General features: G+C 72.8%; 99 protein-coding genes and 1 pseudogene (2 of these 100 running past the window's edge). 50 read left to right on the top strand and 50 right to left on the bottom strand.

Annotated elements, in window-relative coordinates; genetic code table 11:
- Positions 1-23, top strand: the 3' portion of a protein-coding gene (locus CG736_RS16140) for an MFS transporter (RefSeq protein ID WP_100586913.1). The gene continues 1426 nt to the left of window position 1, outside the view; the window shows 23 of its 1449 coding nt (coding positions 1427-1449); the start codon falls outside the window, past its left edge; the stop codon is at positions 21-23.
- Between the two features lie 289 nt (positions 24-312).
- Here the strand turns inward: CG736_RS16140 and CG736_RS16135 are convergent, their stop codons facing one another.
- From CG736_RS16135 to CG736_RS16125, 3 genes are all read right to left on the bottom strand, one after another.
- Positions 313-990 carry a DUF305 domain-containing protein gene (locus tag CG736_RS16135; RefSeq protein ID WP_369880205.1) on the bottom strand — a complete coding sequence of 226 codons (678 nt, stop codon included), beginning with the start codon at positions 988-990 and terminating at the stop codon, positions 313-315.
- The gene (locus CG736_RS16130) at positions 987-1676 is read right to left on the bottom strand and encodes a DUF3105 domain-containing protein (RefSeq protein ID WP_100586912.1); all 690 of its coding nucleotides are present in this window, start codon (positions 1674-1676) and stop codon (positions 987-989) included. Before CG736_RS16130 ends, CG736_RS16135 begins: the two co-directional genes overlap by 4 nt.
- 111 nt (positions 1677-1787) lie before the next feature.
- Positions 1788-2291 (bottom strand): hypothetical protein, encoded by a 504-nt coding sequence (locus CG736_RS16125; RefSeq protein WP_157815607.1) that lies wholly within the window; start codon positions 2289-2291, stop codon positions 1788-1790.
- Between the two features lie 225 nt (positions 2292-2516).
- Here CG736_RS16125 and CG736_RS16120 point away from each other — a divergent pair, with 225 nt between their 5' ends.
- Positions 2517-3950, top strand: a complete 1434-nt coding sequence (locus CG736_RS16120) for a protein phosphatase 2C domain-containing protein (protein WP_100586910.1) — start codon at positions 2517-2519, stop codon at positions 3948-3950.
- Between the two features lie 52 nt (positions 3951-4002).
- On the opposite strand, the gene CG736_RS16115 is transcribed toward CG736_RS16120, so the two are convergent.
- From CG736_RS16115 to CG736_RS16110, 3 genes are all read right to left on the bottom strand, one after another.
- Entirely contained in the window at positions 4003-4614 is a 612-nt protein-coding gene (locus CG736_RS16115; RefSeq protein WP_100586909.1) for a TetR/AcrR family transcriptional regulator, read from the bottom strand.
- A 70-nt stretch (positions 4615-4684) separates the two neighbouring features.
- Entirely contained in the window at positions 4685-4846 is a 162-nt protein-coding gene (locus tag CG736_RS36270) for a hypothetical protein (RefSeq protein WP_157815606.1), read from the bottom strand.
- A 68-nt stretch (positions 4847-4914) separates the two neighbouring features.
- Positions 4915-5826 carry a spherulation-specific family 4 protein gene (locus tag CG736_RS16110; RefSeq protein WP_100586908.1) on the bottom strand — a complete coding sequence of 304 codons (912 nt, stop codon included), beginning with the start codon at positions 5824-5826 and terminating at the stop codon, positions 4915-4917.
- A 243-nt stretch (positions 5827-6069) separates the two neighbouring features.
- Between CG736_RS16110 and CG736_RS16105 the strand changes: the two genes are divergently transcribed.
- On the top strand, positions 6070-9270 hold the full coding sequence (locus CG736_RS16105; RefSeq protein WP_198520519.1) for an SdrD B-like domain-containing protein: 3201 nt from the start codon (positions 6070-6072) through the stop codon (positions 9268-9270).
- 73 nt (positions 9271-9343) lie between these two features.
- Here the strand turns inward: CG736_RS16105 and CG736_RS16100 are convergent, their stop codons facing one another.
- From CG736_RS16100 to CG736_RS16090, 3 genes are read right to left on the bottom strand one after another with little or no spacing between them, the layout of a single operon-like run.
- Entirely contained in the window at positions 9344-10387 is a 1044-nt protein-coding gene (locus tag CG736_RS16100) for an agmatine/peptidylarginine deiminase (protein WP_100586906.1), read from the bottom strand.
- Between the two features lie 31 nt (positions 10388-10418).
- Entirely contained in the window at positions 10419-12140 is a 1722-nt protein-coding gene (locus CG736_RS16095; RefSeq protein WP_100586905.1) for an urease subunit alpha, read from the bottom strand.
- Between the two features lie 37 nt (positions 12141-12177).
- Positions 12178-12900, bottom strand: coding sequence for an urease subunit gamma (locus tag CG736_RS16090; protein ID WP_100586904.1), 723 nt, complete (start codon positions 12898-12900; stop codon positions 12178-12180).
- A gap of 541 nt (positions 12901-13441) precedes the next feature.
- Here CG736_RS16090 and CG736_RS16085 point away from each other — a divergent pair.
- Both CG736_RS16085 and CG736_RS16080 read left to right on the top strand, forming a co-directional pair.
- Positions 13442-13885 (top strand): ATP-binding protein, encoded by a 444-nt coding sequence (locus tag CG736_RS16085; protein ID WP_198520518.1) that lies wholly within the window; start codon positions 13442-13444, stop codon positions 13883-13885.
- A gap of 249 nt (positions 13886-14134) precedes the next feature.
- The gene (locus CG736_RS16080) at positions 14135-16327 is read left to right on the top strand and encodes a SpoIIE family protein phosphatase (protein ID WP_198520517.1); all 2193 of its coding nucleotides are present in this window, start codon (positions 14135-14137) and stop codon (positions 16325-16327) included.
- Between the two features lie 202 nt (positions 16328-16529).
- Here CG736_RS16080 and CG736_RS16075 read toward each other — a convergent pair whose 3' ends face one another.
- From CG736_RS16075 to CG736_RS16055, 5 genes are all read right to left on the bottom strand, one after another.
- Positions 16530-17522, bottom strand: coding sequence for a DUF2637 domain-containing protein (locus CG736_RS16075; protein ID WP_100586901.1), 993 nt, complete (start codon positions 17520-17522; stop codon positions 16530-16532).
- Positions 17523-17656: 134 nt separating this feature from the next.
- The gene (locus tag CG736_RS16070) at positions 17657-18463 is read right to left on the bottom strand and encodes a (2Fe-2S)-binding protein (protein WP_100586900.1); all 807 of its coding nucleotides are present in this window, start codon (positions 18461-18463) and stop codon (positions 17657-17659) included.
- A gap of 95 nt (positions 18464-18558) precedes the next feature.
- Positions 18559-19338, bottom strand: a complete 780-nt coding sequence (locus tag CG736_RS16065; RefSeq protein ID WP_232734024.1) for a hypothetical protein — start codon at positions 19336-19338, stop codon at positions 18559-18561.
- Positions 19339-19533: 195 nt separating this feature from the next.
- Positions 19534-20364, bottom strand: coding sequence for a hypothetical protein (locus CG736_RS16060; RefSeq protein WP_063856595.1), 831 nt, complete (start codon positions 20362-20364; stop codon positions 19534-19536).
- Between the two features lie 151 nt (positions 20365-20515).
- Complete coding sequence (locus CG736_RS16055) at positions 20516-21106, bottom strand: NTP transferase domain-containing protein (RefSeq protein WP_100586899.1); 591 nt, start codon at positions 21104-21106, stop codon at positions 20516-20518.
- A gap of 188 nt (positions 21107-21294) precedes the next feature.
- On the opposite strand from CG736_RS16055, the gene CG736_RS16050 reads away from it, so the two are divergent.
- Positions 21295-22050 carry an HNH endonuclease family protein gene (locus CG736_RS16050; RefSeq protein ID WP_100586898.1) on the top strand — a complete coding sequence of 252 codons (756 nt, stop codon included), beginning with the start codon at positions 21295-21297 and terminating at the stop codon, positions 22048-22050.
- A 170-nt stretch (positions 22051-22220) separates the two neighbouring features.
- Here CG736_RS16050 and CG736_RS16045 read toward each other — a convergent pair whose 3' ends face one another.
- A complete protein-coding gene (locus tag CG736_RS16045; RefSeq protein ID WP_100586897.1) occupies positions 22221-24635 on the bottom strand; it encodes a glycosyltransferase family 39 protein in 2415 nt (804 codons plus the stop codon).
- Between the two features lie 108 nt (positions 24636-24743).
- Positions 24744-25877 (bottom strand): esterase family protein, encoded by a 1134-nt coding sequence (locus CG736_RS16040; RefSeq protein ID WP_198520516.1) that lies wholly within the window; start codon positions 25875-25877, stop codon positions 24744-24746.
- A 131-nt stretch (positions 25878-26008) separates the two neighbouring features.
- On the opposite strand from CG736_RS16040, the gene CG736_RS16035 reads away from it, so the two are divergent.
- Positions 26009-27862 (top strand): HEAT repeat domain-containing protein, encoded by a 1854-nt coding sequence (locus CG736_RS16035; RefSeq protein WP_100586896.1) that lies wholly within the window; start codon positions 26009-26011, stop codon positions 27860-27862.
- A gap of 69 nt (positions 27863-27931) precedes the next feature.
- On the opposite strand, the gene CG736_RS37780 is transcribed toward CG736_RS16035, so the two are convergent.
- On the bottom strand, positions 27932-30247 hold the full coding sequence (locus tag CG736_RS37780) for a glycosyl hydrolase family 18 protein (protein WP_100586895.1): 2316 nt from the start codon (positions 30245-30247) through the stop codon (positions 27932-27934).
- 312 nt (positions 30248-30559) lie between these two features.
- Here CG736_RS37780 and CG736_RS16025 point away from each other — a divergent pair, with 312 nt between their 5' ends.
- The 3 genes from CG736_RS16025 to CG736_RS16015 all read left to right on the top strand — a co-directional run bounded on the left by CG736_RS16025 (position 30560) and on the right by CG736_RS16015 (position 36239).
- Positions 30560-31651, top strand: coding sequence for a HoxN/HupN/NixA family nickel/cobalt transporter (locus CG736_RS16025; protein WP_100587065.1), 1092 nt, complete (start codon positions 30560-30562; stop codon positions 31649-31651).
- A 390-nt stretch (positions 31652-32041) separates the two neighbouring features.
- On the top strand, positions 32042-34438 hold the full coding sequence (locus tag CG736_RS16020) for an endonuclease/exonuclease/phosphatase family protein (RefSeq protein WP_100587064.1): 2397 nt from the start codon (positions 32042-32044) through the stop codon (positions 34436-34438).
- Positions 34439-34580: 142 nt separating this feature from the next.
- Positions 34581-36239 (top strand): FAD-binding dehydrogenase, encoded by a 1659-nt coding sequence (locus CG736_RS16015; RefSeq protein WP_100586894.1) that lies wholly within the window; start codon positions 34581-34583, stop codon positions 36237-36239.
- Positions 36240-36246: 7 nt separating this feature from the next.
- On the opposite strand, the gene CG736_RS16010 is transcribed toward CG736_RS16015, so the two are convergent.
- Positions 36247-36747, bottom strand: a complete 501-nt coding sequence (locus CG736_RS16010) for a DinB family protein (protein WP_100586893.1) — start codon at positions 36745-36747, stop codon at positions 36247-36249.
- A gap of 120 nt (positions 36748-36867) precedes the next feature.
- Here CG736_RS16010 and CG736_RS16005 point away from each other — a divergent pair, with 120 nt between their 5' ends.
- The 3 genes from CG736_RS16005 to CG736_RS15995 all read left to right on the top strand — a co-directional run bounded on the left by CG736_RS16005 (position 36868) and on the right by CG736_RS15995 (position 39823).
- Positions 36868-37647 carry an aminotransferase class IV gene (locus CG736_RS16005; RefSeq protein ID WP_100586892.1) on the top strand — a complete coding sequence of 260 codons (780 nt, stop codon included), beginning with the start codon at positions 36868-36870 and terminating at the stop codon, positions 37645-37647.
- 155 nt (positions 37648-37802) lie between these two features.
- Positions 37803-39425, top strand: a complete 1623-nt coding sequence (locus CG736_RS16000; protein ID WP_100586891.1) for a metallophosphoesterase family protein — start codon at positions 37803-37805, stop codon at positions 39423-39425.
- Positions 39426-39490: 65 nt separating this feature from the next.
- Positions 39491-39823: a YnfA family protein gene (locus CG736_RS15995; RefSeq protein WP_100586890.1), complete on the top strand. Its 333-nt coding sequence runs from the start codon at positions 39491-39493 to the stop codon at positions 39821-39823.
- Between the two features lie 7 nt (positions 39824-39830).
- Here CG736_RS15995 and CG736_RS15990 read toward each other — a convergent pair whose 3' ends face one another.
- On the bottom strand, positions 39831-40322 hold the full coding sequence (locus CG736_RS15990) for a hypothetical protein (protein ID WP_100586889.1): 492 nt from the start codon (positions 40320-40322) through the stop codon (positions 39831-39833).
- Between the two features lie 262 nt (positions 40323-40584).
- Between CG736_RS15990 and CG736_RS38610 the strand changes: the two genes are divergently transcribed.
- Positions 40585-41013 carry a chaplin gene (locus tag CG736_RS38610; protein WP_100586888.1) on the top strand — a complete coding sequence of 143 codons (429 nt, stop codon included), beginning with the start codon at positions 40585-40587 and terminating at the stop codon, positions 41011-41013.
- Positions 41014-41168: 155 nt separating this feature from the next.
- Here CG736_RS38610 and CG736_RS15980 read toward each other — a convergent pair whose 3' ends face one another.
- Positions 41169-42380 (bottom strand): pyridoxal phosphate-dependent aminotransferase, encoded by a 1212-nt coding sequence (locus CG736_RS15980; RefSeq protein WP_100586887.1) that lies wholly within the window; start codon positions 42378-42380, stop codon positions 41169-41171.
- A 99-nt stretch (positions 42381-42479) separates the two neighbouring features.
- Here CG736_RS15980 and CG736_RS15975 point away from each other — a divergent pair.
- From CG736_RS15975 to CG736_RS15940, 8 genes and pseudogenes are all read left to right on the top strand, one after another.
- A pseudogene (locus tag CG736_RS15975) lies at positions 42480-42839 on the top strand (winged helix-turn-helix transcriptional regulator); the annotation flags it as partial.
- Between the two features lie 83 nt (positions 42840-42922).
- Positions 42923-43105: a hypothetical protein gene (locus tag CG736_RS15970; RefSeq protein WP_100586885.1), complete on the top strand. Its 183-nt coding sequence runs from the start codon at positions 42923-42925 to the stop codon at positions 43103-43105.
- A 233-nt stretch (positions 43106-43338) separates the two neighbouring features.
- Positions 43339-43830, top strand: a complete 492-nt coding sequence (locus tag CG736_RS15965) for a hypothetical protein (protein ID WP_100586884.1) — start codon at positions 43339-43341, stop codon at positions 43828-43830.
- A gap of 30 nt (positions 43831-43860) precedes the next feature.
- Positions 43861-44367, top strand: coding sequence for a hypothetical protein (locus CG736_RS15960; protein ID WP_100586883.1), 507 nt, complete (start codon positions 43861-43863; stop codon positions 44365-44367).
- Between the two features lie 116 nt (positions 44368-44483).
- Positions 44484-45542, top strand: a complete 1059-nt coding sequence (locus CG736_RS15955) for a Dyp-type peroxidase (RefSeq protein WP_100586882.1) — start codon at positions 44484-44486, stop codon at positions 45540-45542.
- Positions 45539-46339: a family 1 encapsulin nanocompartment shell protein gene (locus tag CG736_RS15950; protein ID WP_100586881.1), complete on the top strand. Its 801-nt coding sequence runs from the start codon at positions 45539-45541 to the stop codon at positions 46337-46339. The genes CG736_RS15955 and CG736_RS15950 overlap by 4 nt, the downstream gene beginning before the upstream one ends.
- 139 nt (positions 46340-46478) lie before the next feature.
- On the top strand, positions 46479-47735 hold the full coding sequence (locus CG736_RS15945) for a cytochrome P450 (protein ID WP_100586880.1): 1257 nt from the start codon (positions 46479-46481) through the stop codon (positions 47733-47735).
- Positions 47736-47769: 34 nt separating this feature from the next.
- Positions 47770-48546, top strand: coding sequence for an SGNH/GDSL hydrolase family protein (locus CG736_RS15940; RefSeq protein WP_232734022.1), 777 nt, complete (start codon positions 47770-47772; stop codon positions 48544-48546).
- A gap of 7 nt (positions 48547-48553) precedes the next feature.
- Here CG736_RS15940 and CG736_RS15935 read toward each other — a convergent pair whose 3' ends face one another.
- On the bottom strand, positions 48554-48937 hold the full coding sequence (locus CG736_RS15935; protein ID WP_043913224.1) for a PPOX class F420-dependent oxidoreductase: 384 nt from the start codon (positions 48935-48937) through the stop codon (positions 48554-48556).
- A 30-nt stretch (positions 48938-48967) separates the two neighbouring features.
- Entirely contained in the window at positions 48968-50251 is a 1284-nt protein-coding gene (locus CG736_RS15930) for a glycosyltransferase 87 family protein (protein WP_232734021.1), read from the bottom strand.
- 250 nt (positions 50252-50501) lie between these two features.
- Between CG736_RS15930 and CG736_RS15925 the strand changes: the two genes are divergently transcribed.
- On the top strand, positions 50502-52820 hold the full coding sequence (locus CG736_RS15925; protein ID WP_100587061.1) for a Tex family protein: 2319 nt from the start codon (positions 50502-50504) through the stop codon (positions 52818-52820).
- Between the two features lie 45 nt (positions 52821-52865).
- On the opposite strand, the gene CG736_RS15920 is transcribed toward CG736_RS15925, so the two are convergent.
- Both CG736_RS15920 and CG736_RS15915 read right to left on the bottom strand, forming a co-directional pair.
- Positions 52866-53432: an NUDIX domain-containing protein gene (locus tag CG736_RS15920; RefSeq protein ID WP_100586879.1), complete on the bottom strand. Its 567-nt coding sequence runs from the start codon at positions 53430-53432 to the stop codon at positions 52866-52868.
- Positions 53433-53770: 338 nt separating this feature from the next.
- The gene (locus CG736_RS15915) at positions 53771-54403 is read right to left on the bottom strand and encodes an FMN-dependent NADH-azoreductase (protein ID WP_100586878.1); all 633 of its coding nucleotides are present in this window, start codon (positions 54401-54403) and stop codon (positions 53771-53773) included.
- Between the two features lie 155 nt (positions 54404-54558).
- On the opposite strand from CG736_RS15915, the gene CG736_RS15910 reads away from it, so the two are divergent.
- On the top strand, positions 54559-55179 hold the full coding sequence (locus tag CG736_RS15910) for a TetR/AcrR family transcriptional regulator (RefSeq protein ID WP_100586877.1): 621 nt from the start codon (positions 54559-54561) through the stop codon (positions 55177-55179).
- Positions 55180-55322: 143 nt separating this feature from the next.
- Here the strand turns inward: CG736_RS15910 and CG736_RS15905 are convergent, their stop codons facing one another.
- The 4 genes from CG736_RS15905 to CG736_RS15890 all read right to left on the bottom strand — a co-directional run bounded on the left by CG736_RS15905 (position 55323) and on the right by CG736_RS15890 (position 58921).
- A complete protein-coding gene (locus CG736_RS15905) occupies positions 55323-55916 on the bottom strand; it encodes a GNAT family N-acetyltransferase (RefSeq protein ID WP_100586876.1) in 594 nt (197 codons plus the stop codon).
- A 139-nt stretch (positions 55917-56055) separates the two neighbouring features.
- On the bottom strand, positions 56056-56736 hold the full coding sequence (locus CG736_RS15900; protein ID WP_100587060.1) for a nitroreductase family protein: 681 nt from the start codon (positions 56734-56736) through the stop codon (positions 56056-56058).
- Between the two features lie 229 nt (positions 56737-56965).
- The gene (locus tag CG736_RS15895; RefSeq protein WP_100586875.1) at positions 56966-58612 is read right to left on the bottom strand and encodes an ABC-F family ATP-binding cassette domain-containing protein; all 1647 of its coding nucleotides are present in this window, start codon (positions 58610-58612) and stop codon (positions 56966-56968) included.
- 12 nt (positions 58613-58624) lie between these two features.
- Positions 58625-58921, bottom strand: coding sequence for a hypothetical protein (locus tag CG736_RS15890; RefSeq protein WP_100586874.1), 297 nt, complete (start codon positions 58919-58921; stop codon positions 58625-58627).
- A 534-nt stretch (positions 58922-59455) separates the two neighbouring features.
- On the opposite strand from CG736_RS15890, the gene CG736_RS15885 reads away from it, so the two are divergent.
- The gene (locus tag CG736_RS15885; protein ID WP_100586873.1) at positions 59456-61066 is read left to right on the top strand and encodes an ABC-F family ATP-binding cassette domain-containing protein; all 1611 of its coding nucleotides are present in this window, start codon (positions 59456-59458) and stop codon (positions 61064-61066) included.
- Positions 61067-61091: 25 nt separating this feature from the next.
- Here CG736_RS15885 and CG736_RS15880 read toward each other — a convergent pair whose 3' ends face one another.
- Positions 61092-63092 carry a carbohydrate binding domain-containing protein gene (locus tag CG736_RS15880; protein ID WP_100586872.1) on the bottom strand — a complete coding sequence of 667 codons (2001 nt, stop codon included), beginning with the start codon at positions 63090-63092 and terminating at the stop codon, positions 61092-61094.
- 203 nt (positions 63093-63295) lie between these two features.
- On the opposite strand from CG736_RS15880, the gene CG736_RS15875 reads away from it, so the two are divergent.
- A complete protein-coding gene (locus CG736_RS15875; RefSeq protein ID WP_100586871.1) occupies positions 63296-64381 on the top strand; it encodes a substrate-binding domain-containing protein in 1086 nt (361 codons plus the stop codon).
- Here CG736_RS15875 and CG736_RS15870 read toward each other — a convergent pair.
- Positions 64315-65025 carry a GNAT family N-acetyltransferase gene (locus CG736_RS15870; protein WP_100586870.1) on the bottom strand — a complete coding sequence of 237 codons (711 nt, stop codon included), beginning with the start codon at positions 65023-65025 and terminating at the stop codon, positions 64315-64317. The two genes, CG736_RS15875 and CG736_RS15870, sit on opposite strands and share 67 nt — an antisense overlap.
- Positions 65026-65143: 118 nt before the next feature.
- On the opposite strand from CG736_RS15870, the gene CG736_RS15865 reads away from it, so the two are divergent.
- Positions 65144-65824, top strand: coding sequence for a hypothetical protein (locus CG736_RS15865; RefSeq protein WP_100586869.1), 681 nt, complete (start codon positions 65144-65146; stop codon positions 65822-65824).
- Positions 65825-65966: 142 nt separating this feature from the next.
- Here the strand turns inward: CG736_RS15865 and CG736_RS15860 are convergent, their stop codons facing one another.
- The gene (locus CG736_RS15860) at positions 65967-66197 is read right to left on the bottom strand and encodes a hypothetical protein (RefSeq protein WP_232734020.1); all 231 of its coding nucleotides are present in this window, start codon (positions 66195-66197) and stop codon (positions 65967-65969) included.
- Between the two features lie 9 nt (positions 66198-66206).
- Positions 66207-67001, bottom strand: a complete 795-nt coding sequence (locus tag CG736_RS15855) for a TetR/AcrR family transcriptional regulator (RefSeq protein ID WP_232734019.1) — start codon at positions 66999-67001, stop codon at positions 66207-66209.
- 104 nt (positions 67002-67105) lie between these two features.
- Between CG736_RS15855 and CG736_RS15850 the strand changes: the two genes are divergently transcribed.
- Entirely contained in the window at positions 67106-68017 is a 912-nt protein-coding gene (locus tag CG736_RS15850; protein ID WP_100586866.1) for an NmrA family NAD(P)-binding protein, read from the top strand.
- Positions 68018-68076: 59 nt separating this feature from the next.
- The gene (locus CG736_RS15845) at positions 68077-68715 is read left to right on the top strand and encodes a gamma carbonic anhydrase family protein (RefSeq protein WP_100587059.1); all 639 of its coding nucleotides are present in this window, start codon (positions 68077-68079) and stop codon (positions 68713-68715) included.
- A 53-nt stretch (positions 68716-68768) separates the two neighbouring features.
- Here CG736_RS15845 and CG736_RS15840 read toward each other — a convergent pair whose 3' ends face one another.
- A complete protein-coding gene (locus tag CG736_RS15840; RefSeq protein WP_100586865.1) occupies positions 68769-69548 on the bottom strand; it encodes a sugar phosphate isomerase/epimerase in 780 nt (259 codons plus the stop codon).
- 70 nt (positions 69549-69618) lie between these two features.
- Positions 69619-71529: a DUF2264 domain-containing protein gene (locus CG736_RS15835; protein ID WP_100586864.1), complete on the bottom strand. Its 1911-nt coding sequence runs from the start codon at positions 71527-71529 to the stop codon at positions 69619-69621.
- Between the two features lie 322 nt (positions 71530-71851).
- On the opposite strand from CG736_RS15835, the gene CG736_RS15830 reads away from it, so the two are divergent.
- Genes CG736_RS15830 through CG736_RS15815 form a run of 4 tightly spaced genes read left to right on the top strand, consistent with a single transcriptional unit; the run spans position 71852 to position 76211 of the window.
- Complete coding sequence (locus CG736_RS15830; protein WP_100586863.1) at positions 71852-73207, top strand: sugar ABC transporter substrate-binding protein; 1356 nt, start codon at positions 71852-71854, stop codon at positions 73205-73207.
- Positions 73207-74223: a carbohydrate ABC transporter permease gene (locus tag CG736_RS15825; RefSeq protein WP_100586862.1), complete on the top strand. Its 1017-nt coding sequence runs from the start codon at positions 73207-73209 to the stop codon at positions 74221-74223. Before CG736_RS15830 ends, CG736_RS15825 begins: the two co-directional genes overlap by 1 nt.
- Positions 74220-75116, top strand: a complete 897-nt coding sequence (locus CG736_RS15820; RefSeq protein ID WP_100586861.1) for a carbohydrate ABC transporter permease — start codon at positions 74220-74222, stop codon at positions 75114-75116. Before CG736_RS15825 ends, CG736_RS15820 begins: the two co-directional genes overlap by 4 nt.
- 39 nt (positions 75117-75155) lie before the next feature.
- Entirely contained in the window at positions 75156-76211 is a 1056-nt protein-coding gene (locus tag CG736_RS15815; RefSeq protein ID WP_100586860.1) for a hydroxyacid dehydrogenase, read from the top strand.
- A gap of 76 nt (positions 76212-76287) precedes the next feature.
- Here CG736_RS15815 and CG736_RS15810 read toward each other — a convergent pair whose 3' ends face one another.
- The gene (locus CG736_RS15810; RefSeq protein ID WP_100586859.1) at positions 76288-76503 is read right to left on the bottom strand and encodes a DUF397 domain-containing protein; all 216 of its coding nucleotides are present in this window, start codon (positions 76501-76503) and stop codon (positions 76288-76290) included.
- Positions 76484-77326, bottom strand: coding sequence for a helix-turn-helix transcriptional regulator (locus CG736_RS15805; protein ID WP_100586858.1), 843 nt, complete (start codon positions 77324-77326; stop codon positions 76484-76486). The genes CG736_RS15810 and CG736_RS15805 overlap by 20 nt, the downstream gene beginning before the upstream one ends.
- Before the next feature lie 389 nt (positions 77327-77715).
- Between CG736_RS15805 and CG736_RS15800 the strand changes: the two genes are divergently transcribed.
- From CG736_RS15800 to aroA, 5 genes are all read left to right on the top strand, one after another.
- Entirely contained in the window at positions 77716-78618 is a 903-nt protein-coding gene (locus CG736_RS15800) for a phosphotransferase (RefSeq protein WP_100586857.1), read from the top strand.
- Between the two features lie 34 nt (positions 78619-78652).
- On the top strand, positions 78653-79648 hold the full coding sequence (locus CG736_RS15795) for a nucleotidyltransferase domain-containing protein (RefSeq protein ID WP_100586856.1): 996 nt from the start codon (positions 78653-78655) through the stop codon (positions 79646-79648).
- A 347-nt stretch (positions 79649-79995) separates the two neighbouring features.
- A complete protein-coding gene (locus tag CG736_RS15790; protein ID WP_100586855.1) occupies positions 79996-81159 on the top strand; it encodes a hypothetical protein in 1164 nt (387 codons plus the stop codon).
- Between the two features lie 129 nt (positions 81160-81288).
- Positions 81289-82341: a DUF2599 domain-containing protein gene (locus CG736_RS15785; protein WP_100586854.1), complete on the top strand. Its 1053-nt coding sequence runs from the start codon at positions 81289-81291 to the stop codon at positions 82339-82341.
- A gap of 103 nt (positions 82342-82444) precedes the next feature.
- A complete protein-coding gene (gene aroA, locus CG736_RS15780; protein WP_100586853.1) occupies positions 82445-83665 on the top strand; it encodes a 3-phosphoshikimate 1-carboxyvinyltransferase in 1221 nt (406 codons plus the stop codon).
- An 8-nt stretch (positions 83666-83673) separates the two neighbouring features.
- Here aroA and CG736_RS15775 read toward each other — a convergent pair whose 3' ends face one another.
- Genes CG736_RS15775 through CG736_RS15765 form a run of 3 tightly spaced genes read right to left on the bottom strand, consistent with a single transcriptional unit; the run spans position 83674 to position 86826 of the window.
- Positions 83674-84522, bottom strand: a complete 849-nt coding sequence (locus CG736_RS15775; RefSeq protein WP_100586852.1) for a carbohydrate ABC transporter permease — start codon at positions 84520-84522, stop codon at positions 83674-83676.
- The gene (locus tag CG736_RS15770; protein ID WP_100586851.1) at positions 84519-85493 is read right to left on the bottom strand and encodes a carbohydrate ABC transporter permease; all 975 of its coding nucleotides are present in this window, start codon (positions 85491-85493) and stop codon (positions 84519-84521) included. The genes CG736_RS15775 and CG736_RS15770 overlap by 4 nt, the downstream gene beginning before the upstream one ends.
- A gap of 34 nt (positions 85494-85527) precedes the next feature.
- Positions 85528-86826, bottom strand: coding sequence for an extracellular solute-binding protein (locus tag CG736_RS15765; protein ID WP_043913185.1), 1299 nt, complete (start codon positions 86824-86826; stop codon positions 85528-85530).
- 204 nt (positions 86827-87030) lie between these two features.
- Between CG736_RS15765 and CG736_RS15760 the strand changes: the two genes are divergently transcribed.
- On the top strand, positions 87031-87840 hold the full coding sequence (locus CG736_RS15760) for an IclR family transcriptional regulator (RefSeq protein ID WP_043913183.1): 810 nt from the start codon (positions 87031-87033) through the stop codon (positions 87838-87840).
- Between the two features lie 79 nt (positions 87841-87919).
- Here CG736_RS15760 and CG736_RS15755 read toward each other — a convergent pair whose 3' ends face one another.
- The 3 genes from CG736_RS15755 to CG736_RS15745 form a co-directional block, all read right to left on the bottom strand.
- Positions 87920-88570 (bottom strand): Pr6Pr family membrane protein, encoded by a 651-nt coding sequence (locus CG736_RS15755; protein WP_100586849.1) that lies wholly within the window; start codon positions 88568-88570, stop codon positions 87920-87922.
- Positions 88571-88704: 134 nt separating this feature from the next.
- A complete protein-coding gene (locus CG736_RS15750) occupies positions 88705-88968 on the bottom strand; it encodes a DUF1876 domain-containing protein (protein WP_100586848.1) in 264 nt (87 codons plus the stop codon).
- 102 nt (positions 88969-89070) lie between these two features.
- Positions 89071-90564: an NAD(P)/FAD-dependent oxidoreductase gene (locus tag CG736_RS15745; protein ID WP_100586847.1), complete on the bottom strand. Its 1494-nt coding sequence runs from the start codon at positions 90562-90564 to the stop codon at positions 89071-89073.
- A gap of 126 nt (positions 90565-90690) precedes the next feature.
- Here CG736_RS15745 and CG736_RS15740 point away from each other — a divergent pair, with 126 nt between their 5' ends.
- The 5 genes from CG736_RS15740 (at position 90691) to CG736_RS15720 (ending at position 97824) form a co-directional block, all read left to right on the top strand.
- A complete protein-coding gene (locus tag CG736_RS15740; RefSeq protein WP_100586846.1) occupies positions 90691-91917 on the top strand; it encodes a CdaR family transcriptional regulator in 1227 nt (408 codons plus the stop codon).
- Positions 91918-92049: 132 nt separating this feature from the next.
- Positions 92050-93192 carry a CaiB/BaiF CoA-transferase family protein gene (locus tag CG736_RS15735; RefSeq protein WP_100586845.1) on the top strand — a complete coding sequence of 381 codons (1143 nt, stop codon included), beginning with the start codon at positions 92050-92052 and terminating at the stop codon, positions 93190-93192.
- Positions 93193-93203: 11 nt separating this feature from the next.
- A complete protein-coding gene (locus tag CG736_RS15730; protein WP_100586844.1) occupies positions 93204-94346 on the top strand; it encodes an acyl-CoA dehydrogenase family protein in 1143 nt (380 codons plus the stop codon).
- A 38-nt stretch (positions 94347-94384) separates the two neighbouring features.
- Entirely contained in the window at positions 94385-95599 is a 1215-nt protein-coding gene (locus CG736_RS15725) for an acetyl-CoA C-acetyltransferase (RefSeq protein ID WP_043913164.1), read from the top strand.
- 41 nt (positions 95600-95640) lie between these two features.
- Positions 95641-97824 (top strand): 3-hydroxyacyl-CoA dehydrogenase NAD-binding domain-containing protein, encoded by a 2184-nt coding sequence (locus CG736_RS15720; RefSeq protein ID WP_100586843.1) that lies wholly within the window; start codon positions 95641-95643, stop codon positions 97822-97824.
- Here CG736_RS15720 and CG736_RS15715 read toward each other — a convergent pair.
- The 5 genes from CG736_RS15715 to CG736_RS15700 all read right to left on the bottom strand — a co-directional run bounded on the left by CG736_RS15715 (position 97812) and on the right by CG736_RS15700 (position 101323).
- On the bottom strand, positions 97812-98561 hold the full coding sequence (locus CG736_RS15715) for a MerR family transcriptional regulator (RefSeq protein ID WP_100586842.1): 750 nt from the start codon (positions 98559-98561) through the stop codon (positions 97812-97814). The genes CG736_RS15720 and CG736_RS15715 overlap by 13 nt on opposite strands.
- A gap of 103 nt (positions 98562-98664) precedes the next feature.
- Positions 98665-99681: an isopenicillin N synthase family oxygenase gene (locus CG736_RS15710; RefSeq protein WP_100586841.1), complete on the bottom strand. Its 1017-nt coding sequence runs from the start codon at positions 99679-99681 to the stop codon at positions 98665-98667.
- Positions 99682-99799: 118 nt separating this feature from the next.
- Positions 99800-99874 (bottom strand): putative leader peptide, encoded by a 75-nt coding sequence (locus CG736_RS38950; RefSeq protein WP_354644872.1) that lies wholly within the window; start codon positions 99872-99874, stop codon positions 99800-99802.
- A gap of 240 nt (positions 99875-100114) precedes the next feature.
- The gene (locus tag CG736_RS15705) at positions 100115-100540 is read right to left on the bottom strand and encodes a VOC family protein (RefSeq protein WP_100586840.1); all 426 of its coding nucleotides are present in this window, start codon (positions 100538-100540) and stop codon (positions 100115-100117) included.
- 141 nt (positions 100541-100681) lie between these two features.
- Entirely contained in the window at positions 100682-101323 is a 642-nt protein-coding gene (locus CG736_RS15700; protein ID WP_198520515.1) for an NAD(P)-dependent oxidoreductase, read from the bottom strand.
- 107 nt (positions 101324-101430) lie between these two features.
- Here CG736_RS15700 and CG736_RS15695 point away from each other — a divergent pair, with 107 nt between their 5' ends.
- Complete coding sequence (locus CG736_RS15695; protein ID WP_100586839.1) at positions 101431-101763, top strand: helix-turn-helix domain-containing protein; 333 nt, start codon at positions 101431-101433, stop codon at positions 101761-101763.
- Positions 101764-101818: 55 nt separating this feature from the next.
- On the opposite strand, the gene CG736_RS15690 is transcribed toward CG736_RS15695, so the two are convergent.
- Together CG736_RS15690 and CG736_RS15685 are read right to left on the bottom strand one after the other, a co-directional pair.
- Positions 101819-104233: an excinuclease ABC subunit UvrA gene (locus CG736_RS15690; protein WP_100586838.1), complete on the bottom strand. Its 2415-nt coding sequence runs from the start codon at positions 104231-104233 to the stop codon at positions 101819-101821.
- 104 nt (positions 104234-104337) lie between these two features.
- The gene (locus CG736_RS15685) at positions 104338-104799 is read right to left on the bottom strand and encodes a hypothetical protein (protein ID WP_100586837.1); all 462 of its coding nucleotides are present in this window, start codon (positions 104797-104799) and stop codon (positions 104338-104340) included.
- A 68-nt stretch (positions 104800-104867) separates the two neighbouring features.
- On the opposite strand from CG736_RS15685, the gene CG736_RS15680 reads away from it, so the two are divergent.
- Positions 104868-105596, top strand: a complete 729-nt coding sequence (locus tag CG736_RS15680; RefSeq protein ID WP_100586836.1) for an SDR family oxidoreductase — start codon at positions 104868-104870, stop codon at positions 105594-105596.
- 16 nt (positions 105597-105612) lie between these two features.
- Here the strand turns inward: CG736_RS15680 and CG736_RS15675 are convergent, their stop codons facing one another.
- Positions 105613-107229: a multicopper oxidase family protein gene (locus CG736_RS15675; RefSeq protein ID WP_100586835.1), complete on the bottom strand. Its 1617-nt coding sequence runs from the start codon at positions 107227-107229 to the stop codon at positions 105613-105615.
- A gap of 116 nt (positions 107230-107345) precedes the next feature.
- Here CG736_RS15675 and CG736_RS15670 point away from each other — a divergent pair, with 116 nt between their 5' ends.
- The 4 genes from CG736_RS15670 to CG736_RS15655 all read left to right on the top strand — a co-directional run.
- A complete protein-coding gene (locus tag CG736_RS15670) occupies positions 107346-107984 on the top strand; it encodes an alpha-ketoglutarate-dependent dioxygenase AlkB (protein ID WP_100586834.1) in 639 nt (212 codons plus the stop codon).
- Between the two features lie 126 nt (positions 107985-108110).
- Complete coding sequence (locus tag CG736_RS15665; RefSeq protein WP_100586833.1) at positions 108111-108905, top strand: hypothetical protein; 795 nt, start codon at positions 108111-108113, stop codon at positions 108903-108905.
- Between the two features lie 1609 nt (positions 108906-110514).
- Complete coding sequence (locus tag CG736_RS37100; protein WP_198520514.1) at positions 110515-112335, top strand: DNA polymerase Y family protein; 1821 nt, start codon at positions 110515-110517, stop codon at positions 112333-112335.
- An 80-nt stretch (positions 112336-112415) separates the two neighbouring features.
- Positions 112416-113904, top strand: the beginning of a protein-coding gene (locus CG736_RS15655) for an error-prone DNA polymerase (RefSeq protein ID WP_100586832.1). Its footprint extends 1715 nt past the window's final position; 1489 of the gene's 3204 nt are visible here — the first part of the coding sequence; the start codon lies at positions 112416-112418; the stop codon falls past the right edge of the window.

Below are 113904 nucleotides of genomic sequence, written 5' to 3'. Positions count from 1 at the left end.
CGGCCAGGCTGTCCGCTCGCTGAGGGATCGGCGGGTGGTGCCTGCGGTCCGGTTCTCCGCCTGCTGAGGGATCGCCGGGTGGTGCCCGTGGCCCGACTGTCCGCTCGCTGAGGGATCGCCGGGTGGTGCCCGTGGCCCGACTGTCCGCTCGCTGAGGGACTGCCGGGTGGTGCCTGCGGTCCGGCTGTCCGCTCGCTGAGGGATCGGCGGGTGGTGCCTGCGGTCCGGCCCTGCGTCCGCCGAAGCGTCGCCGGTACGACAGCAGGGGCGCCGCCCGGGTGGTCCCGGACGGCGCCCCTGGTGCTCGGAGGGTCAGGGCGTCGGCTTCGCGCCGCGCTCCGTGAGCATGCTGCTGATCAGGTCGATCTCCGCCTGCTGCCCGTTGACCATGGTCTGCGCGAGCCGCTTCTCGACGTCGTTCTTCGCCGCGTCCACGTACGCCTGGGCCATGTCCATCCCGCCCCGGTGGTGGGCGAGCATCAGCTGCAGGTAGAACACCTCGGCGTCCCGGCCGCTGAGCGTGCGGAGCCGGTCCAGGTCGGCGTTGGTCGCCATCCCGGGCATCAGCGAACCGTCGTGCGCCTCGTACGTGTGCCCCATCCAGGCCATCGGCTTGGCCGCGCTGGCCTGGGTCAGGCCCCACTGGTCGAGGAAGCCCATCAGCATGCCGCGCTGGTTCGCCTGCGTGTTGATGATGTCGAACGCCAGGGTGCGGACCGCCTGGTCCTGGGTGCGGTCGCGGACGATGAACGACATGTCGATCGCCTGCTGGTGGTGGGTGGCCATGTCGCGGGCGAACCCGGCCTCCGCCGAGTCGGTGCTCGGCGCGGACGAGGAACTTCCGGACGCCGGGGTGCCGCTGGAGACCAGCGCGGGCACCCCGAGGCCGAGCGCGACCACCGCCGCCAGCGCGGCCGGCCACCACAGCTTCCGACGGCTGCGGCCGCCGGACCGGGCCTGCTCCGCCGTCGACTCCTGGTCGCCGGTCACATCGCGCCCGAGCTGCAGGAGGCGCCCGGCTCCTGGGTCTGCGGGCCCTGCACGTACTTGGTGAAGAACTTCTCGATCCGCGGGTCCTGCGCGGAGTCGACGATCAGCTGGGTGCCCCAGGCGCTCAGCGTGATGGTGCCCTGCTCGTCCGGGTACGGGCTCATCAGGCTGTACGGGGTGGCCTTGACCTTCTCGCTCAGCGCCTTGATGTCGTCCGCGCCGGCCTTGCTGTTGTAGGTGACCCAGACCGCGCCGTGCTCCAGCGAGTGGACCGCGTTCTCGTTCTTCACCGGCTGGTCGTACACGGTGCCCATGCAGGTCGCCCAGACCGGGTTGTGGTCGCCGCCGACCGGCGGGGCCTGGTCGTACTTGACCTCGGTCTGGACATGGTTGCGGGACAGCTTGTCCCAGGTCTTGACGCCGTCGATCGGCGCCTTCGCGGCCGCGGCGTCCGCGTCCTTCTTGTGCTTGGCGTCCAGCGCCAGCCAGGAGCCGCCGCCGATCATGGCGAGCACCAGGGCGGCGGAGATGCCGATGGTGAGGAACTTGTTGCGGCGCTCACGGCGCTGCTCGGCGGCGCGCAGCTCGGCGATCCGGGCCCGGCGGTCGGCCTGCTGGGCGGACTTGCTGCCCGGCTTGGGCTGCTTGCCGGTCGGCTGGGACGACTGCTTGGAGGCGGAACCCATGAATGATGTCCTTGTCCCCGCCGTGCGGCGCACGGCGGTCTGCGGTGAGGTTGGGGCAGCGGAGCCGCCGACCGCCCGGGAGCCGGGGAACGGGTCGGCGGTGGGTTCCGCTCAGGACCGGTGAACCTGGAGTGCGTGCAGGTCGGGCGCATGGTGCGGCGCCGGTCGGACGTCGGCCGCCGGGACGGCGGGCGACGCGGGTGGGGCCACCAACTGCGGCAGGACGACCGCGCCGGGCTGAGGGGGCGCGTTCGGGAGCTGCGACTCCGGGCCGCAGAAGGAGTGACTGGAACAGCCGTGACCGGGCAGCCGGTTCGGGCCGTCCGCAGTGCAGAGGATGAGCACGCCGGAGCTCTCCGGCGCCAGCGCGTGCTGGTGGCCGGCGACAGTGCCGGCCCGGTCCGGGACGGCGATCGCGGCCGGGACGACGGTCGACACCGCCCGCACGGACGTGACGGCCCCGGCCGGCGGGGAGCCCGCGGACCGGGCGTTCGCCGTGCACGGCAGCAGCGCCAGCAGCGCGGCCAGCAGGACCGCCCACAGCATCGCCACCGGGCGGAGCACCGCGTACGCGGTCCCTCCTCCGGGACGAGTGCGAAGTCCTGGCGCGGTCATGCGCACATATTAATCAGCCGATCGGGTGAAGCGATGCCCCCCTTGGGCTCCGAATTTCCGTCCCGGAGCCATTGCCGTGGCTCATTCGAGCCCGTCAGCGGACCGCCGGTGGCCGGAACCTCCCCCGTGCGTCGGTGCGATGTTCCGATTCCCGGACAGCGCCGTTGTGCTTCGGAAGAATGACGTCACGTCCGGCATTCCCACGGATCGATCAGGAGCCGTCAGTTGAACGAGCAGGGCGCACCCGGGCCGACCCGATCCGACGACGCCTGGTGGCACACCGTCTACACGGGCCCCGCCGGCACCCTCCCCGACACTCCCGACGCCGTCGCCGACACCACCTCCGTGGACGACTGGTTCACCGCCGCCGCCGGCCTCTTCGACCCCCGGCACCGGCCCGCCGAGGACACCCCGCCCCCGACCGGCACCGACCTGGAAACGGACCCGGACACGGCGCACGCGGTACCGCCGCAGCGCAGCTGGGCCGAGGCCGCCTGGCCCGAACTCCGGCCCACCGAGGACGCACCCGACGGGGGCGCGCGCGACGAGCAGCCGCATTCGGTCGAACCGCCGGTCGTCCAACCGCCGGTCGTCCAACCGCCGGTCGTAGCACCGTCCGTCCTGGCGAAGCCTCCGCGGGCGGAGGCACCGCCGGCGGAGCCGCCGCGAGCGGAGGCGGCGCCGGAGCCCGAGGTCCCGTCGGCGCCGCCGTCGGATCGCGGTGCGCCGTGGCGGGAACCGGAGACGCCGACCGTGCCGCACGTCGGGGAGCGGCCGCCGACGTACGCCGCCGAGCCGACCGCGCTGCCGGTCAGCGACCCGGACGCCCTGGGCGCGATCGTGCCGGACACGGCCGTCGACGGCGCCCGGTTCGCGACGACCACCCTGCGGGCCGTGTCGATCCGCGGGGACTCCGCCCGCTACCGGGGCGAGCCGCGACGCGACGCGCTGCTCACCGTCCGGTTCGGGGACGCCGAGGACGGGCTGGTGCTGACCGTCCTCGCGGGCCCCGCCCGACCGGCCGACGCCGGATGGGGCTCCGCCGCGGCGACGGACGCGGCCCGGCAACTGGCGGCGGCGATCGGGCGCAGCCGCGCCGAACTCGCCGCCGACCTGCGGGCCGGCGCCCGTGACCGGCTGCGGTACGGCCTCCAGCGGATCGCCCTCCAGGCGGCGGCCCGGCTGCGCGGCGAGACCGGGAGCGCGGAGGACGTTCCACCGGAGCAGGCGCTGCCGCCCGAGGAGACCGCGTCGCTGCACTGCCTGCTGATGTCGACCGACCCGGCGGCCACCCACCGGGCCGCGTTCGGCACCGGCCCCGGCGGGCTCTACCTCCTGCGCTCGGGCCACTGGATCGACGCCTACGCGGCCCGCCTGCTGCACCACCCGGACGGCCAGCCGCCGTTGCCCCCGGCCGCCCGTCCCGCCCTCCGCCCCTTCCGGTTCCGCCTCGTCCCCGCCACCGCCGGCGACATCCTGCTCCTGTGCACCCCCGGCCTCGCCGACCCGATCGCCGAAGAACCCGCCGTCGCCCACTTCCTCTCCAGCCACTGGGCCCACCCCCACCCCCCAGGCACCGTCGACTTCCTCCGCCAGGTCCAGGTCCGCGCCAAGGGCTACGCCGACGACCGCACCGCGGCGGCGGTCTGGACGGACTGACGCCCACGCGCCGAAGCGGCGTCCAACCGAGGCGGCACGCCGCAGGCGCCGGCTACTTCGGCGGGACGCCGAGGAGGGCGTGGGCCGCGGAGGCGGCCTGGGCGGTGGCCTGGTCGCGGGTGGTGGCGGGGATGCCGATGGCCAGCGGGACGGCGAGGCCGTCGAGCAGGGCGCGGAGCTGGGCGGCGCGGTCGGCGGCGGGGGCGGTGGGGGTGAGGACGCCGGTGGTGCGGCCCTCGGTGATGAGCGCGGTGAGGTCGTTCTGCCAGGGGGTTTCGATGTCGAGTTGGCCCTGGCGGAGGTCCGCGGTCTCGGGGGAGCGGCTCCACACCTCGATCCACAGGATCCACCGGGGGTCACCGGGGCCCTCGGGGAGGTAGAGGTCGATGTAGCGGGCGAGCCGTTCGAGCACGGGCAGGTCGTGGCGGGCGAGTTCGCGGGTGCGGCGTTCGCCCAGCTGGGTCTCGCTCCACCGGAGGGTTTCCAGCAGGAGCTGGTCCTTGCTGCCGAAGTAGTAGAGGAGGTGTCCGGCGCTCATGCCGAGCTGCTGGCCGAGGCCGGCCATGGTGAGGCGGGCGAGGCCGTGTTCGGCGATGGCGGCGCGGGCGGCCGCGTACACCTCTTCCCGCGGGCGGGCCGGGCGGCGGGTGCGTGGCGGGGCCATCCGCTCTCCTCGTTGCTGGCTGTCCGGGGTCCAGTCTCCCGTACGGGAAGGGCGGGACGTGCGGGCGGGGTCACCAGCCGCCGTGTTCGAGCCCTTCGACGTGTTCCTGCCGGCCGTGGTCGAGGCCGGCCCGGTAGGCCTTGCGGAGGACGGCGGCGGCCTGTTCGCGGTCGAGTGCGGGAGCGAGGCGGAGCAGTTCGTCGGTGAGTTCGTCGAGCGAGGGGGAGGTCATGGGTCCATGACATCGCGTCGCGGCCGGGCCCGCCCCTCCGAGGACGCAGGGGCGGGCCGGACGGTCGGTCAGCCGAGGGTGGCGGCGTAGGAGGTCTCCGCGCCGAAGCCCCAGGCGGGGGTGGCGTCCCACGGGTTGTCGAGGACGTCGTCGGTGGCGTACGCGTACCCGGCGCCGCGGGTGAACGCGGTGCTGAGGGCGGTCTTCATGGCGGTGGCGTTCGGGACGGCGTGGATCAGGTGCCAGTAGGAGGTGCCGTTGGGGTCGAACCCGGCGCCGGGGTAGTAGCCGACGGTCAGGTTGAAGACGTTTCCACCGAGGTAGCTGTTGGTGTAGGCGTCGTAGGTGCCTTCGAAGGTGACGAAGGTGTCGGCGGTGCGCTTGCCGGGCTCCAGGAAGCAGTCCTGGACGGCGGTGCCGGGGTTGTCCACCACCAGCTCCTGTGCCGCCGGGTCGATGGAGTGGATGATCCCCTGGACCTGCTGGCGCAGGTCGAGGTAGAAGTCCCGCTCGACGTTGTTGACACCGCAGTTGCGGCTGCTGGTGTCGAAGAAGATGCCGTCGACGTGCAGCTTGCCGTCGGCGGTGACCAGGTAGTTGCGGACATCCTTGAGGACGGCGGCCCGGTCGCGCTTGGTGGCTTCGGTGTGCACGTAGCCGAGCACCTTGGTGTGCTCGCCGGTGGCGGTGGTGCGGGCGCGCAGCGCGTCGGCGCGGGCCTGCCAGCTGGCGTCGAACGGGTCCTCGCCGTTGTTCGGGTTGAGGATGACGACGGACGGCGCGGGCTGGGCGGCCTGGACGTCCAGCATCATCGGGTAGTTCGGGAAGGTGTAGGCCGGGACGCCGATCTCCAGACCGCGGGTGGCGGTGGTCGCGGTGGCCGGGGTGGTGTTGGCACCGGCCTGCGGTGCGGCGGTGGCGCCGACGGCGAGCAGAGAGCCGAGGAGCAGGGCGGTCAGCCCCTTCGCGCGGATGCGCATGCGTGGTTCCCCCAATGCTGGGCGGGCGTCCCCCTGACGCCGCACGGGCATGCTAACTGCCGACAGGCGTACCAAGGTCGAATACCGGAGATCGTTCTCAGGAGTTCACCGGCGACCGGACGGCCGGTCGGTGACGGGGCGTCCGCCGGACGGATGGATCGACTGGGCCAATCGGGTGAATACCTGTCATTTCAGGTCGCGTCACCGCCACTTGCGATCCTGATGCCCGATCAACTGCCCGGTATGCGTACTCCCCTTCGGGCCGGGCGGATCGGCTCCGTGCTGGCACTCCTGGCCGGATCGCTGTTCGGCAGCGGTGTCCTGGCCGCACCCGCGCACGCCGCGATCTCCTTCGTCAAGAACGTCGACAAGTTCACCGCCGCGCCGGGGGAGAACGTCACCTTCACCCTGCAGTACACCTGCTCGGTCACCGAATGCGTCAACGGTCGGATCACCGACACGCTGCCCGCGTCCATGGAGTTCGTCGGCTGGACGCCCGACCCCACCACCGTGGACGTGGCCGGTTCCACCGTGCCCGCCGCCGGCACCACGGGCGGCACGCTCGACATCAGGCTGCTCAACCTCAGCCCGGGCACCACGGCCGCTGTCAGCGTGGTGGTGCGCTTCCCCAACTGGACGACCGCGGACGGCACTTCGGCGCTCAACTCGGCGCAGCTGACGGTCGACGGGGAGACCCCGCAGAACGGCTCCGCCTCCGTCACGGCGCACGTCGAGCCCGCCTACCAGGTCACCAAGGGCGTGCAGACCGCCAGCGCCGACGGACGGACCGTCACCTACCAGTTCAGCGCCTGCTCGACCTCCGGCCCCAACGTCGACCTGGACGCCAGCCGCCTGCTGGACACGCTGCCGCCCGGCGCGGTGGTCGACACCGCGCGCTCGCCCGGCTGGAGCCAGGTCGCGCCCGGGCCGAACACCTGGGGCTACGACATCGGCGAGTTCCGGGCCGCCAACGGCCAGGCCGGCTGCCGGATCCCCGGCGTGCTGGTGGTGAACTACCCGGACCCGACGTTCCCGTCCGGCACCACCTCCACCAACGACGTCGAACTGCTCGGCGACCCGCTCGGCACCGCCCCCGAGCAGAGCCTGTCCACCGCCGAAGCCACCACCGGCGCCTTCCAGGAGCCCGCCACCGGTGTGCAGGTCAGCGCCGCCAAGTCCTGGGGCGAGCGGAGCGTCTCCGGCGACCTGAACAGTTTCAGCCTGTTCGCCACCAACACCTCGGCGCCCGCCACCGAGCTCACCATGACCGACCCGGGCACCGGCACCACCGACAGCCTCTACAACTGGCTGTTCCCGCAGACCGTGCAGCTCGACGCGTGGAACCCGCCGGGCATCCGACTCACCTTCCAGTACCGGTTGAACGGCGACCCGACCTGGCTGACCTTCACCCCGGGCACCCCGTTCGACGGCTCCACCACCCGCCGCATCACCTTCGTCGAGGGCGCCGGCGACCCCGCCGCGGACGAGCTCGGCCTGCCCGCCGGCCGCTGGCTGGACGGGCTGCACCTGACCTGGAACGGCCCGCTGCCCACCGGCTGGGCCCCGGGCAGCGGCGTCCAGGTGGTCACCCAGGTCGTCACCCCCGGCCACGACGGCCGCCCCGCGCCCGAACTGCTCACCAACTGCGTCGACAACACCGCCACCGACGGCGCCACCACCGCCCGGGCCACCGGCTGCGCCGAGACCACGGTCGTCGCCGCCACCAACCTCGGCGCGGCCAAGAGCACCGTCGCGGGCGCCGTCACCAACGCCGGCGGCCGCGCCACCTTCGAGGTGATCCCGTACAACCGCAACGGGCGCGCGCTGGACCGGCCGCTGGTGCTGTACGACGTGCTGCCCACCGGGCTGGTCTACCTGGACGGCTCGCTGCGCACCGACCCCAGCTACCCGGACGCCAAACTCCCCGAGTCCGTGCAGGTCACGCCCGGTGCGGACGGCCGACAGATCGTCAAGATGACCTGGCCGGCCGGTGCGCCCGACATGACGTACCTGAACGACGCGCTGGCCTACCGGGTGCTGTTCGACGTCCAGGTCGCCGACAGCGTCCGGGCCGGCGCCCTCACCAACCAGGTGTTCGTCACCGCCGACCACCCGACCGAGCCCGTCACCTGCTACTTCAGCGGCGTCAGCCACGGCGTCCCCGACACGCTCGACCTGAACGGCAACGGCGACCTCACCGAGACCATGTGCCACGCCACGTCGCAGGTCGAGGTGCAGGTGCCGAGCGTGCTGCGCTCCTACAAGGAGGTCCAGGGCGACCTGGACTCCGGGTACGGCCCGATGGGCGCCACCACGCCGGGCGGCGCGCTGTCCTACCGGATGACCGTCCGCAACGACTCGGCGGACCCGGTCACCGAGTTCGTCGCCTACGACAAGCTGCCCACCCCCGGCGACGGTTACGTGCTGACCCCGGACGCGGCCCGCGGCAGCGCCTGGGCGCCGTCGCTGAGCAGCCCCATCACCAGCTCCGACCCTAGCGTGACCGTCGAGTACACCACCGACAAGCACCCCTGCGTGCCCGCGCTGGTGCCGCCCGCCTCCGACCCGGGCTGCAACCCGAACGCGGTGTGGACGGCGACCTTCCCGGGCCCGGGCACCGCCACCTGGTTCCGGATCGAGCGCCCCGGCACCCTCGCCCCCGGCGACTCCTTCACCCTGGGCTGGCCGATGGTCGCCCCGTTCGACGCCCCCGAAGGGGCGTACGCCTGGAACTCGTTCGCCTACACCGCCATCGACGCGACGGGCCGTCAGCTGCTGCCCGCCGAACCCGCCAAGGTCGGCGTGGCCGTCGAGCAGACCCGCCCGTCCGACAACGCGCTCGGCGACTTCGTCTGGGACGACCTCAACCACGACGGCATCCAGCAGCCCGGCGAGCCCGGCGTCCCCGGCGTGCACGTGGACCTGCTGGACGGCAGCGGCCAGCCCGTCCGCGACCTGCACGGCAACCCGCTCACCACCGTCAGCGACAGCGGCGGCCACTACCTCTTCGACCACCTGCCGGACGGCGTCTACCGGATCCGCTTCGAGCTCTCCACGATCCCCGCGGGCGCCACCGTCACCCTCCGGCACGCCGGCACCGACCCGGCACTCGACTCCGACGCCGACCCCGCCACCGGCCTCACCCAGACCGTCGACCTGGCGGGCGGCCGGCGCTACCTCGACCTGGACCTCGGCCTGGTGCTGCCCCACACCAGCCCGAGCCCCAGCCCGTCGCCCTCGCCCTCGACCTCGCCCTCGACCGGCCCGGAGCCGTCGCCGTCGGCCGGGAAGCCCAGCGAGGGGGCGAAGGGCGAGCACGGGATGCTGCCGCACACCGGCAGCGACCTGCCCGGCAGCCTGCTGGCCGCAGTCGCCGGACTGCTCACCGTCGGCGGTGCGGCGCTCTGCGCGGTGACCTGCCGCCGCCCCCGGCGCCGCCACTGACCGACCGCCGGACACCCGAACGGCCGCGGGCCGGAACCTCGTTGTGAGGTTCCGGCCCGCGGCTGTCGAGGCGTCAGGCCTTCGGCTGCTGCTGGGTGATGCAGTGGATGCCGCCGCCGTTGGCGAAGATCTCGCGGGCGTCGACCAGTTCGACGGTGCGGCCCGGGTAGGCCTTCTCCAGGACGGCCTTGGCCTGCTCGTCGCGCGGGTCGTCGAAGGCGCACAGCACGACGACGCCGTTGGCCACGTAGTGGTTGATGTAGGAGTAGTCGACGGGCTCGCCGTCCTCGTCGAACAGGACGGTGGGGGCCGGGAGTTCGATGACCTCAAGCTGCCGGCCCCGGGCGTCGGTGGCGGCGCGGAGGGTCTCGGCGAGCTCCTGGCAGACCGCGTGGTCGGGGTGCGCCGGGTCGGGCTGGGAGTGGACGACGACGGTGCCGGGGCGGACGAAGGAGGCGACGATGTCGATGTGGCCGCGGGTGCCGAACTCGTCGTAGTCGCGGGTCAGTCCGCGCGGCAGCCAGATCGCCTTGGTGGTGCCGAGGTGCGCGTGCAGCTCGGCCTCGACCTGCTCGCGGGTCCAGTCGGCGTTGCGGCCCTCGCCGAGCTGGACGGTGTCGGTGACCAGGACGGTGCCCTCGCCGTCGACGTGGATGCCGCCGCCCTCGTTGATCAGCCGGGAGGCGAACCGCCGGACGCCGGCCAGTTCGGTGACGTGCTCGGCGATGTGCCGGTCGTTGTCCCAGCGGGCCCACGACTGGGCGCCCCAGCCGTTGAACACCCAGTCGGCGGCCGCCAGTTCGCCCTTGTCGTCGATCAGGAAGGACGGGCCGATGTCGCGCATCCAGGCGTCGTCCAGCGGGCGCTCGACGATCTCCACCTCGGGGGAGAGGTAGGGCCGGGCCTGCTCGGTCTCGCCGGTGTTGACCACCAGGGTGAGCGGCTCGTGGCGAACGATCGTGTTGGCGACCTCGGCCCAGGCGCGGCGGGCCGCGTCCAGCTGCTCCGCGCCGTCGAAGGTCGGGTTCGCGGTCGGGAACGCCATCCAGGTGCGCTCGTGCGGGTGCCATTCGGCGGGCATCCGGAAGCCGAGCTCGGCGGGGGTGGGGGTGGTCATGGGGATCAAGTCCTAGCGGGGTGAGGGGAGTTCAGAGGAAGTAGAGGCGGCTGAGGGAGACCGAATCGGCGGGCGCGGAGCGCAGTGGCTCGCCGTCCAGCGAGACCAGGCCGGTCGCCGAGACGTCGACCTTCCCCAGGCGGCCGTTGCGCAGCATCGAGCTCGGGCCGATGCCCCGGGTGCCGCGCACTCCCACCCGCCGCCTGCGGGTGGGCAGTTGGTCGCCCGCCACGTCCAAGTAGGCGGAATCGGCGGCGGCCTGGGCGACGAACGCCACCGAGATGTCCGCGGCGGTGGCCCCGTGCGCGCCGAACTGCGGCCCCAGCACCAGGGGTTCGCACCGGTCGGTGGAGGCGTTCGGGTCGCCGACCACGCCGTACGCGGGGAAGCCGGCCTTCAGCACCAGTTGCGGCTTGGCGCCGAAGTGGTCCGGCCGCCACAGCACGATGTCGGCCAGCTTGTCGACCTCGATCGAGCCGACCTCGTGGACGAGCCCGTGCGCGATGGCCGGGTTGATGGTCAGTTTGGCGATGTAGCGGAGCACTCGCTCGTTGTCGTCGCCGCCCTCGGCGGTGCCGTAGGAACCGGCGCCGTCGAGCGGGCCGAGTTCGGCCTTCATCTTGCCGGCCATCGCGAAGGTGCGGCGCACGGTCTCGCCGGCCCGGCCCATGCCCTGGGCGTCGGAGGAGGTGATGCCGATGACCCCGAGGTCGTGCAGCACGTCCTCGGCGCCCATGGTGCCGGCCCGGATCCGGTCGCGGGCCATCGCGGCGTCGCCCGGCAGGTCGGGCTTGAGGTCGTGCGCGGAGACGATCATGTCGTAGTGCTCGCCCAGCGCGTCCCGGCCGAACGGCAGGGTCGGGTTGGTGGAGGAGCCGATCACGTTCGGCACGCCCGCCATCTTCAGCACGTTCGGCACGTGGCCGCCGCCGCAGCCCTCGATGTGGAAGGCGTGGATGGTGCGCCCCTCCAGCACCGCGAGGGTGTCCTCCACCGACAGGCACTCGTTCAACCCGTCGGTGTGCAGGGCCACTTGGACGTCGTACTCCTCGGCGACCCGCAGCGCGGTGTCCAGCGCCCGGGTGTGCGCGCCCATGTCCTCGTGCACCTTGAACCCGGACGCGCCGCCCTCGGCGAGCGCCTCCACCAGCGGTGCGGCGTCGGAGGACGAACCGCGGCCCAGGAAGCCGATGTTGACCGGCCAGGCGTCGAAGGCGTTGAACGCGTGCCGCAGCGCCCACGGCGAGTTGACGCCGACGCCCCACACCGGGCCGAACTCCTGGCCGATGATGGTGGTCACGCCGGAGGCCAGCGAGGCCTCCATGATCCGCGGCGACAGCAGGTGGACGTGGGTGTCGATGGCGCCCGCGGTGGCGATCAGACCCTCGCCGGAGACGATCGTGGTGCCGGTGCCGACCACCACCTCGACGCCGTCCAGGGTGTCCGGGTTGCCGGCCCGGCCGATCGAGGCGATCCGGCCCGCCCGGATGCCGATCGAGGTCTTCCGGATGCCCTGGACCGCGTCGATCACCAGCACGTTGGAGATCACCACGTCGCAGGTCTCGCGGACCGCGGCGGGCTTCAGGTGCAGCCCGTCGCGGGCGGTCTTGCCGAACCCGGCGAGGAACTCGTCGCCGGGGGCCTGCGAGTCGGACTCGACCCGGACGATCAGTCCCGAGTCGCCGAGCCGGACCCGGTCGCCGGCGCGCGGGCCGTGCACCGAGATGTAGTCGTGCGGGGAGATGGCGCTCATGCGCAGGTGTCCTTCCTGGTGCGGCGGGGGTGGGCGGTCACTGGGCGGGCTCCGCGTCGTCGTACGTGTCGTCGAACTCGGTCAGGTAGCCGGTCGCGCGGGCCTTGGCCAGCGCCGCGTCCTTCGCGCCCGGCGCGTCCAGCGGCCCGTCCACCAGGCCGGCGAAGCCGATCGCCACCCGCTCGCCGCCGATCGGCACCAGGCCGACCTCGACGGTGGCGCCCGGGTCGAAGCGCACCGAGGAGCCGGCCGGCACGGCCAGGTGCATCCCGTACGCGGCGGCGCGGTCGAAGGCCAGGCGCGGGTTGGACTCGAAGAAGTGGAAGTGCGAGGTCACCGAGATCGGCACCGAGGCGGTGTTGTGCACCGGCAGCAGCAGCGACTCCTCCACCGGGTCGTAGCCCGCGCCGGAGCCCGGCAGCGCCGCGCCGGGCGCCCCGTCGCCCAGCGAACCCGCGCCGCGGAACGGGTCGCTGACCACGGCCAGCCGCGTCCCGTCCTCGAACACCGCCTCGACCTGGACCACCGTCACCACGTCAGGCACGCCCGGCAGCACGTCCTCGGCGCTCAGCACGGTGCGGCCGGCCTCGATCGCCTCGGCCAGGCGGCGGCCGTCGCGGGCCGCCTCGCAGACGGTGTCGGCGATCAGCGCCGTTGCCTCCGGCACGTTCAATCGCACGCCGCGTGCCCGTCGGGCGCGGGCCAACTCGGCCGCGGTGAAGATCAGCAGCCGGTCCCGTTCGGTGGGGGTCAGTCGCACGGTGCCTCGCTCGTCGGGGGTGGGCGGAGGGTGGTCGGTGAAGAGTTTAGAACGACGTTCAAACGCGTGGGCCCCATTGAACCCGCGGCCGCCCGTCGTGTCCAGCGTCCGGCCGCAGGCCCGGGACGCCCGGCAGGCGCACGGAAGGGGTGTGGAAGGAGCGGGGAGAAGATGTGAGGGAGTGGTCGGCGGGGACGATCATCGGATCGGGCGAGGGTTTCGGCCACCGGGTCGCCGCCGTCGCTGCCTGCCTGGAGAAAGCTTTCGCCGGAGCCCCCGACCAGGGCGGGCACCCCGGCTCACCCGCGTGCCCGCGCACGCCCTTGCGCACCGTTCACCACGGGCGTAGGGCCGGATCACTGTTGCAAACGCCGCCGAGTGGGCATGAGGATGACCAGAAGTGGCCGCCGAACCGGTGGGGGACCGGAGCGGCCGTCCGGAACGAGGGCGGGGGCTGACGAAGTTGATGGACGGTCAGGCAAGGTTCCCGCGGCAGCGCTCGGCCTCGCGCCGGGAGCAGCTCGACCAGGGGCCCGCACCCATGCAGTCGAAGCCGCAGCCACAGCCGCAGAGCGCGGCCCCGGCGCGCCAACCGGAGTGCGCCCTGCACCGCCGGCTGCACGCCTCCCTGGAAGCGGCGGACCTGCCCGCCGTCGGCACCGTCCGACGCCGCCTGCGGGCCGCGCTCGACCACTGGGGTGTGCCGGAACTTGCCGACACCGCCGAACTGCTGACGTCCGAACTGGTCACCAACGCGCTCGTGCACACCGGCAAGGGCGCCGAGTTCGACGCCCAGCTGACCGCCGAACAGCGCCTGCGGATCGAGGTGCACGACCGCACCAGCCGGCTCCCCGGCCGCCGCCACCCGAACGAGGACGCCACCTCCGGGCGCGGCCTGCTGCTGGTCGAGGCGCTCGCCGACGACTGGGGAGTGCAACTGCACGGGGACGGAAAAGTCACCTGGTTCGAGCTGTCCGCGCTCTGAGCGGGCCCGCCCCGAACCGGTGGGGCGAATTCCGGACCGGCCACCCGAGCGGGCCGTTCGAGTGAATGTCCCGGGCGGGATCGTGTGCGATCAGTACCGTCCGGGTCACCGGCATTGCCGCCTTGCCGAACATACGAGAGGGTAGTGAGAATGTGTGCCAGCAGGCACACGCAACCATCGCGGTCCGGCCGGCCCAGCAGGGGACACGGATATCCAGCGGCCGCCAGGCAAGGCACCGGCAGGAGAAGCATGGCCACCGAGCCCGAGGCGCCTGGGCCCGCCCGCCGCACCCCGCCCGCCCAGGCCACCCAGGCCACCCGGAACAGCACCCCCGCGAAGCCGCTGCGCACCGCCGCCGGCCGCGCCGTGCCGTCCACCGCCCGCGGCCTGCCCACCCGCACCGGCGACTCCACCCCCGAGTGGCTCGAACCGGCGATGGCCGCCAACGGAATCGGCTCCTTCGACTGGGACATCCGCCGCGACACCCTGGTCGGCGACCGGCGCGCCTGCACCATCCTCGGCCTGGCCGGCCAGAGCTTCGACCGCACCTCCGGCTCCTTCCTCGCCCTGCTGCACCCCGAGGACGCCCCCGTGGTGCGCCGCCGGGTCGAACGCGCCGTCGCCGAACTCGGCCAGTGCGGCGCCTACTACCGCACCGTCTTCCCCAACGGCGAACTGCACGCCGTGCGCTTCCGCGGCCGCGTCCTCGCCGACGCCTTCGGCCGCCCGTCCCGGATGGTCGGCTTCGTCTGGGACGCCACCGTCGAACTCCACAAGCGCGAACGCGCCGACGAGCTCGCCGTGCTGCGCGAGGAACGCTCCCGGTTCATCAAGGAAGCCGCCCGCGCCCTCTCCGAAGCCGTCACCGTCCGCGACGTCGCCCGGGTCTTCACCGAGCTCCCGCTGCCCGGCCTCGGCCCCGACGGCCTCGCCCTCGCCTCGCTCGAAGGCGGCCGGATCGCCCTGCTCGGCTCCAGCGGCTACCGCAGCACGCTCAGCGACCAGTTCGACCGGATCCCGCTCGCCCCCACCCACCCCGCCGCCGAGGCGGTCCGCCAGCGCGCACCGATCTTCGTCTCCAGCCGCGAGGAGTACCGCGAGCGCTACCCCGACGCCTGGGACTGGGCCGAGAACAGCGGACGCTCCTCCTGGGCGTTCCTCCCGCTGGTCGCCAGCGGCCGCCCCACCGGCGTCTGCGTGGTCTCCTTCGACGACGACCGCGAACTCGACGCCGACGAACGCACCCTGCTCTCCACCCTCGGCGGACTCGTCGCCCAGTCCCTCGCCCGGGCCCGCCTGCACGACGCCGAGCACGAGCTCGCCGCCGGCCTGCAACGCGTCATGCTGCCCCGCACCGTCCCCGCCGTGCCCGGCGTCACCACCGCCGTCCGCTACCTCGCCGCCGGCTCCGGCCTGCAGATCGGCGGCGACTGGTACGACGTCGTCCCGCTGCCCGGCGGCCACGTCGGCCTGGTCATCGGCGACGTCCAGGGCCACGACGTGCACGCCGCCGGCATCATGGGCCAACTCCGCATCGCGCTGCGCGCCTACGCCGCGGAGGGCCACCCGCCCGCCGCCGTGATGGCCCGCGCCTCCCGGTTCCTCGCCGACCTCGACACCGACCACTTCGCGACCTGCACCTACGCCGAGGTCAACGTCGACTACGGCGTGGTCTACGCCGTCCGGGCCGGCCACCTCGACCCGGTGGTCCGCCGCGCCGACGGCACCGCGCATCCCGTTCCGGTGGCGGGCGGGCTGCCGCTCGGCGTCGCGCCCGACGAGGAGTACCGGGTGACGCGGTTCAGCCTCGACCCCGGCGAGACCGTGCTGCTGTTCACCGACGGCCTGGTCGAGGCCCGCGACATGGACCTCGACACCGGCTTCGGCCGGCTCTGCGAAACCGTCTCCGAACACCTCGCCGCGGTCGGCGAATCCCCCCGCGAACCACTGGAGGAACTCGCCGACCGGATCGCCTCGCAGGCCGCCGACACCAGCGAACGCGAGGACGACATCGCGCTCCTGCTGCTGCGCTGGGACGGGCCCGCGGGCGGGCGCGCCGCGCAGCAGCTGCGCCGCCGGATCGGACAGGCGGACCTGGCCCGGATCTCCGAGCTCCGGGCCGAGCTCCGGGACGCGCTGCGCCGTTGGGGAGTGCCCGAACTCATCGACACCGCCGAGCTGTTGTCCTCCGAACTCGTCACCAACGCGATCCGGCACACCGACCGGGACGCGATGTTCACGGCCCGGCTCTACCAGGAGAGCGGGCGGGCCCGGCTCCGCGTCGAGGTCGAGGACGAGAGCGACCTCTGGCCGACCCGCCGCACCCCGGGCGAACAGGCCTCCTCCGGCCGGGGGTTGATGCTCGTCGAGGGGCTCGCGGACGCCTGGGGCGTGGAGCCTCGCGGCTCGGGCAAACGGATGTGGTTCGAGCTCAGCAGCTAGCGCAGGCGGGCGCGAAACCAGGGGCTCGGGGGTGCGAATTCAGGGGCCCGGGGAACGGCGGGGTCGTGTCTGCGGAGGGTCGGCAGGGCGCTCTGCGTTCCGCCGTTTCGGGTTCCTGTTCCGAGGCCCGCCGCAGCCATCGCCAACCGCTGTCTCCGGCCGCCGGCAACAGGACCTCGCCGTTCCCCGAGCCCCTGAATACTCACCCGAACTGCTGCTCCAGGTCCTTGAGCTTCTGTTCGAGCGAAGCGAGTCGCGGCATGGTGGTGGTGTCCTCGTCCGGGGTGAGGTCGATGCTGCGGTGGGCCGGGGTGGCGGGCAGGCCGGCGGGGGCTATGGCGGGCTCCGTGGAGGTGGTGGGGGCGGGGGCGGGTTCGAGTTGGCGGGTGTGGCGGGTGCGCCAACTGCTGCCGGGCTGGCGGCCGATGGCGCGGATCTCGGCGCGTTCCCGGCGGGAGGCCATCCTGCGGCGCTCCCGGTTCTCCGCCGCGGTGCGCTTGTCGTCGCGGACCTCCTCGACGGCCTCGTCCAGGGTGCGGACGCCTTCGAGGAGCATCAGCGACCACGCGGCGTAGGTCTCGCGCGGGGCGCGCAGCCAGCGGACCACGCGGATCTGCGGCAGCGGTCGCGGGACGAGCCCCTGCTCGCGCAGGGCGGCGACCCGGGTCTGCTTCAGGGCGCGGTCGAACAGGACCGCGGCCGAGAGCGACATGCCGGCAAAGAACTGCGGTGCGCCGTCGTGGCCGAAGCCACGGGGGGCGTGCACCCAGTTGAACCACGCCGAGGCCGCGGCGAACAGCCACACCAGCAGGCGGGAGCCGAGTGCCGCGTCGCCGTGGCTGGCCTCCCGGACGGCGAGGACGGAGCAGAACATCGCTGCGCCGTCGAGGCCGAACGGGACCAGGTACTCCCAGCCGCCGGAGAGGCCGAGGTTCTGGACGCCGAAGCCGACCAGTCCGTGGAAGGAGAGCGCGGCGGCGACCGCGGCGCAGCAGAACAGCAGGAGGTAGGAGGCGCCGCCGTAGAGGCTCTCGGTGCGGCGGCGGCGTTCCTCGGCGCGTTCCCAGGAATCCGAAGCGCCGTTGTTGGTGGCTGCGGCCGAGCGGCTGCGGGCGAAGGCCAGCAGGGCGACGGCGGCCACCAGGGCGGCCGTGCCGGCGACGACCCAGCCCAGCGGTATGTCCGACAGTCTCATGACCTGATCAAGCCTCGCTCTTCGCGTTTGATGGGGGGACCATCATGGCGGAGAAATGCGGCGAAACATGGCCGGATCGCGAGCAATACACTATTAGGGGGGAATTTCGGAATTACATCAACGGATTGTCAGATCTATTTGCTGCGGGGGCAGCTGAAGCACGGTTCGGCCGGCCGGACCGTGTAGAACAGGCAGCAGCTGACCCTGGTCCTGGTCCGGTGCCCGCCCTCCTCGCGGAAGCCCGGCGCGCCCACGAACGGGGCCGACGAGGCGTCGCCCGGCAGGAGTGCGGTCAGTTCGGCGACCGCCCGGGGCTCCTCGTCGAGCAGGGTGGAGAGGTACCAGAGGCCGTCCACCACGTCGTCGGTGACGAGTGCCCAGAGGGTGCGCGGGCCGCGTCGCACGCGGGGGCGGAAGGCGTCGAGCACCGGCGCGAGATGGTCGGCGAGCGCGGCGCGCAGCGCGGTGTCGAGCGCCGGGCGGTCCCGGGCGACCAGGGCGTCCGGGTGGGAGGCCGCCGGGTCGTCCGGCAGGCAGTGGAAGGCGAGCGGACGGGCGGTCAGTTCGCCGTTGGCGCGGTTGATGGAGATCTGCTCGACCGGGAGGACCGGGACCCGGCGCTCCAGGAACCACGGCAGGGTGAAGGCGAGGGCGACCGGCCAGGCGTAGCGGTGCAGGCTGAAACCGGCGGTGACGTCCGGGCGGGTGGGGGCGCCGTAGAGCTTCAGGCCGAGGCCTTCGTCGAAGGCGATGGTCGCGTCGAGCGCGGCCGGATCGGTGGCGAGGGCCGCGGCGGTGGTCCAGTCGGGGCCGGTGCGGGGGGCGGCGGAATGGATCCGGAGATCCGGGAAGAGCTCGGTCAGCCGCCGCCAACTCCCTTGAAGGGGGCGGGAGTCGGTGGCGGCGGGCGGGGGGCACTGGCCGACCTGGTGCGCGGTCACGCGGGCTCCCTGGGTGGTACCCCGGGAGCGGGGCCCGGGCACGGCGCGGTGGGCCTGTCCGGGCCACTGCTCGCCCCGGACAGGTAAGGCTCACCTTAGCTGATGCCGTGCCGCGGGTCGTGCACGGTGCCGCCGTCCGGTGCGGGCGATTGCGTCGGGAACATCCCCAGCCGCCGGGCCAGCCAGACCGGGACCCCGCCGAGCGCCTGCACCAGCCGGGACGCCTCGGCGCGCAGCCGCTCCGCCTCGGCCGGCTCCGACACCTCCGCCAGCGAGGCCAGCGCCGGTGCCACCCCCACCGTGAAGCCGAGCTGTTCACGCAGTTTCAGCGCGGTCCCGAAACCCTGCCGGGCCCGCTCCGGGTCGCCCGCCGCCAGCGCCAGCCCCGCCAGGTGGCACCAGGTCGAGGAGCGCAGCAGGTCGTCGCCGCGCTCCCGGGCGCCCTCGTGCGCCCGGGTGTACGCACTGTGCGCCGCCGCCGGGTCGTGCAGCAGGTTCTCCGCGACCAGTCCGCGCCGGAAGTCCAGCAGTGGCCGGCCCGGCGCCTTCGGCGGCAGCAGCGCCGAGGTGCGGCCCAGCGCGGCCTGGGCCTCGTCCAGCCGGTCCCGGCGGCCCAGCACGCTGGCCACGTAGGCCAGGTAGCCGCGGGCGCAGGAGGCCGCCGCACGATGCTCGGTGCCCGCGACCGAGGCTTCCGCCAGGCGCAGGGCGTCCTCCGCGCGCTCCCAGTGGTCCGCGGTGAACAGGCACTGCTCGATCAGCAGTTCGGCCCGCTGCAACGCTGCCGTCGGATCCCGGCCGGCCTGCGGGCGGAGCAGGTCCGCGGCCTCCTGCCAGCAGCCCCGCGACCGTAGTCGCCAGACGACGTCCGCCATGCCCCCCGGGGCAGTCCCGTGCACCGACAACGCCACCTCCTTGTGCGCGCCATGCAGTGACCGGCGGACCCTCCCCAATCCCCAAGGGCCCGCGTCGTGGCGGCAATTCAACACGCGCGGGAGCTTGTGCACCAGATCACGAGCGTGAGGAAATCCGGAGTCGACGCTTCCGGTTGACGGCGGAGTGGCGGCGCGTCAGGACGTCCAACCGGTCTCCATCAGGGCCTCGGCGGCGCCGTTCGAGGGCTGCGGGATGCCCGCCGCGTCCAGCGTGAACAGGGCGACCAGCAGTTGCTCGCCGCGCACGGTGGCCTGTCGGGAGAAACCGGAGACGGTGAACATCGCCGCCGCGACCTGCTCGCTGTGCAGCGTCTCCAGCCACAGGCACTCCACCGCCTTGACGTCGGCGGGCTCCGTCCAGGTGTCCACCCGGGCCACCATCTGCCCGCCCAGCAGGGTGGTCGAGTCGCGCTCCTGGCCGGGCGTCAACTCCAGGTCCTCGAAGCCCAGCCACTGCAGGTAGCGGGCCGCCGTCAGCACCGCGTCCTGCGGGGTGCGCACCGGCTGCGGGCGGAACGGCGGACGCAGCACCCGGGCCGGGCCCGAGCCCGTCGCCGGCGGGTCCGGCGGGGCGACCGGCGGCACCGCCGTGGTGTACGGGCGGGCCGCCTCGGCCGGGCGGGTCGCCCGTGGGCCCGCGCTCTGCAGCTTCGGCGCCCGGTCCACCGGCAGGCGGACCGTCGCCCCGCAGTCGCAGGTGAACTCCGGCTGCGGCCACTGGTCGCTGCGGCCGCAGTGCGGACATCGCATGCTCACCCAGGAGTCCTCCCAGGAGCGGAACCGCACCTGCACCGGAACCCCGCCGCGCAGCAGCGGCACCCGCAACTGCGCGCCGCACGGGCACGGCAGGCTCGGCGGCTCGTAGCGGTGCTCGCGTCGGCAGGCCGGGCAGCGCAGTTCGCTGGCCCCCGACGGCGAACCGGGGGAGAACCGGGCCGGGTCTGCGGCGTCCTCGGGCAGCGGCATGGCTGGTCACCGTCCGTTCCGGTCGGGCTGGCAACGATCCGTTCCATCCTCGCCGATCGGGATCCTGGCCGGTGCGGAATGAGGTAATCCTGCACCGCAGTTGAGGTGGCGGAAAGGTGCGGCGCGAGCCGTGCGCCGGGCTGACGGAGCGTCAGTCGATGCCCCAGCGGGCCAAGTCCGCCGGGGTGTCCAGGTCGTCGGGGACGGCCACGTGGGTGCAGTCCACCAGCGTGACCGGGTGCCTGGCCAGCAGCGCGCGGGCGCCCGCGTCGCCGGTCGAGGTGGCCAGCAGCTCCGGGAAGTGCGCGGCGCCGATCAGGACCGGGTGCGCCCGGCGGCCGGCATAGGCGCACGCTGCCAGATCCGTGCGCCCGGCGTGCGCTGCCAGCAGTCGGCGTACCGCCTCCGCCGTCACGCCGGGGGTGTCCACCAGCAGTACCAGGACCGCGCTCGCCCCCGCCGGCAGGGCGGCCAGGCCCGCCCGCAGCGAAGAGGACAGCCCCGTGCGCCAGTCGGGGTTGTCGACCAGCAGGCAGTCGCCGGTGTCGGCGCGCTCCCGGACCTCCGCCGCGGCGGCCCCCAGTACCGCCACCACTCCGTCGCACCCGCCGTCGCGGGCCACCGCCAGCGCGTGTTCCAGCAGCGGGCGACCTCGGTACGGCAGCAGCGCCTTCGGGCGCCCGCCCAGTCGGGACCCGCCGCCCGCCGCCAGCACCAGGGCCGGCACCCGCAACTCCGTCATGCCGTCAGTCTGCCCGGGCCGGCGCCGTCCCGGGGGCGTCCCGGCGCGGTCGGCGGAACGGTTCGCACCGGTCGGAGTTTTGCCCGGATTGTGAGGTGCGTCATGCTGCGGCGTGGCCGCCTTGACCCGCCCTTGACCGGCTGGTCTTCTGGTGGGCCGTCAGAGTCGCCCACCCACAGAGGAATACCGTGCGATCCCGCCGTACCGCCGTAGTCGCCGCCCTGTTGCTCGGATCGCTCGCCCTCGCCGGGTGCAACGGAGCGGACAAGTCGTCGAGCGACAGCGCCAAGTCCAAGCCCCAGTCGGCCTCCAAGGGCACCAACCCGCTGCAGAACCCGGACGGCACCAAGCCCGGCCTGGCGCCCGTCACCGACGACGCGGACCGCAAGGCCGGCCGGGACCTGATCGCCAAGGTGAAGACCGCCGACCCCGGCCCGAAGACCGGCTACGACCGCGACCAGTTCGGCCCCGCCTGGACGGACAACGTGGACGGCATACCGATGGGCCACAACAGCTGCAGCACCCGTGACGACATGCTGGCCCGGGACGGCCAGAAGGTGGAGCACAAGGACGGCTCCCAGTGCGTCGTCACCGGAATGACCATCTGGGACCCGTACACCGGCAAGACCGTGGACTGGAGCAAGCAGCAGGCGTCGAAGATACAGATCGACCACGTGATGCCGCTGTCCTACGACTGGCAGCAGGGCGCCTCCCAGTGGGACAAGCTCAAGCGGGTGCAGATCGCCAACGACCCGCTGAACCTGATCCCGGCGGACGGCTCGCAGAACGCCTCCAAGGGCGACTCCGGCCCGGCGAGTTGGCTGCCCGCCAACACCGAGGTGCACTGCTCGTACGCGATCCGCTGGGCGCAGGTCTCGCTGAAGTACCAGCTGCCGGTGACGCCCGCCGACAAGAAGACCATGCTGTCGCTGTGCGGCGGCTGACGGGTCGTTGACCGGTTGACCGGTTGACGGACTGAGCGACTGACCGACTGACCGACCGGGCGCCTGTTGACGGCGCGTCGGCCCGCGGCCGCGGAAGGACCCGAGGCCGTTCGAGCTCCTCTGGGGGAGGGGGAGTCGAACGGCCTCGGGCGTCGTGGGAGCGGGGTGGGTCAGCCCGCGCTCTTCGGTGCGGCTGTCAGGTCGTACATGGTGGTGCTGCCGACCGTCTTCGCGGTGTAGGTGGACTCCACCCAGGAGGCGATCTCCGAGGAGTAGTCGGAGCCGCCCATGCTGCGGCCCATGCCGCCACCGCCGATGAACCAGTGCACCCTGCCCTCCGCGACCAGCTGCTTGAAGCCGTCCAGCGCGAGCGAGGGATCGCTGCCGTTGAAGCCGCCCAGCGCCATCACCGGCTCGCCGGTGGCGAGTTGGTAGCTGGCCTGGTTCTGCGAGCCGACCGCGGCGGCCACCCAGGTGTACTTGTCGGCGTCCTGCTTCAGCAGGTCCGCGACCTCGGACGGGACCTTCGCACCCTCCAGCAGGCCGCCCGTCCCGCCGCCGAAACCGCCGCGGCCGGTGCGGCCGTCCTCGGTGCCGGTGCCGGGGAAGCCCTGGGAGCCGGGGAGGTTCGGGAACGCGCCGTCCTGGCCGCCGTTCTGACTTCCGTTCTGGCCGCCCGGGAAGGCGCCGCCGGGGAGGCCATTGCCGTTCTGGCCGTTCTGGCCGCCGGGGATGCCGCCGCCCGGGAAGCCGCCGTTCCCGCCGCCGTTCATTCCGTTCTGCCCGCCCGGGAAGCCCGGGAAGGCGCCGTGCGCCTTGCCGCGACCGCCGCCGGGGCCGAAGCCCTCGCCCTTGACGCGCGGTCCGGCGGTGACGATGGAACCGGTGTGGCCGGTGGAGACGGTGTCGAGGGCGTACGCGGCCGGCCCGGCCAGGCCCGCCGCCAGTGCGGTGAGTCCGGCGGTGGCGGCGATCCGGCCGCCGATCGGTCCGGTGATCCGGCCCGCGGCGAGCAGTGCGACGGCGGCGAGCAGCCCGCCGATCAGCACGGCCCAGCGCAGCCACGGCACGAACTCGGCGCTGCGGCCCAGGAGTTGGTGCGACCACCAGGCGGTGACGGCGAGCGTCGCGGCCAGCACCGCCGCGTACGGCAAGCGGTGGCGGGCCCGCCACAGGCCGTCCGTGCCCATGCCGACCAGTGCGGCGATCGCCGGGGCGAGGGCCACCGTGTAGTACTGGTGGAAGATCCCGGACATGAAGCTGAACGTCAGCCCGGTGCACAGCAGCCAGCCGCCCCAGACCAGGAAGGCGATCCGGGCCGAGTCGGTGCGGGCGTGGCGACGGGTCGCCCACAGGCCGAACACCAACAGGATCAGCGCGGCGGGCATCAGCCAGGCGATCTGCCCGCCGATGTCGCCGTCGAACAGGCGGGTCGGGCCGGTGGAGCCCCACATGCCGCCACCGGGCATGCCGCCCCCGCCGCCGCCCATCCGGTTTCCGCCGCCGACGCTGCCGGTCTCGTTGCCGGTGATCCGGCCGAAGCCGTTGTAGCCGAAGGTGAGGGAGAGGAAGGAGTTGTCCTGCGAGCCGCCGATGTACGGGCGGGCGGAGGCCGGCATCAGTTCGACGATCGCCACCCACCAGCCGCCCGCGACCACCATCGCCACAGTGCCGTACAGCAGTTGGAGCCATCGGCGGCCCCAGCCGGCGGGCGCGGTGAACAGGTACACCAGGGCGAACGCGGGTAGCACCAGGAACGCCTGCAGGGTCTTGGTGAGGAACGCCAGCCCGAGCATCACGCCGACGAACACCAGCCAGCGGGTGGACGCCGTCTCGGTCGCCCGGACGGTGCCGTACGCGGCCAGCGTCAGCAGCAGCACCAGCAGCGCGTCCGGGTTGTTGAAGCGGAACATCAGCGCCGCCACCGGGGTCAGCGCCAGCGCCGCGCCCGCGACCAGGCCGCCGAGCGCGGAGGACCGGCGGCGCACCGTGGCGTACACGGCGGCGACCGTGCCGACGCCCATCAGCACCTGCGGGGCCAGCACGCTGAACGAGTTCAGGCCGAGGATCCGGGCGGAGACCGCCATCGGCCACAGTGACAGCGGCGGCTTGTCGACGGTGATGAAGCTCGCCGCGTCCGAGGACCCGAAGAACATCGCCTTCCAGCTGACGCTGCCGGCCTGCACGGCCGCCGAGTAGAAGGCGTTGGCCCAGCCGGAGGCGGTCAGGTTCCAGAAGTAGAGGACGGCGGTGGCCAGCAGCAGCCCCAGGAACGCCGGCCGGACCCACCTCGGGTCGTCCTCGCGTCCGCGCCAGGTGCGCCCGGGCAGGGTGCGCAGCCGGCCGGCCCAGGTGGCCGGGCCCTTGGGGCCGACGGGCGGCAGTGCGACGGGCGGGAACAGCGGCTCGGCGGGTCGCTCGCGCCCGGCGGGCCGTTCGTCCCCGGCCCCGGCCCCGGCGGGCGGCGGCGCCGGCCAGACGGTCGGGCCGGACGCGGCGGCGTCGGCCGGGACCGCCGGTGGCGGGTGGTTCGCGGCGTCGGGCCACGGCTCGCTGGTCGGAGGAACGGAACTGGGCGTGGTCATGGGAGACACGCTGCGTGGCGCGGCTGAGAACTCCATGAGACCCGACTGTGAGCGGGCTCTATTCTCCGCGGGCCTTCGCCCGACGGTCCGTCAGGCCGGTCCGGCTGCTCAGCTCGCGGGGGCCGGCTGCGGCTGCGGGAGGCGGCTGCCGAGCCAGGTGAGGGCCGGGGGGATCTCCCGGGTCCAGGTGTGGAAGTTGTGGCCGCCGGTGTCCAGGGTGATGGTGGACAGCCGGGTCGGGGCCTTGAACGCGGCGACCATCTGCTGCGTCGCCGGGTAGTTCTCCTCGTTGTTGCTGGTGGCGAGCAGCAGCGAGACCGGCGGTGCGGGCTTGTTCTGCAGCCGCCACAGCAGGTCGTTGTCCTGCTTGACCTCGGCGCTGCCGCCGAACAGGTCGCCGGTGGTCGGGTCGTTGTGGACCTCGTAGTAGCCGGACAGCGCGATCGCCGCCCGGTACGAATCGGGCTTGCGCACCGCGAACTTGACGGCGCAGTAGCCGCCGGTGGAGTCGCCTATCACCGCCCGCGCCTCGGGCCGGTCGTCGACCCGGTAGGAGGCGGACATCGCCTTCGGCAGGTCCTCGGTGAAGAAGGTCTCCGCCTGCGGGCCGTTCGGGACGTCCATGCACTCGGTGTCGCGGTTGGCGACCAGCGTCGGCCGCATCATCACCAGCACCGTCGGCGGCATCTCCTTGGCCTCGATCGCCTTCAGCGTGGACGCCGGGTACTGCAGCAGCGAGATCAGCTTCTCCGGCGTCCCGGGGTAGCCGGACAGCGCCAGCAGCATCGGGAACTTCGTCCCCGCGTAGGCCGGCTGGAAGTACTGCGGCGGCAGGTACACGTACGCCGGGGTGCCGGTCAGCCCGGAGCGTTCGCCGTGGATCTCCACCTTCTGGATCACGCCGGAACGGTCCTGCGCGGCGCCCTGCGAGGAGTACATCTTCTGCTCGCCGGTCACCGAGACGGCCTTGCCGCCCGGTTGGTGGTCGACCACCGTGCCCGGGCTGCCGTCCAGGCCGAGCAGGTCGCTCCAGGTCGAGTAGAAGCCGAAGTACGAGTTGGCGACCAGCCCCATCGCGGCCAGCACCGCGATCTGCGTCCCGAAGAACGCCCCCAACCGCCCGAGCCACGCCCGCCAGCTCCGGCCACCCATCCGGGGCCACAGCCACATGGTGGCGGCGAAGGCGAGAACGGCCAGCAGGCTGGCGATGATCTGGATCGGGGCTCCGGTCAGGCTCGGCACCCGATGATCGTAAGGTACGGCTTCATCGAGCTCACAGCCGCCTCCCAGCACCTTCCCGGGTTTCCAAAGCCCCCCTCAAGGGCAGACCAACTGATTCGCCTGTCGGAACTCCCGGCTAGCCTCCTGCGCTCGTGAGATCACCTGAGGAACTGCACCTGACCGACTGGGCATCGCTGGAGCACTCGTACGGGAGCGGCACCGACGTCCCCGGCTGGGTCCGGGCGTTGTACGCCGAGGACGAGGCGGTGGTCGGCAAGGCGCTCGGGGAGCTGTTCGACCGGGCTCTGCATCAGGGGACGGTGTCCTCGGCGGGGGCCGCCGCCGTCCCGTACCTGGCGCATGCCGCGGTGCACGCCGTTCACCGGCGGGACGACGTGCTGGCGTTCATGGCGACGACCGGCGGGGCCGAGGAGGAGTACGAGGGCGAGGAGGAGGAGAGCGGGTTCGAGGACAAGGTGACGGGGCGGACCCTGGCGTCCCGGGAACTCCCGGGCCTGTTGGGCCTGTTGCGCGGCGATCCCGACCCGGAGGTGCGCCGGCAGGTCGTGCGGGTGGCGCGGTGGGCGGCGGGGGAGAGCCGGTCGCTCGCGCTGGACGCGTTGGCGGCGTGTCACCGGGAGGACCCGTCGCCGGCGGTGCGGGCCGAGGCGTTGACGGTGCTGGGCTTCCTCGACGCCGACCCCGGCGGGCGGTTGCGGGCGGCGCTGGAGGACCCCGAGCCCGCCGTCCGGGCCACGGCCGTGCTCGGACTGCTGGAGGGCGCCGGAGCGCCGTACCCGGCGGAGCTGGTGGCGGTCCTGGTGGAGGACGGCGGCGTTCCGGACTTCCGGGTCGGGTGGGGCGAGTGGTTCCCCGGCGTCGGCAACACCGACGACCGGCTGCAGCGGCTGCTCGACGCCGACCCGGAGGCCACCCGGGCCGTCGCCGCCGCCTGGATCGCGGCCGGCGACCACGACGGACGCGGGGCCCGCCGGGCGCTGCGGCTGGCCGCCCGCTGGTACGGCTACCGGGACGAGACCGTCGCGCTGCTGATCGCCGCGCTGCCGCACCAACGCGAGTGGTACTGGCGGATGAAGGTGCTGGACGGCCTCGCCGGCCTGGTCGCGCGCTGCCCCGAGCCCGGCCCGGTCGTCGAGGCGGTGCTGCCGCACACCGTCGACCCGGACCGGCGGATCTCCCGGCCCGCCCAGCTCGCCCTCGGCCGGGCCGGCGACATCCGCCTGCTCACCGCCGTCCCCGAGCCCGACGCCGCCGCGCTCGACGCACTCGCCGCCCGGACCGACGACCTCGCCCTGCGCCGCCGGGCCCTCGCCCCGCACCGGTCCCCGTACGGCGGCGCACTCCACAGCGGCGCGGACGAACTCCTCGACGCGCTCACCCCGGAGAGCGCCGCGCCGCTGCTGCCCGAACTGACCGCGCTGCTGCGCACCTGCCCGGACCCGAAACTCGTCCGCTTCCTCGGCGGGTCCGGCCTCGACGACTCCGAACTCCGTCGAATACTGGGCGAGTTGGCCAATGGCGACGACCGCTGCCTGGCCCCCGCGGCCGCCGTCGCCGCCGCCCGGCTCGGCGCGGACCCCGAGCCCGCGCTGCGGCTGCTCGCCGAACGCGCCGACTGCCTGGCCGAGGCCGCCCTGCTCGGGCCGCTCGGGGCGCCCCTGCTGCCCCTGGTGGAGCGCTGCCTGACGGAAGGCCATGTCCGGCGGCGCGTGGAGGCCGCCGAGGCGCACTGGCGGATCACCGGCGATCCCGCCCGGGCCGTCCCCGTCCTGCTCGCCGCCCTGGACCGGACCGCGGCGGGCGCCTGCGCCCTCGCCGTGCTGCGCCGGATCGGCCGGCCGCTGCCGGGCGAACAACGGGCCCTGGTCGAGGGGTGGTTGGCCACGGACCGGAGTCGGCCGGTCGGCCGGGACCACTACTGGAGCGTGCCGGAGGAGGACCGCCTGCGCGAGGAGGCCCGGCTGCTGCTCGCCGTGCGGGGCTGACCATGGTGACGGCCCGCCGCACCCATGGGGAAGATGCGGCGGGCCGTCCGTTCAGGATCCGACGAGGCGTCAGCCCAGGCTGTTGTAGATGGTGTTCAGCAGGGTGTTGGAGTCGTCGTCGTTCTCCAGGGCGAAGGCGAACATGCCGCCCAGGCCCTTGGACTTGGCGTAGGCCGCGCGGGCCTGGATGGCCTTCGGGTCGTCACCGGTCCAGAAGTTGGTGCCGTCGTAGACCCAGGTGGACTCGGTGATCGGGTCCCAGTGGGTGTTCTGGGCGGTCAGGGTGAGTTCGCGCCAGCTGGCGAGGCCGGCTTCCTGGCTGCCGGGCTTGGCAGGGGTGGCGCCGGTGGCCTTCTGGTAGAGGCCGTAGTTGTTTCCGGCCTGGACGCCGGTCCAGCCGCGGAAGTAGAACGGGATGCCGAGGATGATCTTGTTGGCGGGGAAGCCGCCGGTGATGCCGTACTCGGGCAGGCCGGTGGTGTAGGCCGCCAGCGTGGTGTCCACGTTGTACTTGGCGGTGCCGGGGGTGATCGGCGTGGTCGGGTCGGCGGGGCTGTCGTGCAGCGGGTCCTGGAGGTTGGTCGGACCGGTGGCGTCCCACGAGCCGTGCATGTCGTAGGTCATGACGTCGGCGTAGTCCAGGTACGCGCCGATCTTGTCGGTCTCGATGTACTGGATCTTGTCCTGGCCGGACGGCAGCGCCGCGGTGAGCAGGAACTTCTTGCCGACGCTCGCGCCGTAGCCGTCCAGCTGGCTGCGGAACTCGGCGAGCAGCGCGGTGAAGTTCTGCTTGTCGGCCGCGGAGTAGTGGTTGCCGGTGTGGCCGCCGGCCGAGCCCGGGTACTCCCAGTCGATGTCGATGCCGTCGAAGATGCCCGCGGCGCTGGCCGCGCCGCCGGAGGCGTCACCGGCGACACCGGTCGGCAGGTTGCCCTTGAGGAACATGTCGATGCAGGAGGAGACCAGCTTCTTGCGCGAGGCGTCGGTGGCCGCCGCGTCGGAGAAGTACTTGGAGTAGGTCCAGCCGCCCAGCGACAGGGTGACCCGGAGGTTCGGGTTCTTCGCCTTGAGCTGGCGCAGCTGGTTGAAGTTGCCCTTCAGCGGCTGCTGCCAGTCGTCGGCGGAGCCGTCGACCGAGATCGCGCCGGAGTAGTCCATCTGGTAGTCGGCGTACGCGTCGGCCGCGCCGTCGCCCGCGTTCGGGTTGTCCTCGTGGGTGGCGTCGGAGGCCTTGACGGCCTCGAAGCAGTTGAGGTTGGTCGGGTGGATGTTCTCGAACGCGTAGGAGATGACGTCCAGCTTGCCGGCCGCGCCCGAGGTGTCGACGTTCTTCGGGTAGTAGGCGGCGTCGTACACCGACCACTGGTCGAAGTACGCGGACTTGTACGGCTTGGCGGTGGCGGGCGCGGCGGCGGTGGAGGTGGTCACCGCGGCGGACTGCTGGGAGGCGTGGCCGGCCTTGTCGTACGCCTGGACGGTGAAGGTGTACGAGGTGTTCGGCAGCAGCGAGGAGATCGCGATGGAGGTGCCCATCGAGGTGCCGACCAGCTGGCCCTTCGACCAGACCTTGTAGCCGACGTAGTTGTCGGTGGAGTCGGTCGAGGCGTTCCACTTCAGCACCACCGCGTTGGCGGTGGTCTTCGTGACCGTCACTCCGCCCGGGACGGTGATCTTGCCGTCGCCGCCGGGGCCGTTGCCGGTGCCCGAGCTGGAGCTCGCGGACGGCGACGGCGAGGAGGAGGCGGAGGTGGACGGGCTGGGGGAGGCGCTCTGCGAGGGGCTGGCCGACGCCGAGGCGCTGGCGCTGGAGCTCGCGGAGGTCGAGGGGCTCGGCGAGCCGCCGGTGCCGGGGCCGGTCAGGGCGAGGTCGTCGGCCTGGTAGGCGCCGGCGCCGTACCAGCCGTGGGTGAAGACCGTCACCGAGGTGGTGGTCGCGCCGGTGGTGAAGGTGGTGCTCAGCTGCGTCCAGTTGGTCGCGGCGGGCGTCCAGGTGGAGGCGTTGACGCCGGTGCCGGTGGCGCCCAGGTACACGTAGTTGCCCTTGAGCCAGCCGGCCAGGGTGTACTTGGTGTTCGGCTGGACGGCGACGGTCTGCTGGCACTGGCCGGTGTCCGAGGCCGTGGCGTTGGCGTTCAGCGCGTAGGACCCGCCGTGCACGGGGGTGGTGACCACCGAGCCGTTGGTGCAGGTCCAGCCGCTGAGCGAGCCGGCCTCGAAGTCGCCGTTGGCGAGCAGGTTGACGGTGGCCGCCGAGGCGCTGCCGAGCGAGAGCGCGAGCGCGGTGGAGCCGACCGTCATGGCGGCGGCCACCACGAGGGCGCCGGCGCGTCGCCGGGAGGGGGCCCGGCGCGTCGACCCGGGTGCGGGCGTGGCCCGTTCAAGCATGGAGGAACCTCCGGAGTAGTGGGGTTGTCCGGTAGGTGCGGCGGCCCGACGGGCCCAGGTGGGAGCCTGTGCGCTTGGGGTGAGCGCGTCACCTAGATTGGACTGGACCAATCGCCCGGGTCAAGGATTTCGACTCACGAACCGTCAGGAAGCTTTCCGATCATTCGGGTTGGGGGCGGTCGCGGCCGCGGAACGCGGGCGGGGAGTTTCCCGCCGTTGTGCGCCCTTGGCTCTCAGTTGCATATGACTTGCAATTGCGAGCGGATCGACGGAAGGATGATGCGGCTCACCACCGTCCGGAAGGAAGATCCCATGCCAGCGCCCAGCCGTCTGCGTGACCGGCTCACCCGCGAGGAGTGGATCCGGCTGGCCGGAATGGCCGCGTTCGTCCTCGCCCTGCACGTGGTCGGGTGGTTCACGCTGCTGGCGGTGATCGCCCCCAAGCACTACGACGTCGGCGGCCAGGTGTTCGGCGCGGGCATGGGCCTGACGGCGTACACGCTCGGCATGCGGCACGCCTTCGACGCCGACCACATCGCCGCCATCGACAACACCACCCGCAAGCTGATGGGCCAGGGCAAGCGCCCGCTCTCGGTCGGCTTCTGGTTCTCGCTCGGGCACTCCTCGATCGTCTTCGGCCTGTGCGCCCTGCTGGCGTTCGGCATCCGCTCGCTGGCCGGGCAGGTGGAGTCCGACGACTCCGCACTGCACACGGCGACCGGCCTGATCGGCGTCACCGTCTCCGGCACCTTCCTGGTGCTGATCGGCCTGATCAACCTGGGCGCGTTCAACGGCATCCTGAAGGTGTTCCGGCGGATGCGGCAGGGCGACTTCGACGAGGCCGAGCTGGAGCGCCAGCTCGACAAGCGCGGCTTCCTGAACCGGATCCTCGGCCGGGTCACCCGGGCCGTCACCAAGCCCTGGCACATGTACCCGGTGGGCCTGCTGTTCGGCCTCGGCTTCGACACCGCCACCGAGGTGTCGCTGCTGGTGCTGGCCGGCGGTGCGGCCGCGTTCTCGCTGCCCTGGTACGCGCTGCTGGTGCTGCCGATCCTGTTCGCGGCGGGCATGAGCCTGCTGGACACCATCGACGGCTCGTTCATGAACTTCGCCTACGAGTGGGCGTTCTCCAAGCCGGTCCGCAAGATCTACTACAACCTCACCGTCACCGGCCTGTCGGTGCTGGTGGCGCTGGTGATCGGCGTGATCGAGCTGGTCGGCCTGCTGGCCGAGAAGCTGGACATCACCTCCGGCCCGATCGGCTGGATCGGCTCGCTCGACCTCAACCTGGTCGGCTACGTGATCGTCGGCCTGTTCGTGGTCACCTGGGCCGGCGCGATGGCGTTCTGGAAGTTCGGCAAGGTCGAGCAGAAGTGGTCGGCGGGCCTGCGCGAGCAGTCCTGACCGACGCGGCGTCAGCCGGCAAGGGGCACCCGGCGGGTGCCCCTTTCGCATGTGCGGGGGCCGGAACGCTCCGGGCCGGGCGCCCCTTTCGCACGCGCAGTGGCCGGAACGCTCCGGGCCGGGTGGTCAGGCGTACCCGCTCGGTGGCGAGAAGTTCACGTCAAGACCCTTGTCGGGTCAACTTCTACGCGCGTATCTTTCTGGCTGGATCTACGCGAGTTGCTGTTCGGGGCCCGCCCGGCAGGGCCGGAGAGGCCCCGGCAGTCAGCATCCTGACGAACCCTCAACGCCACCCGGCGCCCACGTGACGGCGACCGGGACACGGTCCTGCCACGAAGGAGCCCCGCCAAGGTGCCCAGCCCCACCCCCGCCCGCCGCTCCCGCCGCGCGCTGCTGCGCGTCACCGCGCCGGTCGCGGTCGCCGCCTCCCTGGTCCTCGTCCCGCTGCCGGGCGCGTTCGCCGCGCCGTCCACCGGCGCGGTGATCGCCGAGGTGTACGGCGGCGGCGGCAACTCCGGTGCGACGCTGAAGAACGACTTCATCGAGCTCGGCAACCCGACCGGCGCCGCCTTCGGCCTGGCCGGCTACAGCGTGCAGTACCTGCCCGGCAGCCCCGGCGCCTCCACCCAGTGGGGCGTCACCCCGCTGAACGGCTCGATCCCGGCCGGCGGCCGCTACCTGATCGCCGAGGCGCCCGGCGCCGGCGGCACCGTGGACCTCCCGGCCGCCGACGCCAGCGGCAGCCTGGCGCTGTCCGCCACCTCCGGCACCGTCGCGCTGGTCAACGGCACCGCGCCGCTGAGCTGCAAGACCGCCGCCGACTGCGCCGCGGACTCGCGGATCGTCGACCTGGTCGGCTTCGGCACCGCCGTGGTCCGCGAGGGCAGCGGCCCGGCCGCGGGCGCGTCCAACTCCGCCTCGGTCGCGCGCGGTTCCTCGCTCGCCGACACCGACGACAACGCCAAGGACCTCACCGCGGGCGACCCGACCCCGGTCAACTCCAAGGGCCAGACCACCGGCGGCGGCACCGTCCCCGGCGGCGGTGGCACGCCCGTCCCCGGCGACGTGCGCATCCACGACATCCAGGGCACCACCCGGATATCGCCGCTGAACACCAAGACCGTCACCAACGTGCCCGGCATCGTCACCGGCGTGCGCGGCTACGGCACCAAGGGCTTCTGGATCCAGGACCCCAACGCGGACGACAACCCGGCCACCAGCGAGGCCGTGTTCGTCTACACCGGCTCCGCCAACCCGACCGTCAAGGTCGGCGACTCGGTGCTGGTCACCGCCAAGGTGAGCGAGTACTACCCGAACAGCTCGGGCGGCTCGCAGTCGGTCACCGAGCTGACCGGCCCCAAGGTCACCGTGCTGTCCTCCGGCAACGCCGTCCCCGCGCCCGTGGTGCTGGACGCCGCCGCCATCCCGGCCGCGTACGCGCCGGACGCCGCCGGCGGCTCGATCGAGAACCTGCCGCTGGACCCGTCGAAGTACGCCCTCGACCTGTACGAGTCGCTGGAGGGCATGAACGTCGAGGTCCGCGACGTGCCCGTGGTGCAGGCGACGGACAAGTACCACGAGCTGTGGGTGGACGCCGCCTCGACCGACCCGCGGACCAACCGCGGCGGCGTGGTCTACCTCGGCTACGACAAGCCGAACAACGGCCGGATCATGATCCAGTCGCTGCCGCCGCTGACCGAGCAGCCGTTCCCGGTCGCCAACGTCGGCGACAAGCTGACCGGCTCCACCGCCGGCCCGCTCGACTACAACCAGTTCGGCGGCTACACCATCGCCGCGAACACCGTCGGCACCGTCCAGGACAACGGCCTGCAGCGCGAGGTCGCCGACCGGGCGCTGCCCAGCGAACTCTCCATCGCCACCTACAACGTGGAGAACCTCGCCCCCGGCGACGCCGACGCCAAGTACACCGAGCTCGCCCAGGCCGTGGTCACCAACCTGCGCTCGCCCGACATCGTCGCCCTGGAGGAGATCCAGGACAACAGCGGCGCCGTCGACGACGGCACGGTGGACGCCTCGGTCACCGTGCAGAAGTTCATCGACGCGGTCAAGGCCGCCGGCGGCCCCGCCTACGACTGGCGCTCCATCGACCCGGTGAACGACAAGGACGGCGGCCAGCCCGGCGGCAACATCCGCCAGGTGTTCCTGTTCAACCCCGACCGGGTCTCCTTCACCGACATCCCCGGCGGCGACTCCACCACCGCCGTCGACGTCACCGGCACCGGCAAGCGCACCTCGCTGACCGCCTCGCCCGGCCGCATCGACCCGAACAACGACGCCTGGAACAGCAGCCGCAAGCCGCTGGTCGGCCAGTTCAGCTTCCACAACAAGGCGGTCTTCGTGATCGCCAACCACTTCAACAGCAAGGGCGGCGACCAGGGCATCGACAGCCGCTTCCAGGCCCCGAACCGCAGCTCCGAGGTGCAGCGGCAGCAGCAGGCCGCCGTCGAGCAGGCCTTCGTCGCCAAGCTGGAGGCCGCCGACCCGGACGCCCGGGTCGTCTCGCTCGGCGACTTCAACGACTACCAGTTCTCGCCCGCGCTGCAGACCCTCACCAAGGGCGGCGTGCTCCGCGACCTGGTGAACGACCTGCCCGCGAGCGAGCGCTACTCGTACGTCTACCAGGGCAACTCGCAGGTGCTCGACCACATCCTGGTCAGCCCCGCGTTCAAGCGGCAGCACGTCCGCTACGACGTGGTGCACATCAACAGCGAGTTCGCCGTGCAGGCCTCCGACCACGACCCGCAGGTGGTCCGGGTCAAGCCCTGACGGCTCGCCGGGCCTTCGTCGGGAGCCCTCGTCCTGCTGCTTCTCGGGCGGGGCGGGGGCTCCCGCGTTGTTACCGGTGGGTTGACCTGGGGGCCGGGTGGCCGCAGGATCGGGGCTCACTGTCTTTGGGAAGGATCCCCGGATGGCCCTCGACGCCGACGTCATCGTGATCGGAGCCGGCCTGGCGGGCCTGGCCGCCACCGCCGAACTCGCCGACGCCGGGCGGCGCGTCATCCTGCTCGACCAGGAACCCGCCGGGTCGCTCGGCGGCCAGGCGCACTGGTCCTTCGGCGGGCTCTTCCTGGTCGACTCGCCCGAACAGCGCCGGATGCGGATCAAGGACTCCCGCGAACTCGCCTGGCAGGACTGGCTCGGCACCGCAGGCTTCGACCGCCCCGAGGACGCGTGGGCGCGCCGCTGGGCCGAGGCGTACGTCGACTTCGCGGCCGGCGAGAAGCGGGCCTGGCTGCACGGCCTCGGCGTGCGGCTGTTCCCGGTGGTCGGCTGGGCCGAACGCGGCGGGCTGCTGGCCAGCGGCCCCGGCAACTCCGTCCCGAGGTTCCACATCACCTGGGGCACCGGGCCCGGCCTGGTCGAACCGTTCGTCCGCCGGGTCCGCGACGCCGTCCGGGCCGGCCGGGTCACCCTCCGCTTCCGGCACCGCGTCACCGGCCTCTCCGCGAGCGGCGGCTCGCTCGACACCGTCACCGGGGAGATCCTCGCGCCGTCCGCCGTGCCGCGCGGCGAAGCCAGCTCCCGGGCCGTCGCCGGGCAGTTCGAACTGCGCGCCCAGGCCGTGATCGTCGCCTCCGGCGGCATCGGCGGCAACCACGACAAGGTCCGCGCCGCCTGGCCCGAACGGCTCGGCACCCCGCCCGCCCGGCTGCTCTCCGGCGTTCCCGCGCACGTCGACGGCCTGATGCTGGACGTCGCCGCCGCGGCCGGCGCCGGCCTGATCAACGGCGACCGGATGTGGCACTACACCGAGGGCATCGAGAACTGGAACCCGATCTGGGCCCGGCACGGCATCCGCATCCTGCCCGGCCCGTCCTCGCTCTGGCTGGACGCCACCGGCGCCCGGCTGCCCGTCCCGCTGTTCCCCGGCTTCGACACCCTCGGCACCCTCGACCACATCATGCGCACCGGGTACCAGCACACCTGGTTCGTGCTCACCCAGAAGATCATCGAGAAGGAGTTCGCGCTCTCCGGCTCCGAACAGAACCCCGACCTGACGGGACGTTCGATCCGGCGGGTGCTCGGCCGGGCGCTGCCCGGGGCGCCCGGGCCGGTCGAGGCCTTCAAGCAGCACGGCGCGGACTTCGTGGTGGCCGCCACGCTGGAGGAACTCGTGCGGGGCATGAACGAGCGCCAGGACGGCGCCCCTCCCGTCGACGCCGTCGCGCTGCGGACGGAGATCGAGGCCCGCGACCGCGAGATCGCCAACCCCTTCGGCAAGGACCTCCAGGTCACCGCCATCCACGGCGCCCGCCGCTACCTCGGCGACAAGCTGATCCGCACCGCGACCCCGCACCGCCTGCTCGACCCCGCGGCCGGACCGCTGATCGCCGTCCGGCTGCACATCCTCACCCGCAAGTCGCTGGGCGGCCTCCACACCGACCTCGACTCCCGCGTCCTGCAGCCGGACGGCTCGGTGCTGGACGGCCTCTACGCGGCGGGCGAGGCGGCCGGCTTCGGCGGCGGCGGCATCCACGGCTACCGCTCCCTCGAAGGCACCTTCCTCGGCGGCTGCCTCTTCACCGGCCGCACCGCCGGCCGGGCCGCGGCCGCCGCCACCGCCTGATCCCCCGCTACCGCCCGGTCGCGCCGTCGATCTGCTCCCGCAGGATGTCGGCGTGACCGGCGTGCCGGGCCGTCTCGCCGGTCATGTGGGCCAGCACCCACCGCACCGAGAGCAGCTCGTCGTTGACCGGCACCGCCACCGGACGCGACAGGTCGGCGGACGCGCCGATCACCGCGTCGCTCGCCGCGACGGCCTCCGCGTAGGCGGCCAGCACCTGCTCGGCACCCACCCCGGCCGGCACGTCCATGGTGAAGTCGACCTCCGCGTACGTCAGGTCGCCCGCCACGTGGTGCCCGAACCAGTACCGCTCGGACGCGGTGAGGTGCTGCACCAGACCCAGCAGGTTGGTCCCCGTCCCGACCAGGACCCGGCGCAGCTGCTCCTCCGTCAGCCCCTCGGTCTTCTTCACCACGCACTCCCGGGCGAACCCCAGGAAGGCCAGCGAGGTGTCGAGTTCGCTGCTGTCGTTGAACGGTACGGGGCGGCGCTGGGTCTCGGTCGCAGTCATCCCGCGAACCTATCCGTCCCGCCGCGCGGGTCGCACCGGGATTTCCGGGCGGTCGGCGGGCGGTGCCGCGTGGGCGGCCCTGCGGGCGCGGAGAATGGGGGCGTGAGCGAAGGAGTCGTGGTGGCGGAGTTGGACGGGCGGCCGGTGGCGGCCGGGGAGTTGCAGGCGCTGGCGCTGACGAACTACGGGCACTTCACCACGATGCTGGTGGAGGACGGCCGGGTGCGGGGGCTGGAGTTGCACCTGGCGCGGTTGGAGCGGGACTGCGCGGCGGTGTTCGGGGCGCGGCCGGACCGGGGGCGGGTGCGCGAGTTGGTGCGGCGGCAGGTGCCGGCGCGCGGGGCGGTGGTGGTGCGGGTGACGTTGTTCGATCCGGGGATGGACCTGGGGAGCGTCGGGGGACCGGCCGATCCGCGGGTGCTGGTGACGGCGCGTCCGGCGGGGAGCGGGGCGCCGGGGGCGGTGCGGGTGCGGACGGCGGGGTACCGGCGGGACCTGCCGGAGGTGAAGAGCGTGGCGCTGTTCGGGGTGCTGCGGCAGCGGCGGCTCGCCCGGCAGGCGGGGTTCGACGACGCGCTGTTCGTGGACGCGGAGGGCGGGTTGACGGAGGGCACGACGTGGAACGTCGGGTTCCTGCGCGACGGCGAGGTGGTGTGGCCGCAGGGGGAGTACCTGACGGGCACCGCGATGACGCTGCTGCGCGGGGCGTGCGGCGGGGAGTTCGCTAGGGTGGGGAGGGAACTCGCGGGCGTGGACGCGGTGTTCGCCACCAATGCGACGACCGGCGTGCGGGCGGTCGCGGCGGTGGACGGCCGGGAGTTCGACGTCCGGGAGGCCGAGGCGGCGGGGCTGGCGAGGCTGCGGGCGGCGTACCTGGCGGTGCCGGGCGACCCGCTGTGAGCAGCGACGATGCGCCATGATCGGGCCGGTGCGCGCTTCGCGTCGGCAGCTTTACCAACACATGGTCTGATCATGTGCTCGGCCAGACCGACACGATGACGGTCGTTCACCGAGCATCAGGGTGACGGCCATCGGCCGCTGGCAGTCTCCCGCGCATGGATATCCCGAACATGGGCGTGCCCGCCCAGCTGGCCGCCCGCATGAACATGGCGGAGCAGCACGAGTACCTCCGCAGCAAGCTCTCCCGCCGCACCCTGCTGCGCTCCAGCGCGGTGACGGTCGGCGCGCTGGCCGTCGGCGGGGCGCTGGGCTCCGGCACGGCGTTCGCCGACCCGGCCGTGAAGCAGAGCGGCACGACGGACGCGGTGTCCGGTTCGCTGGTGGCCCCGGTCGGCCGCCACCTGCAGTTCGGCGCCGACGCCGACACCCAGATGCGGGTGTCCTGGCAGGTGCCGGCGCCGGTGAAGAAGCCGTTCCTGCGCTTCGGCCGGCACCCGTGGGAGCTCAGCCACAAGATCGAGGCCGAGGTCCGGGCGCTGCACACCCCCGCGCTGGTCGACGGCGCCACCCCGGTCGACCAGTACTACCTGCACGTGGAGCTGAACCACCTTCAGCCCGGCACCACCTACTACTACGGCGTCGGCCACGAGGGCTTCGACCCGGCCTCGCAGCAGGCGATCTCCACCCTGCAGACCTTCACCACCGCGCCGTCCCGCCACGGCCGGCGGGGCCGTCCGTTCGAGCCGTTCACCTTCACCGCCTTCGGCGACCAGGGCGTCTCCTCGCACGCGGCCGGCAACGACCACGTCATCCTGGCCCAGCAGCCGGTGTTCCACCTGCACGCCGGCGACATCTGCTACGCCGACCCGATGGGCCAGGGCAAGGACAGCGACCGGGTCGCGTTCAACGCGCTGACCTGGGACGCGTTCCTGGCGCAGACCGAGACGGTGGCGGCGAAGGTCCCGTGGATGGTCGCCTACGGCAACCACGACATGGAGGCCTGGTACTCGCACAACGGGTACGGCGGCGACGACGCCCGCTTCACCCTGCCGACCAACGGCCCGGACCCGCGCACGGCGCCCGGCGTCTACTCCTTCACCTACGGCAACGTCGGCGTCGTCTCGCTGGACGCCAACGACGTGTCCTACGAGATCCCGGCCAACCTGGGCATCACCGCGGGCCGGCAGACCGAGTGGCTGGAGCGCAAGCTGCGCGAGCTGCGCGCGGACGAGGCGATCGACTTCGTGGTGGTGTTCTTCCACCACTGCGCCTTCTCCACCACCCACCAGCACGCCTCCGACGGCGGCGTCCGGGACGCCTGGGTGCCGTTGTTCGAGAAGTACCGGGTGGACCTGGTCATCAACGGCCACAACCACGTGTACGAGCGCACCGACGCGATCCTCGGCAACAAGGTCAACAAGGCGGTGCCGAGCGGCGCGAGCATCGACCCGTCCAAGGACGGCGTGGTGTACGTGACCGCCGGTGCGGCCGGCCGCAGCCTGTACTCGTTCGACGCCCCCGACACCTACGAGGGCCACGAGAACCACCAGGACGAGGTGGTCACGTACCACTTCGACAAGGGCAGCGTGAAGGTCGCGGAGACCGTGCAGTGGTCGCGGGTCCGCTACACCGGCTACTCGTTCATCAAGGTGGACGTCACCCCGGCGCACCGCGGCGCGACCAGCAGCATGAAGGTCACCGCGCTGGCCGAGGACGGCACCCGGATCGACCACTACTCGATCACCCGCCGGGCGGGCCGCAGCGAGCACGGCCACTGAGGGCCGGCGAGGTCCCCGGACCCGGTGCTGTCGGGCCCGGGGACCTCGCCGTCTAGGGTGGTGCGGTGAGTACCGTCCGCTCGATCACGTTGTTCACGCTGGCCGCGCTGCTGGAGATCGGCGGCTGCTGGCTGGTCTGGCAGTCCGTCCGCGAGTCCCGCCCGTGGTGGCTGGCCGGTCTCGGCGTGCTCGCGCTCGGACTGTACGGCTTCACCGCCGCCCTCCAGCCGGACGCCAACTTCGGCCGGGTGCTGGCCGCGTACGGCGGCGTCTTCGTGGCGGGCTCCCTGCTGTGGGGCGTCGTCGTGGACGGCTTCCGCCCCACCCGCTGGGACGTGCTGGGCGCGCTGATCTGCCTGGCCGGCGTCGGTGTGATCATGTACGGCCCGCGACGCTGACCGACCGTCAGCCCGCCACCCAGCGCCAGCCGTTCTTGTCCTCGCACCGGATGGTCCGCCCCGAGGCGTCCGTGCCCGCCACCCCGTGGTCCGAGGCCCGGCAGAACTGGCCCGCCTTGTAGCAGTTCCCCGCGTTCGACAGCGGGTGGCAGCCCGCCTGCTCCGGCGCGTGGGTGGGGTCGGCCGGCGGCTTGGCGGTGGTGGCCTTCGGTGCCGGCTCCGGCGCCTTGGTGGTCGGCGCCGGCGCCGGAGCCTGCGTGGTCGGCTCGACGGTCGGCGTGGGAGTGGGGCTCGGCGACGGCGTCGGGGACGGGCTCGGACTCGGGCTCGGCGGCGGTGTGGGGGAGTCGCTGGGGGACGGCGCACTGCTGCTGACAGCAGCGGGCGAGCCGGTCGTGGCCGGCGCGACGTCGGTGGGATCGCAAGCGGTGGCGAACAGCGCGGCGGCGAGCAGCGCACCGGCCGCGGAGGCCCGGCGCAGGCGGAGGGAGAAGGACAAGACGGCTCATCTCGGAGGGTCGGCGTGGACGGGACGCCATCCTTCCGAGTGTGCGCGAGCCGTGGAGTTCGAGTGATGGGTTCGTTATCGATCGGCAATCCGGTCGCGGCGCAGCAGTCTTGAGGCGTCGGGGACCGGACGCGTCCACGGCTCGCTCCGATCAGTGGTGATGCCTCCGTCGGTGACGGGAGACACCTCCGACCGGGCGACGATGCAGCCGCGTCTCACCGGGTTGGGGAGGATGATCGGATAGTTCCTTTGCATGACCAACTCCAGGAAGTACCTCGCAGCTGCCGGCCTCACTGCCGCGCTTGTCGTCCTCCCCACGAGCTCCGCCACCGCCCATGGACACGGTTCCGGCCACGCCGCGTCCGCCTCGCCCGTGGGCACGTTGTGCATCAACTCGGGCGACGCGGTCGCCAATGGCATCGCCGCCGGATCGCCGGGCGTGCTGTCCGGCAACCAGATCCAGATCCCCGTCAACATCCAGGCCAACGTCTGCGGCAACACCATCGACATCGTCGGCCTGCTCAACCCGGGCGGCGGAGGCGGCAACGGCGGCGGCGGCAACAACGGAGGCGGCAACGGTGGGGGAGGGAACAACGGCGGGGGCAACAACGGCGGGGGCAACAACGGCGGTGGGAGCGGGAACAACGGCGGGGGCAACAGCGGCGGGGGCGCGAACAGCTAGTAATCCAGCTGCGCCTCTTCGTTCCTGCTGGTCAATGGCCTCGGAGTGGGGCGCAGCGGTGTGGAGGCGTGCCGGGGACGGCCCTGCCGGGCATGGACGGTCGGGGCCCGGCCGGGACGGCGGGCGCCCCGGCCGTCGGCTGACCGCCGCCGCGGCTATTGGCGGTAGGTGGCGAGGAAGCGGCCGATGCGGTTGATGGCCGTCTCCAGGTCGTCGGCCCGGGGGAGGGTGACGAAGCGGAAGTGGTCGGGGCGGGGCCAGTTGAAGCCGGTGCCCTGGACGATGTGGATCTTCTCGCGGAGCAGCAGGTCGAGGACGAAGCGCTCGTCGTCGACGATCCGGTGGACGGCGGGGTCGAGCCGGGCGAAGGCGTACAGCGCGCCGCGCGGCTTGACGCAGGAGACGCCGGGGATCTCGTTCAACGCGCGCCAGGTGACGTCGCGCTGCTCGGTGAGGCGGCCGTTCGGCAGGACGAGGTCGTCGATGGACTGCCGGCCGCCGAGCGCGGCCTGGACGGCGTACTGGGCGGGCACGTTGGGGCACAGGCGCATGCCGGCCAGCATGGTGAGGCCCTCCAGGTAGTCCTTGGCGTGCTGCTTGGGGCCGGAGACCACCAGCCAGCCGCTGCGGAACCCGGCCACCCGGTAGGACTTGGAGAGGCCGTTGAAGGTGAGGGTGAGGACGTCGTCGGCGAGGGCGGCCAGGCAGTGGTGCTCGACGCCGTCGTAGAGGATCTTGTCGTAGATCTCGTCGGCGAAGACCATCAGGTTGTGGCGGCGCGCCAGGTCCAGCAGGCCCTCGAGGAGTTCCTTCGGGTAGACCGCGCCGGTCGGGTTGTTCGGGTTGATCACCACGATCGCCTTGGTGCGGTCGGTGATCTTGGCGGCGATGTCGTCCAGGTCGGGGAACCAGTCGGACTCCTCGTCGCACAGGTAGTGCACCGCCTTGCCGCCGGCGAAGGTCACCACCGCCGTCCACAGCGGGTAGTCCGGCATCGGGACGAGCACCTCGTCGCCGTTGTCGACCAGCGCCTGCACGCTCATCTGGATCAGCTCGGAGACGCCGTTGCCGAGGTAGACGTCGTCCACGGTGACGCTCGGGACGCCGCGCTGCTGGTAGTACTGCACCACGGCGCGGCGGGCCGGCAGGATGCCGCGGGAGTCGCTGTAGCCGTGCGCGTTGGTGAGGTTGCGGATGATGTCCTGGACGATCTCCTCGGGGGCCTCGAAGCCGAACGGCGCCGGGTTGCCGGTGTTCAGTCGCAGGACGCTGTGGCCGGCCTCCTCCAGGGCGTTGGCGGTGTCGACGACCGGGCCGCGGATCTCGTAGCAGACGTCCTTCAGCTTGCTGGACTGGCGAAACTCCATCAGCGGCCTCCCGACCCGTCACCGAGCCCCTGCGGCCGGCTTGCTTCGTTCTACCAAGTAGGGACTTGGAAAGTCCAACCTCTTGGCTATGCTGACGGCATGCCACGCCGAAGCTACGACCAGTACTGCGCCGTCGCCCGCGCCCTGGACGCGGTCGGAGAACGCTGGAGTCTCCTGATCGTCCGTGAACTCCTCGGCGGACCGCGCCGCTACACCGACCTGCACGCCGACCTGCCGGGCGTCTCCACCGACATCCTGGCCACCCGCCTCAAGCAACTGGAGGCCGAGGGGCTGATCGAGCGCCGACGGCTGGAGCGCCCCGCCAACGCCACGGTCTACCAGCTCACCGACCGCGGCGCCGAGCTGCGACCCGTCATCGAGGCGCTCGCCCACTGGGGCGCCCCGGAACTCGGCGAACCCCGCCCCACCGACGCCTTCCGCGGCCACTGGTATGCCGTCAACTGACTTGTGAAGGCGACTATTTGGGTACGCTGAGAAGGTCCGGGCGCAACCGGTCGTCCGGAGACGAACGGGGGTCCACCATGCCACGGCTGATCGAAATCGCCGTCTCCGCCGCCCGCGCGGCCGCCCGCCCCTTTCGCAGTCGGCGCCCCGCCCACGACCACGCCGAGGCCCACCGCGCCGAGGTCGCCCGGGACGCCGCGGCGGCCCGCCACCACCGGTCCGCCAACCACAGCTGGACGGGCGGCGGGCCGGCCCAGTAGCGGCGGTAGACAGGTGTCGCGGCGAGGGTGGAACGGGACATGAACGCCCTCCGGGAGGGGTCGGGCTGCGCCCCGTCGCCGACGGCCGGAGCGGGCCATCGACCGGGCGGGCGCGGTGCCGAGGTGGTCCTTGCGCGTCGTTCGCAGCCGGACTGACTGCTCGTCGGATCGAAGTGGGCGGCCGACCCGGAGCGCGCGGCGGGCCGTCGGAGCCGTGTGCTTGGCTGGCCGCCATGGACGACTCCTCACGCATGTGGATCACCGCCGTACCGCCGTTCGGCCCGGACGACGTCGGGGTGCTGCTGTCGGTGGACACCGACTCGGCCGACCCCGGGGAGCGGATCGCCTGTCAGCTGCTGAACCGCGGCCACGAGGGCGAGGAGGGCGTGTTCTACCTGCTGCCCTTCGACCTGTCCGCCCGCTACGCCCGGACCGGCGACCGGCTGTCCGTCGCGCTGGTCGCGCCGCGGGCGGTGCTCGGCGAGGAACTGGCCGAACAGGCCGAGCTGTTGGACGCGTTCGCCGATGCCCCGACTGAGGGCGAGGAGGAGTGGGTGACGCTGCTGCGGCGCGAACTGGTCACCGACTTCGTGCCGGCCGAGCAGGACGGCGAGAAGCAGGCGGTGCTGCTGATCGACCACGTCGGGCCGGTGGATACGCCGGCCGGGCTGTTCGACCGCTTCGAGGCGGGGGAATCAGGGATGGCGGTGCTCAACGCCCAGTAGCGGGGCGGGATGTGGGAACGGGGGAGACTCGTGCAGGAGACCGATCGGTCGCGCGCGCTGGCCGGGTTCACGGCCGCAGCCGTCGGGACGGGCATCGGGCTGGCCCTGATCCTGCTGTTCTGGGCCGGCTCTGCGCTGTTCGGCGACGGCGGGCTCCCGTCGTCGATCGTGGGCCTGACGATCCTTCCGGTGGGCGGTCCGATCAGCTCGATCTGGGAACGCCGGCCGGTGAACCGGCGGCCCGCCCTGCTGGTCGCACTGCTCCTGTTCCTGCTGGTCACCGTGGTCCTGGCCGCCCTCGGCGACACCTACGCCGAGGACGGCGAGGCGGGCCTCGGTTGGGCGGCGTTCGGCCACCTCCCCGGCGTGCTGTTGGCCGGCGCGGTCTTCGGCGCGCTGTGCGGCGAAGCGGCCGACGAACCGGGTCGGCACTGGCTGCGGTTCACCGGCCGCAGCCGCCGCCTCCACCTCGCCGTGTACGGCGGCCTGGCGGTCCTGTCCGCACTCGCCGTCGCGGCGATGGTCGCCAGCGGCTGACGCGCGGGGCTCGGTCCAGGTCCGGGACACGCCCGATTCAGGCGCTATGGCAGAGTCTCCAACCTTTTGCCCGGTATGGTCGGCGGGCGTCCGCACGTCCCCCTGGAGCATCCGCCATGCCGCAGCCCCAACCGGTCCTCGCCGATCTGACCGGGGCCGCCGTGTTCCTGGTGCTCACCGTCGAGGAGGGCGGCGAACAGGCCGTCCGCGACCTGCTGCCCGACCTCGGCGGGCTGGCCCGCTCGGTGAGCACCCGCGCCCCGCACGACGGGCTGTCGCTGGTGGTCGGCATCGGCTCGGACGCCTGGGACCGCCTGTTCGCCGGGCCCCGCCCCGCCGGCCTGCACCCATTCGAGGAACTGGCCGGCCCCCGGCACCTCGCCCCCGCCACCCCCGGCGACCTGCTGCTGCACGTCCGCGCCGAACGCATGGACCTGTGCTTCGAGTTGGCCACCCGGATCACCGGCCGGCTGGGCGCCGCGGTGAGCGTCGTCGACGAGACGCACGGCTTCCGGTACTTCGACTGCCGCGACCTGATCGGCTTCGTCGACGGCACCGAGAACCCGGTCGGCCGGGCCGCCGCCGACGCAGTGCTGATCGGCGACGAGGACCCGGCGTTCGCCGGCGGCTCCTACGTCGTCGTGCAGAAGTACCTGCACGACATGGACGGTTGGAACGCGCTCAGCACCGAACGCCAGGAACTGATCATCGGGCGCACCAAGCTCGACAACATCGAACTGGACGACGCCGTCAAGCCCGCCGACTCGCACGTCGCGCTGAACACCGTCACCGGGCCGGACGGCGAAGGGGTCGACATCTGGCGGCTGAACATGCCGTTCGGCTCGTTCACCGAGGGCGGCGAGTGCGGCACCTATTTCATCGGCTACGCCCGCGACCCGTGGGTGACCGAGGAGATGCTCCGCAACATGTTCCTCGGCCGCGGACCGGCCGCCCACGACCGGCTGCTGGACTTCTCCACCCCCGTCACCGGGACCCTCTTCCACGTCCCGAGCGCCGACTTCCTGAGCGACCCGCCGCCCGCGCCCGGCACCGCGGCCGCCCGCGCGCAGGCCGACGCCCCGTCGGCACCCCAGCCACCGGCCCCGTCCGCGAACCCGGCGGTCCGGGACGGCAGTCTCCGCATCGGCAGCCTGAAGAGGAGTCCCTCACCGTGAACAACCTGCACCGCGAGCTGGCGCCCGTCTCCGCCGCCGCCTGGGCCGAAATCGAGGAGGAGGCCCGGCGGACCTTCACCCTGCACCTGGCCGGCCGCCGGGTGGTCGACCTGCTCGGCCCCGACGGGCCGGAACTCGCCGCGGTCGGCACCGGCCACCTCGCCGACATCGCGGCCCCCACCAACGGCGTCCAGGCCCGCGCCCGGGAGTGCCGGCCGCTGGTCGAACTGCGCGTCCCGTTCACCGTCACCCGGGCCGCCGTCGACGACGTCGAACGCGGCTCCAAGGACTCCGACTGGGACCCGGTCAAGGACGCCGCCCGCACCATCGCCCTCGCCGAGGACCGCGCCCTCTTCGACGGCTACGCCGCCGCCGGCATCACCGGCATCCGCGACGGCTCCAGCAACCACCCCGTCGCCCTGCCCGCCGACGTCCGCGACTACCCCAACGCCGTCAGCCGCGCCCTCACCGCGCTGCGCCTGGCCGGCGTCGGCGGCCCCTACTCCCTGCTGCTCGGCGCCGACACCTACACCGCCGTCAACGAGACCTCCGACCACGGCTACCCCGTCCACAACCACCTCGCCCGCCTCCTCGACGGCGAGATCATCTGGGCCCCCGCCGTCGAGGGCGCCATCCTGCTCTCCACCCGCGGCGGCGACTTCGAACTCCACCTCGGCGAGGACCTGTCGATCGGCTACCTCTCCCACGACGACACCACCGTCCACCTCTACCTCCAGGAGTCCCTCACCTTCCAGCTCCACACCCCCGAGGCCTCGGTGTCGCTCACCTCCGCCTGACTAACTGGGGTGATCGGAACGGGAGTTGACGCCAAGAGGGATGGAATCAGGCCAATGGCGAAGGGAGGCTTCCGGGTCTCCGGCGGGGGGCGCACCATATGAGGCACGCAGGGACGTCCGGTGCTGAGGGGAGCACGCCGTGTCCGATTCTTCCGAGCCGCGATGCCCGTTTCTCGACCCCACCGCGGGGGCGATCCACGCGGAGGCCGCCGGGTTGCGGGTGCAGGGGCCGGCGGTGCTGGTCGAGTTGCCCGGGCAGGTCCGGGCCTGGTCGGTGACCAGGCACGCGGTGATCCAGGCGCTGACCACCGATCCGCGGGTGTCGCGGGACTTCCGGCGGCACTGGCCGGGAGTCGGCGAGGTGCCGGACGGGTGGGTGCTGGGGTCGGTGGCGTTCCAGGACAGCCTGGTGAACCGGTACGGGGACGAGCACCGCAGGGCCCGGGGGCGGATCGCGCCGTCGTTCCTGCCGCGGCGGGTGAAGCCGATGCGGCCCCAGGTGCAGGCGACGGCCGACCGGCTGGTGGCGGCGCTCGGAGCGCTCGCGCCGGGTGAACGCGCGGACCTGCGGGGGGCGTTGGCGCGGCCGCTGACGATGACGTTGATCTGCGACCTGTTCGGCGTGCCCGAGGAGAGGCGCGAGAGGCTGGGCCACCTGATCGACCGGGCGCTGGACTCCTCGCTGGCCGAGGACGCCGCGCTCGCCGTGCAGAACGAACTCTACGAACGCCTCGGCGAGTTGGCGACGTACAAGCGGGCCCACCCGGGCGCCGACCTGACCACCGACCTGCTGCTCTCCGACCGGCCGGGCGAACAGCCGCTGGCGGAGCACGAACTGGTCGGCACGCTGTTCACGATGATCGCCGCCGGCTTCGAGACGGCCGTCAACCTGATCGCCAGCGCGGCGCTGCTGGTGCTCACCCACCCCGAGCAACTGGCCGGGCTGCGGGCGGGGCGGATCGACTGGACGGACGTCATCGAGGAGACGCTGCGGGTCGAGGGCCCCGTCATGTACGTCCCGCTGCGGTACGCGCTGGAGGACATCGACCTCGGCGAGGGCGTGGTGATCGCGAAGGGCGACCCGATCATGGTCGGGTTCGCCGCCGCGGGCCGGGACCCGCAGGAGCACCCGGACCGGCCGGACGAGTTCGACCCGACCCGGGCGGACAAGGGCCACCTGGCGTTCGGCCACGGCCCGCACTTCTGCGTCGGCGCGCCGCTGGCCCGACTGGAGGCCGAGGTGGCGCTGAGCACCCTGTTCGAGCGGCTGCCCGAGCTGGCCCTGGCGGAGCCGGGGCGGCGGCCCGCCCGCCTCCCGTCGCTGATCGTCAACGGCCCGGAGCGTGTGGAGGTGGTGCCCCGGCCGCGCACCGGCGGCGACCGAACCCGCGAGTAGGGTTGGGGCCGCAGGGACGACCCCAGGAGGCGGTGTGCGGCAGTACCGGGCGATGGTGGCGGTGGGCGACTCGTTCACCGAGGGGATGTGCGACGACGTCCTGCCCGACGGGCAGTTCCGCGGCTGGGCGGACCGGGTCGCGGGCGCGCTGGCCGCGGAGCAGGACGGGTTCCGGTACGCGAATCTCGCCGTGCGGGGCAAGCTGATCGGCCAGATCCGGGACGAGCAGGTGGACCGGGCGGCGGCGACCGACGCCGACCTGGTGACGCTCGCGGGCGGCCTGAACGACGTGCTGCGGCCGGGCTGCGACGTGGCCGAGGTGGAGCGGCGGCTCGGCGAGTGCGCGGCGGCACTGGTCGCGGACGGCCGCACCGTGGTGCTGTTCACCTCGACCGACCCGACCCGGCGGATGGCCGGCAGCGCGCGGCTGCTGCCGGCGATCCTGCGGATGAAGGCGTTCGTGGAGCGGACGGTGCGGGAGAACCCGGGCCGGGTGGTGCTGGTCGACCTGTTCTCCGCGCCGGCCTTCGACGACCGCCGGCTGTGGGCGGAGGACCGGCTGCACCTGTCGGCGGAGGGCCACCGCCGGGTCGCGCTGGCGGTGCTGGAGGCGCTCGGCCGCCCGTCCGAGGAGGACTGGCGCGCGCCGCTGGCCGAGCCCGACACCCGCACCCGGGGCGAGAAGCTGCGCGCGGACGCCCGCTGGCTGCGCACCCACGTCGGCCCGTGGATCGGGCGGCGGCTGCGCGGCCGCTCCTCCGGCGACGGGCGCCCCGCCAAGCGCCCCGAGCTGCTGCCGTACCGGGTGTGACGGAACGTCAGGCGAGCCGGACGGTGAGGCCGACGGTGCCGTGCTTGCCGCGGCGCAGCCGGCTGCCGAGCAGGGTGACCCACCAGAGCAGCCCGTACTTGCGGGCGAGCAGCCGCCGGTAGTGCTCGGTGGTGGCGGCGTCGGCGACCGCGGCGGTGGCCGGCACCGCCTCGCCGGTCGGGTTGCCGCGCACGTCGCACGGCCCGACCAGGACGTCCGGGCGCCGGCGGATCCGCTTGACCTTCCACGAGTCGGCCACGGTCCACACGCCGAGGCTGTCGCCGTCGCGGACCATCCACACCGGCGTCGGCACGCCGCTGCCGTCCTTGCGGTAACTGGTGATGAGCAGGTACTTCCCGGCGGCGAGCCGGTCCAGCGGGGTGTCGGCCATGGCCGCGAGTGTACGGCGGCCGACGGTCCGTCAGACAGTGCCGACCGGGTCGGTGTCCGTCCGGGGCCCGGTGGGCGCGGGCGCGGTGCGCCGACGGCGGGCCCGGGACGGGACGGTGGCCCGCCACAGCCGTCCCGCCGACCACAGGCCCGCGGCCAGCAGCAGCACGTTGCGGGCCACGATCACCGCGGTGGGCCGCCAGCCGCCGGCCACCGCCGCATCGAAGAACAGCGGGAAGTCGACGGAGGTCAGCGCGACCACCGGGACCAGCAGCAGCGCCACCGGCCGCTGGCAGGTGCCCCGGACGGACAGGCAGACCGCGGCCAGCCCGATCAGCCAGATCAGGTACTGCGGGGAGATCACCCGGCTGGTCAGGGTGAACAGCAGCACGGCGCTGAGCGCCGCGTCGTACGGGGTGGCGGCCGTCCAGCGGCGGGCGCGCAGCCGCCACAGCAGCAGCCAGCCGAACGCGGCGACCGTCAGCAGCAGCGACAGCTGGGACGCCCGGTGGACGTACGGGCCGAGGAACTCCATCGAGCCGTAGTGCTGCTCGACCCGGCCGGGCCAGCCGAACATCCGGGCCAGCTGGAAGGCCGTGCCGCCCAGCGACTCGATCTCGACGCCGCGGTGGCGCTGCGCGTGCAGGAAGTCCAAGGCGTGGTCGAAGAGCGCGGCCAGCGCCAGCAGCAGGGCGAGCGCGGCCGCCGCCATCGCCGTCCAGGCCTGCCGGGTGGTGCGGCCGCGCGGGGTGCCGAGCACGATCAGCGCCGGCCACACCTTGACCATCGCGCCGACCCCGGCCAGCGCACCGCCCAACCGGGGCCGGGCGGGCAGCAGCAGCAGCGAGACCATCGCCAGCCCGGTGACCGCCAGGTCGTAGCGCCCGTACGGCAGGCCGAGCAGCAGCGGCAGCGCCAGCGCCCACAGCCACGCGCCGGAGGTGGAACGGCCGGGCCGGCCCAGCGAGACCCGCAGCAGCACGAACTGGACCAGCGCGTCGGTGAGCAGCATCAGCAGCCAGAACGCCTGGAGGTACGTCAGGAACGGCAGCGCGGCGGGTGCGAGCATCGGCAGCGCCGCGCCCGGCGGGTACTGCCAGGTGACGTCGTCCACCGGGAAGGAGCCGGTGCGCAGCACCTCGGACCAGCCGCGGTACAGCTCGCCGACCTCGGAGGTGGACTCGGTCTTCGCGGAGCGGACCAGGCCGACCATCAGCAGCCGGCTGGCGATCCAGTACACGGCCAGCACGAGGACCTCGCGGGGCCAGGTCGCGGGGCGGCTCCAGCGGATCGGCCGGGTGGGGACCTGCGCCACCGTTGTCCTCCTGTGCGGTCGTGCTGCGGGGTCGATCCGGGGCCGAGCCTCTGGACAGGCCCTTGTGCGATCTCACTCATATCAGACAAATCGGGCGACGCCGGACCCGCCTCCGCGCGTGTCCGTGCACGTCCCCGGAACGCGCCACACCCCGCCGTGCCGCCCGGTCCGCCGAACAACGTCGGCCGGACCTGCCAGAATGCACGGGCGAGAAGCGAAACCACCAGAAAGGGTGACCGGCATCGTGACCATGCCCGTCGAACGCAAGATCGCCGAGGAACTGGGCGTCCGCGAGAACCAGGTGCAGGCCGCCGTCGGCCTGCTCGACGGCGGAGCGACCGTCCCCTTCATCGCGCGCTACCGCAAGGAAGCGACCGGTGCCCTCGACGACACCCAGCTGCGCACCCTGGAGGAGCGGCTGCGCTACCTGCGCGAACTCGAGGAGCGCCGGACCGCCGTCCTGGAGTCCATCGACTCCCAGGGCAAGCTCGACGACACGCTGCGCGCGCAGATCCTCGCCGCCGACTCCAAGGCCCGGCTGGAGGACATCTACCTCCCGTACAAGCCCAAGCGGCGCACCAAGGCGCAGATCGCCCGCGAGGCCGGCCTCGAACCGCTGGCCGACACGCTGCTCGCCGACCCCGCGCAGGACCCGGCCGCGCTCGCCGCCGGCTACGCGAACGAGCAGGTCGCCGACGCCGCCGCCGCGCTGGAGGGCGCCCGCGCCATCCTGGTCGAACGCTTCGGCGAGGACGCCGACCTGGTCGGCTCGCTGCGCGAACGGATGTGGACCCGCGGCCGGCTGGTCGCCAAGGTCCGCGACGGCAAGGAGCAGGACGGCGCCAAGTTCGCCGACTACTTCGACTTCGCCGAGCCGTACACCAAGCTGCCCTCGCACCGGATCCTGGCGATGCTGCGCGGCGAGAAGGAAGAGGCCCTCGACCTCGAACTCTCCCCGTACGACGGCGCCGAGGAGGCCGACCTGCCCGGCGCGAGCGACTACGAGCAGCGGATCTCCGCCCGGTTCGGCATCGCCGACCGCGGCCGCCCCGCCGACAAGTGGCTCACCGACACCGTCCGCTGGGCCTGGCGCACCCGCATCCTGGTCCGGCTCGGCATCGACCTGCGCACCCGGCTGCGCGCCGAGGCCGAGGACGAGGCGGTCCGCGTCTTCGCCGCCAACCTGCGCGACCTGCTGCTCGCCGCCCCCGCCGGCACCCGCGCCACCATGGGCCTCGACCCGGGCTTCCGCACCGGCGTCAAGGTCGCCGTGGTCGACGCCACCGGCAAGGTCGTCGCCCACGAGACCATCTACCCGCACCAGCCCGCCAACAAGTGGGACGCGGCGCTGGCCGTGCTCGCCCGGCTCGCCGCCGAGCACGAGGTGGACCTGGTCGCGATCGGCAACGGCACCGCCTCCCGGGAGACCGACCGGCTCGCCGTCGACCTGATCAAGCGTCACCCCGGGCTCGGGCTCACCAAGGTGATGGTCAGCGAGGCCGGCGCGTCCGTGTACTCCGCCTCCGCGTTCGCCGCCCAGGAACTGCCCGGCCTCGACGTCTCCATCCGCGGCGCGGTCTCCATCGCCCGCCGCCTCCAGGACCCGCTGGCCGAACTCGTCAAGATCGACCCCAAGTCGATCGGCGTCGGCCAGTACCAGCACGACCTCAGCGAGCTCAAGCTCTCCCGCTCGCTGGACGCCGTGGTCGAGGACTGCGTCAACGCCGTCGGCGTCGACGTCAACACCGCCTCCGCGCCGCTGCTCACCCGGGTCTCCGGCATCACCGGCACGCTCGCCGACAACATCGTCGCCCACCGCGACGCGAACGGGCCGTTCCGGACCCGGCGCGCGCTCAAGGACGTCTCCCGGCTCGGCCCCAAGGCGTTCGAACAGTGCGCGGGCTTCCTCCGCATCCCCGACGGCGACGACCCGCTGGACGCGTCCGCGGTGCACCCCGAGGCCTACCCCGTGGTGCGGCGGATCCTCGCCTCGACCGGCGGCGGGCTCGGCGCCCTGATCGGCAACGGCGCAGTGCTGCGCTCGCTGCGCCCCGGGGACTTCGCGGACGACACCTTCGGTGTGCCGACCGTCACCGACATCCTCGGCGAACTCGACAAGCCCGGCCGCGACCCGCGGCCCGCGTTCCAGACCGCCACCTTCAAGGACGGCGTGGAGAAGATCTCCGACCTGGAGATCGGCATGGTCCTGGAGGGCGTCGTCACCAACGTCGCCGCGTTCGGAGCCTTCGTCGACATCGGCGTCCACCAGGACGGCCTGGTGCACGTCTCCGCGCTCTCCAAGAACTTCGTCAAGGACCCGCGCGAGGTGGTCAAGCCCGGCGACATCGTCCGCGCCAAGGTCACCGCCGTCGACGTCCAGCGCAAGCGCATCGGCCTCACCCTGCGCCTCGACGACGAGACCCGCCCCGCCGCCGGCCCCCGCGAGCAGTCCGCCCGCCGCGACTCCCGTCCGCCGCGCCAGGACCGCCGCCAGAACGACCGCACCCCGCCCCCGCCCGCCAACTCCGCCATGGCCGACGCCCTCCGCCGCGCCGGCCTGGGCAAGTAACGAGCCCCCGCCCGACGGCCGGTCCCACGGGGCCGGCCGTCGCCGTCAGCCGGCGGCGCGGGCTTCGGTGGCGAGGGCGATGAGTTCGGGCCACCAGGGGTCTCGGTGGTGGGCGAGGAGGCGTTGGGCCTCTTCGGGGGTGGTGAGGCGGACTTCGAGGACCTGTTCGCCGTCGGCGGGGTTGGTGGGGGCGGAGTCGACGAGGACTTCGGCCCAGCCCCAGAGCCAGGCCTTGACGGGGTGGGGCTGCCAGGGGCGGTAGGGGACGGGGCCGTCGGAGACGGCGAGGTGGTGGCCGATCCAGGTCGGGGGGCCGGTGAGGCGGGCGCCGGCCTCCTCGCGGAGTTCGCGGGCCAGGCAGGAGTCGATGCTCTCGGCGGCCTCGCGGGTGCCGCCGGGGAGGAACCAGTGGCCGCGTACGTCGCGGCAGAGGACCACGCGGTCCTCGGAGAAACCCACCAGGTGGATGTTGGTGACCAGTTCGTCCGGCGGCAGTTCCGTGGTGAACTGCGCGTCGATGCCGCCCCACTCCCAGCGCTGCGGTGCGTGGAGGGCCGGGAACCTGGCTGCGATCGCGGCTCTGTCGTCTGTTCTGCGCGTCGTGTCCGTCATCGATCGATCGTAGTCCTGGGCGGGCGGAACCGGACCCGGGGGTCAACGAATCCGACGGAACGTCACCCTCCGGTGGGCGTACGTCAATTCACCGCACCGGAAGGTCATCCGACGGTGGCCTCCCGGTCGTTCCGACGGCTCGGCGAACAGCGCGGTGCGCTCCGGGGAGCGGATCCATGGCGGCGAGCAGTCGGGCGGCGTCGAGCGGGTGCGTGCGGATCGCTCCCGCCGGCTCCGCGGACCGGGCTCGACCGCTGTCCGCGGAGCCGGAACCGCCTGCGGACGACCGGGCGCCGGAACGGGGATCCCCGTTCCGGCGCCCGGTCGTCGACGGTCCGTCAGGCGCGGACCAGGTTCTTGCCGGCGTCGCGGGCGGCGTCCAGCGCCTGGGTGTGGTACTCGGCGGCCAGGTCGCGCAGGCTCTCCATCGCCGGGTTGACGGCGGCCAGGGTCAGCTCGCGCCGGACCACGGTCAGGTCGGCGCCCCAGACGTCGCGCAGGATGCGCTCCAGGTACGGGGTGGAGTGGTCCCAGCCCTCGCGCGGGGTGCCGGGGGCGAAGCCGCCGCCGAGCGAGGTGACCAGCAGGACCGGCTTGTCCTTGAGCAGCTGCGCGGACGGGCCGGCGCCGGCGATCACCACGTCGACCCAGGTCTTGAAGTGCTGCGAGACGCCCCAGTTGTACAGCGGCACGGCGATGATCGCGGCGTCCGCGGCGCGCAGTTCCTCGGCGAGCTCGGCGCCGAGCGCGGCGGCGGTGCGCTGCTCGTCGGTGCGCTGGTCCTCGGGGGTGAAGCCCGCCAGCGTGGCGTGGGTCCAGACGTCGCCGGGCAGCGGGTCGGCGCCCACGTGGCGGCGGGTGACGGTGCCCTCGGGGTGGGCGGCCTCCCACTCGGCGTGGGCGGTGTCGGCGAGCTCGGAGCTGGTCGAGTTGGGGCCCATGATGCTGGCGTCCAGGCGGAACAGGTGCATGACAGATCTCCTCGGATCTCGGCCTGCCGGGGAAGCAGCGGGCGCGGCGGGGCAGGGAAGGCGGCCGGGCGGGCCGCGCTCCGTTGAAGCGGACTTTACCCCGCTTCGATGAAACGGACTTTACCCCGTTTCGCTCGGAAGGTAAATTGGCAGCCATGGACGTCCCCTTCGGCAAGCCCCCGGTCGAGCGAGCGGACGCGGCCCGCAACCGGGAGGCCCTGCTGTGCACGGCCCGCGCGATGATCGCCGAGCTCGGCACCGAGAAAGTCACCATGGACGGGCTCGCCGAACGCGCCGGCCTGGGCAAAGGCACCGTCTTCCGCCGCTTCGGCACCCGGGCCGGCATCTTCCGCGCGCTGCTGGACGCCGAGGAGCAGTGCTTCCAGGCTGCGGTGCTGTCCGGCGCGCCCCCGCTCGGCCCCGGCGCCGACCCGGTCGACCGGCTGATCGCCTACGGCCGCGAACGGACGCACTTCCTGCTGGCGCGGCAGGACATCGCGCGCGCCGCGGTCGAACGCAAGGGACCCGTCCCGGCCGGCGGGCCGGTGTTCACCCAGCCGCACATCGGGATGCTGCTCAAGCAGGCCCGGCTCGGCCTGCCCGACCCGGAGACGCTCGCCTTCCAGCTCACCAGCGCCCTCGAAGGCCCCCCGCTGGTCTTCCTGGCGATGGACCGGTCGACCGCCGAGCAGCGTGCCGAACGCTGCCAGGGCGACCTCGGCGCGCTGCTCGCCGACGGCTGGCAGACCCTGATCGAACGGCTCGCCGGACGCTGAGCGGGGCGCCGGACACTGAGCGGCCCGCCGGACGCTGAGCGGGGCGTGAGGCGTTGGCGGCGGGCGGGGCGTGAGGCGTTGGCGGCGGGCATGCAGAACGGGGACGGCCGCCGTCCGTCCCCGTCAGTTCTGCCGCGGGTGCGTCAGGAGCCCGTCACCCAGATCATCTTGCGACCGGTCTCCGCCGGGGCGGTCGGCGTCGCCGAATCGATCCGGTCCAGCGTGTAGCCGAGCTTGCGCGGCACGGCGGCGCTCGCGGCGTTCGACTCGTCGCAGTGGATCTCCGCCCGGGTGATGCCCGGCAGGGCGAGCGCGGCCCCGGTGAGCGCGCGGGCGGCGGCGGTGGCCAGGCCGCGGCCGACGTGCTCGCGGTGCACCCAGTAGCCGATCTCCAGCGCGCCCGGGCCGATCCGGCCGTGCAGGCCGAAACCGCCGATCACCACGTCCGGTTCGGCGTCCAGGCCGAGCAGGTACATGAAGTCGGTGCCCTCGTCCCAGACCTGCTCGCCGCGGACCGAGAGCTGCTCGCTCTCCGGCAGCGTCGGCGCGTCGGCGGCCCACGGCATGTACGGGCGCAGGTGGTCGAGGTTGGCGACCACCGCGGTGTTCAGCGCGGCGGCGTCCGCCAGCCGGCGGCGGCGCAGGTGCGCGCCGCCGCCGATCGGCAGCAGCTCGGGCGGTCGGCCCGGGGTCAGCGGTCGCACCGTGTTGTCAGGTGCGTCGGTGGAGTGGCTCATGATCCGGAAGTATGGGCCATGCCCGACCGCGCTGACCAGGAGATATTCCGTACCCTCACGGCTCGTTCACGGCCCGGGCCGGGGCGGGGTCGCGCACGCCCGGAGCACCGCCCGGACCCGCGCGCTGTCCGCCGGTCCGTCAGAGCCGCACCAGCACCTCGTCCAGCGGCTTGCGCTCCAGGTCCGGCACCCGGGCGTCGTCCGCCGGGTAGCCGACCGGGATCACGTACGCGGCGCGCTCCTCCTGCGGGCGCTCGCAGACCTCGTTCAGGAAGCGCATCGGGCTCGGCGTGTGCGTCAGCGTGGCCAGGCCCGACTGGTGCAGCGAGGCCAGCAGCAGGCCGACGGCGATGCCCACGCTCTCCTTGGTGTAGTAGGGACGCGGCGAGTTGGGGCCCTTGTGCACCTCGAACACCACGATCACCGCGGGCGCGTCCTCCAGGAACGGCTTTCGCCAGTCGGTGCCGATCGGGGCCAGCGCCGCCAGCCACTCCTCGGACGCCCGGTGCGCGTAGAACTCCCGCTCCTCCGCCTCGGCGGCCTCCCGCAGCCGCCGCTTGCGCTCCGGATCGGTCACCACCACGAACCGCCACGGCTGCACGTGCGCGCCGCTGGGCGCGGTCGACGCCGTGCGGATCGCCCACTCCAGCACGCCCTCGGGCAGCGGACGGGTCGAGTAGTCGCGGACGGTGCGGCGCTGTGCCATCACCTCGTGGAAGTCCCGGCAGCGGTCCGCAGCCTCGTCGGCGGGCACGCTCATCGGACGCAGCGGCACCGTCGGGAAGGACGGCGCTTCGGTGCTGGATGCACTGTCAACCATGGGCGACAGCACAGCACATGGCGAGCGCCGAATGGAAGATCCGACCTTGCCAGGACTTGCCAGGACTTGCCGGTCGGGCCCGGCGACGCGGGTGCCGGGGTTCGGCGGCCCGGTCGCAGGGTCTCGGCGGCCCGGTCGTCGGACCCCGGCGAACCGTGCCGCCGGCGTCCGGCGAGTCGATGGCCGGTGAGTCGATGGCCGGTGAGTCGACGGCCGGCGGCTCGGGCCGTCAGGCTTCGGTGACCCGGCCGTCCGCGACCACCAGCCGACGGTTCACCTTCACCGTGTCCAGCATCCGCCGGTCGTGGGTGACCAGCAGCAGGGTGCCGGTGTAGGAGGCCAGCGCCGACTCCAACTGCTCGATCGCGGGCAGGTCCAGGTGGTTCGTCGGCTCGTCCAGCACCAGCAGGTTCACCCCGCGGGCCTGCAGCAGCGCCAGCGCCGCCCGGGTCCGCTCGCCCGGCGACAGCGTCGCGGCGGGGCGCAGCACGTGCACCGCCTTCAGGCCGAACTTGGCCAGCAGGGTGCGCACGTCCTCCGGGTTCAGGTCCGGCACGGCGGCGGAGAACGCCTCCAGCAGCGGACGCTCGGCGTCGTCGCCGAACAGGTGGCCGCGGGCCTGCTCGACCTCGCCGATCTGCACGCCCGAACCGAGCACCGCACTGCCCGAGTCCAGCTCCAGCCGGCCCAGCAGCGCCGCCAGCAGCGTCGACTTGCCCGCGCCGTTGGCGCCGGTGATCGCCACCCGGTCCGCCCAGTCGATCTGGAGGTCCACCGGGCCGAACGCGAACTCGCCGCGCTTGACGGCGGCCTGACGGAGCGTCGCCACCACCGAGCCGGAGCGCGGCGCGGGGGCGATCTCCATCCGCAGCTCCCACTCCTTGCGGGGCTCCTCCACCACGTCCAGCCGCTCGATCATCCGCTGCGTCTGCCGGGCCTTCGCGGCCTGCTTCTCGGTGGACTCGGCGCGCTGCGCGCGGGCCTTCTTGTCGTTGTCGCCGCCCTTGCGCCGGGCGTTGCGCACACCGTGCTCCAGCCAGTTGCGCTGCATCTGCGCGCGCGCCTCCAGGCCGGCCTTGGTGTCCGCGTAGTCCTCGTACTGCTCGCGGGCGTGCCGGCGGCCGATCGCCCGCTCCTCCAGGTACGACTCGTAGCCGCCGCCGTACAGGTTCACCTGGTGCTGGTGCAGGTCCAGTTCGAGCACCCTGGTGACGGTGCGGGCCAGGAACTCGCGGTCGTGGCTGATCAGCACGGTGCCCGCGCGCAGGCCCTTGACGAACGCCTCCAGGCGCTCCAGGCCGTCCAGGTCCAGGTCGTTGGTGGGCTCGTCCAGCAGGAACACGTCGTACCGGGACAGCAGCAGCGAGGCCAGGCCCGCGCGGGCCGCCTGGCCGCCGGACAGCGCCGTCATCGGCAGGTCCAGCGACACCTTCAGGCCCAGCTGGTCGGCGACCTCCTCGGCCCGCTCCTCCAGGTCCGCGCCGCCGAGGTCCAGCCAGCGGTCCAGGCTCACCGCGTACGCGTCGTCCGCGCCCGGCCGGCCCTCCACCAGGCCCTCGGTCGCCTCGTCCAGCGCCGCCTGCGCCGCCGCGATGCCCGTCCGGCGGGCCAGGAAGTCGCGCACCGACTCGCCCTCCCGCCGCTCCGGCTCCTGCGGCAGGTGCCCGACGTTCGCGGTCGGCGGGCTCAGCTTCAGACTGCCGCCCTCCGGCGCGTCCAGCCCGGCCAGCAGCCGCAGCAACGTGGACTTGCCCGCGCCGTTCACCCCGACCAGCCCGATCACGTCCCCGGGGGCGACGACCAGGTCCAGCCCGGCGAACAGCGTGCGCTCACCGTGACCGGCGGCGAGATCCTTGACGACGAGAGTGGCACTCATGATGAGTCGATTTTAGACGCCGCCCGAAGCGCCCCCGTCCGGGCCGGCCTGCACCCCCGTCGGCCGGGGCTGCGCCCGGCCCTCGGTCTTGGAGCACGCCTCGCAGCTGTGGGCGGTGCCGCGGTTCCACTCCTCGCCGGTGAGCCGCCGGTGCGCCTGGTCCGGGACGTACAGCAGCGGCTCCGGCCGGACGTACTCCGCGGCGTACGGCGCGAACCGGCCCGATTCGGCCCGATTCGGCCGGCCCGGCCAGGTGCTCGGCCCGGCCGGCGGCGACCCCGGCGGCGCGGATGTGGAGGAGCCCGTCACCGGACAGCTCCCCGCCCGGCTCGCGGCGGTCCAGCCGGTACGGCACCGTCGACAGCTGCTCGGCGAAGCCCGTCACCAGCGCGGCCGGGCCGGCGGCCGGCCGGTTCTCCGGCGCGGCCGCCGGCCGCTCCGCGTCCGGGCCGGTGCCGGGCGGCGGACTCCTCGATCAGCTGCCGGGACTCGCCCTCGTCCGTGCCCGTCGGCGTGGCGGGGGCCGCTGACAGCGCCTGGCCGAAGAGGCGGGACTTAATTCCGTTGCACCCGGCGGCAGCGGTTCCGTACGCTCGGAGGCGTCACATTCCCGCATGTCTGGAGAAGGCCGTTGCTTGTCTGAGGTCATGAGACACCGCGCCACGCCACACCCGTGTTGTTTCCGGGTTTCTCGGCGTGCGGGCGCGAGTGCGACCTCGGCTGGGCAGCGATCCATGGCTCCCGTGCGGGTTTCTGCTTTCCCGTGACGGCCCTTCTCGCAGCCGCGTCCCCGGTGTCTCCCCGTGTTGTCCCCTTTTCCACGGCAACTGACGGAGGCCCTCCATGGCGCAACCCACCACCTCGATCCTCTGCACCGACCTCGGCTTCGAATGGCCCGACGGCCGCCCCGTGCTGAGCGGTTTCCACCTCGCGGTCGGCCCCGGCCGGACGGGGCTGGTCGGCCTGAACGGCGCCGGCAAGTCCACGCTGCTGCGGCTGATCGCGGGCGAGCTCACCCCGGCCTCCGGCACCGTCCGGATCGCCGGTGAACTCGCCTACCTGCCACAGGACCTGACGGTCGCTTCGGACCAGCGGGTGGACGAGACGCTCGGCATCCGCGCCAAGCGCGAAGCCCTGCACGCCATCGAGTCCGGAGACGTCGACGAACGGCACTTCGCCGCCATCGGCGACGACTGGGACGTCGAGGAGCGCGCCCGCGCCACCCTCGACCGCCTCGGCCTGGCGGGGCTGCACCTGGACCGCACCACCGGCGAACTCTCCGGCGGCCAGGCCGTCCTGCTGCACCTCGCGGCGCTGCTGCTGCGCCGCCCCGACGTGCTGCTGCTCGACGAGCCCACCAACAACCTGGACGCCCAGGCGCGGGCCCGGCTGTACGACGCGGTGGCGGCCTTCCCGGGCGTGCTGCTGCTGGTCAGCCACGACCGGGAGCTGCTGGAGCGGGTCGACCAGATCGCCGACCTGCGGGACGGCGAAGTCACCTGGTACGGCGGCAACTTCAGCGCCTACCGGGCGGCCCTGGCGGCCGAGCAGGAGAGCGCCGAACGCCTGGTCCGCAACGCCGAGGCCGATGTGAAGCGGCAGAAGCGGGATCTGGTCGAGGCCAGCCAGCGGCTCGCCAAGTCCGCGGCCTACGGCAAGGCCCGCTCGGTGCGGCGCAACGACCCCAAGGCCCTCGCCGACAAGCTCCAGGGCAAGGGCGAGGAGACGGCGGGCCGCCTGCGCGGCATGCACACCGAACGCCTCAACGAGGCCAAGGAGCGCCTCGCCGTCGCCGAGGAGGCGGTGCGGGACGACGCGGAGATCCGCATCGACCTGCCCCGCACCGCCGTCCCCGCCGGGCGCAGCGTGCTACAGCTCGAACGCGTCCGGTTGGCCTACGGCGGAGTGGTCGACCTGGAGCTGCGCGGGCCCGAGCGGGTCGCCCTGATCGGCCGCAACGGCTCCGGCAAGACCACGCTGCTGCGCACCGTCGCGGGGGAGCTCGCGCCCGCCGAGGGTATGATCACCACGCCGGTGCCGATGCGGTACCTGCCGCAGCGCCTCGACGTGCTGGACGACGGAGCCACCGTCTTCCGGAACGTCAAGGCGTACGCCCCGGCCGCCACGGACAACGACGTCCGGGCCCGGCTCGCCCGGTTCCTGTTCCGCGGGGCCCGGGCCGACCAGCAGGCCGGCACGCTCTCCGGCGGCGAGCGCTTCCGGGCGACGCTGGCGGCCCTGCTGCTGGCCGACCCGCCGCCGCAGCTGCTGCTGCTCGACGAGCCGACCAACAACCTGGATCTGGCCAGCGTCCGCCAGCTCACCCAGGCCATCGCGGGTTACCGGGGCACGCTGGTCGTCGCCAGCCATGACTACCCGTTCCTGCGGGAGATCGGCATCACCCGCTGGCTGGAGTGGGACGGGGGTGAGCTCCACGCGGTGGACCCGCGCTGAGCCCCGCCCGCCGGGTGGCGGCCGCTCAGACCTTGGTGACCGTCACGTCGTCGCACCAGCCGTAACCGCTGCCGCTGCGCGCATAGCAGTAGATGCGCGCGGTGGTGGCGGTCGGGCCGGTGGTGAAGACGGCCGAGCCCTGGCTCCAGGCGGTCGTGGTGAACGCCGCCCGGTTGCTGGAGCCGGCGGTGTCGTACTCCTTGGCGCCCAGCGACAGTTCGGTGCCGGCCGCCGACACCTTGCCCCAACCGGTCAGCCGGTAGCTGGTGCCCGGCTGCACGGAGATGATCTGTTCGGCGGCGGCCTGCGCCGGGCCGACCCGCACGGCGGCGGTGCCGCTGTGCGCGTTGGCGGTGTCCAACTGCACGCCGCCGTAGTACGTCCACGGGGCGAGCGTCCCGGCCTCGAAGCCGCCGTTGCGGACGGGGTCGGGCGCGCTGCAGGTCGCGTCGTCGAAGGCACTCGCCTGCTGGAAGCCGATGTCGGGGCGGCACACCTGCGGCACCGCGGCGCCGAAGTAGTCCCGCCCGCCGTTGGCGGGGACGACGGCGCCCGCGCCCCGGGCCGGGGAGGCGGCGCCCAGCCGGTAGTCGGCCGGGTCGGCGCCGCCCGGGTTCGCAAGCTGCGGGTCGGCCGTCACCTTCCGGGCGTCGGTCGGCTCGTTGGCCGGGTGTGCGCCCCAGAAGGCGTTGGCGTCCCAGCTGAAGTCACCGGGCTTGTAGGTGCTGGTGCCGAAGCCGGTGTAGCCGCCGCTGCCCAGGTTGTGGAAGAGGTTGCCGCTGAGCGCGGTGGTCGAGGTGCCCGAGCCCTGCTGGATGATCGGGGTGGTCGAACCGGCCGGCAGGTACACGGTGTTGTTGTACATCCGGGCGTTCTTCTCACCGACGGCGAACAGCCAGCGGCTCTGGTCGGCCCGGCTCAGGTTGTTGCGCACCACCGTGCCGGTCGAGGACGAGCCCGCCCCGCAGGCGCCGCAGAACAGCATGAAGCCGCCCTGGTTGTCGTGGCTGTAGTTGTACTGGAACAGCGCCCCGTTGTTGCCGTAGTCCGAGTCGAAGGCCATGCCGTCGTTGTTGTCGGACAGCCGGCGCACGTGGTGCACCTCGTTGTACTGGATCGTCGTGGAGTCGGAGTTGATGGTCCAGATCCCGGCGTTCGAGCCCATCGGGCGCATCGCCAGGTCGAAGGCGGTGTTGTGCTCGACCAGCGCGTGGTCGGCGGCCCGCACCACGATGCCGTCGCCGCCGGTGTCCTGGACAGTGTTGCCGCGGAACACCAGGCGGGTGCTGGCCCGCCAGTTGTTGGTGGTGCCGCAGCCGTCGCCGGTGCCGTAGCTCGGCCGGCACATCCAGGTCGAGCGGTTGGTCAGCCCCTCCCGATCGACGTGCGCGATCTGCGAGTTCTGCACCGTGACGTCGTCGAAGTTGGTCGGGGTGGTGGTGCCCGAGACCCGGAACTGGATGCCGTTGGACCACTTGGTGGCGTCGCCGTTGACGTCGTGCACGTACACGTCGTCCACCAGGTAGTGGGTGCCGACGCCGCTCGGCAGGTCGGCGATCTCCACCAGCAGGCCGTTGCGCTCCCGCTTGGCAGCGGCGGTGTCCCGGAAGGTGATCTCCAGGTCGCGGATCTCCCACTGCTCCACGTTGTAGAGGCGGACGGCCGCGTTCTGGCTGCTCGCCGGGTCGCCGGCCACCACCGGGCGGGCGGTGCCGGTACCGTAGCCCGCCAGGGTGATCGGCGCGCCGGCCGTTCCGGAGCCCTGCGGCTGCAGGGTGCCGGTGCAGGTCGCGCCGCGCTTGAGCAACAACTGGTCGCCGGGCTGGAAGAGGTGCGCGTTGGCGGAGGCGAGGCTGTTCCACGGACTGGCCTGGCTGCCCGAGCCGTCGGCGGCGGCCGAACAGTCCAGGTACCAGGCGCTGCCGGCGGCGGCGCTCGCCGCGCCCGCCGGCAGCGCCGGGGTCAGGAGGGTGGCGGCGGCCAGGGCCAGCGGCAGGGCACGCCGAAGGGAACGGTGCAGGAGCATCGTTGGGACTCCCGAGAATGGAGGGTGGGATGGGGCGCCCGGTTCCGCACCGTAGGTTGACCATCTGATCGAGTCAATAACTTCAGACCTTTCGATCGAATGGCGATCGAATGATAAAAATTGATCGGCAGGGGTGGCGCTGGTCCACCGCACCTGCCGCCGCGGCCCGACCGGGCCCGCGGAGCTCACCAGGAGAGGACGCCATGACCGTCACGGCAGACGAACGCCGGGCACGGATCCTGCAGGTCGTGCGCGACCTCGGCACCGTCCGGGTGGTCGACCTGGCCACCCGCCTCGGCATCCCCGCGGTCACCGTCCGCCGGGACGTCGCCGCCCTCGCCGACGCCGGCGAACTCGCCCGCTCGCACGGCTCCGTCTCCCTCCCCGACAGCGGCCCGAACGCCCGCCCCGGCCGCCACGACCGGGTCATCGGCATGCTGGTCCCCACCGTCGGCTCCTACTTCGACGAAGTGATCGCCGGCGCCCGCGCCGCCGCCGCCACCGCCGGCGCCCGGCTGGTCCTCGGCATCGCCGCGTACGAGGCCCGCGATGACCGCGCCCAGGTCGAGCGACTGCTCGAATCCGGCGTCGACGGCCTGCTGCTCACCCCCAACTGGCAGCCCGGCGACCCGACGCACCACCCCGACCACCACCACTGGCTCGCCGAACTGCCCGTCCCCGCCGTCCTGGTGGAACGCAAGGCCGACCCCGGCAGCGCCGCCGCCGAACTCGACGCCGTCGGCTCCGACCACCGCCACGGCGTGCTGCTCGCGCTGCGCCACCTCGCCGCCCTCGGCCACGACACCGTGCTGCTCGCCGCCCGCGCCGACACCTGGACGGCCCACCAGGTCCGCACCGGCTACGCCGAGGCCGTCCACCTGCTCGGTCTGCGCACCCGCCCCGTCATCGACATGCACCGCCCCGGCACCCCCGCCGGCGTCCCCGACCCCGAATGGGTCGCCCAGCAGATCGCCGAAGCCACCGCCGACGGCGTCCGCGCCGTCCTCGTCCACAACGACCAGGACGCCATCCAACTCCCGCCGCTGCTGCGCACCCGCGGCCTGCGCGTCCCCGAGGACGTCGCCCTGATCTCCTACGACGACGTCTTCGCCGCCCTCGCCGCACCCCCGCTCACCGCCGTCGCCCCGCCCAAGAAGTCCGTCGGCGCCGCCGCCCTCGAACTCCTGCTCCGCCGCCTCGACGGCGGCTCCGGCCTACCCGCCTACCACGTCGAACTGCTCCCCGCCCTGAAGGTCCGCACCTCCTGCGGGGGCGACGGCGGGGCTTGACCCGGTAGGCCGAAGAGGGGGAGGCAGGGCGCGAGGCCGTCGATCGTGACGGGGGTGGTGCGGCAGGCCGCCCAGTCGGCGCGGGTCAGCCGGAACCGATGGGACGTCATCCGGCGGCCGCGCACCACCACCTGCTCGACGCCGTCCGGCCGGTAGCCGTGCTTGCGGGAGACGGCGGCCGAGGCGGCGTTGTCCGCGAACGCGTCCGAGACCGCCTCGTCGGCGCCCAGCCCCGCGAAGGCCAGGTGCAGGACGGCCGCGCGCATCTCCGTGCCGATGCCCCGCCCCTGGTGCGGCGCGCCCAGCCAGGACCCGGTGCCCACCTGCCGCAGCACGCCGAAGTCCCGTGCGGCGACGGTCTGCAGGCCCACCACCCGCCCGTCCGCGAACACGGCGAGGTTGAGCGCCCAGTCGTCCGGCGACCACGAGCCGAGCCGCCGCCAGTGGTGCTGCACCACCGAACGGGCCCGCTCGGCGGGCGGCAGATCCGTCCACGGCACCAGGAAGGGCATCCGGTCCGCGGCGTGGACGCCGCCCGCCGCCAGGTCCGCCAGCGCGGCCAGTTCCTCGTCCCCGGGCAGCCGAAGCTCCAGCCGGGGCGTCCTCAGTCGCAGGCCCAGCACGGGCCAGTGATCGATCAGCATGCGGCATTGTGCTGCGTCCCGGCGGCCGTGGGCACCCGGTTTTCGGGCCGGCCGGGCGGGGCGGAGCGCGGGGCGGAGCGCGGCGCCGAGTGTGGGTACGACCTGCTTGGATGCCGGTATGACCGTTGAACACGTCGCTGCGGCGCTGCCCTCCGTCGCCGAACTCCAGGACCACTGCCGGACCCTGGCAGTGCTGGACGCGATCCTGCGCCCCGCCTGGGAGGACCGGTACTTCGGCTACGACAGCCGGTGGGACGCGGCGGCCGGCCGGCACCTGGCCTCGATGCGGAACGGCAGCGGCGACGAGTACGCGATCGTGTTCGAACCCGCCGGCGCGTACGTACGCGGGTTCGCCCACGAGGCGGCGATGAGCCCGTACGGCCACGACGACCAGGTGTGGCCCGGCGTACTGGACGACGTGCCCGCCGCGTTCGCCGCGCAGGTCGCCGAGCCGGCGTTCAGCGACGAGAACGGCACCCCCGTGGTGACGGCCTGCCTGTGGCGCGAGACCGCCGACCCGGTCTGGCGGCACGGCGCGATCGACTTTCCCGCCGGACCCGACCCCGACGGTGCGGACGCCCTGTTCGCGCTGCTGACGGACCGCCGGCCGGAGGCGTACCACGCGCACGCCGAGGAGTACCTGGAGGCCGGGATCGACCTGGCGGCCGTCCGCGCGGTCTTCGCCGGCGAGCCGCTGACGGAGGACCTGGTGGCCGCCCTCAACTCCGAGCTCACCCTGGCCGACCTCGCCGGGGACCTGGCCGAGATCGGCCATCCGGCCGGGACTGCGTCGCGGTAGGGAAGACCGTTCGGGGCCCGCTCACCACCGCCGAAGAGCTCCACGCCCACCCGGTGCAGCAGACCGACCCGGTGCTGCGCCGGATCGGGAGGTGCGGGGGTGCGGACTCCCTCCGGCGGGCGCCGGGCGAGCCGGGCCGGTTCTAGCTGAGCTGCTGACGGGCGAACAGTTCCAGGTGGCCGCACTGCGGGCAGCGGAAGGCGTCGATCTGGAAGTGGGGTCGGCCGAAGCGCCTGGCCCCGCCGAACAGGCCACGCTCCAGCGGGCCCGCGATCCAGCGGGCATCGCCCCGGCTGCCCTCACCGCGGTCCTCGACGAAGCCCTGGTCGAGACCGGAACTCCCGCAGTGGGTGCACTTCAATTCCTTGGTCACGGTGGGAGCCTAGGCCGGGACCTCGGCGCTGCGGCAGGCGGGCGGGACATCGGACGGAGGGGGACCGGAGGCCGGGCGGCGGCGGTGGGCCCGCTGGCGGCAGGTGGGTCCGCAGTAGCGCACCGGGCGGCCGGTGGGTCGGGGCGAGAGTGCGGCCCCGCACTCCTCGCAGGCGGCGGCGAGCGTCCGGCGGCCGCCGAGCGCGTCACGAAAGGGTGGTTGTTCCGTGACGGAAGTGGAGGGCCGCAGCCCGTCCAGGGCGAGCCGGACGAGCTGGAGGCCAGCCTGAGGGTCGCGGCGCGCGGTGAGCATCGAGGTGCACCCCACGGCGAACGAGGCGACGTCCTCGGGGCCGAGGTCGGGGCGGACCCCGCCGGCCCGCTGCGCCGCGTGGAGCAGGGCCGTCAGGACTTGGCGGAACCGCTGCACCGCCGCCGTCAGCACCGGGCGCGGCCAACTCGGGTCGGCGGTCACCAGGTCGCAGACCGGTCCGCGCCGCCGGGACGTCTCGACCACCTCCAGGAGGAACCCGAAGAACGCCTCAGTGGGCGCGAATCGGGCCGTCCGCCGCTCGCCGGAGGCGATCAGGTCGTTCAGGTGCTGCGCGTGCACCGCTTCGAGGAGGGCCTGCTTGCTGGGGAAATGCCGGTACACGGTGCCGGCGCCGACACCGGCCCGGCGCGCGATGTCGCCCAGCGGGACGTCGAGTCCGTGCTCGGCGAACGCCTCCCCGGCGGCGGCCAGCACCTTCGCCCGATTGCGGCGGGCATCGGCCCGGTCGCCGCCGTCGACCACTGTCGTCATGTCACGAAACCCCTTGTCCCCCGGGAGCCGACCGGGTTGAAGTATCCCAGATCCCCGAGTCGACGACCGGTTCCCGACCGGGCCCGGGGAAGAGGGAGGACGACATGACCAACGGACCCACCCGGGGCGTCATCGCCGTGACCGGCGCCACCGGCAAGCAGGGCGGCGCGACCGCACGCCGCCTGCTGGCCGCCGGCCACCCGGTCCGCGCACTGGTGCGGGACACCGCCGCGCCCGCCGCCGTGGCCCTCGCGGACGCCGGAGCCGAACTGGTCCGCGCCGACTTCGACCACCCGGCGGGCCTCGAACCGGCACTGGTCGGCGCCACCGCCCTGTTCGCCGTGCCGCCCGTGGCCTACGGCCCGCAAGGCCTCGACGACGAACTGGAGTTCAGCCGCGGCCGCGACCTGACCGACGCGGCGGCCGCCGTCGGAATCCGCCAGGCGGTGTTCACCGGCGTCGCCCCGACCACCGGCGCGGCGTTCGCGGCGCCCGGGAAGCGGCGCATCGAGGAGTACCTGCACCGGCGGATCCCGCTCGTCACCGTGCTGCGCCCGGTGCGTTTCATGACCAACTACCTCGGGTCGAACGGCCTCGGCCTCGACGGCATCGTCGACGGCGTCCACCGGCACCTGTTCAGCCCGAACGACCCCGTCCAGATCATCGCGCTGGAGGACATCGCCGAGTTCGCGGCCCTCGCCTTCGAACAGCCCGACCGCTTCGCCGGACGCACCCTGGAACTGGCCGGCGACGCCCTGACCCCGGTCGAGGCCGCCGCGGCGATCAGCGCCGCCACCGGAATCGCCGTCCGCTACCGACAGCTCACCCACGACGAGGCCGCCGCGCTCCACCCGAGCTTCGCCGAAGTCCGCCGCCAGTGGGCCGCCGGCCACCGCTGGCACACCGACATCGACGCCCTGCGCGTCCTCCACCCCGGCCTGCGCACCTTCTCGGCCTGGCTCGACGAGACCGGCACCGCCGCCCTGCGCGCCCAACTGCCGGGCGGCCGGAGCTGAGAACGCCATGTCCGATATCCGCCAGCGGGGGCGCGCCGCACTCCTCGATGATCCGGCCCGTGACCACGAACTCGCAGGGAATCCGGATCAGGCACCGCGGCGCAGCTCCGCAGGTGCACCCCACCGCATACGTCGCGCCGACCGCCGCACTCGTCGGCGACGTGCGAATCGGCCCCCGTGCCCGGGTGATGTTCGGCGCGGTGCTCGACGCGGAGGGCTCGTACATCGAGATCGGGGAGGCGACGGTGGTGTCCGAGAACGCCGTCCTGCGGGCCTCCGCCGTCGCCGCCGACCAGCCCGTCCGGCTCGCCGACCACGTGTTCGTCGGCCCGCACGCCACCCTGCTGGGCTGCACCGTGCAGCGCTGCTGCTACCTGGCCACCTCCGCCAGTGTGCTGCAGGAGGCCCGGGTCGGCGCCGGTTCGGTGGTCGCCGTCGCCGCGCTCGTCCACGCCCGCACCGTGCTCCCCGACGAGTACTTCGTCCCCCCGCAGATGCTCGCCATCGGCGACCCGGTCCAACTCCTGGCCCCCGGCGACCCGTCCGTGCCGGAGGCCATCGGCCGCCTCGGATTCGCGAACACCGCCTTCGGCATCGACGCCTCCTGGACCGACCGCCTGGCCCGCCACGAACGCATCGCCGAAGTACGCGCAACCGAGTACGCCGCCCACCTGGACGACCGCCCCGCCACCGACTGACACCCCCTCAGCCGACGACCGGTCCCCGCGCCACGAACCCGTGCAACTGGATGTCAGCGCGCCAGAAGGGCCGTCAGGTAGGCGTGGCCGGCGGCCAGTTGGGGGGCGAGGGGGGCTGCGGTGGGGTGCCAGGGGGCCTCGTACTCCCAGGAGATCCAGGTGGGGGTGGGGAGTTGGGCGAGGCAGGTGGGGAGGGGGAGGGTGCCGGTGCCGAGGGGGAGGGGGGTGAGGTCGGTGGGGGAGGCGACGTCCTTGACCTGGGTGTAGGCGAGGCGGGGGGCGAGGTGGTGGTAGGTCTCGGCCGGGGTCTCGCCGGACAGCCAGGTGTGCAGGACGTCCCAGAGGGCGCCGACGGACGGGTGCGGGGTGGCGGCGAGGAGGGCGGCGAGGGCGGCTCCGGAGCGGTGGGAGTCGTGGGTCTCGACCAGGACGGTGACGCCCAGATCGGCGGCGGTGTCGGCGAGTCGGAGAAGTCGGCGGGCGGCGGTGCGGGTGCCCTCAAGGACGTCGGAGCCGCCGCGGGGGAAGACCCGGACGTACGGGGCGCCCAGGTCGGCGGCCAGGTGGAGGTGGGCGCGCAGGTCGGCGAGGACGGGGGCGTCCGGGCCGGGCTCGGCGATGCCGATGTACGAGGCGACGGTGAGGGGGGTGATGGCGGCGGCGGCGAACCGGCGGGCGGTGGCGCGGCGTTCGGCGGAGGTCAGGCCGGTGTGGACGGGCTCGCTCGGCGCGGCGCGGAGTTCGAGGCCCTGGTAGCCGTGCTCGGCGGCGAGGGCGAGGATGGCGTCCAGGGGGTGGCCGGGGAGGCCGAGGGCGGAGAAGGCGAGAGGCACGTCAGGTCCTTGCTGTAGGTGCCCACCCGCCCACCCGTGGCCGAACAGGAGGGCGGGCGTCGACGAGGAGTCAGGCGGCCGGGGGGAGCGCGCAGGTGGTGGTGGTCCCGTCCGGCCAGGTGACGGTGAGGGACTCGTCGGCGACGGCGAGGCCCAGGGCGGTGAGCGGGGCAAGCGGGCCGGCGGCAGCCGTGAGGCGGGCGGCGCTCGCGAAGACCGCGGTGGTGGAGTCGACCGTGCCGTGCAGGTGCGGAACCGTGGCGGTGGCGCCGAACGCGGTGCCGTCGGGGGCGGGGGTGGTGGCGGCCGTGGTCCAGCCGCGGAGGGCGCGGAGTTCGGTGCGGAGGTGGTCGTCGCCCGTGATGGCGGCGTGGACTCCGTTGGTGGAGACGGCGGGTGCGGCGCCGGTGACCGCCCAGCCGCCCTCGCGGACGGTCGCGCCGGGGGCCGCGCCGCGCACGACGTGGACCCGGACTTCGTCGGGGCCGTGGGCGAGGGTGAGTGAGGTGACGGTGACGCCGGGCAGTTCGGCTCCCTGGTGGCGGGGCCGGTGCGCGGACGCGGCCCAGCCGCAGGCGTCCAGGAGGCCCGCGCCGAGGGGGGTGATGGGCCCGCGTTCGGTGGGTTCGCCGTCGAGGAGCAGCGCGAAGTGGTTGTCGCCGGCGGCGGTGCTGGGGCCGGTGCGGGTGGAGTGGGCGAGGCGGGAGTAGAGCGGGTTGTCGGGGACGGGGGCGTCCGCGGGCTGGTCGTCGCTGCCGTGGTTGTGCAGGCGGACCAGGCCGTCGGCGGCGGTGGACTGGATCAGCCAGCCGGGGGCGGGCAGCGGGGTGACGGCGTCGGCGGTCTCGGCGGGGGAGGGGGCCTCGGGAGCGGTCCACACGGGGTGGTCGGGCGGCAGGAGGAGGCCGAGGAAGCCGCCGGAGGCCCAGTAGGGGGAGGCGGGGCCCGAGTAGGGCTGGACGATCGGCGGGTAGGGGCCGTGCCAGCCGAGGGTGAGCAGTCCGTGTTCGTCGAGGGCGTCGCGGTCGAGGAAGTAGCGCAGCGCGCCGGAGGCGAGTCGGCGGGTGGCGCCGGGGTCGAGCGGGGTGGTGCCGAGCAGGGCGCCGGCCCACAGCGGGGCGGCGGCGGCGAACCGGTAGCTGAGCGAGCGTCCCTGGTGGACGGGCGCGCCGTTGTGGTCGAACAGCCGTGAGTAGTCGGCGAGGTAGGAGTGCAGCCGGCTCCCGTAGCGGGCGGTGAGGGCCGGGTCGGCGGCGAGGTGGGCGTGCAGGGCGGGGTAGAGGTGCAGCGCCCAGCCGTTGTAGTGGTCGATGGCGCGGGGGCGGCCGTCGGTGTACCAGCCGTCGCCGAGGTACCAGCGGTCGATGCGTTCCAGGCCGCGGTCGACGGCGGCGTTCGCGGCGTCGGTGTCGATGCCGACCTCGGCGAGGAAGCCGCCGACGGTGAACGGGAAGAGCCACCAGTTGTTGTCCACCGGCCGGCGGTGGAGGGCCTGGGCGAGCCAGGCGCCGGCGCGTTCCTGGACGGCGGGGTCGAGGCGGTCCCAGAGCCAGCGGCGGGTCAGGCGCAGGCCGATGGCGACGGAGGCGGCCTCCACCATGGGCTGGCCGCGGTCGGTGATGACGCCCCAGGAGGTGAGGTCGCCGTCGGAGAGGTCGCGTTCGGCGGTGGGGGTGCGGGTGCCGGCGGCGAGGCCCTCGGCGTAGCGCTCCAGCAGGCCGGTGGGGTCGTCGCCGTCGGCGCCGGCCACCCGGATCGCGGCGAGCAGGAAGGTGCGGGCGTAGCCCTCCAGGCCGTCCGAGCGGGGGCCGGACCAGCTGGGGCGGGTGCCGGGGAGGTTGATCAGGGCGTTGGCAGGCCCGGCGTAGGGGCGGAGGGCGGCCAGCAGGTGGTCGGCGGCAGCTTCCCAGTGGGCCCGGGTCCAGCCGGTGTGCGGGCTGAGCGCGCGGTCTTCCGGCGGAAGGGGGAGCGGGTGCGGCATGGCGGCGGCCTCGGTTCCTGTGGGCGCGGGGTGGGCGCGGGGGCTGTCCGGCCGACCCTAGGAAGAGGCGATCGTGCCGTCAAGGATCGCTGATCGAATGATCTCCTTGATCCGATTGTGACCTCTCGAAAAACGCCGAAAACTCAAGGTGAACGGCGCTCAACAGGCCAAACGCGATTGATCAACGGAGATCATTTGATCCCGATCCCTTGACGTCTGATCGGGGGCCGTCCCAAGATAGCGATCAACCCGTCCCGACCTGCTCAAATCGGGTGATCGGGTACCTACCCGGCGTTTCCAGGACCCCCACAGGAGCCGTGCCATGTCCTCTCCCGCTCTCCACCGCCGCAGAGCCCTTCGTCTCGCCGCCGCCGCCACCGCCACCGTTCTGGGCGTGACCCTGCTCGCCGCGTGCGGCAGCGACGGCGACAAGTCGGCGTCGGGCTCCGACGCGGGCAGCGACGGCAAGCCGGTCGCGCTCACCTTCTGGGGCTGGGCCAAGGGCACCAAGGACGTGGTGCAGGCGTTCAACGCCTCCCACCCGAACATCCAGATCACCTTCGAGGAGATCCCGTCCGGCAACGCCGGCGGCTACGCCAAGATCTCCAACGCGGTGAAGGCCGGCAACGCCCCCGACGTGTTCAACGTCGAGTACCCGCAGCTGCCGGACTTCGTCAGCCAGGGCGCGGTGCAGGACATCAGCAAGCTGGTCTCCGCCGACCTGAAGGGCAAGTACCTGCCCCAGTCGATGGAGCTGACCACGCTGGGCGGCTCCACCTGGGCGCTGCCGCTGGACGCCTCCCCGCAGGCCCTGTACTACCGCAAGGACCTGTTCGAGAAGGCCGGGGTGGCCGTCCCGAAGACCTGGGACGAGTTCAAGGACGCCGCGGCGAAGCTGAAGGCCGCCGACGCCAACACCCGGATCGCCACCTTCTTCCCGGACGACCCGAGCACCTTCGAGGCGATGGCCTGGCAGGCCGGCGCCAAGTGGTTCGGCACCAGCGGCGACAGCTGGAAGGTCGACATGGGCGGCGCCGAGACCAAGAAGGTCGCCGACTACTGGCAGGGCCTGATCGCCGACGACCTGGTCCGCGTGCAGCCCTCGTTCAGCCAGCAGTGGACCGCCTCGCTGCAGAAGGGCGAGACCGCCGCGTACCTGGGCGCCGCGTGGGGCGGCGGCGTGCTGAAGTCCACCCTCGGCACCGACCCGGCCGCCAACGGCAAGTGGGCGGTCGCCCCGATGCCGAGCTGGGACGGCCAGCCGGCGTCCGGCATGCTCGGCGGCACCACCTTCGCGGTCTCCAAGGACAGCAAGAAGGCCAAGGCCGCGGTCGAGTTCGCCACCTGGGCGACCACCACCCCCGAGGGCATCCAGGCCCGCATCGCCTCCGGCGCCTCCTCCGCCTACCCGGCCGACCCGGAGCTGATCCCGGTCGCCAAGGCCGCGTTCAAGACCGACTTCTACGGCGGCCAGGACATCTACGCGATCTACCAGGACGCCGCCAAGTCCATCAAGCCGAACTGGTCCTGGGGCCCGTCGATGGGCGCCACCAACACCTCGATGAAGGACGCCTTCGGCAAGCTCGGCCAGGGCGCCACCGTGCCGTCCGCCGTCGACACCGCCCAGCAGGCCACCCTCGCCGAGCTGAAGAACCGCGGTCTGAAGGTGGCCGGCTGATGTCCGGCACCACGTCCGTCCCGGGCGGCGGCGCCCCCGCCGCCGCCCGGGGCGGTTCCGCCGGAACGGGGGTCCCGCGCAGGCGTCGGGCCCCGTTCGGCGCCCCGGTCGTGCTGCTCGCCCCGTTCCTGGTGCTGTTCACCGCGTGCACGCTGATCCCGATCGGCTACGCGGTCTACCTCAGCCTGTTCAGCGAGCGCCGCTCCGGCCTCGGCTTCGGCGGCGCCACCACCCAGGTGTTCACCGGCCTCGGCAACTACACCCGGGCGCTCGGCGACGCCGCGTTCCGCGACGGCTTCTGGAACACCGCCCAGTACTGCCTGCTGTACATCCCGCTGATGCTCGGCCTGTCGCTGGCCGTCGCGCTGCTGCTGGACTCCGCGCTGGCCCGCGCCAAGCGGTTCTTCCAGCTCGCGCTGTTCCTGCCGCACGCCGTGCCCGGCATCATCGCCGCCCTGGTGTGGACCTACCTGTACACCCCCGGCATCAGCCCCGTGGTCGACGCGCTCAACTCGGCCGGCGCCCAGGTCGACGTGTTCGGCCACCCGCTGCCCGCGATCGTCAACATCGCGGTCTGGGAGTGGACCGGCTACAACATGGTGATCTTCTACGCCGCGCTGCAGGCCATCCCGCGCGAGGTGCTGGAAGCCGCCGTGGTCGACGGCGCCGGGCCGCTGCGCACCGCGTTCAGCGTGAAGATCCCGCTGATCCGCGCCTCCGTGGTGATGGTCGGACTGTTCACCGTGATCGGCTCGCTCCAGCTGTTCACCGAGCCGGTGATCCTGCACGACGTCGCCCCCGGCGTGGTCTCCACCTGGACCCCCAACATGTACGCCTACTCCGCCGCGTTCGAACGAAACGACTACGGCCTGGCCGCCGCGTCCTCGGTGATCCTCGCCCTGGTCGCCGCCGCGCTGTCCTTCGTGGTCACCCGCTTCACCCGCGGCCGCGACGAGAAGCGGGCCGGGAAGCGGACCCCGAAGCCGACCGAGCACCGGACGGAGACCGCCCGATGAGCAGCACCCTCACCCCCGTCCGCCCCGCCGCGGACACCGCCGCGCCGCCGCGCCGCCGCCCCTGGACGCTGTCGAAGACCGCCGTCAACGGGGCGCTGGTGCTGGCCACCCTGTACACCCTGCTGCCGCTCGGCTGGCTGCTCACCGCCTCCGCGAAGAACACCGCCGACCTGATCGGCGGCCGCTCGCTCGGCGCGGGCAACTTCCACCTCGGCCAGAACCTGCACGAACTGGCCACCACCGGCGACGGCATCTACTTCCGCTGGTACCTCAACTCCCTGCTGTACGCCGGGATCGGGGCCCTGCTGTGCGCGCTGATCTGCGTCGGCGCCGGCTACGCGTTCCACGTCTACGGCTTCCCCGGCAAGGAGAAGCTGTTCGGGGTGGTGCTGCTCGGCGTGCTGGTGCCCACCACCGCGCTCGCCCTGCCGATGTACCTGCTGGCCTCCCAGCTGCACATCGTGAACACCTACTGGGCGGTGCTGCTGCCCTCGCTGGTCAACCCGTTCGGGGTGTACCTGGCCCGGGTGTTCTGCGCCGGCTACCTGCCCGGCGAGACGCTGGAGGCCGCCCGGATGGACGGCGCGAGCGAACTGCGGATCTTCTGGTCGATCGGCCTGAAGATGGTCATGCCCGGTTTCGTCACCATCTTCCTGTTCCAGTTCACCGCCATCTGGAACAACTTCTTCCTGCCGCTGGTGATGCTCTCCGACAACCGGCTCTTCCCGGTCAGCCTCGGCCTGTACACCTGGAACGCCCAGACCCACGCCTTCCCCGAGTACTACCCGCTGGTGGTCACCGGCTCGCTGCTCGCCATCCTGCCGCTGGTCATCGCCTTCGTGCTGCTCCAGCGCCACTGGAAGGCCGGAATGACCGCCGGCAGCGTCAAGTAACCACCTCCGTTTCCACTGCGCCTTCTGGGGAGCCCCGCCATGCCCAACTCCGCGCCCGTCGAGGCATCGCCCTCCGCCGCCACTGTCCGGACCCGCCCGCGCGCCCTGCTCGCCATGCACCGCGACCTCGCCGCCCGGCTGATCTCCGCCGACACCATGGCCCGGATGGCCGAACTCGCCGATCTCGACCCGGAGTTGGTCATCGACGACTTCTCCTCCCCGGAGGGCGCGGCCGCACTCGCCTCCGCCGAGGTGATCATCAGCAGCTGGGGCTGCCCCCCGCTCACGGACGCCGTCCTGGCCGCCGCGCCCGAGCTCCGCGCCGTCCTGCACGCGGCCGGCTCGGTCAAGCACCACATCACCGACGCCTGCTGGGACCGCGGCCTCGGCATCACCTCCGCCGCGTACGCGAACGCCCTGCCGGTCGCCGAATTCACCGTCGCCGCCGTGCTGTTCAGCAACAAGCCGGTGCTCCGGCTGGCCGCCGACTACCGCGCCCGGCGGGCCCCGCACGACTGGCAGGCCGGGTACGCGGAGGTCGGCAACTACCGGCGCACCGTCGGCATCGTCGGCGCCTCCCGGATCGGACGCCGGGTCCTGGAGCTGCTCGCCCCGTACGATTTCGAACTCCTGCTCCACGACCCCTACGTGACGGCCGATCAGGCCGACGCGATGGGCGCGGAGTTGGTCTCGATGGACGAACTGTGCACCCGCTCCGACGTGTTGAGCGTGCACGCGCCCGAACTGCCGGAGACCAGGCACCTGGTGGACGCCCGCCGGATCGCCCTGCTGCCGGACGGCGCGACCCTGATCAACACCTCCCGCGGCTCCCTGATCGACCAGGACGCCCTCACCGCCGAGCTGGTCACCGGCCGCATCCACGCCGTGCTCGACGTCACCGTCCCCGAGACGCTCCCCGCCGACTCCCCGCTCTACGACCTGCCCAACGTCCTCCTCACCCCCCACATCGCGGGCTCCCTGGGCGGCGAACTCCACCGGATGGCCGCCGCCGCGGCCGACGAACTCGCCCGCTACGTCGAGGGGTTGCCGTTCGCGCACCCGGTCACCCGCGAGGAGATCGCCCGCACCGCGTAGCGGCCGCCCGGCCGTACCTGGGCGAGGCCCCGCCACCCCGGGAAGAGGGGCGGCGGGGCCTTCTGCCGGTCGCCTGTCAGACGGCGCCGAACTCTCCGCCAGCGACAGCGGACACGAAGGTTGCCCAAGCCGCCGGAGCGAACTTCAAGACGGTCCCGTTCGGGTCCTTGGAGTCCCGGACGTGGCCGAAGTTGGCGTCATCCACTTCGACGCACGAACCGGCGTTGCCGCCGGAGTGGCTGCTCTTTCGCCACCGTCGCGGCGAGGCGAGCTCATTGGGGATCGCTTGCATGTTCGTGTTCCTCCACGGCCGACTTGATTCGGGCGAGGGACGCCTCCGGTGACAGCGCGGCGGCCCGTACCAGATCGTAGGACTGGCGACATTTTGCGACCAGCGCCGTTTCATCGATCAGTTGGCCGATGTGCGGGCCTTCCGCATACACCAAGGGCGGCGCATCTTCGAAGGTCATCAGGCTGATCATGCCTTCGAGCATCGCGTGTGCACCCGCGTCGAACTGCACTACCTGGACGATGATTTGCCGTTCGGTGATCAGCCGAACGATGTGCCGGAGTTGCTCGGCCATGACCTGTCTGCTACTGACCACTCTGTGGAGTACGGCCTCGTCGAGAACCATCCACAACACGGGACCAGTTGGATCCTCGACGATTCCCTGACGTCCCAGCCGGGCGGCGACGCGATCCGCCAACTCGGCCTCGGTCAGGAGAGGTTGGGCTCCAAGAAAGATTGCTTCTGCGTAGTCTCGCGTCTGAACAAGCCCAGGAACCACGAGCGCGGCGTACTCCGAGATGGTTCGAGCCCGGGCCTCGTGCTCCACCACCTCCACGAAGTAGTCGGCCATCCGTGGGTGCCGGAGCAGTGGATGAAGGCGCTCAAGGTGGCCGTCGGTGGCGAGTTCTCTGTCGAGCAGGCGCGACAAGTCCAGTTGTGGACGTCGTGCTGCGTTCTCCAGCTGGCCGATGTAGGCCCCGGAGACGAACACACGCTCTCCGAGGGTTTGCTGCGAGAGGTTGGCCTTCTCCCTCAGCCGGCGTAGCTCGAACCCGTAGAAGGCCGCGGGCGAGGCAGAAGGATCAATTTTCGAAGGGCTGACCATCGGTCACCTCTGAGCAGTTCGTTTGTTGTGTTGCCGCTGCTTCCCCGGGCGGCGTCAAACAGCCACGATTGAAGCACGGAAAGTAGCCATCGCGGAGCGACGAGACGGGCGGCACCAACGTGACTGAGTCCCTGCCAGCCCGCCTGCCCGCCTTTGCCGGGCCCGGCGGGGGGGTCTCGGTCATCCGGACCGGCCGTGGTCCCGGCAGCGTGGCGCGGGTGTTGCGCGCGCCTGAAGCCGGAGCCCTGGTCGGCGGACGCGCGGGCCGATCGGTCGGTGAGTACCGCGCGACGGACGAGCTGGGCGGGTGAGCGGCTCAATCCCGCGCAACCGCCCGGAACGGTCGTATCTGCCCCGGGCCAACTTCGATACTACGAAAGGGCGGACGAATGAGTGACTGGGAGTTCGTGAAGAACAGAACCGCCACCGAAGGCGCGGTGTGGAGGGCGGCCGACGGCCTGCTCTACAAGCGGACCGGTGGCGAGGACCTGCGGGCGGAGAGCGAGTTCCAGCAGCTGGCCGCCGGCCTCGGCTACCCGGTGCCGGAGATTGTCGACAGCGGCTCGGAGGACGGGCGCTACTTCGTCGTCGAGCGCTCCATCGGCGACACCTCGCTGCACGAGGAGGCGCTGGCCGACGCCGGGCGGGACGGTCAGGTCAGCTGCCAGGTCATCAGTACGGCGGCTGCCGTCGCGTCGAAGCTCCTGCAGGCCCAGGCGAGGCATCCCCTCCCCGCCACGCCGTGGTTCGGGAAGGCGGCTTTCGCAGCCGAGGTCTTCGAGGAGAACCCGGACTTCGACACCCCGCGCGTCCATGAGGCGGTCAAGCACGGCCTCGACCGGTTGGCTCGGCTCCCGATGGTGCACGGGCACCTGGACTACGGCCTGCCCAACGTCCTTCAGGCCGGGGTCATCGACTGGCAGCACCACGGACCGGTCCCGCTCGGCTACGACGTCTATCCCGCGCTCGACATCGTGGCCTTCAAGGGCGGCGGCAAGGGCTACGCGGTCACGCCGGAGCAGCGCGTCGCCTACATCGCAGCGCTCGACGAGACCACCGCGTCCTTGATCGGGCAGCGGGTGAGCGAGCACCTGGGTGACTTCCTGCTCGTGAAGTGCTTCTTCTTCCTCGCCCTCATGCGGCCGACCGATCCCGCACGGTGCGACAAGCACATCAAGTGGCAGTACCGGCGCACCCTCTTCACGATGGGACTTGATCAGTATGAGTCGTCCGACACGATCGACACCGGTGCCTTCCCCACTCTGGAACGGTTCACCGCCGAACACCGGTAGGCCTGTCCCCACCGTCCGCGATCGCGACTACCTGATGGACCATCACGGCGTCGTCTTCAAGGTCATCGGCGACAGCCACCCCGGCAGCCACTACCTGGGCTACGTCAAGTACCACCCGGACGAGAAGGGCGACCGCCGACTGTTCGGCCGAACCTACCGGCAGAACAGTGTCGTTTCGAAGTCCTTCGGCATCCTGGCCGGCAGGCCGGAGTGCTACGTCTACTCCGACACCCTCGGCTGCGTCATCACCGGCATTCCGCGCGAGGACGTGGCCGTCCACTACTCCTGCCGCCAGGCCCTCGCCGCCATCCACGAGGACTCCGGCGCGGTCGCCGACAACCCGGCCGGCAAGGACCTCCTGGCGATCACCGAGTGGATCACCGCGAACGACGCCCAGGGTCTGATCGGCGTCACCGGCTCCTTCCTCGTCGGCTGCTTCAACGAGCGCTCCGACATCGACCTCGTCTGCTACGGACCGGAGGGCTACGAGGCCGCGCAGGGGTTGTTCCAGCAGACGGACCTCATCCGGCCGTACGACGGGGACGACCTCACTCGGCTGTACATCCGCCGGGCCAAGTACATGGAGGGCAGTTCCTTCGACGCCCTCATCAAGCAGGAGCGCCGCAAGCTCCAGGGGCTGACCGCAGATGCCAGCGCACACATCAACTGCGAACCCATCCGCTCCGACCGCGACAGGACCTTCGCCCGGATCTCCGCCAAGGAGATCGGCGAGATCTCTCTCCTGGCCGAGATCACCGACCACGCCGAGGGGCTCACCACCCCGGCCGTCTACGGGATCAAGGTCAAGACCATCCTCAGCTCGACCATCGACGAGGCCGATTCCTTTGCCCGCCGGATCACCCACATGCGCTCGTACCTCGGCGCCTACACCGGCGCCTTCCGCTCCGGAGACACCGTGCACCTGTCCGGCAAGCTCGTCCACACTCAGGACGGCGAACAGAGCGGCTTCGGCATCGAACTCACCCCCTGGACCGTCAGTGGCTCCTACGTCGCCAACCTTGCCGGATAGGACTCGCAGCACCACGACTCTGCTCGTCATCCGGCACGCCGAGTCCGTTGAGAACGCCGACAAGTGCAACGGTTTCTACCAGGACCCCCGCCCCTACAACGGAGCTGCCGCGCACGCCATCTCCCGCCCTCGCCCAGACCGAACTACAGGAGTCCCGCGTCGTCGTGGCCTTCACCCACCAGACCGCCGCAGTGGCGTTCTGAGCCCTGCTCGAAACCTGCACCCTGCCAGAGATCCTCGCCGAGGAACGGAAGGGCAAGATGCCCAACACCGGGATCCTCCACTACGAGTTGTACGACGGCCGGTTTTCCCGGACGGGAACCACCCCGCCGATCTAGGAGGAGCCCGTGCGACACCTGTTCCTCAACGGGCCCGTCCAGAACGGCCCCTTCACCTTCGACACCCGCCCCGGAAAGGCGGTGGGCATCCGCCTTGCCGCCGCCCTCAACGCCATCCTCGGCTTGCCGCCCGCACCCCACCTGTGGAACACCATCACCCTCGCCGGAGACCTCCGCCACCGTGAGGCCGACGGCCCGACGATCCCCCGCCAGCGATTCGAGGCCGATCTGATAGCCGCCAAGTACCCGCCCGGGCAGTCCCCGGTGGGCGGCATCATGACCGAAATCGGCGCCGAGGTTGCCGGCGTCGCGCTGGAGATGATCGAGAACAACCTCCGCGCCGGCACCCTCACCATCAGCCGCGAGACCGTCCCCACCTGCCGGACCTGCGGCCACATGACCGGCACCGGCTGCCACCCCTGCAACGCCTGCGGCAGCACCGACACCCGGGAACGCACCGGCCTCCACCTCGTCGCCGAACTCGCGAAGGACCGCCCCGTCCTCGATCGCTCGGACATCCACGCCAGCCACCGCCAGCAGCCCAAGCACCTCCAGCACAACGCTGCCAACGTCGCCCGGCGCCTGATCCTCTCCCGAACCCGGGACCACGGCATCGACCTCTCGCCTCTCGGCCTCGACCGCCTCGTCCTCGACCCGCGCGTCGGTATCCATGTCACCGTCCTCGCCGCAGCCCGGGAGCAGGAGGCGGACGTGGCCGTCATGACGATCACTCAGAATGCGGCCAACCACATCGCCGCCCACGGCCAGCACTTCCGCAAGCACGGCGGCACCCGGCTCCAGTACGCCCTGCACGGCCACGTCCCGTACGGTCACGTGGCAAGCCTGCAGCCGCTGTACGAGGCGCACCGAGCCACCCAGGCGCTCAAGGACGGCTTCGAGCAGTGGTTCCTTCCGCTCATCTCACTGCGGGCCAGGACCAGAACCCGGCCGGACCAACTGCCCGCGCACTTCAAGTACTTCATGCGGGCAAACCTGACTCGGCCGATCGAGGTCGACGAAGCCGTTCTCGCCGCGGTGCAGCACGCGGTCGCCTCCGGTGACACGGACTGGATCACGAGCAAGCGGATGATGGCCACCATGATGGCTGCCCGCGAGGCAACGCCGGTCGTTGCGGCCGAGATCGGCGCCGGGTTCCGACCTGCGGTGCCGTGATCGGGGGCAGGCATTTCTGGACCAGTTGCCGCCGTGGCCGGTCCGCGGCGGCGACTGCACCGGTGGTACGCGAACTTTGGCTCTTTATCGTGCAGCCCGCACCGGCCGCTCTCCCCGATACTGCTGGTCATGAACGGACGAGCAGCTTCCCGGTTCCTCGCCTCCCTCGCCGCCTGCGCGGCCGGCGCCTCCCTGCTGGTGGGCGTCCAGGCCGGCCCAGCGGCCGCGGAAGTCTTCTGCGGCTCCCACTCGGTGGACGGCGCCATCTGGACCGAGTACACCCAGACGCCCGGCGTGCGGCAGGCCCTCGGCTGCCCCACCAGCGACGAACTCGGCCTGCCCGACGGAGTGGGCCGCCGTCAGGTCTTCGACAACGGCTCGATCTACTGGAGCCCCGGCACCGGGGCGCACGCCGTGTGGGGGCTCGTCGGCCAGGAGTGGGCCCAACACGGCTGGGAGGGCGGCTACATGGGCTACCCGCTCACCGACGAGCTGCGCAACCCCGACGGGATCGGCGTCCGCCAGCAGTTCCAGAACGCCACGGTCTACTGGTCGCCCAACACCGGGGCGCACGCGGTGCACGGCAACATCGGCTGGTGGTGGGGCCAGTACGGCTACGAGACGGGGACGTACGGCTACCCCACCAGCGACGAGTACAACGCCGGACACGTCGGCGGCAACGTCGACGACAACAACGGCGTCCGCCAGGACTTCCAGTCCGGCAAGTACCTGCTGTGGAGCGGCGGCCAGGCCGACGCCTTCGAGGCCTGCCAGAGCGCGTGCATCGGCTACGGCGGGACCACTGACACCAAGTGGGTGGTCAGGACCGAGGTCTACGTCAACTGGTCCGACAGCCGCCTGACGTCCGTCCACGTCACCCCGACGGCCGCCGCGTTCAAGACCGTCCTGGGGACCGACGACGCCGCCAGCGACCTGAACGAGGACTGGCGGCAGGTGGGGTCCAACACGCGGATGTTCCCCGGCGCCACCCAGGCCGAACAGAACTCGACCTTCCAACAGCTGATGTGCCACGCGGAGTTCTCCTACCCCAACACCGGCGGCGGCCACTTCGGCGGCCCGACCTGGGACCTGGAGACGTGGCGCCCCGTGCTCACCGGGAACAGCGACACGATCCTCAGGAAGATGCTCGCCGCCAAGTGCAACTGGGACACCGACTCGTAGCCCGCGCCTCGCGGCTGTCCGAGGCGTGGGACGATCCGTCTCGCACAGCCGCGGCAGGGCAGGATCGGGGCTGCCCTGTTGTCGTCGTGGTGGAGTGGCTCCCGTGAGTGTCGTCGAGATCCCCGGTTCGAAGTCGGTCACCGCGCGTGCGCTGTTCCTGGCAGCGGCGGCGGAGGGCGTCACCACGCTGGTGCGGCCGCTGGTCTCGGACGACACGGAGGGGTTCGCCGAGGGGCTGCTCGCGCTGGGGTACGAGGTGGCGCGGGAAGCGGGCGAGTGGCGGATCGGGGGGCGGCCGCAGGGGCCGAGGACGGACGGGGCACGGGTGTTCTGCCGGGACGGGGCGACGACGGCGCGGTTCCTGCCGGCGCTGGCCGCGGCGGGTCGGGGGACGTTCCACTTCGACGCGTCGGCGCAGATGCGGCGGCGGCCGCTCGGGCCGTTGACGACGGCGCTGCGGGAGCTGGGCGTCGAGGTGGAGTGCCACGGGGAGGAGGGCCACCACCCGTTGAGCGTGCGGACGGGCGGCGTGGCGGGCGGCGAGGTGACGCTGGACGCCGGCCTGTCCTCGCAGTACCTGACGGCGTTGCTGCTGCTCGGCCCGCTGACCCGGAACGGGCTGCGGATCCGGGTCACCGACCTGGTCTCCGCCCCGTACGTGGAGATCACGCTCGCGATGATGCGCAGCTTCGGCGTCGAGGTCGAGCGCGAGGGCGACCTCTTCAGCGTGCCGCCCGGCGGTTACACGGCGACCCGGTACGCGATCGAGCCGGACGCGTCCACGGCGTCGTACTTCTTCGCGGCGGCCGCGGTGACGGGTCGCGAGGTGACCGTCGAGGGGCTCGGACGCGGCGCCCTCCAGGGCGACCTGCGGTTCGTCGAGGTGCTGGAGCGGCTGGGCGCGAAGGTGGAGATCGGGGCGGACGCGACCACCGTCAAGGGCGGGGAGCTCACCGGGGGGACCGTCAACATGCGGGACATCTCCGACACCATGCCGACCCTCGCCGCGATCGCGCCGTTCGCATCGGGGCCGGTGCGGATCGAGGACGTGTACAACACCCGGGTCAAGGAGTGCGACCGGCTGGACGCCTGCGCCGAGAACCTGCGGCGGCTGGGCGTCGACGTGGCGACGGGGCGGGACTGGATCGAGATCCGGCCCGGGGCGCCGAAGGCGGCGGAGATCGCCACCCGCGGCGACCACCGGATCGTCATGTCGTTCGCCGTCACGGGACTGCGCACGCCCGGGATCGCGTTCGACGACCCCGGGTGCGTGCGCAAGACCTTCCCGGGCTTCCACGAGGCGTTCGCCGCCTGGGCCGGGTAGCCGACAGGTCAGTCCTTCACGGCGCCGCCGAGTCCGGACACCATGTGCCGCTGGACCAGGACGAAGAAGATCAGCACCGGGACGGTCATCAGGGTGGAGGCGGCCATGATGCCGCCCCAGTCGTTCTCGTCCGGCTTGAAGAACACCATCAGGGCTGCCGGCAGCGTCTGGTGGTCGGTGTCCAGGATCAGTGTCTTGGCGAACACGAAGTCGTTCCAGGCGGTGATGAACGAGAACACGCTGGTCGCCGCCAGGCCGGGCGCGACCAGCGGGAAGAGGATGCGCCACAGGATGGTGAAGCGGCTGGCGCCGTCGATCCGGGCGGCCTCCTCCAGCGACTCGGGGACGGCGGCGACGAAGCCGCGCAGCATCCAGACCGCGAACGGCAGCGAGAACGCCAGGTTGACCAGCATCAGCGCGCCCAGCGAGGACAGGCCGAAGCCGGGGGCGACCGTGCCGATGTCGCGGACCAGGAAGAACAGCGGGATGGTGAGCGCCTCGACGGGCACCATCTGGGCGACCAGGAACATGATCAGAATGGTCGTCCGGAACCGGAACTTGAACCGGGACAGCGCCACCGCCGCCAGGAAGGCGATCGCGGCGGAGACCACCACCACGACCACGGCGACCGCCAGGCTGTTCAGGAAGTACCGGCCGAAGCCCGAGACCCCCAGCGCGTTGCGGAAGTTGTCGAGCGTCGGGGCGAACGTCCACGGGCGCGGGTGGGCGGAGGTGATCTCGCCCTTCGGCTTCAGCGCCGAGAGCACCATCCAGTACAGCGGGAAGACGGTCAGCAGGGCGAGCACGATCGCCACCGCGTTCGCGCCCTGCCTCAGAACGCGACTGTCGCGCTTCACAGTTCCTCCCCGGAGCGGCGCAGGCTGCGGATGTACACGGCGGTGACGGCCAGCAGGATCAGCGTCATCAGGACGCCGATGGCCGCACCGAGGCTGTAGTTCTCCGCGACGAAGGCCTTCTGGTAGGCGTACACGTTGAGGACGAGGTTCTGGCCGGCGATGCCGCCGCCCCCGGTCATCACGTAGATCTGGGTGAAGACCTTGAAGTCCCAGATGATCGACTGGATCACCACGATCACCAGCAGCGGCCGCAGCATCGGCAGCATGATCCGGCGGAAGATCGTGGCGGTGCCGGCGCCGTCCAGGCGGGCGGCCTCCAGGATCGAGTCCGGGATGGCCTGGATGCCCGCGTAGAGGGTGATCATCACGAACGGGAAGCTGTGCCAGACCACGACCACGGCGACCATCGCGAACGCCGACCACTTGTCGTACATCCAGTTGTGGCCCTGGGTGCCGAGGATCTCGTTGACCAGGCCGGAGTTGGTGTCCAGCAGGAACATCCACACCGTGGAGCCGGTCATCGCGGGCGCGGCCCACGCGCCGAGCGCGCCGAACATCAGCAGCAGCCGCGGCCACTTGCCGACCCGGGTCAGCAGCACCGCGCAGACCGCGCCGACCACCAGGGTGGCGACGACGCAGAACGCGGCGAACGCCAGGGTCTGGCCGAGCACTGACCAGAACTGCGAATCGCCCAGCACGTCGGTGTAGTTCGACAGCCCGACGAACTCGGTCGGCACCCCGCCGGAGGCCTGCGGCTGCCCGAACTTGAGCACCGACAGCAGGCCCAGCTGGTACAGCGGATAGCCGAACAGCGGGATCAGCACCAGCGCGGCCGGCAGCAGCAGCCACAGCGGGACGGGGATCCGGGCGAGCGGCCCGGATCGGCGGCGACCCTTCGCGGGGGCGCCGCCCGCCGGGCGGACCGGGGAGTCCCCGTGGTCCGCCCGGGCGGTGACGGTCGTGGCAGGCATCGACAACTTCCGCTTCTCGTCTACAGGTTGACGGCTACTTGCCGCTGAACGAGGTGTTCATCGCGGCCGCCGCCTCCTTGGTCGCGGCAGCCACGTCGGCCTTGCCGGTGATGACCTTCTGCAGCATCGTCGGCACCACGTTCTGGGCGTCGATCTTCGCCCAGGCGGCGTCCTTCGGGACGAACTTGGTGCCCGCCTCGATGGTGTCGGTGAACGGCTTCAGCCACGGCTGCTTCTGCACCACCTCGGCCCGCGCCGAAGTCAGCGTCGGCAGGTTGCCCATCGCGTCGAACAGCGCCAACTGGTTCTTCTTGGAGGCCAGCTCCTTGATGAAGTCGACGGCCAGGCTGCGGTGCTGGGTGGACTTCATGACGCCCAGGTCGTTGCCGCCGGAGAAGGCCGGCGCGATCTTCCCGGCCTCGGCCCCGGGCAGCGGGACGATCGCGTACTTGCCCTTGGCGGCGCCCGCCTCCACCGCGCTGCGCGAGGAGTTCGGCAGGATCGCCATGCCGGCCTTGCCGGCGGCGAACGACTCCACCGTCTTGCCGCCGGTCAGGTCGGCGCACTGCTGCGCCGGACAGATCCCGTCCGTGAACAGGTCGGTGTACGCCTTCACGCCCGCCTGCGACTTCTCCGAGTCGAGCGCCGAGGTGTACGCCGAACCGTTGGCCGTCGCCAGGTCGCCGCCGTTCGCCCAGACGAACGGCAGCGCGCCGAAGGTGTACTTGCCGCCGACCGCGATGCCCAGCATGTCGCCGTGCGCCGAACGGACCTTCTCCGCCGCCGACTTCAGCTCCGCGTAGCTGGTCGGCGCGGCCAGGCCCAGCTCGGTGAACACGTCGGTGCGGTAGTACAGCGCGCGCACGCCCAGCCACCACGGCAGGCCGTACGTCTTGCCGTCCACCACCGCGGTGTCCTTCAGGTCCTGCGGCAGGTCCTTGCCCTCCTCCCAGTTCGCCAGGTCGGAGGTGATGTCGGCGAGGCCGCCCGACGCGGTGTAGCCGAACAGGTCGGTGTTGCCGAACTCCACCACGTCCGGCGCGGAGGACGGATCGTTGAACGCGCCCTTCATCTTCTCCGCGCGCGGACCGGCGTCCGTCGGAATGTACGACACCTGCACGTCCACGCCCGCGTGCTTCGCCTTGAAGTCGGCGACGGCCTGCGCCACCACCTGCTCCTTCGGCGCCCGGTTCGCCTCGTCGTACAGCCACACCTTCACGGTGCCGGTCTGCTTGTCCTCCGACGAGGCGGTCTTGGCGGTGCCCGGCGCGCAGGCCGTGGCCACGGTGCCCGCCAGCACGGCAAGGGCGGCACCACGGGCCAGCTTCTTCATGCTCAACGTCATCTCCTCGCCGAAAAGCGGGATGTACCTGCACGATCCGGAGAAAACTCGGACATGCGGTGGGGGATCGGTGTGAGCGGGACATTAGAAAGCCGCCGGGCGCGCCGACAAGAGCAGAGCGCGAAAGTTCTGCACTGCAAAACGATGTGCTGCGGAACTGGCACCACGCCCCGACGCGCCGTAGCGTCACACCCCATGACCAGCACCGCCGCCGACAGCCGGCCCGCCGACCGACCGGAACGCAACCAGTCCGCGTCGCTGCGCCGCGCCCTGGCGGTGCTCGAACACGTCCGCGACCATGCCGCGGCCGGGACGGACCTCAGCCTCACCGCGCTCGCCGAAGGCCTCGGCATGTCGAAATCCACCGTGCTGCGGCTCGCCGCGCCGCTGGTCGACGCCCAGCTGCTGGCCCGCGACCGCGACACCGGCCACTTCCGGCTCGGCCCCGGCGCCCTCCAACTCGGCCAGGCCTACCTGGCCACCCTCGACCTGCGCACCGCCGCCTCCGAGGAGGCCCACCACCTGATGCGCGAGGTCGGCGGCACCGTCCACCTGTGCGTCCCCGACGCGCCGTACGTGGTCTACGTCGACAAGGTCGAGAACGAGACCGCCGTCCGGATGGCCTCCCGGATCGGCAGCCGCGCCCCCATGTACTGCACCGCCGTCGGCAAGGCCATGCTCGCCTGGATGCCCGAGGACGCCTTCGCCACCGTGGTCTCCCACGGCCTCCCCGCGATCACCCCCCGCACCCTGACCTCGGCCGCCGCCCTGCGCACCGAACTCACCCGCATCCGCACCCGCGGCTACGCCGTCGACGACCGCGAGAACGAACCCGAGGTCCGCTGCATCGCCGCCCCCGTCTTCGACCACAACAACACCGTCATCGGCGCGATCTCCACCTCCGCCCTCACCTCCCGCATCACCGCCGCCCGCGCCCGCGAACTCGGCCCGGTGGTCGCCGCCACCGCCGCCCGCGTCTCCCGAACGATGGGCTCCACCCGCTGACGGCTGCACCGGGATCAGCCGGACCCGGCCCCCGCAGGGAGGGTTCGGCCACGACGGCGTCGACCGGGGCTCACCGCCGTCAGGCCTCCGCGGGGGCCGCGGGCTCGCGGCGGAGTCTGGTGCCGAGGCGGTCGAGGCCGACGACCAGGGCGGCGAGGACGACGAACTCCAGGGTGAGCTGGACCATCTGGAGGCCGACCCAGGCGTAGCCCTTCTCGGTGGGGTCGAGGAAGAAGTAGGGGTAGCGGAGGGGGAAGTCCGGGAAGGCGGCGGCGCGGGCCTCGGTGAGGAAGGCGTAGCCGAGGGGGTAGGAGAGCCAGAGCGGGAGGTCGCGCCAGCGGGAGGCGTTGCGGGGGGAGAGCAGCAGCCAGTCGGCGAGCACCATCAGGGGGGTGGTGTAGTGCAGGAAGAAGCTCGACCAGTGCTGGAGGCGGTCGGGGCCGGAGACCAGGCCGGGCAGCGGGTTCTCGCCGTGGTTGAGCAGCACGTGCGCGACGATGCCGGTGATGGTGATGTACAGGACGGCGGCGCCGCGCAGCCGGGGCGCGGGGGCGTCCGCCGTGTCGCGCTTGACCATCCAGTAGACCGCGCCGAGGAAGTAGCCGAGCACCAGCACGTTGCTCTGGAGCGTGAAGTACACCAGTGAGCTGTTGCTGAGGTAGATCCCCAGGAACGCGGACAGGGCGATGGCGCTGCGCCACCACAGGGCGGGGCGGGTCCAGACGGTCATGCGGTCACCGGTGTTCGTCTCGCTGGTGCCCCCCGTGGGCACGACTGATCGCCGCACTCTACCTGCCGGTTCGACGGTCCGAAAAGATCACTGGCCGGTGGACGGGCCCGCCCCGTACGGGAGTTCGGCGCCGGTCAGAGCGGGAGGTGCGCCGGGTTGTGGGTGTGGCTCTCGATGCCGGTCTCGGCCCGGCCGGCCAGCTGGTGGGCGAGGTCGTGGCACGCACGGGCCGCCGCCAGCTCCTCGCCGATGACGCTGTCGCCGTCGTCGACGGGATTTCGGCGGGCCATGCCTTTGCCTTCGGCGCCGGGGGCGCTGAAGCCGCTGAGCGAGGCGGTGCAGGTGGTGCGGGACTCGTCCTCTTCGAAGTTCAGGTCGACGACCCAGTGGTTCTGCATGACGTGTCACCTTCCCGTGCACCGGCGACGGGCGGCCGGTGCGCCTTCCTCCCAGCGTCCGCCCGCTCCCGCCGGGGAGCAAGGGGCGGCGTCCGGGGCCGGTCAGGAGAAGTGCAGCTCGGGGTCGGTGACCTGCCCGGCGCCGAGCGTCCGGGCGTCGTCGCGGTAGCTGGTCGAGGTCTGCCACGGCCTGCGGTCGCCCTGCCGGGGCAGGCCGTCGACGGCGCGCCGGACGTAGCCGGCCGCGAAGTCCAGGAACGGCCGGGTGGGCATCGCCGGGTCCGCGACCTCGGGCCGGCAGATCCGGTGCCCCTGCCGGTCCATGTGGGCCAGCAGGCGGCAGAAGTGCTCGCACAGCAGGCCGATCTTCAGCGTCCAGGAGGAGTTGGTGTAGCCGATCGCGTACGCGAAGTTGGGGACGCCGGAGAGCATCATGCCCTTGAACGCGACGGTCCCGGCGAGCCGCACCGGCTCGCCGTCCACGCTCATCGGGATCCCGCCGAACGCCTGCACGTTCAGCCCGGTCGCGGTGACCACGAGGTCCGCCGTCAGCTCCCGTCCGGACTCCAGCAGCACCCCGCGCTCGGTGAAGGTGCGGATCCGGTCGGTGACCACCGTCGCCCGGCCGCTGCGGATCGCCTTGAACAGGTCGCCGCCCGGGACGGCGCACAGCCGCTGGTCCCACGGGTCGTACGGCGGGCTGAAGTGCTCGTCCACCGGGTAACCCTTGGGCAGTTGGCGGGTGTTCACCCAGCGGATGATCTTCCGGGCGGCCTTCGGGTGCCGCTGGCAGAACGACCAGACCGCGTACTGCTGGGCGATGTTCTTGCGCCGGGTCAGCGCGTAGCCGCGCTCGTCGCCGAGCAGGCGGCGCAGCAGGTTGGCGAGGTGGTCGCGGCGCGGCACCGGCATGACGTACGTGGGCGTGCGCTGGAGCATCGTCACCTGCCGGGCCCGCCGGGCCATCGCGGGCACCAGGGTGACGGCGGTCGCGCCGCTGCCGATCACCAGGACGCGCTTGCCGGTGTGGTCGAGGTCCTCCGGCCAGTGCTGCGGGTGGACGACGGTGCCGGTGAACCGGTCCAGCCCCGCGAACTCCGGGGTGAAGCCCTGGTCGTAGCGGTAGTAGCCCATCGCGCAGAACAGCCAGTCGCAGGTCAGCGTCACCTGCTCGCCGGTGTCGACGCGTTCCACCCGGACGCTCCAGCGGGCGTCCGCCGTCGACCAGGACGCCTCCAGCACCCGGTGGTGGTAGCGGATCCGGTCCTGCAAACCGTTCTCCCGGACGGTTTCGCGCAGGTAGGAGAGGATCTGCGGGGCGTCGGCTATCGACTCCTTCTCCCGCCACGGCTTGAACGCGTAGCCGAAGGTGTGCAGGTCCGAGTCGGACCGGATGCCCGGGTAGCGGAACAGGTCCCAGGTGCCGCCGAGCTCCGCCCGGGCCTCCAGGACCGCGAACGACCTGCCGGGCGACTCGGCCGTCAGGTAGCGGGCCGCGCCGATGCCGGAGATCCCGGCGCCGACGATCAGCACGTCCAGGTGCTCGACGGGCGCGGCGGCCCTCTCGTGGGGCGTGGCAGCGGCGGCGGTGGACACGGGCGACTCCTGGGGGTGACGGGCCGGACCCCGCCATCGTCCTCAAAGCGCACGGCAGTTGCCCAGGTTCAACCTGCACCGTACTGCGCCTTCCCCGGTGCACTGTGCACCACTACCGTGACGGGCATGCCGCCGCTGCCCCCGCCCCGGATCCGGAGACTGATCCGCCAGGGCGCCGAGATCGCCCTCAACCCGCAGCCCGAGTGGCTGGCCGAACTCGACGCCGCGACCCTCGCCGGCGAGACCCGGCGGCCGATCGCCGCCGACCCCGTCCTCTCGGCCGGCCTGCGCCGCGTCAACCGGGCCAACCTGCTGCGCTGGGCCGCCGCCAACGTCACCGCCCCCGGCGCGCCCGTCCCCCCGGCCCCCGAGGGCGAGGAACAGCGGCTCATCGCCCGTGACATCGTCCGCCGCGGGCTGGACGAACCCGCCCTCGACTCCTACCGCGCCGGCGAGAGCGTCGCCGTCCGCCTGTGGACCCGGATCGCCTGCTCCCTCACCGCCGACCCCGACGAACTGCGCGACCTGCTGGAAGTGTCACTGCGCTCCATCTCCGCGTTCGTGGACGCCTGCGTCGGCGAGATGTCCGCGCTGCTGCGGGCCGAACGCGCCGCCCTCACCGGCTCCAACCACGCCGAGCGACTGCACGCCGTCACCCTGCTGCTGGACGGCGCCCCGATCGCCCGGGCCCGCGCCGAGGCCCGGCTCGGCTACCCCCTCGCCGGCCCCCACACCGCGGCCGTCCTGTGGGTCGACGACCTGGACGCGGACTTCGCCCAACTCGACCGCGCCGCCGACCTGCTGGCCGCGGCGGCAGGCCGCCCGCCGGTCCTCGACGTCACCGCGAGCACGGCCACCCGCTGGCTCTGGACCGCCGCTCGCCCCGATCCGTCCGCCCTCCGCACCGGCCTGGACCGGCTCCCCGCCGTCCGGATCGCCCTCGGCCCCGCCGCCACCGGCGTCAACGGCTTCCGCCGCAGCCACCTCGACGCCCTCACCACCCAACGCATGCTGGCCCGCCTCGCCTCCGTCCAACGCCTCGCCTCCCACGACGAGATCGAACTCGTCTCCCTCCTCACCCAGGACCTCGAAGGCGCCGACCGCTTCGTCCGCCGCGTCCTCGGCGCCCTCGACGGCCCCCCGGCCGAAGCCGTCCGCGCCTACCTCGCCGAACAGTGCAACGCGACCCGTGCCGCGACCCGCCTGTTCACCCACCGCAACACCCTCCTGCGCCGCCTCGCCCACGCCGACACGTTGCTGCCGCGGCCCCTCCACGAGAACCCGCTCGAAGTGGCTGCGGCCCTGGAGATCCGCAAATGGCAGGCCAAGGGCGCTGGGAGTCCCCCCAGGTGAAGCCGAGGGGCGCGGCCCTGCGGACGTGATGCGCGCTCGTCGCACCCGGGGCGGGCTCTTGTTACCGGCGAGTCGCATCCCTATCATCGCCACTGTGACAGCTTCACTGTCAAACCTGGGAGGCGGCCGCCGATGACCCCCGCAACACCCCCCGCCCCGGCTGTCGGGCCGCTCGCGGGTGTCCGTGTCCTGGAGCTGGCGGGCATCGGGCCCGGGCCGTTCGCCGCGATGCTGCTCGCCGATCTGGGGGCGGACGTGGTGCGGGTGGACCGTCCGGGCGGGCAGGTGCTCGGGCCGGCTCCGGAGCAGGACCTGACCAACCGCAACAAGCGCTCCGTCGTGGTGGACCTGAAGGCGGCGGACGGCCCCGGCCTGGTGCTGGAGCTGGCGGCGCGCGCCGATCTGCTGATCGAGGGCTACCGGCCGGGCGTCGCGGAGCGGCTGGGCGTCGGCCCGGAACAGTGCCTGGCGCGGAATCCGGCGCTGGTGTACGGCCGGATGACCGGCTGGGGCCAGGACGGCCCGCTCGCCGATCGGGCGGGGCACGACATCACGTACCTGGCGACCTCCGGCGTCCTCGGCCTGATCGGCGACGCGGACGGGCCCCCGGCGATCCCCGCCAACCTGCTGGGCGACTACGCGGGCGGCTCGCTGTACCTGGTGGTCGGCCTGCTGGCCGGCCTGCACCACGCCCGGGCCACCGGCACCGGGCAGATCGTCGACGCCGCGATCGTGGACGGCGCGGCCCACCTGTCCACCATGCTGTGGGGCCTGCTCGGCGCCGGCCTGTGGCAGGACCGGCGGGGCGTCAACCTGCTGGACGGCGGCGCCCCCTGGTACGGCACGTTCGCCACCGCCGACGGCGGGTGGATGGCCGTCGGCCCGCTGGAGCCGCAGTTCTACGCCGAGTTCACCCGCCTGCTGGAGCTCGGCGAGGACGCCCCGGCCCAGTACGACCTGCCCCGCTGGCCCGAGCTGCGCGAGCGCATCGAGCGGCGTTTCGCCACCCGCACCCAGGCCGACTGGACGGCGCTCTTCGAGGGCCACGACGCCTGCGTGGCACCCGTCCTGACGCTCCGCCAAGCACAGGCGCACCCCCACCTGGCGGCCCGCGGCAGCTACACCGAGCAGCACGGCGCCGTGCAGCCCGGCGTCGCCCCGAGGTTCTCCGCGACGCCGGCCGCGCTGCGCACCGCGCCCGCCCGGCCCGGCGCGCACACCGCCGAGGTGGCCCGCGACTGGGCAGTCCCCGCACTCGACCCGAACGCCTCCTGAAGGAGAGACCCGTGCAGCGCGAGCTCTACACCGAGGAACACGAGGACTTCCGGGAGAGTGTCCGGGCCTTCCTCGCCAAGGAGGTCATCCCGCACCACGCCCGCTGGGAGCAGCAGGGCATCGTCGACCGTGACGCCTGGCTGGCCGCCGGGCGGGCGGGGCTGCTCGGCCTCGCCGTGGACGAGCAGTACGGCGGCGGGGGCAGCCCGGACTTCCGGTTCGCGGCGGTGCTGGCCGAGGAGTTCACCCGGGTCGGCGCCAGCGGCCTGGCGGTCGGGCTGCACAACGACATCATCGGCCCGTACCTGACAGGGCTGGCCACCGAGGAGCAGAAGCGGCGCTGGCTGCCCGGGTTCTGCTCCGGCGAGCTGATCAGCGCGATCGCGATGACCGAGCCGGACACCGGTTCCGACCTCCAGGCGATCCGCACCACGGCCGTCGACGCCGGCGACCACTACGTGCTGAACGGCTCGAAGACCTTCATCTCCAACGGCATCCTGGCGGACCTGGTCGTGGTGGTGGCGAAGACCACCGAGGAGGGCGGCGCGCACGGGCTGAGCCTGCTGGTGGTGGAGCGCGGAATGCCGGGCTTCGAACGCGGCCGCAACCTCGACAAGATCGGCCAGAAGGCGCAGGACACCGCCGAGCTGTTCTTCCAGGACGTGCGGGTGCCGAAGGCGAACCTGCTCGGCGAGGAGAACCAGGGCTTCCTGTACCTGATGCGCAACCTCGCGCAGGAGCGGCTGGCGATCGCGGTCGCGGCGATCGCCGGCGCGGAGTTCGTGCTGGAGGAGACCACGGCGTACGTGAAGCAGCGCACCGCGTTCGGGCGTCCGCTGGCCAAGCTCCAGCACGTGCGTTTCGAGATCGCCGAGCTGGCCACCGAGTGCGCTGTCACCCGGGCGTTCGTGGACCGCTGCGTGCTGGAGCACAACAGGTACGACCTGACGCCGGTGGACGCCTCGATGGCCAAGTGGTGGGCCACCGAACTGCAGAAGCGCACCGCCGACCGCTGCCTGCAACTGCACGGCGGCTCCGGCTACATGAGCGACAGCGCGGTCGCCCGGGCGTTCACCGACGGGCGCGTCCAGACCATCTACGGCGGCACCACCGAGATCATGAAAGAGATCGTCGGCCGCTCCCTGCTCGGCTGAACCCCGGCCGACCCACCCGTCTGAAAGGCAGTCACCCCGTGACCACCGAAGCGTACGTCTACGACGCGATCCGCACCCCGCGCGGACGCGGCAAGCAGACCGGCTCCCTGCACGGCACCAAGCCGATCGACCTGGTGGTCGGCCTGATCCACGAACTCCGCCGCCGCTTCCCGACCCTGGACCCGGCCGCGATCGACGACATCGTGCTCGGCGTGGTCAGCCCGATCGGCGACCAGGGCTCCGACATCGCCCGGGTCGCGGCGATCGCCGCGGGCCTGCCCGACACGGTGGCTGGCGTGCAGGAGAACCGCTTCTGCGCGTCCGGCCTGGAGGCCGTCAACCTGGCCGCGGCGAAGGTCCGTTCGGGCTGGGAGGACCTGATCCTGGCCGGCGGCGTGGAGTCGATGTCCCGGGTGCGGATGGGCTCGGACGGCGGCGCCTGGTTCGCCGACCCGATGACGGCGTACGAGACGGGCTTCATCCCGCAGGGCATCGGCGCCGACCTGATCGCCACCATCGAGGGCCTGTCCCGCACCGACGTGGACGCGTTCGCCGCCGAGTCGCAGGCCCGCGCCGCGAAGGCGCAGGCCGACGGCCTGTTCGACCGTTCGGTGGTGCCGGTGCGCGACCGCAACGGCCTGGTGGTGCTCGGCCGTGACGAGTTCATCCGTCCCGGCACCACCGTGGAGACGCTGGCCGGCCTGAAGCCGTCCTTCGCGGACATCGGCGACCTCGGCGGGTTCGACGCCGTCGCGCTGCAGAAGTACCACTGGGTGGAGTCCATCGACCACGTCCACCACGCCGGCAACTCCTCCGGCATCGTGGACGGCGCGGCGCTGGTCGCGATCGGCTCGAAGGAGATCGGCGAGCGCTACGGCCTCACCCCGCGGGCCCGGATCGTCTCCGCCGCGGTCTCCGGCTCCGAACCGACCATCATGCTCACCGGCCCCGCCCCCGCCACCCGCAAGGCCCTCGCCAAGGCCGGCCTGACCGCCGCCGACATCGACCTGGTGGAGATCAACGAGGCGTTCGCCGCCGTCGCGCTCCGCTTCATGCGCGAACTCGGCTTCCGGTCCGACCAGGTGAACGTCAACGGCGGCGCGATCGCGCTCGGCCACCCGCTCGGCGCGACCGGCGCGATGCTGATCGGCACCCTGATCGACGAGCTGGAGCGCCGCGACCTGCGCTACGGCCTCGCCACCCTGTGCGTGGGCGGCGGCATGGGCATCGCCACCGTCATCGAGCGCATCTGACCACCCGTCCACTCACGTACTCACCCAAGGATTTCAACGAAATGACCGACGTGAGCCCCATCCGCTGGGAGCAGGACCAGGACGGCGTGGTCACCCTCGTCCTCGACGACCCCGCGCAGTCCGCCAACACCATGAACGCCGCGTTCACCGACACGCTCGACGCCACCGTCGAACGCCTCGCCGCCACCGAGGAGTTGACGGGCGTCATCGTCACCTCCGCGAAGAAGACCTTCTTCGCCGGCGGCGACCTCAAGCTGCTGTCCTCGGTCGGGCCGGACGACGCCGAGCAGGTGTTCGCCAACTCGATGCGGATCAAGCGCGCGCTGCGCAGGCTGGAGACCCTCGGCAAGCCGGTGGTCGCCGCGATCAACGGCGCCGCGCTCGGCGGCGGCCTGGAGATCGCCCTGGCCTGCCACCACCGGATCGCGCTGGACGCCCCCGGCAGCAAGATCGGCCTGCCCGAGGTCACCCTGGGCCTGCTGCCCGGCGGCGGCGGAGTGGTCCGCACCGTGCGGATGCTCGGCATCACCGACGCCCTGCTCAAGGTGCTGCTGCAGGGCCGCCAGTACCGTCCCGCGCAGGCCCTCCAGAACGGCCTGGTGCACGAACTCGCCTCCACCGCCGAGGAGATGCTCGCGCAGGCCCGCGCGTTCATCGCCGCCAACCCGGTCAGCGCGCAGCCCTGGGACGCCAAGGGCTACAAGATCCCCGGCGGCACCCCCAGCACCCCCGCGCTGGCCGCCAACCTGCCCGCCTTCCCGGCCAACCTGCGCAAGCAGCTGAACGGCGCGCCCTACCCGGCGCCGCGCAACATCCTGGCGGCCGCCGTGGAGAGCTCCCAGGTCGACGTGGACACCGCGTTCGTCATCGAGGCCCGGTACTTCACCGAGCTGGCCTGCGGCGCCACCTCCAAGAACATGATCCAGGCCTTCTTCTTCGACATGCAGGCCGTCAACTCCGGTGCCTCCCGCCCGGATTCGGTCCCGGCCCGGACTGCGTCGAAGGTCGCGGTGCTGGGCGCCGGCATGATGGGCGCGGGCATCGCGTACTCGTGCGCGCAGGCCGGGCTGACGGTGCTGCTGAAGGACGTGACGCAGGAGGCCGCCGAGCGCGGAAAGGCTTACTCGGCGGGCCTGTTGGACAAGCAGGTGCAGCGCGGGCGGCTGTCCGCCGAGGAGCGCGACGAGTTCCTCGCCCGGATCACCCCCACCGCGGACCCGGCCGACCTGGCCGGCTGCGACACCGTCATCGAGGCGGTCTTCGAGAACCCCGAGCTCAAGCACAAGGTGTTCCAGGAGATCCAGCACGTGGTCGCCCCCGACGCGCTGCTCTGCTCCAACACCTCCACCCTCCCGATCGGCCTGCTGGCCGAGGGCGTCGAGCGGCCCGCCGACTTCATCGGCCTGCACTTCTTCTCGCCGGTCGACAAGATGCCGCTGGTGGAGATCATCCGCGGCCCGGAGACCGGCGACCAGGCGCTCGCGCACGCCTTCGACCTGGTCCGGCAGATCCGCAAGACCCCGATCGTGGTCAACGACTCCCGCGGCTTCTTCACCTCCCGCGTCATCGGCCAGTTCCTCAACGAGGGCGTCGCGATGATCGGCGAGGGCCTCGACCCGTCCTCCGTCGAACAGGCCGCCGCGCAGGCCGGCTACCCCGCGAAGGTGCTGTCGCTGCTGGACGAGCTCACCCTCACCCTGCCGCGCAAGATCCGCAACGAGTCGCGCCGCGCCGTCGAGGAGGCCGGCGGCACCTGGGTCGAGCACCCCGGCGAGATCGTCATGGACCGGATGCTCGACGAGTTCGACCGCCCCGGCCGCAGCGGCGGCGCCGGCTTCTACGAGTACGTCGACGGCAAGCGCACCCGGCTCTGGCCCGGCCTGCGCGAACATTTCGGTAGGAACGAGCACGGCGTGGGCCCGGGCGCGGAGATCCCGTTCGAGGACATGAAGGAGCGGCTGCTCTTCTCCGAGGCCCTCGACTCGGTCCGCTGCCTGGACGAGAACGTGCTCACCTCGGTCGCCGACGCCAACGTCGGCTCCATCCTCGGCATCGGCTTCCCCGCCTGGACCGGCGGCGTCCTGCAGTACGTCAACGGCTACCCGGGCGGCCCGGCCGGCTTCGTCGCCCGCGCCCGCGAACTCGCCGCCGCGTACGGCGAGCGCTTCACCCCGCCGGCCTCGCTGGTCGCCCTCGCCGAGAGCGGCGGCCGCTACCGCGACTGACCCTGCTCCTCCTGGCCCGCCCGCTCCGCCGGGCGGGCCAGCTCCTCCGCGAGCGAGCGCTGGAACGCCGTCACCAGCGCCTGCACCACCATCGGCTGGATCCGGTCGGTCAGCTCCCGCATCCGCTCCAGTTCCTCGGGCCCCGGACCGCTCTCCCGGTACGGCCGCCACACGGTGTCCCGGAACAGCCGGTGCAGATCGTGCGCCGTCGCCCGGCTGTGCAGCCGCACCACCGCCCGCGCCGCCACCAGCGTCTCCAGCGGGATCGGCACGTCCAGCACCCGCACGCCCAGTGGCAGCAGCCCCGGATCCACCTTGAACACGTCCGGGTCCGCGGTGCGGTGCAGCGCGCCCATCGCGGCGAGGCCGTCGAGATCCGCGTCCGACAGCGCCCGCCCGGTCCGCCGCTCCAGCTGCGCCCGACTCGCCTCCTCGGCCGACTCCGGCGTCCACGACGCCACCAGCGCCCGGTGGATCGCCAGGTCCAACTCGCCGATGTCGGACGGCAGCTGCGCGAGGTAGCGGTCGATCGCGGCCAGCGTCAGCCCCTGCCGCTGCAACTCCTCGATCAGCTCCAGCCGCCCCAGGTGCTCGGCCCCGTACAGCCCCACCCGCCGCGGTCCCAGCTCCGGCGGCGGCAACAGCCCCTTCGCCCCGTAGAACCGCAGGGTCCTGACCGTCACCCCGGCCCGGGCAGCCAGCTCGTCCACCGTGAACCGCAGCTCCCCGCCGCCCATCGCACCCCAGCCCTCGCACCAGCACCACTGTGACACCAGCAGTGTGACACCGGTCTCGCCCGGCGGTCCATGGCCCCGCCGGGCGTCCGGGCCGGTGCCCCGATCAGGCCCGGGGGAGGAGTTCCGCGTGGTGGCGGCGGGTGACCTCCGGGTGGGCGCGGGCGAAGCCCTTCAGCTCGTTGAAGCCGAAGTCGGCGTGCAGCGGGTTGGCCGGGTCCTGGGTGGCTCCCGGGGCGTGGTGGGCGTGCGGGAATTCGAGCGGGGCGATGTGGGCGTCGAGCCGGGGGTTGTAGAAGAACGGCACGGAGAAGCGTTCGCGGGCGCCCGTCGGGGAGAGGACCCGGTGGCTGGTGGCCTTGAGGTAGCCGTCGGTGGCGACCTCCAGGAGCTCGCCGAGGTTGACGACGAAGGCGCCCTCCATCGGGGGGACGTCCAGGAAGGTGTGGTCGGGGCGCTCGACCTGAAGGCCGCCGACGGTGTCCTGCAGGAGCAGGGTGATGAAGCCGTAGTCCTTGTGGGTGCCGACGCCCTGCGCGGCGCCGTCGGGGGCGGTGCCCGGGTAGCGGACCAGCTTCAGGTGCAGGTGGGGGTGCGGGGTGAAGGCGTCGTCGTAGAAGTCCGGACGGGCGCCGATCGAGGCGAGGAGTTCGTGCAGCAGCCGGCGGGCGACGCCGTCGAGGCGGGCGATCCAGTGCAGGGCCGCGGTGCGCAGCTCCGGGAGTGCGGCGGGCCACTGGTTGGGGCCCTCCAGCCACCAGTAGGCGGGCTCGCCCGGCGCGGGCACGTGCGCCGGCAGCTCGGGGCCTATGTCGAGCTGGTCGCGCCAGTCGCGGCTGCCGCCGGTGCGCTCGTCGCCGGTGCGGGTGTAGCCCCGGAAATGCGGGGAGTTGAGGTTGCTGACGGACAGTCGGTCGGCCTCCGGGAGCGCGAAGAAAGCGCGCATCGCGGAGGTCAGGTCGGCGGTCTCGGCGGCGGTCACGCCGTGGCCGACCAGTTGGAAGAAACCGACTCCGGTGGCGGCCTCCCGCAGCTCCCGGCGGAGCCGGTCCCGCTCGGCGGGGGCGCCGTCGGCGAGCGAGAGATCGATCACGGGGAGGGCGGTGGGGTGCTGCATCGTCATGGGTGCGCGTCCACGGGGAAAGGCCCGGCGGGTACGGCGGATCACGCCGGGAGTGCCGGGGTGGCGGGGCCCGCGCGGTCGAGTGGGACCGCGACGGGCGGGGATGTGGATGGGGCGATCAGCCGGAGCGTCGACAGGACATGCTCGTGACGCGGAGCAGGTCCACGTGGCGACGGCTGACAAGAAGAAGCACCCAGCCAGGCTACAACCCCCGCCCGGAAGGTATCGAGGAAAAGACGGAATTCGGTCAACCGATCGTTCGGTCGACCGCCGGAACCCTGCCCACTTGTTCCCTCGGCAACCGGTCGATCCGTGGCCGCTGCGGCCCGGACCCGTCGCCGGCGAGCTGGGTCTCCAGCCACCACCTGCTCGATCCCGGTCAGGTGCCGCAGCAGCCCGTGCAGGCCCAGCGGGCTCCGGCAGCGGCGGCCCGTCAGTGGTGGCGGGGCTCGCCCCGGTAGGTGCCGAACGACCAGCGGTTGCCCTCGGGGTCGCGCACCGAGAAGTCCCGCGAACCGTAGTCGGTGTCGTGCAGCTCGGCGGTCACCACCGCGCCCGCGCCCACCGCCCGCCGGTACAGCCCGTCCGGGTCGTCCGTCACCGCGTACGCGCCGAAGGTGCCGGGCCGCAGCGGCCACGGATCGTCCTCGCCGTTCGCGGGCTCCTTCGCCGAGCCGAGCATGATCCCGCCCCCGGGCGGCCACGCCAGCTCGGCATGCGCCACCTGGTCCCCGTCCGCGTACACGGACGTCGCCTCGAACCCGAACGCCTCCACCAGGAACGCGATCAGCGCCCGGGCGTCACGCGCCCGCAACGTCGGCCACACCTGCGGCGGCGGGGGAACAGCGGCCCCGGGCATCTCCGACCTCCTCGGCTCACCGGCTGCGACGACGGGCCCACCGTAGGTCGCACCCCGGGTCGACGCGCGCTGCCGCGCCGCAGAAGTGACGGCACGTCAGGCGGTCGGCGGATCGCGGGTGAGCCGTCGGTGGCCCGGGCGTCAGTGGGAGACGGCCAGCTGGACGGCGTGGTGCCGGGGGGTGTCGATCTCGTCCAGCAGGGCCACGGCCAGGTCGGCGTGGGAGATGCGGCCGGTGCCGGTGACGGCGCCGATCGCGGTGGCGTAGCGGCCGGTGGCGGGGGCGTCGGGGGCGAGGTCCACGGGCGGGACGACCATCAGCCAGTCGAGGGGGCCGGACTCGGCGGCGAGGAGGTCGAACTCGGCGACGTGGCCCCGGGAGAACGTCCGGTACTGCTCGGGGAACCGGGGGTCGTCCATGACGCGGACCCCCGGGGCGGTCTCCAGGGTGGTGGCGATGCCCAGGACGAGCAGTCGGCCGACGCCGGCGCGCCTCAGACCCGACGTCAGGGCGCGGGCGGCGGCGGTGAAGTAGCTCTCGGACGGGACGTCCAGTCGCACCGAGGCGTTGATCGCCGCGTCGTGGCCGGCGGCCGTCCGGGCGACGGCCTCCGCGTCCGTCGCGTCGCCGCGCACCGGCGTCACGCCCGAAATCCCCTCCAGGTCAGGGTACTTGGCCGGGTCGCGGACGACCGCCGTCACGGTGTGGCCGCGTCGGACGGCCTCCGCGGCCGCCGCCCGGCCGACCCGTCCGCCCGCGCCGAAAATCACGATCCTGCTCATGGCTTCTCCTCGTCGCCTGCCGCGTTCCGTGTCGTCGCCGACGGTAGGACGGGCGCCCCCGGTTACTGCAACGGAACCGGCTCCGAGGTGCGGCTATGGTCGTACCCATGGCCGTCCCCGACGAAGCAGGCGTGTTCGACCTCCGGGAGTGCGCGCACCGCTCGCCGATCCGGGTCGGCGACAAGTGGTCCGGCGCGGTGCTGCGCTGCCTGGAGGGCGGGCCGCACCGCTTCACCGAGCTCAAGGCCCGGCTGCGCGGCGTCAACCCGAAGGTGCTCACCGAGACGCTGCGGGCGATGGAGCGCGACCGCTGGCTGACCCGCACCGACCACGGCGGCAACCCGCCGCACGTCGACTACGCGCTGACGGACGTGGGCCGCTCGCTGATCGGCGTGCTGGACACCGCCTGCACCTGGGCCCGCGAGCACCACGGGGAGTGATCGGAGCGCGCGCCATCGCGCCGAACCAGCGCTCGACCTGCCCGGGCGGCGGCCGCTACGCGCCGACGTACTCCGCGAGGTGGCGGCCGGTGAGGGTGGTGCGGTCGGTGATCAGGGCGCTGGGGGTGCCCTGGAAGACGAGGCGGCCGCCGTCGTGGCCGGCGCCGGGGCCGAGGTCGATGATCCAGTCGGCGTGGGCCATGACGGCCTGGTGGTGTTCGACCACGATGACGGACTTGCCGGAGTCGACCAACCGGTCGAGCAGGCCGAGGAGTTGTTCGACGTCGGCGAGGTGCAGGCCGGCGGTGGGTTCGTCCAGGACGTAGATGCCGCCCTTCTCGGCCATCTGCGCGGCGAGCTTCAGGCGCTGGCGTTCGCCGCCGGAGAGCGTGGTGAGGGGCTGCCCGAGGGTCAGGTAGCCGAGGCCGACGTCGGAGAGGCGGGTCAGGACGGTGTGGGCGGCGGGGGTGCGGGCCTCGCCGGTGGCGAAGAAGGACTCGGCCTCGTCCACGGACATGGCGAGCACTTCGGCGATGTTCCGGCCGCCCAGGCGGTACTCCAGCACGGCGGCCTGGAAGCGCTTTCCCTCGCACTCCTCGCAGACCGTCGCCACCCCGGCCATCATCGCCAGGTCGGTGTACACCACCCCGGCGCCGTTGCAAGTCGGGCACGCGCCTTCGGAGTTGGCGCTGAACAGGGCGGGCTTGACCCCGTTCGCCTTGGCGAAGGCCTTGCGGATCGGCTCCAGCAGTCCGGAGTAGGTGGCCGGGTTGGAGCGCCGCGAGCCGCGGATCGGGCTCTGGTCGATCGCCACCACGCCCTCCGGCGCGCCGCCCTTCAGCGCCGCGCCGCTGACCAGCGAGCCGTGCACCAGCGAGCTCTTTCCGGAGCCCGCCACGCCGGTGACCACCGTCAGGACGCCCAGCGGCACGTCCACGTCGACCTCGCGCAGGTTGTGCGCGCTCGCCCCGCGGATCTCCAACACGCCGGTGGGGGTGCGGACTTCGGGCTTGATCGAGGCCCGGTCGTCGAAGTGCCGGCCGGTGATGGTGCCGCTGGCGCGCAGTCCGTCCACGCTGCCCTCGAAGCAGACCGTGCCGCCCGCCGAACCCGCGCCGGGGCCGAGGTCGACCACGTGGTCGGCGATCGCGATGGTCTCCGGCTTGTGCTCCACCACCAGCACCGTGTTGCCCTTGTCGCGCAGCCGCAGCAGCAGGTCGTTCATCCGCCGGATGTCGTGCGGGTGCAGACCGGTGGTCGGCTCGTCGAAGACGTACGTGACGTCGGTCAGCGAGGACCCCAGGTGCCGGATCATCTTGACGCGCTGCGCCTCCCCGCCCGAGAGCGTGCCGGCCGGGCGGTCCAGCGACAGGTAGCCGAGGCCGATCTCGGTGAACGAGTCCAGCACCTGCTGCAGCGAGGACAGCAGCGGGCCCACCGACGGTTCGTCCAACTCCCTCACCCAGTCCGCGAGATCGCTGATCTGCAGGGCGCACGCGTCGGCGATCGAGAGGCCCTTGATCTTCGACGAGCGGGCGGCGGCGCTCAGCCGGGTGCCCTCGCAGTCCGGGCAGGCGGTGAAGGTGACGGCCCGGTCGACGAAGCTCCGGATGTGCGGCTGGAGCGCGGCCCGGTCCTTGGACAGCATCGACTTCTGGAGTCGCAGCACCAGGCCCTCGTAGGTCATGTTGATGCCGGCGATCTTCATCCTGGTCGGCTCCAGGTACAGGAAGTCATGCAGCTCCTTCTCGGTGTACCGGCGGATCGGCTTGTCCGGGTCGACCAGGCCGGACTCGGTGTACAGCCGGTAGTTCCAGCCGCCGGGCTTGTACCCGGGAATGGTCAGCGCGCCCTCGTTCAGCGACTTGGCGTCGTCGTACAGCTGCCCGAGGTCGATGTCCGAGACGCTGCCGCGCCCCTCGCAGCGCGGACACATGCCGCCGGTCCGCGAGTAGGTCCGCTTCTCGGCCTTCGAGCCCTCGCCGCGCTCCACGGTGATCGCCCCGGAGCCGTGCACCGTCGGCACGTTGAAGGAGAACGCCGGCGGCGGGCCGATGAACGGGTCGCCGAGCCGGCTGAACAGGATGCGCAGCATCGCGTTGGCGTCCGTCGCGGTGCCGACGGTGGAGCGCGGGTCGGCGCCCATCCGCTGCTGGTCCACGATGATCGCCGTGGTCAGGCCGTCCAGCACGTCCACCTCGGGGCGGGACAGCGTCGGCATGAACCCCTGGACGAAGGCGCTGTAGGTCTCGTTGATCAGCCGCTGGGACTCCGCCGCGACGGTGCCGAACACCAGCGAACTCTTGCCCGAACCGGACACCCCGGTGAACACCGTCAGCCGGCGCTTGGGCAGTTCGACGCTGACGTCCTTCAGGTTGTTCACCCGCGCCCCGTGCACCCGGATCAGATCGTGACTGTCCGCCAGGTGCTGCCGGTCCGTCGTCCCGGGTGTCCGCTCGGCGCCGCTCATCGGTCCTCGTCCCTCCGTCCGGCGGCGCCCGTGGCGACACCGCCGCCCCCGATCCAACCACCCCGTCGGGCCGGAGACCGGCAGGGCGCCGGAGACCGGCCGGTTCAGCCGCGCCCGGCGGCCGACGGATCCCAAGGGCCGGGCGCCGCGGCGGAGTCGGTCGTGATCTCGGCGGACACCCCGCGGACGTCCAGCCGTTCGCGCAGCCAGGCGACCTCGGGGAGCGTCCCGGACAGCCCTGGGCCGGCCAACTGCGCTGCCAGGTCCAGAGCCTGGGGGAGCGTCAGGTCCCAGGCCTCGCGCAGGGTTTTCAGCACCGCGACCCGTCCCGCTGCCGGATCGGTCAGCCGCAGCCGCGCCGTCCCGTGCCGGGCGATCAGCGGGTCGCGCACCCAGTGCGGCGTCCCGTCGGCGCCGAACCCCAGGCACATCGACGCCCCGCAGGCGCGGCAGGAGAGCTCCGAGTCCCAGCTGATCGTGCCGTCCCGCAGCCGCTGCCCGGCGTCCTGCCTCGCCTCGGCCCCGCACGCGCAGGTCACCGCGAACGCCACACCCCACTCGGCCACTTCGTTCCCTCTCGATCGACAGTCCTATTCTTTCGGCAGCGAACAGGACGCAGACGAAGGGGCGGGGCATGGATCTCACCGGACGCACCATGGTCATCACCGGAGCGGGCCGCGGCACCGGCCGGGCGCTCGCGATCCGGGCCGGGCGGCTGGGCGCGCGGGTGCTGGTGTCGGCGCGCGGGCCGGAAGCGGCCCGGCGGACGGCCGCGGAGATCGCCGCCGACAGCGGGGCCGAGGCGGAGGGCCTGGCCTGCGACATCTCCGACCCCGCCGCGGTACGGGAGTTCGCCGCCGAGGTCGCGGCCCGCACCGACCGGGTCGACGTGCTGGTCAACAACGGCGCCCGCTACCTGCACGGCGCCGACCTGCTGGGCGGAGACGACGAGGCGATCGTCGACACCATCGCCTCCGGGGCCACCGGCACCGTGCTGATCACCCGTCACCTGCTGCCGCTGCTGCGCGCCTCGGCCGCCGCCGACGTGGTCAACCTGGTCTCCTCGGTCGGCGAACTGCGCAACCACCGCTCCGCCTCGCACCCCGCCTACTACGCGGCGAAGGCCGCCCAGTCCGGCTTCTCCGACGTGCTCTCCGCGCGCCTGCGCCCCGAGGGCATCCGGGTGATCGCCCTCTACCCGCCGGACTTCGACGACGCCGACCCGCTCGGCCCCGACTGGGACACCGCCTCCCGCACCGCCGACGACGTGCTCACCGCCCAGTCCGTCACCGACTGCGTGCTGTTCGCGATCGGCCAGCCCCGGGACTGCTTCATCCGCAGCTTCTACTTCGAGCAGCGGTAGGCGTTCTCGGGCGTCCTCACGGTTCCACGTACTCGACGATCTGCATCATGCCGAGCTCCTCGTGGTGGAGCTGGTGGCAGTGGGCGAGGGCGATGCCGGTGAAGTCCTGGTACCTGACCAGGAAGGTGACGGAGTCCCCGGGGGCGCCGCCGGCCAGGCCGACGGTGTCGTGCCAGACCGGCGGGTCCAGCGGCTCGCCGTTCCGGTGGGTGACCAGGAACTGGTTGGTGTGCAGGTGGAACGGGTGGCCGTGCGACGGCACGGTCTCGTCCGTGCGGACGGTCCACCGTTCGACGTCGCCCAGGCGCAGGGTGTGGTTGACGTACTCGGGGTCGAAGCGGCCGTAGGCGGTGTCCCGGGTGAGGTCGCCGTCGGGGTCGGCCGGGGGCGTGGCGTTGCTGCCCAGCATGCGGTAGGCGTTGGGGAACGCCCCGTCGAAGACCTCCGGGTCGACGTGCAGGACCACCTCGCGGTCGGGGCCGGTGATCTCGCCCTCGTCGAGGAACGGCCGGCCGGGCGGCAGCGCGGCCGGCAGCTGCATCGGCGGATCGACGGACTCCTCCGTCACCACGACCGTCATCAGCGGGTCGTCCACCCCGTCGGCCCGCAGCTCGTACCGGCCGGGCTCGTCGCCCCGGACCAGGACGTCGGCGCGGTTGCCCATGGCGAGGACCACCGCCGTCCGGGCGACCGGCTCGGCGAAGCCGATGCCGTCCTGGGCGATCTGGTGCATGGTCAAGTAGCGCTCGTCCGCCGACAGTTGGAGGCGCAGGGCGGTGAAGGCGGTGGCGGCGACCAGCCGCCAGCGCTGGACCTCGCCCCGGCGCAGCCTGATGGCGGGGTTGACCGCGCCGTTGACGGTGAAGACGGACGGGACGCCGGTCACCCAGCTGCCCGAGGTGAAGGCGGGGACTTCGCCGTCCCGGAGCTTGAGCTCGTTGATGCAGACGACGACGTCGTCGGCCGCCTCGATCTCCGGCACCTCGTCGATGTCGCCCTCGACGACGATCACCCCGGCCATTCCTCCGACGATCTGCTCGGCGGTGGAGCCGTGCAGGTGCGGGTGGTACCAGTAGGTGCCCGCCGGGTGGTCGGCCGGGACGCAGATGGTCGTCGTGTACTGCGGCTCCGGGGCGTCGAGAGCCGCGTCCTCCTCGGTGAGCGGCGCGAACTCGCGCAGGACGTTGTCGGCGTCCCCGGACGGGGAGACGTGCATGCCGTGGGTGTGCAGGTTGAAGCTGTTCGCGTGGTGCGGCGTGTTGTGGTCGCCGTGGTGGAACGGCGGGTTGGGCGGCAGGCCGTTGACGTGCGTCAGCCGCAGGGTGTCCCCGGCGCGCAACCGGAGGGTCGGCCCCGGGACCGCCCCGTTGTAGGTGCGCGTGGTGATCGGGCCGTAGCCCGGGATGTCGACGTCCGTGAAGCGGACGTCGAGCGTCTGCTCGACCGTTCGCGTCGCCGGGCCGGACGCCGACCGCGAGGCCGACCGCGAGGCCGTCACGGCCGGCTGCGGGAAGCGCGCCGGCGCCGCCGTCGCTGCCGCGCGCTGCGCGGTCAGGATTCCCTCGGACGCCACGGCGAGGCCGGCGATGCTCTTGAGGACCAGACGGCGGCTGATCGCACCACTCTCTTCCATAATCGGACAATCTAGGTCAAATCGTCCGGCGAACCTTCGGTGGCGCACCGCCTGCGTCAGAGTTTCCGATCGTCGGATAATCGTACGGGCGTTCGAGCTCGGCTACGCTGGACGGCATGACGTACCAGCTGCAGGGTTCGCTGTTCGACACCGGCGACCCGGAGGCGGAACCCGCGCTCGGCCCCTTGGACGGCATCGACCGGACGGAACTCGGACGCGGGGCGTGGATCGACGTGCTGCCCGGCTGGCTGAGCGGCGCCGACACGCTGTTCGAACGCCTGGTGGGCCGGGTGCCGTGGCAGGCCGAGCGGCGCGAGATGTACGAGCGGGTGGTGGACGTGCCTCGGCTGCTGGCGTTCTACCACGAGGGCGACGCCCTGCCCGACCCCGTCCTGACCGGGGCCCGGGACGTGCTCGGCGCCCACTACCGGACGGAGCTCGGCGAGCCGTTCGTCACCGCCGGGCTCTGCTTCTACCGCGACGGCCGCGACAGCGTCGCCTGGCACGGCGACCGGATCGGCCGCGGCGACCGCGAGGACACCATGGTTGCCATCCTCTCGGTCGGACAGGCCCGCCCCCTGCTGCTCCGCCCCCTGGGCGGCGGCGGCCCGACGGTGCGCCGCTCGCTCGGGCACGGCGACCTGCTGGTGATGGGCGGCTCCTGTCAGCGCACCTGGGAGCACGCCATCCCGAAGAGCGCCGGCGCGGTCGGCCCGCGGATCAGCATCCAGTTCCGCCCGCGCGACGTCCGCTGAGCCGTCGGGCGTCCGCCGGACCCGCGGAATGGTCACCGAGGATCACCGGACGGACGTTTCTGCAGCTCAGTCAGATTCTCGGACTTGAATATTTACGAACGAGTGTTCGATGCTGGAGTCGTGCACATGTTCGAACGAGACTCGATCGACCCGTCCGGGACGGGCGCTTTCGCCCCATTTGCCCACAGTCGGGCGGGCGGCGGCGTTCGAACGCTCGAACGCGATCGAACGGTCGTCGTTCCGCTGCGGCCCGGTGCCGCCCCCGCCCCCGAGGCCGTCCCGCCGGTCGTCGCCGAACCCGAACTGCTGCCCGTCCTGCCCGCCCTCGCCCCCCTGCTCCCCGGCGGCGGACTGCGCCCCGGCACCGCCGTCTCCGTCACCGGCGACACCGGACTGCTGCTCGCCCTCGGCGCCGGCGCCTTCACCGAGAAGACCAGGGACACCGCCTGGGCCGCCGCCGTCGGACTCCCCGAACTCGGCCTGTCCGCCGCCGCCGGCTACGGCTACGACCTGCGCCGCCTGCTGCTCGCCGACCACCCCGGACCGCACTGGCCCGACGTGGTCGCCGCCCTCGCCGGCGCCGTCGGCCTGATCCTGCTGCGCCCCACCGGCCCCGTCGCCCCCGCCCTCGCCGCCCGCCTCACCGCCGTCCTGCGCCGCACCCGCTGCGCCCTCCTGGTCGCCGGCCCCTGGCCCGGCGCCACCCAACGCCTCAGCATCCGCACCGGCCGCTGGTTCGGCCTCGGCGACGGCCACGGCCAACTCGCCGGCCGCCAGGTCGAAGCCGTCGCCGAAGGCCGCGGCACCGCGACCCGCCCCCGCACCGCCCACCTCTGGCTCCCCGACGCCACAGGCGCCGCCCGCCCCCTCACCCCGGCAGCCGAGCCCACCCTCACCCGCCCGGCCCTGGAGGCGGTCTGAGATGCGACCTCTTTCGGCTCCGCCGCCTTTGGTGACGCTTCGTCAAATGCCTGGCCGCGTAAGGCCCGCCGCGCCGACGACGCCCCGAGGGTTCCCCCTGTCGGCGGGTTGCCACCTGCGGCGCTGCGACTGTTCGGTTGCGCCAGCGGAGGGCTGTGGCGCCTGCGGCCCGATGGCCGTGCGGACGAGTGCGCCGGGCGTCCGGAGCGTGGGGCGGGTCGTCGGCGGCCTCGGTGTTGTGGGCTGCCGTCGCTTGCGCGCGTTCGGCTCGGGTGTGCCGTGCCGTGCCTGCGGTGCTGTGGCTGTTCGGTTTCGGTGCCGACGGCCTGCGGCTCCCGCCGTCCCGGCCTGCCGGCCCGGGCGCGCTCGTCGGTGTCCGGGGCGAGAAGGGTTCGCGGTTGGGGCGGATCCCCGATGGCGGTCTCGTCATCGCGGGCCGTCGGCTCTGCCGGTGCGGCCTCCCGGCTCCGGCTCGGTGGTCGTGCGGGCGAGTGTGTCGGATGTCCGGTGCGTGGGGCGGCTTCGCCGATGTGGGCTGCCGTTGCTTGCGTGCGCTCGGCTCGGGTGTGCCGTGCCTGCGGTGCTGCGGCTGTTCGGTTTCGGTGGCGACGGCCTGCGGCGTCGGCGGCTTCCGGCCTGCCGGCCCGGGGCGTGCGGGCGAGCTCGTTGGTGTCCGGGGCGAGAAAGGTTCGTGGTCGGGGCGGATCACCGGTGGCGGTCTCGCCGCCGTGGGCCGTCGGTTCTGCCGGTGCGGCCTCCCGGCTCCGGCCCGGTGGTCGTGCGGGCGAGTGTGCCGGGTGTCCGGTGCGTGGGGTGGGTCGTCGATGGTTTCGCCGCCGTGGGCTGCTGCCGCTTGCGCGGCGCTCGGCCCGGAAACGCCGTCCCTGCGGCGTCGGCGGCTTCCGGTCTGCCGGCCCGGGGCGTGCGGGCGAGCTCGTCGGTGTCCGGGGCGAGAAAGGTTCGTGGTCGGGGCGGATCACCGATGGCGGTCTCGCCGCCGTGGGCCGTCGGCTCTGCCGGTGCGGCCTTCCGGCTCCGGCCCGGTGGTCGTGCGGACGAGTGTGCCGGGCGTCCGGAGCGTGGGGCGGGTCGTCGGCGGCCTCGGTGTTGTGGGCTGCCATCGCTTGCGCGCGTTCGGCTCGGGTGTGCCGTGCCTGCGGTGCCGCGGTTGTTCGGTTTCGATGCCGACGGCCTGTGGCTCCCGCCGTTCCCGGCCTGCCGGCTCGGGGCGTGCGGGCGAGCTCGTCGGTGTCCGGGGCGAGAGGGCTTCGCGGTGGGTGGGTCGGGGCGGTCGCCGCTGCGGTCCCTGGCTTCGGTGCGCCATGCCTGCGGCTCTGCCCGGTGGCCGTGGGGAGGCCGAGGCTGTCGGGTGCCCGGAGTGTTGGGCGGGTCGCCGACAGCGGATCCGCTGCTGCGGCCTTCCGGCAGGTGGCTGCGTCCGGTCGTGGAGGTGTTTCTGATTCTCTGCCGACCCTGTCCTTCCGTTCCGTCGATTCCCCCCGAGTGACCAGCCATGAAGCACCCCAATCCGATTCGTAAGCCGGTGTCGTCCATGAGCCGTGGTGGTGGCGGGCCGTTGTGGGGTACCGCGCGGGCGGGGGAAGGGGTGGTGGGGTGGGGGCCGGCGGGGCAGCGGGTGCTGGTGGTGTGGTGTCCGGACTGGCCGTTGGTGGCGGTCGGGCCGGTGGGTGGGGGCGCGGTGGCGGTGGTGGAGGGCGGCCGGGTGCTGGCGTCCTCGGATGCGGCCCGTGCTGCGGGGGTGCGTCGTGGGCAGCCGTTGCGGTTGGCGCAGCGGTTCTGCCCGGAGTTGCGGCTGCGTGACCGTGACGAGGAGGCGGAGGCGCGCAGGTTCGAGCCGGTGGTCGCGGCGGTCGAGGCGTTCACTCCGCGGGTGGAGGTGCTCCGGCCGGGGCTGTGCGCGATTCCGGTGAAGGGCCCGGCCCGGTACTTCGGCGGTGAGGAGGCGCTGGTGGCGGGGATCCGGGACGCGGTCGCCGCCGTCCTGGCGCAGACCTGGCCGGTCGCCGCGCCGGAGGAGCCCGTCGACGAGCTGACCGACGAGGCCGAACCCGCGTGGGTGGACGAGGTGTTCACCGGGCCGGAGGCCTCGCGTCCGCCGCTCACCGTGATCGACGGCGACTCCGCCGAGCCCGCCCCGGCCCAGGATCCGGCCCCGCTCGCCCTGGTGGCCCCCGCCCGTCCGGAACCGAAGCCGAAGCCGAAGCCTGAACCGAAGCCTGAACCGAAGCCGGAGTCGAAGCCCGGGCCGGAACCACAGCCGCAGCCCGCGCCCCCGCGCGGTCTTCTCGGGGTCGCCGACGGCCTGTTCGCCGCAGTGCTGGCGGCCCGCGCGGAGCTGTTGGTGCCGGCCGGGCGGACGCCGGAGTTCCTCGCGCCGTACCCGGTGTCGACGCTGGGGGAGCCGGAGTTGGCGGAGTTGCTGCACCGGCTGGGCGTGGAGACGGTGGGGGCGTTCGCGGAGTTGGCCGCAGACGTGGTGGCGAACCGGTTCGGCCCGACCGGGAGCGCCGCGCATCGGCAGGCCCGCGGGCTGGATCCGCGTCCGCTGGCCCCCAAGGACCAGGGGCTCGACCTCGCGGTGGAGCAACTCTTCGATCCGCCGGAGGAGTTGGCGGAGCCGCTGGTGTTCGTCGGCCGCACCCTCGCGGAGCGGCTGCACGCCCGGCTGGCCGAGGTCGGACTGGCCTGCCAGCGGGTGGCGGTGGAGGTGTCCTGCGCGGGCGGCCGCACCGTCTCCCGGCTGTGGCAGCACGAGGGGAGGCTGACGGCGGCCGCCCTCGCCGAGCGGATCCGCTGGCAGTTGAACGCCTGGCAGTCCACCGGCACGTTCACCGACGCGGACGGCGCGTTCACCGCGCTGCGCCTCGTCCCGGACGGCCTGTTCCCGGACCGGGGGCGGCAGTTGGCGCTGTGGGGCGAGGCGGTCGCGGAGGACCGGGTGGAGCGGGCGGTGGCCCGGGTGCAGTCGCTGCTGGGCTACGCGGGGCTGCGGCGCGGCGCCCCCGAGGGCGGCCGGGCCCCCGGCGAGCAGCAGGCGCGCCTGCCGTGGGACGAGGCCGAACTCCGTGCGGAAAAAACGGCGGACGGCCCCTGGCCGGGCCGGCTCACCGACCCGTCGCCGTCCGTGGTGCCGCCGGACCCGGTGCCGGTGCTGGTGCTGGACCGCGACGGGCAGCCCGTCGCAGTGGACGGCCGGGCCGAGGTGTCCGCCCCGCCGGACCGGGTCGAACTGCACGGCCGCACCCTCGAAGTGCTCGGCTGGACCGGCCCGTGGCCGGCCGTCGAACGCTGGTGGGACCCGGGCACCGCCCGCCGCCGGGCCAGGTTCCAGGTCGCGGTGGAGGGCGGCCGCGCCCTGCTGCTCACCGTGGAGGGCGGCCGCTGGTACGTCGAAGGAGCCTATGACTAGCGCGAGTCGACAGCGAAGCAAGCGCGTTGCCCGGGGGGAGCAGCCGGAACCACCACCCCGAGACCGGAGCACCACCCGCGATGGGATTCACCAGCCACCCCTCGCTCCCCTGGACGGAGCTGCAGCGCCGAATGACCGGCGCGGGCGCCGCCGTCCCGCCCGCCCCCGAGGAGCCCGAACGCCCCAGGCCCGCGCCGCCGAAGGACGCCGTCCCGTGGGCCGAACTGCACGTCCACTCGGCGTTCAGTTTCCTCGACGGCGCCAGCGACCCGGAGCAACTGCTCGACGAGGCAGCCGCGTTGGGCATCGAGACGGTGGCGATCACCGACCACGACGGGTTCTACGGGGCGGTCCGGCTGGCCGAGGCCGCCAAGGGCACCGGTATCCGCACCGTGTTCGGCGCCGAACTCACCCTCGGCCCGGACGACCACCTGCTGGTGCTGGCCCGCGACCCGGAGGGCTACCGGCGGCTGTCCGCCGCGATCAGCGCCGCCCAGCTGCGCGGCGGCGCCAAGAACAACCCGCGCTACGCGTTCGACGAACTCGCCGACGCCCACCACGGCCACTGGGCGGTGCTCTCCGGCTGCCGCCGCGGCCGGGTCCGGCACGCCCTGGAGACCGCCGGCGAGGACGCCGCCGAACAGCAACTCCGCACCCTCGCCGAGGCGTTCGGGCCGCAGAACGTGTACGTCGAGCTGACCGACCACCGGCTGCCCGGCGACGACCTGCGCAACGACCGGCTCGCCGCGCTGGCCGCCCGCACCGCGCTTCCGCTGGTCGCCACCAACAACGTCCACCACGCCGCGCCCGCGCAGGGCCGGCTCGCCCAGACCCTGGCCGCGCTGCACGAACGCCGCACCCTGGAACAGGCCGCCCCGTACACCATGGCCGCCGGCACCGCGCACCTGCGCTCCGGCCGCGAGATGGCGAACCGGCTGCGCAGGTTCCCCGGCGTCCAGCAGGCCACCGTCGACCTCGCCCGGGCCTGCGCCTTCGACTTCGCCACCCTCGACCCGCAGCTGCCCGGCTACCCCGTCCCCGACGGCCACACCGAGAGCAGCCACCTGCGCGCCCTGGTCGCCGAGGCCGGACCGCGGCGCTTCGGCCCCGACAACGACCGGGCCCGCCGCCAACTCGCCCGCGAGCTCGACGTGATCGAGACCCGCGACCTCGCCGGGTACTTCCTGATCGTCCACGACATCGTCGACTTCTGCCGCCGCGAGAACATCTGGTGCCAGGGCCGCGGCTCCGCCGCCAACTCCGCGGTCTGCTACGCCCTCGGCATCACCGCCGTCGACCCCGTCGCCTACGGCCTGCTGTTCGAACGCTTCCTCAGCGTGGCCCGCGACGGGCCGCCCGACATCGACCTCGACATCGAGAACCGCCGCCGCGAGGAGGTCATCCAGTACGTGTACGGGCGCTACGGCCGCGCCCACGCCGCCCAGGTCGCCAACGTCATCACCTACCGGCCCCGGCTCGCACTGCGCGACGCCGCCCGGGCGCTCGGCTACCCCGCCGAGCAGGTGGACGCCTTCACCCGGCAGGTCGAGTTCCACGGCACCGTCCAGG

The organism is Kitasatospora sp. CB02891, from assembly GCF_002803145.1.
Taxonomy (GTDB): domain Bacteria; phylum Actinomycetota; class Actinomycetes; order Streptomycetales; family Streptomycetaceae; genus Kitasatospora; species Kitasatospora griseola.
Note: the sequence above shows the minus strand (reverse complement) of the source record. Positions and strands in the feature narration are given on the sequence as shown.

Coding starts and splice junctions, on each gene's coding strand:
- CG736_RS16130 (WP_100586912.1), bottom strand. CDS start 1,676: ATGGGTTCCGCCTCCAAGCAGTCGTCCCAGCCGACCGGCAAGCAGCCC.
- CG736_RS16125 (WP_157815607.1), bottom strand. CDS start 2,291: ATGACCGCGCCAGGACTTCGCACTCGTCCCGGAGGAGGGACCGCGTAC.
- CG736_RS16115 (WP_100586909.1), bottom strand. CDS start 4,614: ATGGCCCCGCCACGCACCCGCCGCCCGGCCCGCCCGCGGGAAGAGGTG.
- CG736_RS36270 (WP_157815606.1), bottom strand. CDS start 4,846: ATGACCTCCCCCTCGCTCGACGAACTCACCGACGAACTGCTCCGCCTC.
- CG736_RS16110 (WP_100586908.1), bottom strand. CDS start 5,826: ATGCGCATCCGCGCGAAGGGGCTGACCGCCCTGCTCCTCGGCTCTCTG.
- CG736_RS16105 (WP_198520519.1), top strand. CDS start 6,070: ATGCGTACTCCCCTTCGGGCCGGGCGGATCGGCTCCGTGCTGGCACTC.
- CG736_RS16100 (WP_100586906.1), bottom strand. CDS start 10,387: ATGACCACCCCCACCCCCGCCGAGCTCGGCTTCCGGATGCCCGCCGAA.
- CG736_RS16095 (WP_100586905.1), bottom strand. CDS start 12,140: ATGAGCGCCATCTCCCCGCACGACTACATCTCGGTGCACGGCCCGCGC.
- CG736_RS16085 (WP_198520518.1), top strand. CDS start 13,442: ATGCAGTCGAAGCCGCAGCCACAGCCGCAGAGCGCGGCCCCGGCGCGC.
- CG736_RS16080 (WP_198520517.1), top strand. CDS start 14,135: ATGGCCACCGAGCCCGAGGCGCCTGGGCCCGCCCGCCGCACCCCGCCC.
- CG736_RS16075 (WP_100586901.1), bottom strand. CDS start 17,522: ATGAGACTGTCGGACATACCGCTGGGCTGGGTCGTCGCCGGCACGGCC.
- CG736_RS16065 (WP_232734024.1), bottom strand. CDS start 19,338: ATGGCGGACGTCGTCTGGCGACTACGGTCGCGGGGCTGCTGGCAGGAG.
- CG736_RS16060 (WP_063856595.1), bottom strand. CDS start 20,364: ATGCCGCTGCCCGAGGACGCCGCAGACCCGGCCCGGTTCTCCCCCGGT.
- CG736_RS16055 (WP_100586899.1), bottom strand. CDS start 21,106: ATGACGGAGTTGCGGGTGCCGGCCCTGGTGCTGGCGGCGGGCGGCGGG.
- CG736_RS16045 (WP_100586897.1), bottom strand. CDS start 24,635: ATGACCACGCCCAGTTCCGTTCCTCCGACCAGCGAGCCGTGGCCCGAC.
- CG736_RS37780 (WP_100586895.1), bottom strand. CDS start 30,247: ATGCTTGAACGGGCCACGCCCGCACCCGGGTCGACGCGCCGGGCCCCC.
- CG736_RS16025 (WP_100587065.1), top strand. CDS start 30,560: ATGCCAGCGCCCAGCCGTCTGCGTGACCGGCTCACCCGCGAGGAGTGG.
- CG736_RS16015 (WP_100586894.1), top strand. CDS start 34,581: ATGGCCCTCGACGCCGACGTCATCGTGATCGGAGCCGGCCTGGCGGGC.
- CG736_RS16010 (WP_100586893.1), bottom strand. CDS start 36,747: ATGACTGCGACCGAGACCCAGCGCCGCCCCGTACCGTTCAACGACAGC.
- CG736_RS16000 (WP_100586891.1), top strand. CDS start 37,803: ATGGATATCCCGAACATGGGCGTGCCCGCCCAGCTGGCCGCCCGCATG.
- CG736_RS38610 (WP_100586888.1), top strand. CDS start 40,585: ATGACCAACTCCAGGAAGTACCTCGCAGCTGCCGGCCTCACTGCCGCG.
- CG736_RS15980 (WP_100586887.1), bottom strand. CDS start 42,380: ATGGAGTTTCGCCAGTCCAGCAAGCTGAAGGACGTCTGCTACGAGATC.
- CG736_RS15970 (WP_100586885.1), top strand. CDS start 42,923: ATGCCACGGCTGATCGAAATCGCCGTCTCCGCCGCCCGCGCGGCCGCC.
- CG736_RS15965 (WP_100586884.1), top strand. CDS start 43,339: ATGGACGACTCCTCACGCATGTGGATCACCGCCGTACCGCCGTTCGGC.
- CG736_RS15955 (WP_100586882.1), top strand. CDS start 44,484: ATGCCGCAGCCCCAACCGGTCCTCGCCGATCTGACCGGGGCCGCCGTG.
- CG736_RS15935 (WP_043913224.1), bottom strand. CDS start 48,937: ATGGCCGACACCCCGCTGGACCGGCTCGCCGCCGGGAAGTACCTGCTC.
- CG736_RS15925 (WP_100587061.1), top strand. CDS start 50,502: ATGCCCGTCGAACGCAAGATCGCCGAGGAACTGGGCGTCCGCGAGAAC.
- CG736_RS15920 (WP_100586879.1), bottom strand. CDS start 53,432: ATGACGGACACGACGCGCAGAACAGACGACAGAGCCGCGATCGCAGCC.
- CG736_RS15915 (WP_100586878.1), bottom strand. CDS start 54,403: ATGCACCTGTTCCGCCTGGACGCCAGCATCATGGGCCCCAACTCGACC.
- CG736_RS15910 (WP_100586877.1), top strand. CDS start 54,559: ATGGACGTCCCCTTCGGCAAGCCCCCGGTCGAGCGAGCGGACGCGGCC.
- CG736_RS15905 (WP_100586876.1), bottom strand. CDS start 55,916: ATGAGCCACTCCACCGACGCACCTGACAACACGGTGCGACCGCTGACC.
- CG736_RS15900 (WP_100587060.1), bottom strand. CDS start 56,736: ATGGTTGACAGTGCATCCAGCACCGAAGCGCCGTCCTTCCCGACGGTG.
- CG736_RS15895 (WP_100586875.1), bottom strand. CDS start 58,612: ATGAGTGCCACTCTCGTCGTCAAGGATCTCGCCGCCGGTCACGGTGAG.
- CG736_RS15885 (WP_100586873.1), top strand. CDS start 59,456: ATGGCGCAACCCACCACCTCGATCCTCTGCACCGACCTCGGCTTCGAA.
- CG736_RS15880 (WP_100586872.1), bottom strand. CDS start 63,092: ATGCTCCTGCACCGTTCCCTTCGGCGTGCCCTGCCGCTGGCCCTGGCC.
- CG736_RS15875 (WP_100586871.1), top strand. CDS start 63,296: ATGACCGTCACGGCAGACGAACGCCGGGCACGGATCCTGCAGGTCGTG.
- CG736_RS15870 (WP_100586870.1), bottom strand. CDS start 65,025: ATGCTGATCGATCACTGGCCCGTGCTGGGCCTGCGACTGAGGACGCCC.
- CG736_RS15865 (WP_100586869.1), top strand. CDS start 65,144: ATGACCGTTGAACACGTCGCTGCGGCGCTGCCCTCCGTCGCCGAACTC.
- CG736_RS15855 (WP_232734019.1), bottom strand. CDS start 67,001: ATGACGACAGTGGTCGACGGCGGCGACCGGGCCGATGCCCGCCGCAAT.
- CG736_RS15850 (WP_100586866.1), top strand. CDS start 67,106: ATGACCAACGGACCCACCCGGGGCGTCATCGCCGTGACCGGCGCCACC.
- CG736_RS15835 (WP_100586864.1), bottom strand. CDS start 71,529: ATGCCGCACCCGCTCCCCCTTCCGCCGGAAGACCGCGCGCTCAGCCCG.
- CG736_RS15830 (WP_100586863.1), top strand. CDS start 71,852: ATGTCCTCTCCCGCTCTCCACCGCCGCAGAGCCCTTCGTCTCGCCGCC.
- CG736_RS15825 (WP_100586862.1), top strand. CDS start 73,207: ATGTCCGGCACCACGTCCGTCCCGGGCGGCGGCGCCCCCGCCGCCGCC.
- CG736_RS15820 (WP_100586861.1), top strand. CDS start 74,220: ATGAGCAGCACCCTCACCCCCGTCCGCCCCGCCGCGGACACCGCCGCG.
- CG736_RS15815 (WP_100586860.1), top strand. CDS start 75,156: ATGCCCAACTCCGCGCCCGTCGAGGCATCGCCCTCCGCCGCCACTGTC.
- CG736_RS15810 (WP_100586859.1), bottom strand. CDS start 76,503: ATGCAAGCGATCCCCAATGAGCTCGCCTCGCCGCGACGGTGGCGAAAG.
- CG736_RS15805 (WP_100586858.1), bottom strand. CDS start 77,326: ATGGTCAGCCCTTCGAAAATTGATCCTTCTGCCTCGCCCGCGGCCTTC.
- CG736_RS15800 (WP_100586857.1), top strand. CDS start 77,716: ATGAGTGACTGGGAGTTCGTGAAGAACAGAACCGCCACCGAAGGCGCG.
- CG736_RS15795 (WP_100586856.1), top strand. CDS start 78,653: ATGGACCATCACGGCGTCGTCTTCAAGGTCATCGGCGACAGCCACCCC.
- CG736_RS15785 (WP_100586854.1), top strand. CDS start 81,289: ATGAACGGACGAGCAGCTTCCCGGTTCCTCGCCTCCCTCGCCGCCTGC.
- CG736_RS15770 (WP_100586851.1), bottom strand. CDS start 85,493: ATGCCTGCCACGACCGTCACCGCCCGGGCGGACCACGGGGACTCCCCG.
- CG736_RS15765 (WP_043913185.1), bottom strand. CDS start 86,826: ATGAAGAAGCTGGCCCGTGGTGCCGCCCTTGCCGTGCTGGCGGGCACC.
- CG736_RS15760 (WP_043913183.1), top strand. CDS start 87,031: ATGACCAGCACCGCCGCCGACAGCCGGCCCGCCGACCGACCGGAACGC.
- CG736_RS15755 (WP_100586849.1), bottom strand. CDS start 88,570: ATGACCGTCTGGACCCGCCCCGCCCTGTGGTGGCGCAGCGCCATCGCC.
- CG736_RS15750 (WP_100586848.1), bottom strand. CDS start 88,968: ATGCAGAACCACTGGGTCGTCGACCTGAACTTCGAAGAGGACGAGTCC.
- CG736_RS15740 (WP_100586846.1), top strand. CDS start 90,691: ATGCCGCCGCTGCCCCCGCCCCGGATCCGGAGACTGATCCGCCAGGGC.
- CG736_RS15735 (WP_100586845.1), top strand. CDS start 92,050: ATGACCCCCGCAACACCCCCCGCCCCGGCTGTCGGGCCGCTCGCGGGT.
- CG736_RS15720 (WP_100586843.1), top strand. CDS start 95,641: ATGACCGACGTGAGCCCCATCCGCTGGGAGCAGGACCAGGACGGCGTG.
- CG736_RS15715 (WP_100586842.1), bottom strand. CDS start 98,561: ATGGGCGGCGGGGAGCTGCGGTTCACGGTGGACGAGCTGGCTGCCCGG.
- CG736_RS15710 (WP_100586841.1), bottom strand. CDS start 99,681: ATGACGATGCAGCACCCCACCGCCCTCCCCGTGATCGATCTCTCGCTC.
- CG736_RS15705 (WP_100586840.1), bottom strand. CDS start 100,540: ATGCCCGGGGCCGCTGTTCCCCCGCCGCCGCAGGTGTGGCCGACGTTG.
- CG736_RS15700 (WP_198520515.1), bottom strand. CDS start 101,323: ATGAGCAGGATCGTGATTTTCGGCGCGGGCGGACGGGTCGGCCGGGCG.
- CG736_RS15695 (WP_100586839.1), top strand. CDS start 101,431: ATGGCCGTCCCCGACGAAGCAGGCGTGTTCGACCTCCGGGAGTGCGCG.
- CG736_RS15690 (WP_100586838.1), bottom strand. CDS start 104,233: ATGAGCGGCGCCGAGCGGACACCCGGGACGACGGACCGGCAGCACCTG.
- CG736_RS15680 (WP_100586836.1), top strand. CDS start 104,868: ATGGATCTCACCGGACGCACCATGGTCATCACCGGAGCGGGCCGCGGC.
- CG736_RS15675 (WP_100586835.1), bottom strand. CDS start 107,229: ATGGAAGAGAGTGGTGCGATCAGCCGCCGTCTGGTCCTCAAGAGCATC.
- CG736_RS15670 (WP_100586834.1), top strand. CDS start 107,346: ATGACGTACCAGCTGCAGGGTTCGCTGTTCGACACCGGCGACCCGGAG.
- CG736_RS15665 (WP_100586833.1), top strand. CDS start 108,111: ATGTTCGAACGAGACTCGATCGACCCGTCCGGGACGGGCGCTTTCGCC.